This window comes from Pseudomonas sp. GW822-FHT02G04 (assembly GCF_058802085.1).
This window is the reverse complement of the sequence record NZ_JBXANU010000008.1, coordinates 1-114,655: the sequence shown is the minus strand read 5'-3', so window position 1 is coordinate 114,655 and position 114,655 is coordinate 1. Positions and strand designations below refer to the sequence as shown.

At 59.6% G+C, this 114,655-nt stretch carries 102 protein-coding genes and 1 tRNA gene (1 of these 103 cut by a window edge); 47 read left to right on the top strand and 56 right to left on the bottom strand.

Going from position 1 to position 114,655, the window contains the following annotated elements:
• A protein-coding gene (locus AC1RO5_RS13300) for a DUF2780 domain-containing protein (RefSeq protein WP_493175399.1) crosses the window boundary here: on the top strand, positions 1-2 show a 2-nt sliver of it. Its footprint begins 613 nt before the window's first position; just 2 of its 615 coding nucleotides fall inside the window; the start codon falls outside the window, past its left edge; the stop codon is cut by the window's left edge — 2 of its three bases fall inside, at positions 1-2.
• A gap of 1 nt (position 3) precedes the next feature.
• Here AC1RO5_RS13300 and yihG read toward each other — a convergent pair whose 3' ends face one another.
• Entirely contained in the window at positions 4-888 is an 885-nt protein-coding gene (gene yihG, locus AC1RO5_RS13295) for a 1-acylglycerol-3-phosphate O-acyltransferase, YihG family (RefSeq protein WP_493175398.1), read from the bottom strand.
• A gap of 270 nt (positions 889-1,158) precedes the next feature.
• Between yihG and rloA2 the strand changes: the two genes are divergently transcribed.
• From rloA2 to creD, 4 genes are all read left to right on the top strand, one after another.
• Positions 1,159-1,665 carry a retropepsin-like aspartic peptidase RloA2 gene (gene rloA2 / locus AC1RO5_RS13290; protein ID WP_018928803.1) on the top strand — a complete coding sequence of 169 codons (507 nt, stop codon included), beginning with the start codon at positions 1,159-1,161 and terminating at the stop codon, positions 1,663-1,665.
• 59 nt (positions 1,666-1,724) lie between these two features.
• On the top strand, positions 1,725-2,414 hold the full coding sequence (creB, locus tag AC1RO5_RS13285) for a two-component system response regulator CreB (protein ID WP_493175397.1): 690 nt from the start codon (positions 1,725-1,727) through the stop codon (positions 2,412-2,414).
• Entirely contained in the window at positions 2,414-3,841 is a 1,428-nt protein-coding gene (gene creC / locus AC1RO5_RS13280) for a two-component system sensor histidine kinase CreC (RefSeq protein WP_493175396.1), read from the top strand. The genes creB and creC overlap by 1 nt, the downstream gene beginning before the upstream one ends.
• 119 nt (positions 3,842-3,960) lie before the next feature.
• Entirely contained in the window at positions 3,961-5,331 is a 1,371-nt protein-coding gene (gene creD / locus AC1RO5_RS13275) for a cell envelope integrity protein CreD (protein WP_493175394.1), read from the top strand.
• Between the two features lie 181 nt (positions 5,332-5,512).
• On the opposite strand, the gene AC1RO5_RS13270 is transcribed toward creD, so the two are convergent.
• The 8 genes from AC1RO5_RS13270 to AC1RO5_RS13235 form a co-directional block, all read right to left on the bottom strand.
• The gene (locus AC1RO5_RS13270; RefSeq protein WP_493175390.1) at positions 5,513-6,142 is read right to left on the bottom strand and encodes a glutathione S-transferase; all 630 of its coding nucleotides are present in this window, start codon (positions 6,140-6,142) and stop codon (positions 5,513-5,515) included.
• A gap of 211 nt (positions 6,143-6,353) precedes the next feature.
• Positions 6,354-6,533 (bottom strand): hypothetical protein, encoded by a 180-nt coding sequence (locus tag AC1RO5_RS13265; RefSeq protein WP_493175388.1) that lies wholly within the window; start codon positions 6,531-6,533, stop codon positions 6,354-6,356.
• Entirely contained in the window at positions 6,530-7,660 is a 1,131-nt protein-coding gene (locus AC1RO5_RS13260) for a PepSY-associated TM helix domain-containing protein (protein WP_493175387.1), read from the bottom strand. Before AC1RO5_RS13260 ends, AC1RO5_RS13265 begins: the two co-directional genes overlap by 4 nt.
• Positions 7,661-7,732: 72 nt before the next feature.
• Entirely contained in the window at positions 7,733-10,162 is a 2,430-nt protein-coding gene (locus AC1RO5_RS13255) for a TonB-dependent siderophore receptor (protein WP_493175385.1), read from the bottom strand.
• Positions 10,163-10,395: 233 nt separating this feature from the next.
• The gene (locus tag AC1RO5_RS13250) at positions 10,396-11,367 is read right to left on the bottom strand and encodes a FecR domain-containing protein (RefSeq protein WP_493175383.1); all 972 of its coding nucleotides are present in this window, start codon (positions 11,365-11,367) and stop codon (positions 10,396-10,398) included.
• Positions 11,364-11,882, bottom strand: coding sequence for an RNA polymerase sigma factor (locus tag AC1RO5_RS13245; RefSeq protein ID WP_493175381.1), 519 nt, complete (start codon positions 11,880-11,882; stop codon positions 11,364-11,366). The genes AC1RO5_RS13250 and AC1RO5_RS13245 overlap by 4 nt, the downstream gene beginning before the upstream one ends.
• A gap of 276 nt (positions 11,883-12,158) precedes the next feature.
• A complete protein-coding gene (locus AC1RO5_RS13240; protein WP_493175379.1) occupies positions 12,159-12,866 on the bottom strand; it encodes a 3'-5' exonuclease in 708 nt (235 codons plus the stop codon).
• Positions 12,863-14,803 carry a putative nucleotidyltransferase substrate binding domain-containing protein gene (locus AC1RO5_RS13235; protein WP_493175376.1) on the bottom strand — a complete coding sequence of 647 codons (1,941 nt, stop codon included), beginning with the start codon at positions 14,801-14,803 and terminating at the stop codon, positions 12,863-12,865. The genes AC1RO5_RS13240 and AC1RO5_RS13235 overlap by 4 nt, the downstream gene beginning before the upstream one ends.
• A gap of 252 nt (positions 14,804-15,055) precedes the next feature.
• On the opposite strand from AC1RO5_RS13235, the gene AC1RO5_RS13230 reads away from it, so the two are divergent.
• On the top strand, positions 15,056-15,502 hold the full coding sequence (locus AC1RO5_RS13230; RefSeq protein WP_493175373.1) for a response regulator: 447 nt from the start codon (positions 15,056-15,058) through the stop codon (positions 15,500-15,502).
• A gap of 227 nt (positions 15,503-15,729) precedes the next feature.
• On the opposite strand, the gene AC1RO5_RS13225 is transcribed toward AC1RO5_RS13230, so the two are convergent.
• On the bottom strand, positions 15,730-17,907 hold the full coding sequence (locus tag AC1RO5_RS13225; protein WP_493175370.1) for a malate synthase G: 2,178 nt from the start codon (positions 17,905-17,907) through the stop codon (positions 15,730-15,732).
• On the opposite strand from AC1RO5_RS13225, the gene AC1RO5_RS13220 reads away from it, so the two are divergent.
• Together AC1RO5_RS13220 and AC1RO5_RS13215 are read left to right on the top strand one after the other, a co-directional pair.
• Positions 17,890-18,162 (top strand): hypothetical protein, encoded by a 273-nt coding sequence (locus AC1RO5_RS13220; RefSeq protein WP_493175367.1) that lies wholly within the window; start codon positions 17,890-17,892, stop codon positions 18,160-18,162. The two genes, AC1RO5_RS13225 and AC1RO5_RS13220, sit on opposite strands and share 18 nt — an antisense overlap.
• Before the next feature lie 352 nt (positions 18,163-18,514).
• Positions 18,515-19,033 carry a glycine cleavage system transcriptional repressor gene (locus AC1RO5_RS13215; RefSeq protein WP_007936467.1) on the top strand — a complete coding sequence of 173 codons (519 nt, stop codon included), beginning with the start codon at positions 18,515-18,517 and terminating at the stop codon, positions 19,031-19,033.
• 215 nt (positions 19,034-19,248) lie between these two features.
• On the opposite strand, the gene rarD is transcribed toward AC1RO5_RS13215, so the two are convergent.
• The 5 genes from rarD to AC1RO5_RS13190 form a co-directional block, all read right to left on the bottom strand.
• A complete protein-coding gene (gene rarD, locus AC1RO5_RS13210) occupies positions 19,249-20,136 on the bottom strand; it encodes an EamA family transporter RarD (RefSeq protein ID WP_490135056.1) in 888 nt (295 codons plus the stop codon).
• 152 nt (positions 20,137-20,288) lie between these two features.
• Complete coding sequence (locus tag AC1RO5_RS13205; protein ID WP_493175366.1) at positions 20,289-21,263, bottom strand: serine/threonine protein kinase; 975 nt, start codon at positions 21,261-21,263, stop codon at positions 20,289-20,291.
• A 163-nt stretch (positions 21,264-21,426) separates the two neighbouring features.
• Positions 21,427-23,328 (bottom strand): PhoX family protein, encoded by a 1,902-nt coding sequence (locus tag AC1RO5_RS13200; protein WP_493175362.1) that lies wholly within the window; start codon positions 23,326-23,328, stop codon positions 21,427-21,429.
• Between the two features lie 72 nt (positions 23,329-23,400).
• The gene (locus AC1RO5_RS13195) at positions 23,401-24,165 is read right to left on the bottom strand and encodes a TOBE domain-containing protein (protein ID WP_493175358.1); all 765 of its coding nucleotides are present in this window, start codon (positions 24,163-24,165) and stop codon (positions 23,401-23,403) included.
• A gap of 63 nt (positions 24,166-24,228) precedes the next feature.
• Positions 24,229-24,969 (bottom strand): ComF family protein, encoded by a 741-nt coding sequence (locus AC1RO5_RS13190; RefSeq protein ID WP_493175354.1) that lies wholly within the window; start codon positions 24,967-24,969, stop codon positions 24,229-24,231.
• Between the two features lie 90 nt (positions 24,970-25,059).
• Between AC1RO5_RS13190 and bioB the strand changes: the two genes are divergently transcribed.
• From bioB to AC1RO5_RS13140, 10 genes are all read left to right on the top strand, one after another.
• The gene (gene bioB, locus AC1RO5_RS13185) at positions 25,060-26,115 is read left to right on the top strand and encodes a biotin synthase BioB (RefSeq protein ID WP_008008198.1); all 1,056 of its coding nucleotides are present in this window, start codon (positions 25,060-25,062) and stop codon (positions 26,113-26,115) included.
• Between the two features lie 121 nt (positions 26,116-26,236).
• Positions 26,237-27,415 (top strand): 8-amino-7-oxononanoate synthase, encoded by a 1,179-nt coding sequence (bioF, locus tag AC1RO5_RS13180; protein ID WP_493175352.1) that lies wholly within the window; start codon positions 26,237-26,239, stop codon positions 27,413-27,415.
• Entirely contained in the window at positions 27,408-28,139 is a 732-nt protein-coding gene (locus AC1RO5_RS13175; RefSeq protein WP_493175350.1) for an alpha/beta fold hydrolase, read from the top strand. Before bioF ends, AC1RO5_RS13175 begins: the two co-directional genes overlap by 8 nt.
• Positions 28,132-28,944, top strand: a complete 813-nt coding sequence (gene bioC / locus AC1RO5_RS13170) for a malonyl-ACP O-methyltransferase BioC (RefSeq protein ID WP_493175348.1) — start codon at positions 28,132-28,134, stop codon at positions 28,942-28,944. The genes AC1RO5_RS13175 and bioC overlap by 8 nt, the downstream gene beginning before the upstream one ends.
• The gene (gene bioD / locus AC1RO5_RS13165) at positions 28,941-29,621 is read left to right on the top strand and encodes a dethiobiotin synthase (RefSeq protein ID WP_028940263.1); all 681 of its coding nucleotides are present in this window, start codon (positions 28,941-28,943) and stop codon (positions 29,619-29,621) included. Before bioC ends, bioD begins: the two co-directional genes overlap by 4 nt.
• Positions 29,622-29,741: 120 nt before the next feature.
• Entirely contained in the window at positions 29,742-30,038 is a 297-nt protein-coding gene (locus AC1RO5_RS13160) for a hypothetical protein (protein WP_007936482.1), read from the top strand.
• A gap of 277 nt (positions 30,039-30,315) precedes the next feature.
• On the top strand, positions 30,316-32,121 hold the full coding sequence (locus tag AC1RO5_RS13155) for a phenylacyl-CoA dehydrogenase (protein WP_493175345.1): 1,806 nt from the start codon (positions 30,316-30,318) through the stop codon (positions 32,119-32,121).
• A gap of 225 nt (positions 32,122-32,346) precedes the next feature.
• Entirely contained in the window at positions 32,347-33,636 is a 1,290-nt protein-coding gene (locus tag AC1RO5_RS13150; RefSeq protein ID WP_493175343.1) for a GGDEF domain-containing protein, read from the top strand.
• A gap of 90 nt (positions 33,637-33,726) precedes the next feature.
• Positions 33,727-35,523: an acyl-CoA dehydrogenase C-terminal domain-containing protein gene (locus AC1RO5_RS13145; protein ID WP_493175341.1), complete on the top strand. Its 1,797-nt coding sequence runs from the start codon at positions 33,727-33,729 to the stop codon at positions 35,521-35,523.
• A 188-nt stretch (positions 35,524-35,711) separates the two neighbouring features.
• Positions 35,712-37,490, top strand: coding sequence for an acyl-CoA dehydrogenase C-terminal domain-containing protein (locus tag AC1RO5_RS13140; protein ID WP_493175339.1), 1,779 nt, complete (start codon positions 35,712-35,714; stop codon positions 37,488-37,490).
• Between the two features lie 225 nt (positions 37,491-37,715).
• On the opposite strand, the gene AC1RO5_RS13135 is transcribed toward AC1RO5_RS13140, so the two are convergent.
• Positions 37,716-38,636 carry a LysR family transcriptional regulator gene (locus AC1RO5_RS13135; protein ID WP_493175338.1) on the bottom strand — a complete coding sequence of 307 codons (921 nt, stop codon included), beginning with the start codon at positions 38,634-38,636 and terminating at the stop codon, positions 37,716-37,718.
• Positions 38,637-38,805: 169 nt separating this feature from the next.
• On the opposite strand from AC1RO5_RS13135, the gene AC1RO5_RS13130 reads away from it, so the two are divergent.
• The 3 genes from AC1RO5_RS13130 to AC1RO5_RS13120 all read left to right on the top strand — a co-directional run bounded on the left by AC1RO5_RS13130 (position 38,806) and on the right by AC1RO5_RS13120 (position 41,012).
• Entirely contained in the window at positions 38,806-40,089 is a 1,284-nt protein-coding gene (locus tag AC1RO5_RS13130; protein ID WP_493175336.1) for an aspartate aminotransferase family protein, read from the top strand.
• Between the two features lie 253 nt (positions 40,090-40,342).
• Positions 40,343-40,699, top strand: coding sequence for a type II toxin-antitoxin system RelE/ParE family toxin (locus tag AC1RO5_RS13125; RefSeq protein ID WP_493175493.1), 357 nt, complete (start codon positions 40,343-40,345; stop codon positions 40,697-40,699).
• Entirely contained in the window at positions 40,692-41,012 is a 321-nt protein-coding gene (locus tag AC1RO5_RS13120) for a helix-turn-helix domain-containing protein (RefSeq protein ID WP_493175335.1), read from the top strand. Before AC1RO5_RS13125 ends, AC1RO5_RS13120 begins: the two co-directional genes overlap by 8 nt.
• 57 nt (positions 41,013-41,069) lie before the next feature.
• On the opposite strand, the gene AC1RO5_RS13115 is transcribed toward AC1RO5_RS13120, so the two are convergent.
• The 10 genes from AC1RO5_RS13115 to AC1RO5_RS13070 form a co-directional block, all read right to left on the bottom strand.
• Positions 41,070-42,902: a S9 family peptidase gene (locus AC1RO5_RS13115; protein ID WP_493175333.1), complete on the bottom strand. Its 1,833-nt coding sequence runs from the start codon at positions 42,900-42,902 to the stop codon at positions 41,070-41,072.
• The gene (pqqE, locus tag AC1RO5_RS13110; protein WP_493175491.1) at positions 42,868-43,998 is read right to left on the bottom strand and encodes a pyrroloquinoline quinone biosynthesis protein PqqE; all 1,131 of its coding nucleotides are present in this window, start codon (positions 43,996-43,998) and stop codon (positions 42,868-42,870) included. The genes AC1RO5_RS13115 and pqqE overlap by 35 nt, the downstream gene beginning before the upstream one ends.
• Before the next feature lie 16 nt (positions 43,999-44,014).
• The gene (gene pqqD, locus AC1RO5_RS13105) at positions 44,015-44,290 is read right to left on the bottom strand and encodes a pyrroloquinoline quinone biosynthesis peptide chaperone PqqD (protein WP_493175331.1); all 276 of its coding nucleotides are present in this window, start codon (positions 44,288-44,290) and stop codon (positions 44,015-44,017) included.
• Positions 44,287-45,039 (bottom strand): pyrroloquinoline-quinone synthase PqqC, encoded by a 753-nt coding sequence (gene pqqC, locus AC1RO5_RS13100; protein ID WP_493175330.1) that lies wholly within the window; start codon positions 45,037-45,039, stop codon positions 44,287-44,289. Before pqqC ends, pqqD begins: the two co-directional genes overlap by 4 nt.
• A gap of 132 nt (positions 45,040-45,171) precedes the next feature.
• Entirely contained in the window at positions 45,172-46,083 is a 912-nt protein-coding gene (gene pqqB, locus AC1RO5_RS13095; RefSeq protein WP_493175328.1) for a pyrroloquinoline quinone biosynthesis protein PqqB, read from the bottom strand.
• Positions 46,084-46,167: 84 nt separating this feature from the next.
• A complete protein-coding gene (pqqA, locus tag AC1RO5_RS13090; protein WP_009045898.1) occupies positions 46,168-46,242 on the bottom strand; it encodes a pyrroloquinoline quinone precursor peptide PqqA in 75 nt (24 codons plus the stop codon).
• Between the two features lie 156 nt (positions 46,243-46,398).
• A complete protein-coding gene (pqqF, locus tag AC1RO5_RS13085) occupies positions 46,399-48,837 on the bottom strand; it encodes a pyrroloquinoline quinone biosynthesis protein PqqF (RefSeq protein WP_493175326.1) in 2,439 nt (812 codons plus the stop codon).
• Positions 48,838-48,945: 108 nt separating this feature from the next.
• Positions 48,946-49,740 carry a carbon-nitrogen hydrolase family protein gene (locus AC1RO5_RS13080; protein ID WP_493175324.1) on the bottom strand — a complete coding sequence of 265 codons (795 nt, stop codon included), beginning with the start codon at positions 49,738-49,740 and terminating at the stop codon, positions 48,946-48,948.
• Between the two features lie 12 nt (positions 49,741-49,752).
• The gene (locus AC1RO5_RS13075) at positions 49,753-51,435 is read right to left on the bottom strand and encodes a flavin monoamine oxidase family protein (protein ID WP_493175322.1); all 1,683 of its coding nucleotides are present in this window, start codon (positions 51,433-51,435) and stop codon (positions 49,753-49,755) included.
• A gap of 217 nt (positions 51,436-51,652) precedes the next feature.
• Positions 51,653-52,114, bottom strand: a complete 462-nt coding sequence (locus AC1RO5_RS13070) for an Lrp/AsnC family transcriptional regulator (protein WP_007980298.1) — start codon at positions 52,112-52,114, stop codon at positions 51,653-51,655.
• Positions 52,115-52,252: 138 nt separating this feature from the next.
• On the opposite strand from AC1RO5_RS13070, the gene AC1RO5_RS13065 reads away from it, so the two are divergent.
• On the top strand, positions 52,253-52,894 hold the full coding sequence (locus AC1RO5_RS13065; protein WP_493175320.1) for a peptidase M41: 642 nt from the start codon (positions 52,253-52,255) through the stop codon (positions 52,892-52,894).
• Between the two features lie 257 nt (positions 52,895-53,151).
• On the opposite strand, the gene AC1RO5_RS13060 is transcribed toward AC1RO5_RS13065, so the two are convergent.
• The 7 genes from AC1RO5_RS13060 to rpsU all read right to left on the bottom strand — a co-directional run bounded on the left by AC1RO5_RS13060 (position 53,152) and on the right by rpsU (position 63,008).
• A complete protein-coding gene (locus AC1RO5_RS13060; protein WP_493175318.1) occupies positions 53,152-53,634 on the bottom strand; it encodes a YjaZ family protein in 483 nt (160 codons plus the stop codon).
• 106 nt (positions 53,635-53,740) lie between these two features.
• Positions 53,741-54,049, bottom strand: a complete 309-nt coding sequence (locus AC1RO5_RS13055) for a DUF3077 domain-containing protein (RefSeq protein WP_493175316.1) — start codon at positions 54,047-54,049, stop codon at positions 53,741-53,743.
• Positions 54,050-54,466: 417 nt separating this feature from the next.
• Positions 54,467-54,543 (bottom strand) — tRNA-Ile (locus AC1RO5_RS13050).
• 15 nt (positions 54,544-54,558) lie between these two features.
• The gene (locus AC1RO5_RS13045) at positions 54,559-58,305 is read right to left on the bottom strand and encodes a bifunctional diguanylate cyclase/phosphodiesterase (RefSeq protein WP_493175314.1); all 3,747 of its coding nucleotides are present in this window, start codon (positions 58,303-58,305) and stop codon (positions 54,559-54,561) included.
• 122 nt (positions 58,306-58,427) lie between these two features.
• Entirely contained in the window at positions 58,428-60,275 is a 1,848-nt protein-coding gene (rpoD, locus tag AC1RO5_RS13040) for an RNA polymerase sigma factor RpoD (RefSeq protein WP_019580727.1), read from the bottom strand.
• Between the two features lie 67 nt (positions 60,276-60,342).
• A complete protein-coding gene (gene dnaG / locus AC1RO5_RS13035) occupies positions 60,343-62,310 on the bottom strand; it encodes a DNA primase (RefSeq protein ID WP_493175313.1) in 1,968 nt (655 codons plus the stop codon).
• A gap of 482 nt (positions 62,311-62,792) precedes the next feature.
• A complete protein-coding gene (rpsU, locus tag AC1RO5_RS13030) occupies positions 62,793-63,008 on the bottom strand; it encodes a 30S ribosomal protein S21 (protein ID WP_002551877.1) in 216 nt (71 codons plus the stop codon).
• 199 nt (positions 63,009-63,207) lie between these two features.
• On the opposite strand from rpsU, the gene tsaD reads away from it, so the two are divergent.
• Positions 63,208-64,233, top strand: a complete 1,026-nt coding sequence (tsaD, locus tag AC1RO5_RS13025) for a tRNA (adenosine(37)-N6)-threonylcarbamoyltransferase complex transferase subunit TsaD (protein ID WP_493175312.1) — start codon at positions 63,208-63,210, stop codon at positions 64,231-64,233.
• Positions 64,234-64,256: 23 nt separating this feature from the next.
• Here the strand turns inward: tsaD and plsY are convergent, their stop codons facing one another.
• Positions 64,257-64,826 carry a glycerol-3-phosphate 1-O-acyltransferase PlsY gene (plsY, locus tag AC1RO5_RS13020; protein ID WP_493175310.1) on the bottom strand — a complete coding sequence of 190 codons (570 nt, stop codon included), beginning with the start codon at positions 64,824-64,826 and terminating at the stop codon, positions 64,257-64,259.
• Between the two features lie 74 nt (positions 64,827-64,900).
• Between plsY and folB the strand changes: the two genes are divergently transcribed.
• Both folB and folK read left to right on the top strand, forming a co-directional pair.
• Positions 64,901-65,254, top strand: coding sequence for a dihydroneopterin aldolase (gene folB, locus AC1RO5_RS13015; protein ID WP_019650332.1), 354 nt, complete (start codon positions 64,901-64,903; stop codon positions 65,252-65,254).
• Positions 65,245-65,763, top strand: coding sequence for a 2-amino-4-hydroxy-6-hydroxymethyldihydropteridine diphosphokinase (gene folK, locus AC1RO5_RS13010; protein WP_477748475.1), 519 nt, complete (start codon positions 65,245-65,247; stop codon positions 65,761-65,763). Before folB ends, folK begins: the two co-directional genes overlap by 10 nt.
• 115 nt (positions 65,764-65,878) lie before the next feature.
• On the opposite strand, the gene AC1RO5_RS13005 is transcribed toward folK, so the two are convergent.
• The 11 genes from AC1RO5_RS13005 to AC1RO5_RS12955 all read right to left on the bottom strand — a co-directional run bounded on the left by AC1RO5_RS13005 (position 65,879) and on the right by AC1RO5_RS12955 (position 80,035).
• Positions 65,879-67,102, bottom strand: coding sequence for a multifunctional CCA addition/repair protein (locus tag AC1RO5_RS13005; protein ID WP_493175307.1), 1,224 nt, complete (start codon positions 67,100-67,102; stop codon positions 65,879-65,881).
• 63 nt (positions 67,103-67,165) lie between these two features.
• Positions 67,166-68,728 (bottom strand): SpoVR family protein, encoded by a 1,563-nt coding sequence (locus AC1RO5_RS13000; protein WP_493175303.1) that lies wholly within the window; start codon positions 68,726-68,728, stop codon positions 67,166-67,168.
• Entirely contained in the window at positions 68,725-69,996 is a 1,272-nt protein-coding gene (locus tag AC1RO5_RS12995) for a YeaH/YhbH family protein (protein ID WP_007936560.1), read from the bottom strand. The genes AC1RO5_RS13000 and AC1RO5_RS12995 overlap by 4 nt, the downstream gene beginning before the upstream one ends.
• A gap of 204 nt (positions 69,997-70,200) precedes the next feature.
• Positions 70,201-72,123, bottom strand: coding sequence for a PrkA family serine protein kinase (locus tag AC1RO5_RS12990; protein WP_007904259.1), 1,923 nt, complete (start codon positions 72,121-72,123; stop codon positions 70,201-70,203).
• 296 nt (positions 72,124-72,419) lie between these two features.
• Entirely contained in the window at positions 72,420-72,749 is a 330-nt protein-coding gene (glpE, locus tag AC1RO5_RS12985) for a thiosulfate sulfurtransferase GlpE (protein ID WP_493175301.1), read from the bottom strand.
• 33 nt (positions 72,750-72,782) lie between these two features.
• Complete coding sequence (locus tag AC1RO5_RS12980) at positions 72,783-73,664, bottom strand: symmetrical bis(5'-nucleosyl)-tetraphosphatase (RefSeq protein WP_493175299.1); 882 nt, start codon at positions 73,662-73,664, stop codon at positions 72,783-72,785.
• The gene (gene apaG / locus AC1RO5_RS12975; protein WP_493175297.1) at positions 73,664-74,044 is read right to left on the bottom strand and encodes a Co2+/Mg2+ efflux protein ApaG; all 381 of its coding nucleotides are present in this window, start codon (positions 74,042-74,044) and stop codon (positions 73,664-73,666) included. Before apaG ends, AC1RO5_RS12980 begins: the two co-directional genes overlap by 1 nt.
• Before the next feature lie 115 nt (positions 74,045-74,159).
• A complete protein-coding gene (rsmA, locus tag AC1RO5_RS12970; RefSeq protein ID WP_007936568.1) occupies positions 74,160-74,978 on the bottom strand; it encodes a 16S rRNA (adenine(1518)-N(6)/adenine(1519)-N(6))-dimethyltransferase RsmA in 819 nt (272 codons plus the stop codon).
• Entirely contained in the window at positions 74,975-75,964 is a 990-nt protein-coding gene (pdxA, locus tag AC1RO5_RS12965) for a 4-hydroxythreonine-4-phosphate dehydrogenase PdxA (RefSeq protein ID WP_493175295.1), read from the bottom strand. The genes rsmA and pdxA overlap by 4 nt, the downstream gene beginning before the upstream one ends.
• A complete protein-coding gene (surA, locus tag AC1RO5_RS12960) occupies positions 75,961-77,277 on the bottom strand; it encodes a peptidylprolyl isomerase SurA (RefSeq protein WP_493175293.1) in 1,317 nt (438 codons plus the stop codon). Before surA ends, pdxA begins: the two co-directional genes overlap by 4 nt.
• On the bottom strand, positions 77,258-80,035 hold the full coding sequence (locus AC1RO5_RS12955; protein WP_493175292.1) for an LPS-assembly protein LptD: 2,778 nt from the start codon (positions 80,033-80,035) through the stop codon (positions 77,258-77,260). The genes surA and AC1RO5_RS12955 overlap by 20 nt, the downstream gene beginning before the upstream one ends.
• A gap of 130 nt (positions 80,036-80,165) precedes the next feature.
• Between AC1RO5_RS12955 and AC1RO5_RS12950 the strand changes: the two genes are divergently transcribed.
• From AC1RO5_RS12950 to AC1RO5_RS12940, 3 genes are read left to right on the top strand one after another with little or no spacing between them, the layout of a single operon-like run.
• Positions 80,166-81,185, top strand: a complete 1,020-nt coding sequence (locus tag AC1RO5_RS12950; protein ID WP_493175290.1) for an aminoglycoside phosphotransferase family protein — start codon at positions 80,166-80,168, stop codon at positions 81,183-81,185.
• A complete protein-coding gene (murU, locus tag AC1RO5_RS12945) occupies positions 81,182-81,853 on the top strand; it encodes an N-acetylmuramate alpha-1-phosphate uridylyltransferase MurU (protein WP_490135091.1) in 672 nt (223 codons plus the stop codon). Before AC1RO5_RS12950 ends, murU begins: the two co-directional genes overlap by 4 nt.
• Before the next feature lies 1 nt (position 81,854).
• Positions 81,855-82,619, top strand: coding sequence for a TerB family tellurite resistance protein (locus tag AC1RO5_RS12940; protein ID WP_493175288.1), 765 nt, complete (start codon positions 81,855-81,857; stop codon positions 82,617-82,619).
• 64 nt (positions 82,620-82,683) lie between these two features.
• On the opposite strand, the gene AC1RO5_RS12935 is transcribed toward AC1RO5_RS12940, so the two are convergent.
• Positions 82,684-83,673, bottom strand: a complete 990-nt coding sequence (locus tag AC1RO5_RS12935) for an alpha/beta hydrolase family protein (protein WP_493175286.1) — start codon at positions 83,671-83,673, stop codon at positions 82,684-82,686.
• A 73-nt stretch (positions 83,674-83,746) separates the two neighbouring features.
• On the opposite strand from AC1RO5_RS12935, the gene AC1RO5_RS12930 reads away from it, so the two are divergent.
• The 10 genes from AC1RO5_RS12930 to trpE all read left to right on the top strand — a co-directional run bounded on the left by AC1RO5_RS12930 (position 83,747) and on the right by trpE (position 96,106).
• Positions 83,747-86,137 carry a PAS domain-containing sensor histidine kinase gene (locus AC1RO5_RS12930; RefSeq protein WP_493175284.1) on the top strand — a complete coding sequence of 797 codons (2,391 nt, stop codon included), beginning with the start codon at positions 83,747-83,749 and terminating at the stop codon, positions 86,135-86,137.
• 62 nt (positions 86,138-86,199) lie between these two features.
• Positions 86,200-86,829, top strand: a complete 630-nt coding sequence (locus AC1RO5_RS12925; protein WP_493175282.1) for a response regulator — start codon at positions 86,200-86,202, stop codon at positions 86,827-86,829.
• Between the two features lie 271 nt (positions 86,830-87,100).
• The gene (locus AC1RO5_RS12920) at positions 87,101-88,225 is read left to right on the top strand and encodes an ABC transporter ATP-binding protein (RefSeq protein WP_007936603.1); all 1,125 of its coding nucleotides are present in this window, start codon (positions 87,101-87,103) and stop codon (positions 88,223-88,225) included.
• Positions 88,226-88,274: 49 nt separating this feature from the next.
• Entirely contained in the window at positions 88,275-89,318 is a 1,044-nt protein-coding gene (locus AC1RO5_RS12915; RefSeq protein WP_493175280.1) for an ABC transporter substrate-binding protein, read from the top strand.
• A 197-nt stretch (positions 89,319-89,515) separates the two neighbouring features.
• Positions 89,516-90,763: an ABC transporter permease gene (locus AC1RO5_RS12910; protein WP_493175278.1), complete on the top strand. Its 1,248-nt coding sequence runs from the start codon at positions 89,516-89,518 to the stop codon at positions 90,761-90,763.
• 12 nt (positions 90,764-90,775) lie between these two features.
• The gene (locus AC1RO5_RS12905) at positions 90,776-91,600 is read left to right on the top strand and encodes an ABC transporter permease (protein ID WP_493175276.1); all 825 of its coding nucleotides are present in this window, start codon (positions 90,776-90,778) and stop codon (positions 91,598-91,600) included.
• 224 nt (positions 91,601-91,824) lie between these two features.
• Positions 91,825-92,973, top strand: a complete 1,149-nt coding sequence (locus AC1RO5_RS12900) for an iron-containing alcohol dehydrogenase (RefSeq protein ID WP_493175274.1) — start codon at positions 91,825-91,827, stop codon at positions 92,971-92,973.
• A gap of 91 nt (positions 92,974-93,064) precedes the next feature.
• Positions 93,065-93,739: a ribulose-phosphate 3-epimerase gene (rpe, locus tag AC1RO5_RS12895; protein ID WP_007941649.1), complete on the top strand. Its 675-nt coding sequence runs from the start codon at positions 93,065-93,067 to the stop codon at positions 93,737-93,739.
• Positions 93,736-94,554, top strand: a complete 819-nt coding sequence (locus tag AC1RO5_RS12890; RefSeq protein WP_493175273.1) for a phosphoglycolate phosphatase — start codon at positions 93,736-93,738, stop codon at positions 94,552-94,554. Before rpe ends, AC1RO5_RS12890 begins: the two co-directional genes overlap by 4 nt.
• Positions 94,555-94,624: 70 nt before the next feature.
• Positions 94,625-96,106 (top strand): anthranilate synthase component I, encoded by a 1,482-nt coding sequence (gene trpE / locus AC1RO5_RS12885; RefSeq protein WP_493175271.1) that lies wholly within the window; start codon positions 94,625-94,627, stop codon positions 96,104-96,106.
• A gap of 74 nt (positions 96,107-96,180) precedes the next feature.
• On the opposite strand, the gene estP is transcribed toward trpE, so the two are convergent.
• Positions 96,181-98,091 carry an esterase EstP gene (estP, locus tag AC1RO5_RS12880; RefSeq protein WP_493175269.1) on the bottom strand — a complete coding sequence of 637 codons (1,911 nt, stop codon included), beginning with the start codon at positions 98,089-98,091 and terminating at the stop codon, positions 96,181-96,183.
• A 411-nt stretch (positions 98,092-98,502) separates the two neighbouring features.
• Between estP and AC1RO5_RS12875 the strand changes: the two genes are divergently transcribed.
• From AC1RO5_RS12875 to AC1RO5_RS12860, 4 genes are all read left to right on the top strand, one after another.
• Positions 98,503-99,096 (top strand): aminodeoxychorismate/anthranilate synthase component II, encoded by a 594-nt coding sequence (locus AC1RO5_RS12875; RefSeq protein WP_019650349.1) that lies wholly within the window; start codon positions 98,503-98,505, stop codon positions 99,094-99,096.
• 9 nt (positions 99,097-99,105) lie between these two features.
• Complete coding sequence (gene trpD / locus AC1RO5_RS12870) at positions 99,106-100,155, top strand: anthranilate phosphoribosyltransferase (RefSeq protein WP_427627092.1); 1,050 nt, start codon at positions 99,106-99,108, stop codon at positions 100,153-100,155.
• Entirely contained in the window at positions 100,152-100,988 is an 837-nt protein-coding gene (gene trpC / locus AC1RO5_RS12865) for an indole-3-glycerol phosphate synthase TrpC (protein ID WP_493175266.1), read from the top strand. Before trpD ends, trpC begins: the two co-directional genes overlap by 4 nt.
• 98 nt (positions 100,989-101,086) lie before the next feature.
• A complete protein-coding gene (locus AC1RO5_RS12860; RefSeq protein WP_493175264.1) occupies positions 101,087-101,788 on the top strand; it encodes a lipoate--protein ligase family protein in 702 nt (233 codons plus the stop codon).
• A gap of 26 nt (positions 101,789-101,814) precedes the next feature.
• Here the strand turns inward: AC1RO5_RS12860 and crp are convergent, their stop codons facing one another.
• The gene (gene crp, locus AC1RO5_RS12855) at positions 101,815-102,459 is read right to left on the bottom strand and encodes a cAMP-activated global transcriptional regulator CRP (protein ID WP_493175262.1); all 645 of its coding nucleotides are present in this window, start codon (positions 102,457-102,459) and stop codon (positions 101,815-101,817) included.
• Positions 102,460-102,706: 247 nt separating this feature from the next.
• Between crp and AC1RO5_RS12850 the strand changes: the two genes are divergently transcribed.
• Positions 102,707-103,129: an OsmC family protein gene (locus AC1RO5_RS12850; RefSeq protein WP_493175260.1), complete on the top strand. Its 423-nt coding sequence runs from the start codon at positions 102,707-102,709 to the stop codon at positions 103,127-103,129.
• Between the two features lie 237 nt (positions 103,130-103,366).
• The gene (gene speD / locus AC1RO5_RS12845; protein ID WP_018928874.1) at positions 103,367-104,161 is read left to right on the top strand and encodes an adenosylmethionine decarboxylase; all 795 of its coding nucleotides are present in this window, start codon (positions 103,367-103,369) and stop codon (positions 104,159-104,161) included.
• Between the two features lie 93 nt (positions 104,162-104,254).
• On the opposite strand, the gene coq7 is transcribed toward speD, so the two are convergent.
• From coq7 to hemJ, 6 genes are all read right to left on the bottom strand, one after another.
• A complete protein-coding gene (gene coq7 / locus AC1RO5_RS12840; RefSeq protein WP_493175258.1) occupies positions 104,255-104,902 on the bottom strand; it encodes a 2-polyprenyl-3-methyl-6-methoxy-1,4-benzoquinone monooxygenase in 648 nt (215 codons plus the stop codon).
• A gap of 224 nt (positions 104,903-105,126) precedes the next feature.
• On the bottom strand, positions 105,127-105,465 hold the full coding sequence (locus AC1RO5_RS12835; RefSeq protein WP_007906873.1) for a histidine triad nucleotide-binding protein: 339 nt from the start codon (positions 105,463-105,465) through the stop codon (positions 105,127-105,129).
• Positions 105,466-105,545: 80 nt separating this feature from the next.
• Positions 105,546-106,334: an SDR family NAD(P)-dependent oxidoreductase gene (locus AC1RO5_RS12830; protein WP_018928876.1), complete on the bottom strand. Its 789-nt coding sequence runs from the start codon at positions 106,332-106,334 to the stop codon at positions 105,546-105,548.
• A gap of 62 nt (positions 106,335-106,396) precedes the next feature.
• A complete protein-coding gene (locus AC1RO5_RS12825; RefSeq protein WP_493175256.1) occupies positions 106,397-107,356 on the bottom strand; it encodes a DUF805 domain-containing protein in 960 nt (319 codons plus the stop codon).
• Positions 107,357-107,446: 90 nt separating this feature from the next.
• Positions 107,447-108,415: an NAD(P)H-dependent flavin oxidoreductase gene (locus AC1RO5_RS12820; protein ID WP_493175254.1), complete on the bottom strand. Its 969-nt coding sequence runs from the start codon at positions 108,413-108,415 to the stop codon at positions 107,447-107,449.
• A 33-nt stretch (positions 108,416-108,448) separates the two neighbouring features.
• Entirely contained in the window at positions 108,449-108,880 is a 432-nt protein-coding gene (hemJ, locus tag AC1RO5_RS12815) for a protoporphyrinogen oxidase HemJ (protein ID WP_018928879.1), read from the bottom strand.
• A gap of 135 nt (positions 108,881-109,015) precedes the next feature.
• On the opposite strand from hemJ, the gene argC reads away from it, so the two are divergent.
• Both argC and erpA read left to right on the top strand, forming a co-directional pair.
• Positions 109,016-110,050: an N-acetyl-gamma-glutamyl-phosphate reductase gene (gene argC, locus AC1RO5_RS12810; protein WP_007941665.1), complete on the top strand. Its 1,035-nt coding sequence runs from the start codon at positions 109,016-109,018 to the stop codon at positions 110,048-110,050.
• Between the two features lie 167 nt (positions 110,051-110,217).
• On the top strand, positions 110,218-110,568 hold the full coding sequence (erpA, locus tag AC1RO5_RS12805; RefSeq protein WP_007906865.1) for an iron-sulfur cluster insertion protein ErpA: 351 nt from the start codon (positions 110,218-110,220) through the stop codon (positions 110,566-110,568).
• 73 nt (positions 110,569-110,641) lie between these two features.
• Here erpA and AC1RO5_RS12800 read toward each other — a convergent pair whose 3' ends face one another.
• Positions 110,642-111,733 (bottom strand): anhydro-N-acetylmuramic acid kinase, encoded by a 1,092-nt coding sequence (locus AC1RO5_RS12800; RefSeq protein ID WP_493175252.1) that lies wholly within the window; start codon positions 111,731-111,733, stop codon positions 110,642-110,644.
• A gap of 3 nt (positions 111,734-111,736) precedes the next feature.
• Positions 111,737-113,155 carry a peptidoglycan DD-metalloendopeptidase family protein gene (locus AC1RO5_RS12795; RefSeq protein WP_493175250.1) on the bottom strand — a complete coding sequence of 473 codons (1,419 nt, stop codon included), beginning with the start codon at positions 113,153-113,155 and terminating at the stop codon, positions 111,737-111,739.
• Positions 113,156-113,365: 210 nt separating this feature from the next.
• Here AC1RO5_RS12795 and tyrS point away from each other — a divergent pair, with 210 nt between their 5' ends.
• A complete protein-coding gene (tyrS, locus tag AC1RO5_RS12790; protein WP_493175248.1) occupies positions 113,366-114,565 on the top strand; it encodes a tyrosine--tRNA ligase in 1,200 nt (399 codons plus the stop codon).
• Positions 114,566-114,655: the final 90 nt, after the last annotated feature.

Genomic DNA, 114,655 nt, shown 5'->3' with positions numbered 1-114,655 from the left:
GAGTCAGCCCTCGGCGCGTAGTGCCTGGATGCGCCGGTCCTTCTCGATCCAGAGCTGGTTGACCCAGTTCTGGATTGTTTCGCGAAACACCGGATCGTTTTCGTAATCGCCTTGCCACAGTGCCGGGTCCAGTTCGCGGGTGTGGATGTCGATGATCACCTTGGGCACGTTGCCACTGAGCAAATCCCAGAACCCCGGGATCTTCTGCTGCGGATACACCACCGTCACATCGAGAATGGCGTCCAGTTGTTCGCCCATCGCCGCCAGCACAAACGCCACGCCGCCCGCCTTTGGCTTGAGCAGGTGGGTGAACGGTGACTGCTGCTGGGCGCTTTTCGCTGCGGTGTAGCGGGTGCCTTCCAGATAATTGACCACCGTCACTGGCTGGCGCTTGTACAACTCGCAGGCTTGTTTGGTGATCTCCAGGTCCTTGCCGGCCAGCTCCGGGTGCCTCTTCAGGAACGCCTTGCTGTAGCGCTTCATGAACGGATAGTCCAACGCCCACCAGGCCAGGCCCAGGAACGGCACCCAGATCAGTTCTTTCTTGAGGAAGAACTTGAAGAACGGCGTGCGTCGGTTAAGTGCCTGGATCAGCGCCGGGATATCGACCCAGGACTGATGGTTACCGATCACCAGATACGAGGTGTCGCCGCGCAGCTCATCGCCGCCGCGAATGTCCCATTGGGTGGGAATGCACAGACGGAAGATCAGCTTGTCGATTTCAGCCCAGGTCTCGGCAATCCACATCACCGCCGCCGAGGCGTAATCGCGAAAGCGCCCGGGCAGGAGCAGTTTGAGCAGTGCGAATACCATCAAGGGCCCGAACAGGACCAGGGTGTTGAGCAATAGCAGCAAGGTAACGAAACAGCCGGTGAGCAGGCGGCGCATAGATAACTCTTGAAGGCGTTTGGGCGCGCCATGATAAGCAGCTTCGGGTGACAGGCCAAATCACCGATGACGAATGTTTCACCTTTTGACCGTTAACCTCCTCGTACCGATCGTTCCCACGCTCCGCGTGGGAATGCAGCCCGGGACGCTCCGCGTCCCCAAAGCGTGACGCAGAGCGTCACATGAGGCATTCCCACGCGGAGCGTGGGAACGATCGTCCAGACAACGGTTCTAAAATCCCGCTGCCCACTCTCCAAGGAAGCCCCTTACGTGAAATCTCTCCTTGCACTGCTTGCCCTCGTAACCCTGCCGGTTCTGGCCGCTGAGCCGACCCTTTACGGGCGTTACGAATACATCGCGCTGCCGGAAATCGGCGGTGAAGTCCTCAAGGCCAAAATGGACACCGGCGCCCTGACCGCATCGCTGTCGGCCAAAGACATCGAAACCTTCACCCGCGACGGCGACGAGTGGGTGCGCTTTCGCCTCGCCACCAAAGGCGCGAGCAACAAGGTCTATGAACACAAGGTCGCGCGTATCAGCAAGATCAAGAACCGTGCCGATGAAGAAGATGAAGACAAGGCCGTGAGCGAAGTGACCAAGCGTCCGGTGGTCGATCTGGAACTGTGCCTGGGCAACGTCAAGCGCACCGTCGAGGTCAACCTCACCGATCGCAGCAGCTTCAACTACCCGTTGCTGATCGGCGCCAAAGCCCTGCGCGAGTTTGGCGCGGCAGTGAACCCGGCGCGTCGCTTTACAGCCGACAAGCCCGACTGCTGATTGACGGCGAATCAGCCTTGGGGCACCGTTCGCCCACTTAACTAGCGGGCTCGGACGCCATGCCTCATATCCTGATTGTCGAAGACGAAGCGGCGATTGCCGATACCCTGATTTTCGCCTTGCAGGGCGAGGGCTTTACCACCACCTGGTTGAGCCTTGGCGCGGCGGCGCTCGAACATCAGCGCGCCACGCCGGCCGACCTGATCATTCTCGATATCGGCCTGCCGGACATCAGCGGCTTCGAGACCTGCAAGCAGTTGCGGCGTTTCAGCGAAGTGCCGGTGATTTTCCTCAGTGCCCGTGACGCTGAGATCGACCGTGTGGTGGGCCTGGAAATCGGCGCCGACGACTACGTGGTCAAGCCGTTCAGCCCTCGGGAAGTGGCGGCGCGGGTCCGGGCGATTCTCAAGCGCATGGCGCCACGACCGGTGGCGGAGGTGACGGGGGTGGCTTCAGCGCTGTTTCGCATCGACGGCGAACGGGTGCAGATCAGCTATCGCAACCAGCCGCTGAGCCTGACTCGCCATGAGTTTCGTTTGCTGCAATGCCTGCTGGAGCAACCTGAGCGAGTCTTCAGCCGCGAGCAATTGCTTGATGCGGTGGGCGTGGCCGCCGATGCCGGTTACGAGCGCAGCATCGACAGCCACATCAAGAGCGTGCGCGCCAAATTGCGCCTGGTGAAGGCCGACGCCGAGCCGATCCAGACTCATCGCGGTCTCGGTTACAGCTACAGCCCGGGGCACAGCTGATGTCACTGGGGATCCGGATTTTTCTGGTCTACGTGCTGTTCATCGGCCTGACCGGTTACTTCGTGCTCAACACCGTGATGGAAGAAATCCGCCCCGGTGTGCGCCAGTCCACCGAAGAAACCCTGGTGGACACCGCCAACCTGATGGCCGAGATCCTGCGTGACGACTTCAAGGCCGGCACCCTCAGCCAGAACCGCTGGCCCGAGTTGCTCAAGGCTTATGGCGAGCGGCAACCGAAGGCGAAAATCTGGGGCCTGTCGAAGAATCAGGTCAATCACCGCATTTACGTCACCGATGCCAAGGGCATTGTGGTGCTGGATTCCAGCGGGATTGCGGTGGGCCAGGACTACTCGCGCTGGAACGACGTCTACCTGACCCTGCGTGGCGAGTACGGCGCGCGTTCGACGCGTAGTAACCCGGATGATTCGAACTCGTCGGTGATGCACGTCGGGGCACCGATTCGCGACAACGGCCAGATCATCGGCGTGGTGACGGTGGCCAAACCCAACAGCTCACTGCAGCCTTACGTCGATCGCACCGAGCGGCGATTGTTGGCATATGGCGCCGGGTTGATCGGCCTCGGTTTGTTGTTCGGTGCACTGTTGTCCTGGTGGCTGAGCGCGGCGCTGCGGCGGTTGACGGCCTATGCCCAGGCCGTCAGTGAAGGCCGCCGGGTCGAGGTGCCGCATTACCGTGGCGGCGAACTGGAACAACTGGCCACGGCGCTGGAGCACATGCGTACCCAACTCGAGGGCAAAGCCTACGTCGAGCGTTATGTACACACCCTGACCCATGAATTGAAAAGCCCGCTGGCGGCGATTCGCGGCGCGGCGGAGCTGCTGCAAGGCGAAATGCCGCCGGCCCAGCAGCAGCGCTTCGTCAGTAACATCGACAGCGAAAGTGCGCGCATGCAGCAGTTGATCGAGCGACTGCTGAACCTGGCGCAGGTTGAACAACGCCAAGGGTTGGAGGAGCGGGTGGCGGTGCCATTGGCGGGCTTGGTGGAAGAACTGTTGAGCGCGCAGGCTGCGCGAATCGAAGGCAGGCAATTGCGTATGGAACGGCAAATTGCAGCGGATCTGAATCTGCTTGGCGAGCCGTTTCTGTTGCGCCAGGCGCTGGGCAATCTGCTGGAGAATGCCTTGGACTTCACCCCAGCTCATGGCGTGCTGCGATTTTGCGCCGAACGAGTCGCAGAGCAGATTGAGTTCAGGCTGTTCAACCAGACCGAAGCGATTCCCGACTATGCGTTGCCACGCTTGAGCGAGCGCTTCTACTCACTGCCGCGTCCGGACAGTGGGCGCAAGAGCACCGGGTTGGGGCTTAACTTCGTTGAGGAAGTGGTCAAGCTGCATGGCGGTGCGATGAGTATCGGTAATGTCGACGGCGGTGTTCAAGTGAGTTTGCGGCTGCCTTCAGGCCGCTGAAGATCGCAGCCTTCGGCAGCTCCTGCGCCGAGCGCAAATTCCACACACTCTCCACATACGCCCCACAAATCTCCCACATACCCAATCCAGACTTTCCCCATCCAAACAGGGAGAGTCCCATGAACCGAAGCCTGACCCTAAAACTCGGGGCAATTGCCCTGCTGATTCTGTTGCTGCTGATCCCGCTACTGATGATCAACGGCGTGATCCAGGAGCGCGAGCAACTGCGTGACGGTGTACTCGAAGACATCGCCCGCAGTTCCAGTTACAGCCAGCAATTGAGCGGCCCGCTGATGGTGGTGCCCTATCGCAAAACGGTGCGCACCTGGAAAACCAACGAAAAAACCAACCAGCGTTATCAGGATGTCGGCGAGGAGCGCGGGCGTTTGTATTTCTTGCCGGAGCGTTTCGAACTCGACGGCCAGGTCCAGACCGAGCTGCGCGCCCGGGGTATCTACGAGGCGCGACTGTTCCATGCCGACAACCGCATCAGCGGGCATTTTTCGGTCCCGGCACAACTGGGCATCAAGGAAGATTTCGCCGACTACCGCTTCGATCAACCGTTCCTCGCTGTCGGCATCAGCGACATTCGCGGCATCGAGAATGCGCTGAAACTCGAACTCAATGGCCAGAAGCTGGATTTTGTACCGGGTAGCCAGGTGGGCTGGCTGGGCGAGGGTGTGCACGTGACGCTGCCGGCGCTGGACACCCAACAGGCCACGGAGCTGGCATTCGGTTTCGACTTGCGTCTGCAAGGCACCGGCCAGTTGCAGATTCTGCCGGTGGGCAAGACCAGCAAGGTGTCACTGGCCGCCAATTGGCCTCATCCCAGCTTCATCGGCAATTACCTGCCGGCCCAGCGGGAAATCACCGATCAGGGCTTTACGGCCAATTGGCAGACGTCGTTTTTCTCCACCAACCTGCAAGAGGCGTTGAACAGTTGCGTGTCGGGTGGTCATTGTGAGGCGTTCAGCGGTCGCAGTTTCGGCGTGAGTTTCATCGACCCGGTGGACCAGTACCTGAAAAGCGACCGGGCAATCAAATACGCGTTGCTGTTCATCGTCCTGACCTTCGCCGGTTTCTTCCTCTTCGAAGTGCTGAAAAGCCTGGCGGTGCACCCGGTGCAGTACGCTTTGGTGGGTGTAGCGCTGGCGTTCTTCTACCTGTTGCTGCTGTCGCTGTCCGAACACATCGGCTTTGCCCTGGCGTATCTGTTGTCGGCGAGTGGCTGTGTGGCGTTGATCGGTTTTTATGTCTGCCATGTGCTGCGCAGCGTGCGTCACGGCTTGAGCTTTTCGGCGGGGTTGGCGGCGTTGTACGGGTTGCTTTACGGCTTGTTGAGCGCCGAGGATTACGCACTGTTGATGGGCTCGCTGCTTTTGTTCGGGCTGCTGGGTGTGTTCATGGTGCTGACCCGCAAGCTGGACTGGTACGGGATCGGGCAGAAAACCGCGAAGCCTTTGGACTTCGATATAGGTGCCATGGAATGAGCCGGTGGTTGGGGTTGCGCGAGGATCAGCGAGTGGGTGAGGTGTTGGCGACGCGGATTGCCGGGTTGTTTGCACAGAGATCAAAAGATCGCAGCCTGCGGCAGCTCCTACAGGAGCACGCGTTCGGCGCAGGAGCTGCCGAAGGCTGCGATCTTCTGAGGCCGGCATGGCCGATCAAAGATCAAACCTTGGGCATCGTCGCGATCATCGAAGGCCGCTGACTCACCTCGAAATACCACTCGGCCAACTTCGGATTTTCCGTGCGCCATTCCAGATCCGGATGGCGCAAATCCAGATAACCCAAGGCACAGGCAACACTGATCGCCGCTACATCGAAATGGCTGGTCAGCTCGGCAATCGCGTCGGCTTCCAGCAGTGCCAGGGCGCGACGAATCTTGTCGCGCTGACCGTCGAGCCATGCGTCCCAATGTTTTTCCGGCGAGCGCAGGGCCACTTCATAGCGAATCATCACGGCGGCATCCATGATCCCGTCTGCCAGAGAAGCCAGGGTCAAGCGCCGCCACCGCGCCGAGCCTTCACGAGGAATCAGCGGATTGCCGACGTGCTGGTGATCGAGGTAATCGAGGATCACCCGGCTGTCGTACAACACATTGCCGTCGGCCAGGCGCAGCGCCGGAATCTTGCCCAACGGGTTGTCTTCGTTGAGAGCCGGATCCGGGCTGACCGGCGTGAGCTGGCTGGCTTGCAGCGCCACGCGGTTCGTTTGACCGGTCTCGTGCAGCAGCACCATGACTTTGCGAACAAAGGGCGACGCGGGGTTGTGGAACAAGGTCATGCTGGGGGCGGACATGTCGGCATCTCGATCATGGACAGTGTCGGGAGCATAGCGCTTTAGTGTTCAAGTGTGGGAGTGAGCCTGTGTGGCGAGGGGGCTTGCCCCCGTTTGAGTGCGTAGCGCTCACAGTATCTTTGGTACATCAGAGACTTTGGGGCTGCTTCGCGGCCCAACGGGGGCAAGCCCCCTCGCCACACAAGCCCGCCCCCCACAGGTTTTGCGCCGTTCAGTGACGTTGCAGCAACCCGCGCAAGGCGAGGACGGCAGGGATTCCCAGCCCCAGCCAGCTCAATCCATCCCACACGCCATCGCCCAACAACGCGGCAAACAGCCCGGCGACGCTGAGCAAGGCGATGACCGTGGGTGTGGCGAAGACTTTCCAGAAGCTCGACTGCCTCGGCCTCATGCTGCGCTCTCCGCTTTTTCGAGCACAGATCGGGCGGTCTTGCGCCGCACCACCCACAGATACACCCCGCTGCCGAGCACGATGATGGTCAGCACATCAAGGATCGCCCAGAGGATTTTCATCGGCATGCCGCCGTAGTCACCGAAGTGCAGCGGCTGCGACATGCCCATGGCGTCCATGTACCACGGCCGCTCGGCCACCGCCGTGACTTGCAGGGTGCTGGCGTCGATCAACACTGGCGTCAGCAAGTGCGAGGTCAGGTGGGTACTGCCTTTCATGAACACGGCGTAATGGTGTTCGCTGGAAAACCGGGTGCCGGGGAAGGCGATGAAGTCCGGTTGCATGCCTGGCGCGACGTCTTTGGCGATGCCGAGCAAACGGCTCGCGGGCGCCAATTGCGTCAGCGCCGGCGCATCGCGATAGGGCGCGATCATCGCGCTCAGGCTGTCGTTGCGCCATGCGGCGATCAGCAAGTCGGCGCAGGCGCTGATCACGCCTGTAACGCCGACCACCAGCGCCCAGGTCAGGGTCACCACGCCGATCAGGTTGTGCAGGTCGAGCCAGCGCAGACGGGTGGATTTGTCGTGGCGCACGGTGGCGAACTTCAAACGCCGCATGAACGGCAGGTACAACACCGTGCCGGAGACGATCGCCAACACAAACAGGATGCCCATGAACGCCAGCAGCAACTTGCCCGGCAGGCCGGCAAACATGTCCACGTGCAGGCGCAGCATGACCATCATCAGCCCGCCGTTGGCCGACGGCATCTCCAGCGCTTCGCCGGTACGAGCATCGAGCATGAAGGTGTGGGACGAGTTGGGCTCGGTGCCGGCGGTGGCCGCCATGATTGCGATCACGCCGTTGGGGTCTTCGTCGTCGTAGCCGAAGTATTGCATGACCTCGCCGGGGCGATGTTTTTCAGCGGCTTGCACCAACTGCTGCAAATCCAGCTGCGGGGTATCGGCCGGCATTGCTTTCAACTCGGCGGCATCGCCCAGCAGGTGGTCGATCTCGTGATGAAAGATCAATGGCAGGCCGGTGAGGGCCAGCATCAGCAGGAAGACCGTGCAGATCAGGCTGGTCCAGGTGTGAACGAATGACCAGCTGCGGATGGTTTTACTCTTCATTTCATTGCCTTCAGAAAGACCAAAGCCGTCCTCGAAGGACGGCCTGGTCGTGGCGCGTGTCAGTTCAGGCGATTACCACTTGTACGTAGCGCTGGCGACGACGCTGCGTTGGTCGCCGTAGTAGCAGTAGAAGCTGTCGCAAGTGGAGATGTAGTCCTTGTCGAACAGGTTGGTGGCATTCAGTGCCAGCGACGCACCTTTGAGGCTGTTATCCAGACGGCCCAGGTCGTAATGGACCGCCGCGTCGAACACCGTGTAGGCGTCAGCCTTGCCCAGCCAGGTGTTGCCCTGGTCGCCATAGGTATTGCCGGTGTAGCGTGCACCGGCACCGATGCCGAAACCATCCAGCACACCGTTGTGCCAGGTGTAATCGGCCCACAGCGACGCTTGCTGGTTCGGCATCAGTTGCAGGCGATTGCCCTTGAAGTCACCCTTTTGCACTTCGGACTTGGCCAGGGTGTAGGCGGCGATGACTTTCAGGTTGTCGGTGACGTCGGAAACGGCTTCCAGCTCCAGGCCTTTGACCTTCACTTCGCCGGTCTGGCTGGTAATCGAGACGTTGTCCGAGTTGGTCGTGGTGACGGAGACGTTTTTCTGCGTCAGGTCATAGACCGCAGCCGTCAGCAGGGTATTGCTGCCCGGCGGTTGGTACTTGATGCCCAGTTCCCACTGTTTGCCTTCAGTCGGCTTGAACGACTCGGTCGGCGATGCGATGGCTTTACTGGTCGGCTGGAACGACTCGGCGTAGGACAGGTAGGGCACGAAGCCTGAGTCGAACACATAACTGATCGCCGCGTTGCCGCTGAATTTCTTGTCCCGTTCGGTGTTGGTGGCATCACCCTTATTGAAGAATCTGGTGCCCGTGTGGACCCAATCCTCGCGACCACCGAGGGTCAGACGCCATTGGTCGAGGGCCATTTGGTCCTGGACGTACAAGCCGGTCTGGTAGGTCTTCTGGTCGTAGTCATAGAACGCCGTCGAGCGTGCCGGGCGAACGATTGGCTGGCCATAGATCGGGTTGTTGACGTTGGTGGTCAGGCCGTCGCCGAAAATCGAGGTGTAGTTGCTGTTGGTACGCTGGTGATCAAGACCGATCAACAGAGTGTGGCGAATGTCGCCGGTTGCAAAGTCACCCTGGAAGTTGTTGTCCACGGCGAACTGGCTGATGTCCTCGTCGACACTGGTGCTCGAACGACCCACGTTGCCCTGGGCATCGACCTGGGTGAACGGGTAGGCGCCCGGCGTGAGGGCCTGGAAGGACAGGTCCGTCTTGGTGTAACGCAGGTTCTGCTTGAACTGCCAGACATCATTCAAACGGTGTTCAAAGGCATAGCCCAGTGCGTAGTAGGTGCGGTCGTAGTATTCCCAGTCCGGGTCTCCAAGGTTTTTGTGATGGGATATATCGCCGAGCGGCGAACGGATCTTCGTGCCTTGCACCGGCAGGAACTGGCTGGTGATGCCTGTGTCGTCGCGGGTAAATTGCGTCAGCAGCGTGAACCTGGTGTCAGGGTCGATGTTCCAGGTCAGGCTCGGTGCAATGTTGTAGCGTTTGTTGTCGATGTGATCGACCCGTGTGCCGCTGTCGCGCAATACACCGCTCAGGCCATAGAGAAAGCGGCCTTCGTCATCGATCTTGCCGGTGCTGGCGAAGCTGATTTGACGATGGTTGTCGCTGCCGTATTGCAGCTGGATTTCATGGCTCGACTCGGCGCTGGGACGGCGGCTGACCATGTCCAGCAGGCCGCCCGGCGGGGTCTGGCCGTAAACCGAAGAGGCCGGGCCGCGCAGCAGGGCCAGGCGATCAAGGTTCCAGGTTTCCTGTTTCGGGTTGGCGTAAACGCCTCTCGGCAGGGGCAGGCCATCCAGAAACTGGGTCGGCTCGAAACCGCGTACCCGCAGCCAGTCGTCTCGAGTATCACTGCCGAAGCTGCTGGCGACGATGCCAGGCATATAGCGCACGGCGTCATCGAGGTTTTGCACGCCGCGATCTTCCATTTGCTGGCGGGTGGCAACGGAAATCGAACGCGGCGCTTCGACCAGCGCGGTATCGGTCTTGGTGCCAGCGGCGGTGCGCGTGGCAACGTAACCTTCGACCGGGCTCCAGGCCGTTTCAGCATTTTCCACACCTATGACGGCGGTTTCCGGCAAGGCCATCACGCCTTCGGGCACGGCCACCAGGCTGTAGGTGCCGGCGCTACTTTGTTCCAACTGCAGGCCGGTGCCGCGCAAGGCTTCACGCAGGGCGCCAGTGGCGTCGAACTGGCCCTTCACCGGCGCCGAAGTCTTGCCCGCTGCCAGCGACGGATTCAGCGACAGTGCCAGGCCGGCCTGGCTGGCGATCTGGTTCAGGGTGCAGGCCAATGGCGCAGCCGGCAGGTTGTAGGCGCGAACGCTGGACGCCTGTTCGGCCGCTATCAGCTGACTGCTGGCCAGGGGGGCACAAAGGGCAATGGCGAGCGCCAGCAAATGGGGGCGCAACACGGTGTCTAGCGAACGGGACATACAGCGGCTCCTGAATGGAAATATTTCTCAATTGCCTAGGTGCCGGACGAGAATCAAAAAGTGATAGGGCAGGATGAAAATAATTTCGATTCAGTCATCTGAGCCAATCGTTCCCATGCTCTGCGTGGGAATGCCTCTAAGGACGCTCTGCGTCTGCTCTTGAATGTGACGCAGAGCGTCACGGGCTGCATTCCCACGCAGGAGCGTGGGAACGATCATTTAGCGGGCTTGATTCAGGGCTTGGTCTCGGCCTTAGCGACCGTCACCCACCAAGGCGTGTGCCGTTCGATCTGCACCGGCAGGGTCGGCAGCAGGGCGCTCAGTGCCAGGTCGGTGTTGTGTAGCGGAAAGCTGCCGGTGATGCGCAGGTCGGCGACTTCTGGTGTGACGCCAAGATGTCCGCGACGATAGCGGCCGAGTTCCTGGACCAGATCCTCCAGTCGCGTGTTGTCCACCACCAGCATGCCGCGGGTCCAGGCATCGGCGCCGAGGTTGAGCGCGATGATGGGGTCCAGGCCATTGCTGCGCATCAGCACTTGCTGACCTTCGCGCAGGATCTGTTCCTCGGAGCTCGATTCGGGATGGGCTGCCACCGCGGATTGCAACACACTCAGGCGCGTGCCTTGGTCTTCACGCTTGACCAGGAACCGCGTGCCCAGTGCGCGCAGGCTGCCTTCGCGGGTTTCGACGATGAATGGCCGGGCATCGCCATGGCCGGTTTCGACAAGGATTTCCCCTTCTTGAAGGACGATCCGCCGCTGCTTATCGTCGAAGCGCACATCCACCGCGCTGTGGGTGTTGAGGTTGATCAGCGTGCCGTCGGTCAGGCGCAGGGTGCGCTGCTCGCCGGTGGCGGTGCGCTGGTCGGCCAACCAATAGTCGATGGGCAGATAACGCTCACCGGCGAACAGCGCCAGGCCGATCACCGCGACGATGCCGGCCAGGCCGCTGCCCAACTTGCGCACCCGCCGCCGAATGACTTCACGCGATTGCAGCAAGGCGGTGCGGGCCGGGCCGTTGGCGACGCTGAAACGCTGGTCGAGCATGCCCAACTGACGCCAGGCCCGAGCATGTTCTTCGTGGGCCGCATGCCATTTGGCGAATTCTTCGCGCTCCACTGCATTGCCGGAGTCCAGCGACAGTTGCCAAGCAATCGCGGCATCCAGCACCTGCGCCGACACCGGCTTGGAACTGACCGGGCTCATACCGGCTCACCGTACAAGGCGATGTAGCACTGGCGAATGCCTTGGGCCAGGTACTGACGAACACGCGGCACTGACACACCCAGACGCTTGGCAATGTCTGCATGGCCGAGGCCGTCGAGCCGGTTATACAGAAACGCCGCCCGGGCCTTGCTCGAGAGTTTGCCCAGCAAGCGGTCGATGGCTTTGAGGTCTTCGAGGATCAGTTGCTGCTCTTCCACCGACGGTTGTTCGCTTTCGGGGATCAGCATCAACTCGGTGAGGTAGGCCTGTTCCAGCGCGGCGCGGCGGAAGTAGTCGAACAGCAGGCCCTTGGCGATCGCCACCAGAAACGCCCGGGGTTCGCGAGGTTCTTTCAGTTCGTTGCGACCCAGCAAGCGCACGAAGGTGTCCTGGCTCAGGTCTTCGGCCCGTTGTGGGCAGGCCACGTTGCGCCGCAGCCAGGCCAATAGCCAACCGCGATGGTCGCGATACAACGCACCAACGAGCTCACTCTGGGGGCTTTGGACTGACGACACGCAACATCACCGATGGGGGAGTGTTAAGTAACGAGAATTGTTCGCGATTGTGGCAGAGGCGGGGGAGGTAAGCAATTGGCGCTGGTCGGGTGATCTGGGCTGGTGCGGTTTGGCGTCGAGCACAAACCTGTGGCGAGGGAGCTTGCTCCCGCTCGGCTGCGAAGCAGTCGCAAAATCAGCGAATGCAGTGTGTCTGAGGAATATGTGGTGATTGGTTTTAGGGGCGCTGCGCACCCCAGCGGGAGCAAGCTCCCTCGCCACAGAGATGTGTGAAACCTAGAAAGAAGGCGCTTGCCGTCGCCGTCTCCACTGACTCAACCGCTGTTGCAGGTTCAACGGGCTATGGATCTGCTGCTGTCGCGCCCGGCTGAACAAAATCAGCATTAGCTCCGCCGTCGCCAAGGCATCGGCACTGGCGTTATGCCGTTCGAAGACCTCCAGCTTGAACCAGTCGATCCACTCGTCCAGCCCGGCCTCGCGAAAGTGTGCCTGGGGGCAAAGCAGCGGGGCGATGTCTGCCACATCCAGAAACGGATGCTGCAGCTTGTAACCCAGATGTTCTTTCAGCGCCCGCCCGAGCATGTGCTGGTCGAACGGCGCATGAAAGGCCAGCACCGGACTGTCGCCAACGAACTCCATGAACTCGAGCAAGGCTTGCGCCGGGTCGCTGCCGGCGGCAATGGCGCTCGGCCCCAGCCCATGAATCAACACGCTGGGGCCGAGTTTGAGTTCGGTGCATTGCAGCGTGCGCTCGAACTGCTGGCTGAAGTCGATCGCCCCATCCTCGATCACCACGGCTCCGATGGACAGCAGCCGATCCTTGTTCAGATTCAGCCCGGTGGTTTCCAGGTCGAGCACTACCCAGCGTTGCTCGCGCAGGCTGCAGTCGCTCAGCTCGGCCACGGTCGGCAAGCGCTCCAGACGGTGTTGCAGTTCGCCGGGCAAAACGGGACTGGCCGGGCGCAGCCATGAAAACAGACTCATAACTGATACCGCAGGGTCAGGCTGCTTTGCAGGCGTTGGGCCTGGCGCAGAGATTCACGCAGGATGCGTCGGTCCAGATGATTGAGGCTGTCGGGATCGACCCGGTTGGAGTAGGGCAAGTTCTCCCGGGTCTGTAGCTGATGTTGCTGCATGCGGGTTTGCTGGATGAAGTGGTACGCCTCTTCATAGGCCGCGCCGTCCAGCTGATCGATGACCTCTTTTTCCACCAATTGGCGAAAGCGCTCCAGGGTGTTGTTGGCGTCTATGCCGTGGGCCAGGGCCAGCACTCGCGCGCCGTCGACGAATGGCGTCAGGCCCTGGAGTTTCAGGTCGAGGGTGGCTTTCTCGCCATTCTTGCGGGCCAGGACGAATTCGCGGAAACGCCCTACGGGCGGACGGTTGCGCAGGGCGTTCTCGGCCATCATGCGCTGGAACAACCGGTTGTCGCCGACCTGATCGAGAATGCCCCGGCGCAGTTGCTCGCAGCCCCGCTCATCGCCCCAGACCACGCGCAGATCGAAATAGATACTCGACCCCAGCAGGTTTTCCGGTGTCGCCTCACGGATAAACGCCGCAAAGCGTCGTGCCCATTCGACCCGGGACAAACACAGTTCGGGGTTGCCGGCCATGATGTTGCCCTTGCACAAGGTAAAGCCGCACAGCGCCAGGCTCTGATTGATCTGCTGGGCGATGGGCAGCAACTTGCCGCGTATCTCGGCGGCATGGGCCGCATCGCGAGCTTCGAACAGAATGCCGTTGTCCTGATCGGTATGCAGCGTCTGCTCGCGGCGGCCTTCGCTGCCAAAACACAGCCAACTGAACGGTACGCCGGGGTCTCCTTTCTCCGCCAGGGCCAGTTCGATCACCCGGCACACGGTGTGGTCGTTGAGCAGGGTGATGATATGGGTGATCTGCGTCGAGGACGCGCCGTGGGCCAGCATCCGCTCGACCAATTGGCCGATTTCGCCGCGGATCGCCACCAGGTTTTCCACCCGCTGGGCACTGCGAATGGTCCGCGCCAGGTGCACCAGATCGACCCTTTGCAGGGAAAACAGATCGCGCTCCGAAACCACGCCGCACAGGCGCTGATCCTTGACCAGGCAGACGTGGGCGATGTGTCGCTCGGTCATGGCGATCGCTGCGTCGAAGGCGCTGTGGTCCGGCGACAGGAAAAACGGCGCCCGGGTCATGTGCCGCTCGATGGATTCATTGAAATCGCTGGTGCCGTTGGCCACCACATGCCGCAGGTCGCGCAAGGTGAAAATGCCCAGCGGCGCCTTTTGCTCATCGACCACCACAATGCTGCCGACTTGCTGATCGTGCATCAGCGTCACTGCTTCACGCAGGGGCGTGATCGGGCTGCAGGTTACCGGGTGACGCATGGCCAATTCGCCCAACCGGGTATTGAGCGAGTACTGGGTGCCGAGGGTCTCCACAGCTTTTTGCTGGACTTGCTGGTTGACCTGGTCCAGCAAACTGCTGACACCGCGTAGGGCAAAGTCGCGGAACGGGTTGGACAGTGCGAACAGTTTGATGAACGCGAGCTTATTCAGCTGTAGGCAAAAGGTATCTTCGGCCGCCAGATGTTCGGTGCGCGTCGCACGTTCGCCCAGCAAGGCGGCAAGGGGAAAACACTCGCCGGTGGTGATTTCGAAGGTGGTTTCGGTGCCACCCTTGGCCGTATGCGGGCGTTCCCCCACGACCCGGCCCTGTTTGACGATGTAGAAATGCTCGATCGGGCCATCGGCGGGTTTGATGATGCTCTCGCCGGGGGCATAAAAACGCAGCTGACATTGTTCGACCAGATACGCCAGGTGGGCGTTTTCCATCTGATTGAAGGGTGGGAAGCGCTGCAGGAATTGCAAAGTGCCCTGGATGTTCTGCAACACCGCGGTTTTCCCTGCCTGGGTGAAGGCGTCCGCTTTACTCATAACCATTACCGCAGTCTTTTTCGAATTGTTGTGTCGGATTGTTCCGGCCATGGTCGACCCCTGCGGGGAGGGTGCCCATTGGACGTAAGTCTAGGTAGGCAGTGCAGTGGCCTGAATATGGGAAATGTCTGACACAACTGTGGGAAAAACCTCCTACATTGTCTATTGGAATAACTTTCGACGAAGTGCACATTGAAGCTCTGCTGAGCGATGTCTGACCTCTGTGTCAGGGATCGAACCGAAAACGTTGAGAACACCATGTCCGACCACGATATTTTGAGTGATGCCGAGCGCGAAGCGCTCAGCGCCGTCATGCTGGAACCAGACTTGCCGCCGCAGCGGGTGCTGGTCGTCGATGACGATAAGGATGCCAGGGAGCTGCTGTCGGAAATTCTGGGCCTGGATGGCATTCACTGCATGACGGCGGCCAGCGGCGAAACAGCGCTCAAAATGCTGGCGGAGAAGCCGTCGATCGGTCTGGTGATTACCGATCTGCGGATGGGGCATGTCGATGGCCTGGAACTGATCCGTCAGGTGCGGGAGTCGGCGCGTGCGGCGTTGCCGATCATCATTGTTTCCGGTGATGCCGATGTGAAGGATGCGATCGAAGCCATGCACTTGCACGTCGTGGACTTTCTGCTCAAGCCCATCGATAGCGAAAAATTGCTTGAGTTGGTCAAGCATGAGTTGGGGATGGATGTGTAGCGCGGACTTCCAGGTTGGCAGCTTTTGTGGCGAGGGAGCTTGCTCCCGCTGGGTTGCGAAGCAGCCCCAAAACCAGCGCTCTCGATGTACCTGATACACCGCATACATAGCGTTTACGACTGCTGCGCAGTCGAGCGGGAGCAAGCTCCCTCGCCACAGGATTCGCGGTGTAAAAAAAGCCCTGATCTCTCGATCAGGGCTTTTTCACGTCCAGCGTCAGCGTTTACTCAAAGGCCATTGGCAGCCTTGAACTCGCGACGACGACGGTGCAGAACCGGCTCGGTGTAGCCGTTTGGCTGTTTGGTGCCTTCGACCACCAGCTCGACCGCCGCCTGGAAGGCGATGTTGCTGTCGAAGTCCGGTGCCAGCGGGCGGTACAGCGGGTCGTTGGCGTTCTGACGGTCAACCACCGGCGCCATGCGCTTGAGGCTTTCCATCACTTGCGCTTCGGTAACGATGCCGTGGCGCAGCCAGTTGGCGATGTGCTGGCTCGAAATACGCAGCGTCGCACGGTCTTCCATCAGGCCGACGTCGTTGATGTCCGGAACTTTCGAGCAACCTACGCCCTGGTCGATCCAGCGCACCACGTAACCGAGAATGCCCTGGGCGTTGTTGTCCAGTTCGTTCTTGATCTGTTCCGCAGTCCAGCTCGGATTCACAGCCAGCGGGATAGTCAGGATGTCGTCCACCGAAGCACGCGCACGTTTGGCCAGTTCGGCCTGACGGGCGAACACGTCAACCTTGTGGTAGTGCAACGCGTGCAGCGCCGCAGCGGTCGGCGATGGAACCCAGGCGGTGTTGGCGCCGGCCATCGGGTGCGCGATTTTCTGTTCCAGCATCGCCGCCATCAGGTCGGGCATGGCCCACATGCCTTTACCGATCTGGGCGCGACCTTGCAGGCCGGTGCTCAAGCCAATGTCGACGTTCCAGTTCTCGTAGGCGCCGATCCACTTCTCGGCCTTCATGTCGGCCTTGCGCACCATCGGGCCGGCTTCCATGGAGGTGTGGATTTCATCGCCCGTGCGGTCGAGGAAACCGGTGTTGATGAACACTACGCGCTCGCTGGCAGCCTTGATGCAGGCCTTGAGGTTGACCGTGGTACGGCGCTCCTCGTCCATGATCCCGACTTTGAGGGTGTTGCGCGGCAGGCCGAGGACGTCTTCGATGCGACCGAACAGCTCGTTGGTTAACGCGGCTTCTTCAGGGCCGTGCATCTTCGGCTTCACGATGTAGACCGAGCCGGTGCGGCTGTTCTTGCGTGAGCTGTTGCCGTTGAGGCTGTGGAGCGCCGCGAGGCAAGTCACCAGACCGTCGAGAATGCCTTCCGGCACTTCGTTACCGTCTTTGTCGAGGATCGCGTCGATGGTCATCAGGTGACCGACGTTACGCACGAACAACAGCGAGCGACCGTGCAGGCTCAGTTCGCTGCCATCGAGAGCGGTGTAGGTGCGGTCGGCGTTCATGGTGCGGGTAAAGGTCTGACCGCCCTTGGAGACTTCTTCCGACAGGTCGCCCTTCATCAGGCCGAGCCAGTTGCGGTAGATCACCACTTTGTCATCGGCATCGACTGCGGCGACCGAGTCTTCGCAGTCCATGATGGTGGTCAGCGCGGCTTCCATCAGGATGTCTTTGACACCGGCTGCGTCGGTCTGGCCGACCGGGGTGCTGGCGTCGATCTGGATTTCAAAGTGCAGGCCGTTGTTTTTCAGCAGGATCGCGGTCGGAGCCGCCGCATCGCCGTGGAAACCGATCAGTTGAGCATCGTTGCGCAGGCCAGTGTTGCTGCCGCCCTTGAGGGCAACGACCAGTTTGCCGTCAACGATTTTGTAGCCGGTGGAGTCGACGTGGGAGCCGGCAGCCAGTGGCGCGGCTTCGTCGAGGAAGGCGCGGGCGAAGGCAATGACCTTGTCGCCACGCACCTTGTTGTAGCCTTTGCCCTTTTCCGCGCCATCCGCTTCGCTGATGGCGTCGGTGCCGTAGAGCGCGTCATACAGCGAACCCCAGCGGGCGTTCGAGGCGTTGAGCGCGAAGCGCGCGTTCATTACCGGCACCACCAACTGTGGGCCGGCCATGCGGGCGATTTCGTCATCGACGTTTTGTGTCGTTGCCTGGAAATCGGCCGCTTCTGGCAGCAGATAACCGATGTCTTGCAGGAAGGCTTTATAAGCCACGGCGTCGTGTGCTTGACCGGCACGGGATTGGTGCCAGCCATCGATACGAGCCTGGAAATCATCGCGTTTGGCGAGTAGGGCTTTGTTCTTCGGCGCCAGGTCATGGATGACCTTGTCGGCACCGCCCCAGAACGTGTCGGCGGTGAGGCCGGTACCGGGAATGGCTTCGTTGTTCACGAAGTCGAACAGGACTTTGGCGACCTGCAGGCCACCGACTTGAACGTGTTCAGTCATTGCTTGCCTCACTCTGCTCAGCTATTTCGCTTTTCAGCTCTTCAATTTAACAATGAAGCCTCTGGCCATTTAAACCACAAACCCTTCTGCCAGTACATGCCATTGCTGGCGGCTGGGTTCGATCCGATCAACGGCATTGCGGCCTTGCTGACGGGGCTTTCAGGGTTGCGACGGCGCCTGTGGCAGACATCGATCCAACGTTATGTAGTGCGCGCTGCGGCATACTACATGATGAATTGCGGTTGTGAAAATTAGACTAATTACGTCGTTCTGCGACCCCATGACGCATTGCAGTCATGTCGGGGAACGAGATGTTCTCAAAAAACTATTGGATTGTTCCAGCTAAATATAAAAACTTGTACACATAATCTTCGATGCCCTGCTATAGGGCATTGCTTTTGTGGCGAGGAAGCTTGCTCCCGCTGGGGCGCGAAGCGGCCCCCTGCATTTATTCAGGCGGACCGCATTCGCTGTTTCTTGCGACTGCTTCGCAGCCGAACGGGAGCAAGCTCCCTCGCCACAAGAGCCAAAGCAGCACCGCACCGAATCCAGCGCCTTGCCTATACTTGCCTTTCCATAACAAAAGTCATGACTAGAGGGCTGCGCCATGGACCATCTCGTACTCACGGTATTCGCCCCGGACAAGCCCGGGCAGGTCGAGCGCATTGCCCAATGCATCGCCGAGCACGGCGGCAACTGGCTGGAGAGCCGCATGTCGCGCATGGCCGGGCAGTTCGCCGGGATTCTTCGGGTGGGCGTGCCCGCCGAAGCCTACGATGAACTGGTAGACGCCCTGCAGGGACTGTCGACCCAGGGCATCCGCGTGATGATCGCCGAAAGCAGCATCGAACAATCCTGTACCTGGAAGCCGATTGCCATGGAACTGGTGGGCAATGATCGTCCGGGCATTGTGCGAGACATTACGCGTCTGCTGAGTGAGCAAGGGGTGAGCCTGGAGCGGCTGGTGACCGAAGTGCGTCCGGCGCCGATGAGCAGCGAGCCGTTGTTCCATGCCGAAGCAATTCTCGCGGTGCCCCTGACGTTGTCTTTGGAGGTGCTGCAATCGCGCCTGGAAACCCTGGCGGACGATCTGATGGTCGAATTGGTGCTGCGCAGCGAACCTTGAACAGGTTATCCAAGTTATACGTGCACCTGCCTGTGGATAACCTGTAGAGACACCCCGCCAGCCCACGTCGGCCGGGGCTCTTCAGGATCTGATCAAAAAACCAGCAGTTTCAGTGACTTGCGCACAAACGCCGGGGATCACGCTGTGGATAACCTTGGGAAGGATGGCTGCAGGCCGCGAGAGACGTGGCCTGTATAGGTTTGTACATTTTCTGATCAGCTGCGGCGGCGCAGACTTATCCACGCGTCGATGCTGTAAACCGCCAGACCTGCCCAGATAAAGATGAACGCCACCAGCGTGCTGGATGACAAGTGCTCGCCAAACAGCAGAACGGCTTGCAGCAACACCAGCGTCGGCGCCAGGTACTGGAGAAATCCGAGGGTGGTGTAGGGCAAGTGCCGTGCCGCGGCGTTGAAACACACCAGTGGCACCAACGTCACCGGACCGGCGGCTACCAGCCACCAGGCTTCGGAGCTGGTCCAGAATGCGGCTTGCGCGCTGGTCGCCGTCGGGTTGAACAGCAGCCAGGCGACAGCAATCGGCACCAGCATCCAGGTTTCCACCACCAGCCCCGGCAGCGCCTTGACCGGCGCCTGTTTGCGGATCAGGCCGTAGAAGCCGAAGGTCAATGCCAGCACCAGCGACACCCACGGCAGACTGCCGACTTGCCACACTTGCTGCGCGACACCGACCGCCGCCAGCCCCACCGCAATCCACTGCATACGCCTTAGCCGTTCGCCGAGGATCAGCATCCCCAACAACACGTTTACCAACGGATTGATGTAGTAACCGAGGCTGGCTTCAAGCATGCGTCCATTGTTCACCGACCAGACGTAAGTCAGCCAGTTGGCCGCGATCAGCGTGCCGCTCAGGGCCAGGATCGCCAGCCGCCGTGGATTCTCACGCAGCTCGCGCCACCAGCCGGGGTGCTTCCAGACGAGCAGCAGCAAGGCGCCGAACAACGCGGACCAAAGCACTCGGTGGATGATGATCTCCACGGCGGGCACGCTGGCGATGGCTTTGAAGTAGAGCGGGAACAATCCCCAGATGATGTAGGCACTCAGGCCCAGAATGTACCCGCGACGCGGGTTGGCGGCTTGCATGAGAATCCTTGCTTAGGCAGCTAACAAAGAAGGGATTGTAAGGAGGTTGTATAGATGTGTCGTGCCCGAATGCAAAAGATCGCGGCGCCCCAAGGCGCGTAGGAGCTGCCGAAGGCTGCGATCTTTGATCTTTTGATCTCGAAATCCTGAAATTAAAAAAGCTTCAACGGCTCTTCATTCAGCGCAGCCAATTGCTCACGCAACGCCAACACTTGATCGCCCCAATAGCGCTCGGTGCCGAACCACGGAAAGCTGCGGGGGAAGGCCGGGTCGTCCCAGCGGCGGGCGAGCCAGGCGCTGTAATGCATCAACCGCAAGGCGCGCAGCGGTTCGATCAGCGCCAGTTCCCGCGGATCGAAGTCGTGGAATTCGCTGTAGCCATCCATTAATTCCGACAACTGCCCCAGACATTCCTGACGGTCACCCGCCAGCATCATCCAGATATCCTGAACCGCCGGGCCCATGCGGCAGTCGTCGAGGTCGACGATGTGGAACATCTCGTCGCGGCACATCATGTTGCCGGGGTGGCAATCGCCATGCATGCGGATGTTCTGGTGTGGCGTGGCCTGGTAGACCTCTTCCACGCGCTTGAGCAGGTCGCGGGCCACGGATTCGTAGGCGGGCAGCAGGCTGCGCGGGATGAAATTGCCTTCGAGCAAGGTGGTCAGCGAGTCATGACCAAAATTCTTCACCCCTAGCGCTTCACGATGCTCGAACGGTTTTGTAGCACCGACCGCATGCAGGCGACCCAGCAGTTGGCCCAGGCGATACAGTTGATCAAGGTTGCCCGGCTCCGGAGCGCGGCCGCCACGGCGAGGGAACAGGGTGAAACGGAAACCGTTGTGTTCGTGCAGGCTTTCATCGTTGTGGATCATCGGTGCGACCACCGGTATATCGCACTCGGCGAGCTCGAAGGTGAAACGGTGTTCTTCGAGAATCGCTTCGTTGGTCCAGCGCTGCGGACGGTAAAACTTGGCGATCAGCGGCTCGGAGTCTTCGATGCCAACCTGATAGACACGGTTCTCGTAGCTGTTGAGCGCCAGAATGCGCGCGTCGCTGAGAAAGCCGATGCTTTCGACGGCATCGAGCACGAGGTCTGGGGTGAGGGTTTCAAACGGGTGGGCCATGCTGACTCCTGCGCGCGGCAGGCTGCCGCGTCCGGCCAAGCATGGTAGCGCAGACGGGGCCTCTTTAGGGGGTGGGCTTGAGGTAAGAGTTGTTTGGGCTGACGCTTTCGAGGGCAAGCCTCGCTCCTACAGTAGGCGCGAGGCTTGCCGCGAAGAGGCCCTGTCAGGCGCCGACGATCCCGCCATCCTCGCGGGTAATTGCCATCACCGAAGACCGCGGCTTGCCATTGGGCAGATGCTCAGGGAACGTCGACCCGCCGTTTTCCCCCGGATGCTGAATCCCGACAAACAAGGTCTTCTGATCCGGCGAGAAGCTGATCCCCGTCACCTCACAACCTATCGGCCCGACCATGAAGCGGCGGATCTCGCCAGTCACCGGGTCAGCACAGAGCATCTGGTTATTGCCCATGCCCGCGAAGTCACCCGCGTTGCTCGAGTCGCCGTCGGTCAGAATCCACAAGCGCCCGGCCTTGTCGAAGCCCAGGCCGTCCGGGCTGTTGAACATGTTCTGCGGGGTGATGTTCGACGAGCCGGCCTTCGGCGTGCCGGCGTGGACGCCCGGGTTGCCGGCGACCACAAACAAATCCCAGGCAAAGCTATTTGAACCGTGATCGTCGCGGTCGGTGCGCCAGCGCAGGATCTGCCCGTAGACGTTCTTCGCGCGCGGGTTCGGGCCGCCCACCGGTTGGCCTTCTTCGCCGCGTTTGGCGTTGTTGGTCAGGGTGCAATAAACCTGGCCGTCCTTGGGGCTGACGACGATCCATTCCGGGCGGTCCATGCGCGTGGCGGTTACCACACTGGCTGCGAGACGTGCATGAATCAGTACTTCGGCCTGATCGGCAAAGCCGCTGCTGGCGTCGATGCCGTTCTTGCCGTGGGTCAGTTCGATCCACTGACCCTGGCCTTTCGGATGATCGGCGTTGCCGTCGCCCGCATCGAAACGCGCCACGTACAAGGTGCCGTGATCCAGCAGGTCGCGGTTGGCTTTGGGGTTTTTGTGGTTGATCTTGTCGCGGCTGACGAATTTATAGATGAACTCGCCACGTTCGTCGTCGCCCATGTACACCACGGCGCGACCGTCGTTGGTTTCGGCCAGGGCAGCGTTTTCATGTTTGAAGCGGCCCAGCGCGGTGCGTTTGACCGGCGTCGATTGCGGATCGAACGGGTCGATTTCCACCACCCAGCCGTGGCGGTTGAGTTCGTTGGGATTTTTCGCCAGGTCGAAGCGTGGATCGTGTTGATGCCAGTTGATGTCTTTGCTGGTTGCCACTGCGCCGTAGCGTTTCTGCGCGGCGTCGAATTTTTGCTCGGCATTGCTGCTGCCGAAGCAGTCGGTGAAGTTCTCTTCGCAGGTCAGGTAAGTGCCCCACGGTGTTTTGCCGTTGGCGCAGTTCTGGAAGGTGCCGAGGACTTTCTTGCCGTGTTTGTCGGCACTGGTTTTCAGCAGGTCGTGACCCGCTGCGGGGCCGCTCAGTTTGATGGGCGCATTACCGTGAATGCGCCGGTTGTAGCGCGAGCCCTGGACGAACTGCCACTGGCCGTTCTTGCGCTGCACTTCAATCACCGACACGCCTTCGCAGGCCAGGGCCTTGCGCACGTCTTCGGCCGATTGCGGCATGCCGCCATGGGGGTAGAGGTAGCGGTAATTGGTGTATTCGTTGTTGATCGCCATCAGCGCCCGGTCTTTGTCGCCAGGGAATTCGAACAGGCTCATACCATCGTTGTTGTCGCCGAACTGGACTTCCTGAGCCTGGGCCGTGCCGTTACCGCTCGGGTCGAATGCCGGGCCATTTTTTTGCAGAGGCTGGCCCCAACTGATCAGTACCGAGGATTTGTAGCCCGGCGGCAGGGTGATGGTGTCGGTGGTGGCGGCGGCGATGCTGTCGAAGCCCAACAGCTTGCTGGAGCCGGCGCTGACGCTGGCGGCCAGCACGCTGCGACTCAGCAGGTTGCCACCGAGAAACATCGCCGCACCGCAGAGGGCGCCGGCGCTGATGAAGCCACGACGGCTGAGGCCGACCATTTTTTCGAGGTCGGTGGGTTGGTTGTCTTCTAATAGGCTCACATCAGGCTCCCTGCGGGTTTTTGCAGCCACCTTAATGGTGGTCGATGAAGCTTTTGTTGCAGCGCCTACAGGCTAAAGCGGTGTACCCAGCAGGATGTTCGACGGCGCGAACTGCACCTGCACCGCTTTACCGGCGGCAAGCCCGAGGTTTTTCAGGTGCAGCGGCTCGGCCAGGGCGCAAAGTGTCTGGCCATTGGGCAGGTTGATGCGCACTTCGCTGGGGCCGTCTTCGGCGTCGAGGATTTCTTCGATCGTGCCCTTCAGGCAATTGTTGCCGGATGTTGCGGCTTGATCGACGCTCAGCAGTTCCAGCCAACCGGCCTTGATCAGTGCGACCACTTCGGTGCCGGTTTCCAGTTCCAGGCGCAGGGTGCTGTCGTGAGTGATCTGCGCATCGATACGCAAGCCTTCGGCCAGTTCAAGACGGATCCGGTCGTTGCGCCCCTGTGCATCGATCGCCACGACCTTGCCGTGCAGTTGATTGCGCGCGCTGGTTCTGAGCATCAGTCGACCGAGCAGGTCCAGGTCGCTGGCTTCTTCAGCGGCTTCCAGTACCTGGGCCTGCAAGGCTTGCAGCTTTTGATACAGGCGCAACACGCGCTCGCCTTCGCTGGACAATTTGGCGCCACCGCCGCCCTTGCCACCAACGCTGCGCTCCACCAGTGGTTTCTGCGCGAGGTTGTTCAGCTCGTCGATGGCGTCCCACGCGGCCTTGTAACTCAGGCCGGCGCTTTTCGCGGCGCGGGTGATCGAGCCCTGTTCGGCGATGTGTTGCAGCAACGCGATGCGCTGCGGACGACGGACAATGTGCTGGGACAACAATGTAGGCAAGGACATGGCAAGGCGCTTTGGGCTGTGGCGATGGATGGGACGTTGGCGGCTTGGCGTGCGGGAGTCAAGTCAGGCCCCATCGCCAGGTTTTGGGGTACGGGCCAGGCAGTAGACGTCGATCCGCGTCGCGCCCGCCGCCATCAACAGGCGTGCCAGGGCCTGGGCAGTGGCGCCGGTGGTCAGTACATCGTCCACCAGTGCGAAGTGGCGACCTTTGACCGAAGTCTCGGGTGCCAGGGCGAAGGCGTGGCGCAGGTTCTTTTTACGTGCGTCGGCATTAAGGTCTTGTTGCGCGCTGGTGTCCTGAGTCCTCACCAACAGCGTTTCATCGCAAGGAATGTCGAGGCCGGCGCTGAGCCAGCGGGCGAGCATCGCCGCTTGGTTGAAACCCCGCTGGCGCAGCCGCTTGGGGGCCAGCGGTACCGGTATCAGCGCGTCGGGCCGATCCAGATCTTCATCGAAGCGATGTTGCAGGAACTGAGCAAGAAGTTCGGCGAGCAGGCGGCCAAACGGCCATTTTGCGCTGTGCTTGAAGCGGGTGATCAAACTGTCGACGGGAAAGCTGTAAGTCCAGGGAGCGGCGACTCGCTCGAAGGCTGGCGGTTGTTTCAGGCATTGGCCGCACGTCAGGCCCGTGGCGGGCAAGGGCAGGGCGCAGGTTTGGCATTGATCGCCCAGCCAGGGCAGCTCGGTTTCGCAGGCCATGCAGATCGGTAGGGTGTCGTCCGCGATCTCTGAGCAGAGCAAGCAGGATTGTTTGTTTTTTAACCAGATGTAAACCGGCCCTTCGTATCGTGGTTGACAGTGCATGAGTCTTCCTTAAATATGCCGAACATCCGTGTCGCGTCTGTGGGTATTCCAATCCCCAGCCGCTTGCCAAGCATAACCAAGGAATCGCCCATGAGCGCCAGCACCACTGCCACCCTGCGTCACGACTGGTCTTTGGCTGAAGTCAAAGCACTCTTCGTTCAGCCATTCAATGACCTGTTGTTCCAGGCGCAGACGGTGCACCGCGCGCATTTCGACGCCAATCGCGTCCAGGTTTCCACCCTGCTGTCGATCAAGACCGGCGCCTGCCCTGAAGATTGCAAATATTGTCCGCAGTCGGGCCACTACAACACTGGCCTGGAAAAAGAAAAACTGATGGAAGTGCAGAAGGTCCTCGAAGAGGCTGCTCGCGCCAAGGCCATCGGTTCGACCCGTTTCTGCATGGGCGCGGCGTGGAAACACCCGTCGGCCAAAGACATGCCTTACGTGCTGGAGATGGTCAAAGGCGTGAAGGCCATGGGCCTGGAAACCTGCATGACCCTCGGTCGTCTCGATCAGGACCAGACCGTCGCCCTGGCCGAAGCCGGCCTGGACTACTACAACCACAACCTCGACACCTCGCCTGAGTTCTACGGCAGCATCATCACCACCCGCACTTACAGCGAGCGCCTGCAAACCCTGGCCTACGTGCGTGATTCGGGGATGAAGATCTGCTCCGGCGGCATTCTCGGCATGGGCGAGTCCCTCGACGACCGCGCCAACCTGCTGATCCAGCTGGCCAACCTGCCGGAGCATCCAGAGTCGGTGCCGATCAACATGCTGGTGAAAGTCGCCGGCACGCCGCTGGAAAATGCCGACGACGTCGACCCGTTCGATTTCATCCGCATGCTCGCCGTTGCACGCATCCTGATGCCGAAATCCCACGTACGCCTGTCCGCCGGTCGCGAAGCGATGAACGAGCAGATGCAGGCCCTGGCGTTCTTTGCCGGCGCCAACTCGATTTTCTACGGCGAAAAACTGCTGACCACCGCCAACCCGCAGGCGGACAAGGACATGCAACTGTTCTCGCGTCTGGGCATCCTGCCGGAAGCCCGCGAAGAGCACGCCGACGAAGTGCATCAGGCCGCCATCGAACAGGCACTGGTGGAGCAGAAGAGCAGCGAGCAGTTCTATAACGCTGCTGTCTAATTCACGCGAAACCCTGTAGGAGCCGGCTTGCTGGCGATAGCATCACCACGGTCTGTCTGAATGACCGTGGTGATGCTATCGCCAGCAAGCCGGCTCCTACACTCTGATCTTCGAGGCCTGCATGTCTTTCGATCTCGCCGCACGCCTTGCTGCCCGTCGTGCCGAAAACCTTTATCGCCAACGCCCGCTGCTTGAAAGCCCTCAAGGCCCGGAAGTGGTGGTCGATGGTCAGCCGTTGCTGGCATTCTGTAACAACGATTACCTGGGCCTGGCCAATCACCCGCAAGTGATCGAAGCCTGGCGCGCCGGCGCGTCGCGTTGGGGCGTGGGCGGTGGAGCTTCGCATCTGGTGATCGGCCACAGCGGCCCGCATCACGCGCTGGAAGAAGCCCTTGCCGAATTCACCGGCCGCCCGCGCGCACTGCTGTTCACCACCGGCTACATGGCCAACCTCGGCGCGGTTACCGCATTGGTCGGGCAGGGTGATACGGTGCTGGAAGATCGTCTCAATCACGCGTCGTTGCTGGATGCCGGTTTGCTGTCCGGTGCGCGTTTCAATCGCTATCTGCATAACGACGCGGCCAGTCTGGCCAAACGCCTTGAGAAGGCCACCGGCAATACGCTGGTGGTCACCGACGGCGTGTTCAGCATGGACGGCGACATCGCCGACTTGCCGGCGCTGGCGCGGGAAGCCAAGGCCAAAGGTGCCTGGTTGATGGTCGATGACGCGCACGGTTTTGGCCCGCTGGGTGCCAACGGTGGCGGAATAGTCGAGCATTTCGGCCTGAGTCAGGACGATGTGCCGGTATTGGTCGGCACCCTCGGTAAAGCGTTCGGTACGGCCGGTGCTTTTGTGGCTGGCAGTGAAGAGTTGATCGAGAGCCTGATCCAGTTCGCTCGCCCTTACATCTACACCACCAGCCAACCGCCGGCGCTGGCTTGCGCGACGTTGAAAAGCCTGGAGTTGTTGCGCAGCGAACACTGGCGACGTGAGCATTTGCAGGCGCTGATTCGCCAGTTCCGCCAAGGCGCCGAGCAGATTGGCCTGGAATTGATGGACAGCTTCACGCCGATCCAGCCGATCATGATTGGCGACGCCGGGCGCGCGGTCCGGCTGTCTCAGATGCTGCGTGAGCGTGGCCTGATGGTGACCGCGATCCGTCCACCGACCGTGCCCGCCGGCAGCGCCCGCTTGCGCGTCACCCTGACTGCCGCTCACAGCGAGGAGCAGGTGCAGCTATTGTTAGATGGACTGGCCGATTGTTTTCAACAACTGGGACCGGAGCCAAGCCATGCGTGATCGTCTGATTCTGCTGCCGGGCTGGGGTCTCGGGATTTCTCCGCTGGAACCCTTGGCGGCGGCCTTGCAGGGTCTGGATGAGCACCTGCGCGTCGAGATCGAACCACTACCGGAACTGGAATCGAGCGACCTTGAAGAATGGCTCGATGAACTGGATTCGACGCTGCCCCAGGATGCCTGGCTCGGTGGCTGGTCATTGGGCGGCATGCTGGCATCCGAATTGGCGGCGAAGCGTGGTGACCGTTGCTGCGGTTTGGTGACCCTGGCGAGTAACCCTTCTTTTGTCGCCCATGAGCAGTGGTCGAGCGCGATGCCCGGCGAGACCTTCGACGCGTTTCTGGCCGGTTGCAAAGCCGACCCAGGCATGACGTTGAAACGTTTCTCGCTGCTGTGCACCCAAGGTGCCGCAGACCCGCGCGGGCTATCGCGGCTGTTGCTCGCTGGCGCACCGCTTTCGTCTCCGTCGGTGCTGATGAGCGGCCTGGAGTTGCTTGCACAGCTGGATACCCGGCAAGCATTACAGGCGTTTCGCGGTCCGCAATTGCACTTGTTCGGTGGCCTCGACGGATTGGTTCCGGCCGAAGCGGCGGGGGATATGCTGGCGCTGCTGCCGGATGTCGAAATCGGTCTGATTGAACAGGCCAGCCACGCGTTTCTTCTGGAAGACCCCCACGGTGTGGCGGGGGCGATTCAGGCCTTTTTGCATGAGTCCGGTGATGACTGATTTGTCCCTTCCCAACTTGCCCGGCGGCTTGCCCGATAAACGCCAGGTAGCGGCGTCCTTTTCCCGAGCGGCGGCGAGCTACGACAGCGTGGCCGAATTGCAGCGCGACGTTGGCAATGAATTGTTGCGTCGCTTGCCGGAGGATTTTGTCCCGGCTCGATGGCTGGACATGGGCTGTGGCACCGGGTATTTCAGCCGTGCGCTCGGTGAGCGTTTTCCTGCCGGCAACGGGCTGGCCCTTGATATTGCAGAGGGGATGCTCAATCACGCCCGTCCCTTGGGCGGCGCCAACCATTTCATCGCGGGTGATGCCGAACGCTTGCCGTTGCAGGATTCGATCTGCGATCTGGTCTTCTCCAGCCTGGCGGTGCAATGGTGCGCGGATTTCGCCTCGGTGCTCAGTGAAGCGAATCGAGTGCTGAAACCGGGCGGTATTTTCGCGTTTGCTAGTCTGTGTGTAGGCACACTGTACGAATTGCGCGACAGCTGGCGTCAGGTGGATGGCATGGTGCACGTCAACCGCTTCCGCGAGTTCGGTGTTTACCAGCAGCTTTGCACGGGCAGTGGCTTGAAGGTCGTCAGCCTTGAAACACATCCTCATGTGTTGCATTACCCCGATGTCCGCAGCCTGACCCACGAGCTCAAGGCACTCGGGGCGCATAACCTGAACCCCGGTCGGCCAGGCGGTTTGACCGGCAGGGCGCGGATCCTCGGCTTGATCGAGGCTTACGAGCAGTTTCGTCAGGCACAGGGACTGCCGGCGACTTATCAAGTGGTTTACGCCGTGCTGGAGAAACCCTTATGAGCGCAGCCTATTTCATCACCGGTACTGACACCGATGTCGGCAAGACTACCGTCGCCGCAGGTTTGCTGCATGCCGCACGATTGGCAGGCTTGAGCACGGCGGCGGGTAAGCCGGTAGCCTCCGGGTGTGAGCTGACGCCCAAGGGTTTGCGCAACGCCGACGCACTGGCACTGCTGGCCGAATGCTCGATACCGTTGACCTATGATCAGGTCAATCCGGTCGCGTTCGAGCCGGCGATCGCACCGCATCTGGCGGCGCGGGAGGCTGGCGTGGCGCTGACCGTGCAATCGTTGCTGGCACCAATGCGGCAGGTTCTCGATCTGCAGGCGGACTTCACCTTGATCGAAGGCGCTGGCGGCTGGCGAGTGCCGTTGGCGGATCAAGACAATCTGTCAGATCTGGCCATGGCGCTGGATCTGCCGGTGATCCTGGTGGTCGGCGTGCGCCTGGGCTGCATCAACCATGCGCTGCTGACGGCTGAGGCGATTGCTCGGGATGGTTTGCAGTTGGCAGGGTGGGTGGCGAACATCATCGATCCGAAGACCTCGCGTCTTGAAGAGAACCTTGCGACGCTGGCCGAGCGCATTCCCGCGCCGTGTCTGGGGCGGGTGCCGAAACTCAAGTCGGTGACAGCCGAAGCGGTGGCCGAGCATCTTCAGCTGGATCTGCTGGACTGAAGTTTTTGGCTTGGGTTTTACCTATGATAAGGCACTGTGCCATTAGTGTTTTTGTCGGGCCTTTTGGCGGCGTGTCTGGTTCAATGGTCGCTGTTGATCCTTTGTAGGACGAGTTCCCCCATGGAAATCTCAGGAAACACCGCTTTTTATGCCGGTCTGAGCACTATTCAGACAGGGCAGAACCGTGTCGATCAGGCTTCGGGGCAGATCGCCAACAACACCATCGAGCGTTCGGTCACCAGTCAGTCCTCCGAGGTTCAGGTCGATCGTCTGCGCTCGGTAGACCGCAGCCAGCAATCGGATCTGGCCAGCAATGTGGTCGAGATGTCTCAAGGCAAGTTCCAGGTGGAACTTGGCGTCAAAGTCGCCAAGGCATCCGATGAAATGCTCGGTACGTTGATCGATACCTTCGCCTGATTCCTCATTGAATTCACTACCTCAGCGCCGCGCCTGTTCGCGGCGTTTTTCTGCGTAAGTCCTTCTGCCTCAACTAATCTCTCCTACATGACGTGTTGCTCAATCAACGACGTTGCGCAACTGCGCGCCCGTGATTTCCATAGATCGAAGACGAACGGCAAAAGATCGGCGCTTGACAAGATTTGGGCGTAAACGTATGTTTCAAACAACTGTTTGACCGTCACAACAAATCACCACGGTCGTTCATTCCCGGTTACATCAGCAGAGGTTTATCGCTATGCCTGACTACAAGGCCCCCTTGCGTGATATTCGCTTCGTTCGTGACGAACTGCTCGGCTACGAAGCGCACTATCAGAGCCTTCCGGCTTGCCAGGACGCAACTCCGGACATGGTTGACGCCATTCTCGAAGAAGGCGCCAAGTTTTGTGAGCAGGTGCTGGCGCCGCTGAACCGCGTGGGTGACACCGAAGGCTGCACCTGGAGCGAGTCCGGCGTTAAAACCCCGACCGGCTTCAAAGAAGCCTACAAGCAATTCGTTGAAGGCGGCTGGCCAAGCCTGGCCCACGACGTAGAGCACGGCGGCCAGGGCCTGCCGGAGTCTCTGGGCCTGGCTGTCAGCGAAATGGTGGGTGAAGCCAACTGGTCGTGGGGCATGTACCCAGGCCTGTCCCATGGCGCGATGAACACCATTTCCGAACACGGCACGCCTGAGCAGCAAGAGGCTTACCTGACCAAACTGGTTTCCGGCGAATGGACCGGCACCATGTGCCTGACCGAACCGCACTGCGGCACCGACCTGGGCATGCTGCACACCAAGGCCGAACCTCAGGCCGACGGCTCCTACAAAGTGTCCGGCACCAAGATCTTTATCTCGGCCGGCGAACACGACATGGCCGACAACATCGTCCACATCGTTCTGGCACGTCTGCCGGACGCACCGGCCGGCACCAAGGGCATCTCGCTGTTCATCGTGCCGAAATTCCTGCCGAACGCAGACGGCTCGATCGGCGCGCGCAACGCTGTGAGCTGCGGTTCCCTGGAACACAAGATGGGCATCCACGGCAACGCCACCTGCGTGATGAACTTCGACGCGGCCACCGGTTACCTGATCGGCCCGGCGAACAAAGGCCTGAACTGCATGTTCACCTTCATGAACACCGCACGTCTGGGTACCGCGCTGCAAGGTCTGGCACACGCCGAGATCGGCTTCCAGGGCGGCCTGAAATACGCTCGCGATCGTCTGCAAATGCGTTCCCTGACTGGCCCGAAAGCGCCGGACAAAGCCGCTGACCCGATCATCGTTCATCCTGATGTACGTCGCATGCTGTTGACCATGAAGGCGTTCGCCGAAGGCAACCGTGCGATGGTTTACTTCACCGCCAAGCAAGTTGACATCGTCAAGTACGGCGTCGATGAAGAAGAGAAGAAGAAAGCCGACGCATTGCTGGCTTTCATGACGCCGATCGCCAAAGCCTTCATGACTGAAGTCGGTTTCGAATCCGCCAACCACGGCGTGCAGATCTACGGCGGTCACGGCTTCATCGCCGAGTGGGGCATGGAGCAGAACGTTCGCGACAGCCGCATTTCGATGCTGTACGAAGGCACCACCGGCATCCAGGCACTCGACCTGCTGGGCCGTAAAGTGCTGATGACTCAAGGCGAAGCGCTCAAAGGTTTCACCAAGATCGTCCACAAGTTCTGCCAGAGCAACGAAGGCAACGACGCGGTCAAAGAGTTCGTCGAGCCATTGGCTGCACTGAACAAGGAGTGGGGCGAGCTGACCATGAAGGTCGGTATGGCGGCCATGAAAGACCGCGAAGAAGTCGGCGCGGCGTCGGTGGACTACCTGATGTACTCCGGTTACGCCTGCCTGGCCTACTTCTGGGCTGACATGGCGCGTCTGGCGGCCGAGAAACTGGCTGCCGGTACCACCGAAGAGGCGTTCTACACCGCCAAGCTGCAGACTGCGCGCTTCTACTTCCAGCGCATCCTGCCGCGTACCCGCACTCACGTTGCAACCATGCTGTCGGGCGCCAACAACCTGATGGACATGAAAGAAGAAGACTTCGCCCTGGGTTACTAAGCCCTACGCAGTCTCTTCACAAAGCCGCTGCTTTCTCGGGAGCAGCGGCTTTTTTTATGCCCGACGCAAACGATCACGTCTGTAAATATTCGACTAAAACGCTAAGAAGAACGACTTTGCTGCCGTTAAAGAGGCTGCGATGTGACGCCCGTCACATTGCACGTGCTTAGCTGCTCCAAATGCAGGCACAATGCCATCTTTGTTTGCCGGGTCGGAGCTTTACCCTTGCCGCGTTCTTCCGCTGTACGTTTCAGCCATTTTTTGCCATCGCTGCTGTTGTTGCTCGCGGGGCTTGCGGCTGCCTACGTCAAGGATCTCAACGTCTTCTTCACTTCTCTGTTCAACGTGCTGCCCACTCTGGTGCTGTTGCTCGGTGGTGCATATTGCGCGGTTTACCGACGTCAGCGTGAACTGTTTCTGATGGTCACGGTGTACATTGCCTACTTCCTGCTCGACACCCAGACTGACTATTACCGCGACAACGGCAAGGTTCGTGAAGACGCCGCTGTGGTGTTCCATCTGTGCTGTCTGTTGTTGCCGTTGCTGTTTGGCTTGTTCGCCGCCTGGCAAGAGCGTACTCACCTGTTCCAGGACATGGTGGCGCGCTTCGCTGTGTTGTTGGCGTTCGGCAGCGTGGCGCTGGGGCTGGAGCAAAGTTACCCACAGGCGCTGCTGATGTGGCTGTCAGAGATCCGCTGGCCGTCGTTGCATGGTGCGTGGATGAGCCTGATCCAATTGTCTTATCCCGTGTTCATCGCCTCGTTCCTGTTACTGGCCTGGCAATACTGGCGCAACCCAAGACCCTTGCACGCTGCGCAATTGGTGGGGCTGTTGGGATTGTTCTGGATGTTGCCAAAAACCTTCATCCTGCCCTTCACCCTGAACATCATGTGCAGCCAGGTGATGTTGATGATTGCTGCCGCAGTTGCGCATGAGGCCTATCAAATGGCCTTCCGCGACGAACTCACCGGCCTGCCGGGGCGCCGCGCCCTGAATGAACGCATGCAACGGCTGGGGCGCAATTATGTGCTGGCCATGAGCGACGTTGATCACTTCAAGAAATTCAACGACACCCACGGTCACGATGTCGGCGACCAAGTGTTGCGACTGGTGGCCAGCAAGCTGTCGAAAATCAGTGGTGGCGGTAGGGCATATCGCTACGGCGGTGAGGAATTTGCCCTGGTGTTCGCAGGCAAGACCCTCGAAGAGTGCATGCCGCACCTGGAAGTCATCCGCGAATCCATCGCCACTTACAATATCCAGCTGCGCAATCAGGACAGTCGTCCCCAGGATGACCAGCAGGGACGCCAGCGTCGCGCGGGTTCGGGCGCCTCGAGTGTTTCGGTCACCGTCAGCATCGGCGTCGCCGAACGGCTGGAACAACGCACCCCTGAAGAAGTGCTCAAATCCGCCGACCAGGCGCTCTACAGCGCCAAGGGCGCGGGGCGAAACTGTGTGATGGCATTCGGTCAGAACCGCCGTGGCGCGGTGCGCATGGACACTGCTGCGGGTTGAGTGATGATGGCGCATTCAGCGTCTGGACTGTGATTGTGGGGCGTGGTGCACGGCAGTAGGTTTGAGCCATCTGCTGCCGGAGAAATGACCATGCCCGAGTACAAAGCTCCCCTGCGCGACATGCGCTTTCTGATCGATCACGTCTTTGATTTTCACAGCAACTACGCCGCGCTGGGGGCCACCGATGCCAGCCCGGACATGGTCAATGCGATCCTCGAAGAAGGTGCGAAATTCTGCGAGAACGTTCTCGCACCGCTGAACCGCAGTGGCGACGAAGAAGGCTGCCATTTCGACAACGGTGTAGTCACAACGCCTACAGGCTTCAAGCAAGCATTCGCACAATACGTGGAAGGCGGCTGGCATGGTCTGGCGGCGGATCCGGCTTACGGCGGTCAGGGCTTGCCAAGTTCCTTGGGGCTGGTCATCAGCGAAATGGTCGGCTCCAGCAACACGTCCTGGGGCATGTACCCCGGCCTGACCCACGGTGCGATGTCGGCCATCCATGCCCATGGCACTGAAGAACAGAAACAGACCTATCTGAGCAAGCTCACCGCAGGCCAATGGACCGGCACCATGTGCCTGACCGAAGCCCATTGCGGCACCGATCTGGGCATCATCAAGACCCGCGCCGTGCCTCAGGCCGACGGCAGTTATGCGATCTCCGGCAGCAAAATATTTATCTCCGCCGGCGAACACGACATGAGTGACAACATCATTCACCTGGTACTGGCCAAACTGCCGGACGCGCCAGCGGGGACCAAAGGCATTTCGTTGTTTATCGTGCCCAAATTCCTACCCAATGCCGAGGGCGAGGCGGGCGAGCGCAATGGCGTTTCCTGTGGCTCGATCGAACACAAAATGGGCATCAAGGCCTCGGCCACCTGCGTGCTGAATTTCGATGACGCCAAGGGATTCTTGATCGGTGAGCCGAACAAGGGCCTGAACTGCATGTTCACCATGATGAACCACGCGCGGCTCGGCACCGGCATGCAAGGTTTGTGTCTGGGGGAGGCGAGCTTCCAGGGCGCGATTAAATACGCCAACGACCGCCTGCAAATGCGCTCGTTGACCGGCCCGAAAGCGCCGGAAAAACCTGCAGACCCGATCATCGTGCATCCCGATGTGCGCAGGATGTTGTTGACCATGAAGGCCTTCAACGAAGGTAACCGGGCGCTGACTTACTTCACCGCACAGTTGCTGGACGCTGCGCACCTGAGCCCGGATGAAACGGCGCGTCAGGACGCCGAGGATTTGCTGGCGTTCCTCACACCGATCTGCAAAGCCTTCATGACCGACACCGGGCTGGAGGTGACCAACCTTGGCATGCAGGTGTTTGGCGGCCACGGTTTCATTCGTGAGTGGGGCATGGAGCAGTTGGTTCGCGACTGCCGGATCGCGCCGATCTACGAAGGCACCAACGGCATTCAGGCACTGGATCTGCTTGGGCGCAAAGTCCTTGGCAGTCAGGGAAAACTGCTGCGCGGCTTTACCAAAATCGTCCATAAGTTCTGTGCGGCAAACACTGAGCATCCGCAACTCGGCAGTTATGTGGTGCAACTCAACGGTCTGAATCAGCAGTGGGGCGAGTTGACCACCAGGATCGGCATGGCCGCGATGAAAAATCCGGATGAGGTCGGCGCCGCCTCGGTGGATTACCTGATGTACAGCGGCTACATCATCCTCGGCTACCTGTGGCTACGCATGGCGCTGGTGGCTCAGGCGCAGTTGGAGTCGGGCAGCGCTGATGCCGATTACTGCCGAGGAAAACTGGCGACCAGCGAGTTTTACTTCAAGCGTTTACTGCCGCGTACGGCTGCTCATCGGGCGGCCATCGAGGCGGGTAGCGATTGTCTGATGAAGCTGCCGGCGGAGTTGTTTGCACTTTAATCATTCAAATCAGCCATAAAGAAGCCCGCCTCGCTGCGGGCTTCTTTATGGGGGAGCAAGCCGGTGACTAAAAATAACAAAATGGTCATAGGCTGACCCTATGTGTCGTAAAAGTTGTTGAGGTACACTCGGACACAGCGAAATCACTATTCCTACGAACCACCTGTTTAGATCTTGCGAGGTTTGCCATGGCTGACTACAAAGCGCCCCTGCGCGATATGCGCTTCGTCCTCAATGAAGTTTTCGAGGTCGCCAAACTCTGGGCCGAACTGCCTGCGCTCGCCGAGACCGTCGATGCTGAAACTGTCGAGGCCATTCTGGAAGAAGCCGGCAAGGTCACCAGCAAAAGCATCGCGCCCCTGAGCCGAGCGGCTGACGAAGAAGGTTGCCACTGGGCCGACGGTGCCGTCAGCACCCCGGCTGGTTTCCCACAGGCGTATCAGACCTACGCTGAAGGCGGTTGGGTCGGTGTCGGTGGCGATCCGACCTACGGTGGCATGGGCATGCCCAAGGCTGTTTCGGCGCAGGTCGAAGAAATGGTCAACTCCGCCAGCCTGTCGTTCGGTCTGTACCCGATGCTGACCGCCGGCGCCTGCCTGTCGATCAACGCCCACGCCAGCGAAGAGCTGAAAGCCGCGTACCTGCCGAACATGTACGCCGGTGTCTGGGCCGGTTCCATGTGCTTGACCGAGCCGCACGCCGGTACTGATCTGGGGATTATCCGCACCAAGGCCGAACCTCAGGCTGACGGTTCCTACAAGGTCAGCGGCACCAAGATCTTCATCACCGGCGGCGAGCACGACCTGACCAAAAACATCATCCACCTGGTACTGGCCAAACTGCCGGACGCGCCAGCAGGACCGAAAGGTATTTCGCTGTTCCTGGTGCCGAAGTTCATGGTCAATGCCGATGGCAGCCTCGGTGCGCGCAACCCGGCGACCTGCGGTTCGATCGAACACAAGATGGGCATCCAGGCGTCCGCGACCTGTGTGATGAACTTCGACGAAGCCGTGGGTTACCTGGTTGGCGAGCCGAACAAAGGCTTGGCGGCGATGTTCACCATGATGAACTACGAGCGCCTGGGTGTCGGCATCCAGGGCCTGGCCTCGGGTGAACGTTCCTACCAGAACGCCGTAGAATACGCCCGCGACCGTTTGCAAAGCCGTTCGCCGACCGGCGCGCAGAACAAGGACAAAGTGGCTGACCCGATCATCGTCCACCCGGACGTGCGTCGCATGCTGCTGACCATGAAAGCCTCGAACGAAGGCGGCCGTGCATTCTCCACTTACGTGGCGATGCAACTGGACACCGCCAAGTTCAGCGAAGACGCCACCACCCGCAAGCGTGCAGAAGACCAGGTCGCACTGTTGACGCCTGTGGCCAAGGCATTCCTGACCGACCTGGGGCTGGAAACCACGGTTCACGGCCAGCAGATTTTTGGCGGCCACGGCTACATCCGTGAGTGGGGCCAGGAGCAACTGGTTCGTGATGTACGCATCACGCAGATCTACGAAGGCACCAATGGTATTCAGGCGTTGGACCTTGTCGGGCGCAAGATCGTCGGCAGCGGCGGGGTGTTCTACAAACTGTTCACTGACGAGATTCGTCATTTCACCGCGACGGCCAGTGCTGATCTGACGGAGTTCACCAAACCGCTGAACGATGCAGTGGACACCCTCGACGATCTGACCGCATGGCTGCTGGACCGGGCGAAAAACAACCCGAACGAAATCGGCGCTGCTTCGGTCGAGTATCTACAAGCATTCGGTTACACAGCCTACGCCTACATGTGGGCACTGATGGCCAAGGCAGCCTTCGGTAAAGAAGCGCAGGACGATTTCTACGCGAGCAAACTCGGTACGGCGCGGTTCTATTTCGCCCGTCTGCTGCCGCGTATTCACTCGTTGAGTGCGTCGGTGAAGGCGGGTAGCGAGTCGCTGTTCCTGTTGGATGCAGGACAGTTCTGACTCTGTAACGTCATGTAAGCATTCTCTTACATGACGTGCTGCTGTTTTCCCATATGCGCAGATTGGATCCAGAGCTAATCTACTTCACATGGACGTCGCGCAGGAAGCGCAAAGCAACAACACGGACACGTAGGATTCTGCCAGGACGGCGGAGTGAAATGGATGTCAGGGAAACAGTCTGCAAAGCCCCGCTTCGGCGGGGTTTTCTTTTGGGCGCAAAAAAGTTCAGCTCAACCCGTCCAGGGCCGTCGGGCTACGCAAGTGCTCATCCATCACCTCTTCCAGCAATGTCCGCAACAACGCCAGCGAAGCCTGTTGCCGCTGCACATCCCGACACACCAACCCCACTTTCAGCGGCACCCGCGGCTCACTCAGTGGTTTCCACAGCAGCTCCTGGTCGCCATGGGTCTTTTGTGAGCGTCCGGGCAGCACGGTCGCCAGCCGCGTGTGCGGCAGGCTGTCGAGAATCCCCGTCATGTTGTTCAGCTCGGCCTGCACCTGCGGGCGACGTCCAAGGTTAGCCAATTGTGCCTGCCAGATCTGCCGTATCTGGAACTCTTCACCCAACAGCAACATGGGCAGCTCGGCGGCCTGACTCATGGAGACCTTCTTGAATTCGCGCAACGGATGGTCGGCCGGGATGACAAGGGTCAGCTCATCTTCGTACAACTGCACGCCGTGCAAACCCGGCTGACGGGGCGGCAGGTAACTGATGCCGATATCCAGCGAACCATTGAGTAGTCGCCGCTCGATTTCCAGGCCGGTCAGTTCATAGATCTGCACCACTAAATGCGGCTGTGCCTTGCGCACGCGTTCGAGCATTTGCGGCACCAGGCTGGAGTGGACGGTTTGCAGCACGCCAATGGCCAAGGTTCGGAGCGCCTTGCCCTTGAAATTGCCCAAGGCTTCGCGCGCGCGTTGCAGGCCATCGAGCAAGGGCAGGGCATGGTTGTACAACGTGTGGGCCGCCAGGGTTGGCAGCAGACGTTTGCTACTGCGTTCGAACAGGCTCACATCGAGGTTCTGTTCGAGTTGGCGGATCTGCTGGGACAACGCTGGCTGGGAGATTGAAAGTCGCTCGGCGGCCCGACCGACGTGGCCCTCTTCGTAGACCGCGACGAAATAACGCAGTTGTTTGAAATCCATAAGTAATACTTATCGAAAATGCTGAGAAATCGAAATGGCTCAGTGCCTTGCCTACGCCTAGTCTACCCCCATTCACAAGGCTTACAGGGCCAGAAAGCACGATGGATACCGTTTACGACGATGGTGTTTGCATAGGCAAGGCAAAAAACCTCGGACGAGATTTTATCCGATGAATCTGTTCAACCTGCGACGCAAGCCACCGAGCCTTGATGACCTGGCGATGGACACTTCCCTGCCCGCCAGAAGCGACAACTTTTCCAGAGAGTGCCTGATGCCCAGTGTCGAACGGCCGAAACAGATTTTCGTGCGTGGCCAAGGCTCCTGGCTGTGGGACAGCGATGACCGCGCTTATCTGGATTTCTCACAGGGTGGCGGCGCCAATAGCCTGGGACATAGCCCTTCAGCACTGGTCAAAGCGATTTCGGAACAGGCTCAGTCGCTGATCAATCCGGGTTTTGGACTGCACAACCGCGGCATGCTCAACCTTGCCGAAAGGCTCTGCGCCAGTACCGGCAGTGACCAGGCGTACCTGCTCAACAGTGGCAGCGAAGCCTGTGAGGCGGCGATCAAACTGGCGCGCAAATGGGGCCAGCGACATCGTGGCGGCGCTTCGCGAATCATCGTGGCCAGTAAAGGCTGTCATGGCCGTAGTCTCGGGACGATTTCGGCGTCGGACAGTTCGAATCTGATCAACCGATTCGAGCCACAGCTGCCGGGCTTCAGTCCTGTTCCGTTCAATGACCTGCCAGCCTTGCATGCGGCCGTGGATGCCCAGACAGTCGCGATCATGCTCGAACCGATCCAGAGCGAGGCCGGGGTGATTCCCGCCACCGAGCACTACCTCAAGGGTGTCGAGCGCCTGTGTCGAGAGCTTGGCATTCTGCTGATACACGACGAAGTGCAAACCGGCGTCGGTCGCTGCGGCGCCTTGCTCGCCGAACAGTCTTACGGCGTGCGGGCAGATATCGTGGTGCTCGGCAAAGGGCTCGGCGGTGGCGTGCCATTGGCGGCCTTGTTGGCGCGAGGCAAGGCCTGTTGTTTCGAAACTGGCGAAATGAGCGGCACTCATCATGGCAATGCGTTGATGAGTGCCGCCGGCCTTGTCGTGCTCGACAGCGTGCAGGACAAGGGCTTTCTCGACCATATGCGGGAAACCGCTCAGCATCTGGGCGAAGGCCTGAGTCGTCTGGCCCATCGCTATGGTCACGGCGAATTGCGCGGGCAAGGGCTGCTCTGGGGGCTTGATCTGTCCGACGATTCCGCCGACGCCGTAGTCAAGGCCGCGTTGTACGAAGGCTTGCTGCTCAATGCCCCGCAACCCGATTGCCTGCGCTTTACCCCGGCCCTCTCCGTCAGCAAGGCCAATATCGACGAAATGCTCCTGCGCCTGGCCCGCGCCTTCTCCCGCGTACGCACCGCGCAACTGCAGTGCCGCAAAGGTATTGCGGTTTGATCGGACCCGCCCTACACGAATTTCCGAACCGTCTCGCGGTATAACGCGTCGCCCCATGTTTGATTCTTTTCGCGTGGGGCGTTTTTTTGTCTCTGCGTTTTGCCGAAGGCATTTCAGTGCTTGAGCGATAGCGGGATCAATGGCTTTTTAGAGGGAGTCGGCAAGGAGTGCCGGTGCCAGCGAAACAACATGGTTGTGGCGATGGCTTTGAGCTCTATACCACTTAGTGGTATGTTTTATGGAAGGGATGCCGATGTCACCGAGGTTATTCAAGACAAAGCGTTTTGCGATGCAGGCCGGTAAGGCTTGGGTCGGTGATGAAGAGCTTCGGGAGGCATTCACCGAAATGCTCGAAGGCCAGGCGGACAATCTCGGCGGCGGGGTCTGGAAAAAACGTTTGAATGCCAACCGTCACCGCTCAATTGTTCTGGCAAAGGGTGGGCATTATTGGATCTATCAATTGCTGTTTGCCAAGAAGGATCGAAGCAATATCAGCCTTGCGGAGCTGACTCAACTGCGGGGATTAGCCAAGGTTTATGGCGCATTGACCGAGATGCAAGTCCAGCATTTGCTGGACACTAAGGAGTTTATGGAGATACCCCATGAGTAAGAAATTCAAAAGTGACGTGTTTGAGTCGGTACACGAGTCAGCCAGTGCTTTGTATGCCATTGGTGCCATCAGTAAGGCAACCATGCGCGAATTCGACGAGTCATGTCTTGCAACGGTTCCGGACACGATCCCGGCGGAGCAGATCAAAGCGTTACGTGAACGCAACAACGTCAGCCAGCCAGTGTTTGCGCGTTATTTGAACACCAGCGCATCGACAGTCAAGCAATGGGAGGCGGGAGCCAAACACCCCAGCGGTATGGCTCTGAAGTTGCTGAGTATCGTTCAGAAACACGGCCTGGAGATACTGGCCTGAAGCATCGCACTGAACCCTGACGAACACCGCAGGTTGATTAAATGAGGCGCTACGATTTCAGTCCGCCAATTCCATCACCCGCCGATAAAACAACCATTCCTGCTCCAGCGCGTGGGCCTGATTGCCGGCCTTGCGAAAGCCATGGCGTTCGTCGGCGTAGTAATGCGCTTCGACCAGAATGCCATTGTCCTGTAGCGCCTTGACCATGTCGCGGGTCTGTTGCGGCACCACCACGGCGTCCAGCTCACCCTGAAAGAAGATCATCGGAACGCTGATGTTGTTCGCGTGCAGCAGCGGCGTGCGCGCGGCGTAGCGTTCAGCGTCCTCTACCGGGTCGCCGATCAACCAGTCCAGATAATCGCCTTCGAACTTGTGGGTGACACGACCCAGCGCAACAGGATCGCTGACGCCATACAGGCTGGCGCCCGCACGAAACACCTTGTGGAAGGCCAGTGCGCACAACGCGGTGTACCCACCGGCGCTGCCTCCGCGGATGAACGCGTTGTTGCCATCGATCAGTCTGCGTTCGGCGAGGTAGCCGACCACTGCGCAGGCATCTTCCACGTCCACGTCGCCCCAACTCAAACGCAGCGCCTGGCGATAAGCGCGGCCGTAGCCGCTGCTGCCTCGGTAGTTGAGGTCGGCCACGGCGAAGCCGCGTTGTGCCCAATACTGGATTCGCGGGTCGAACATCGGGTAGCAGGCTGACGTCGGTCCGCCATGAATGAACACCACCAAGGGCGGTTGTGTGTCGCCTGTCATTGCCGGGTAGAAGAACCCGTGGGCCTCGCCCGAACCGCTCGGATAACGCAGGGTTTGCGGGCGGCTGATTTGTTCGGCGGGCAGTGGTGCAACGCCACCGGCGAGGGTCTTCACCTGCCGGGTCTTGCGGTCAATGGCAATCACCGACGCCGAACTGACTGGTGAAGCGGCGATGCAGTAGATGAACTGCTCATCCTGTGCGAGATGGCGGAAGCGGCTGTAGTCGCCGGTGAAATCCTCACAGGAGCCATCGCCATGACACAGCCGCAATCGGCCAAACCCGCCTTCGGTCCAACTCGCCAGATAAGTGTCTTCGCTCAGCGGTAACCAGGTGCAACCGCCCAGTTGCCAAGGCGCCGGTCCATGGTCGGCAGCAGCGCTGGGGAGTGGGCTCAGACCTTCTGTCGACTCCACCCACGGCTGCCAGAAACCGCCGCGATCGGTCAGACAATACAGACGGCCGCGGTCATCGAATCTCGGTTGTTGCAGCGACTCCTGAGCACCATCGCCGGCCACACAACGCGGCTGCGCAAAGGTGTGATCGCTCTGGAGCTCGGCAACCATCAGGCGAGTGGCGGTCCAGGGCTGATCCGGGCGATTCCACTCGATCCAGGCCAGACGCCGACCATCAGGGCTCAGGGTCGGTGCCGCGTAGAAATCGGCACCCTCGGCCAGCAGATGGCGTTGGCCGTCAGCCAGATCGATCGCCACCAGGCGATGTCGATCGCGGTTCTCTTCCACCGCCAGCACTTGCCCGTTGGCGAACTGCAGATCGCCGTAACGGCATTCACTTGAAGTCAGCACCTCAGGCGTCTCATCGCTCAGCGATTGCCGATACAGCTGCTGATCGGCCTCGTTGACGAATACCAGCCCGTCATCGGTCAGACAAAACGCGCCACCGCCATATTCATACACCCGGCTGCGCACACTGAAGGTGGGCGGCGTCAGACAATGCGCCTGACCGTCGCGCCACTGCCAGATCCGGCAGGCGGCATCTTCGGGGCGGTACTCGTTCCAGAACAGGCCGTGTGGCCCGACCTGCAACTCGGCGAAGTCGATGCCGGCCGCGACGGCCCTGGCGGCGCTCAAGGGTTCAGTTTTTGGCGATGAGGCGTGAGTTTCGTTCATTGCGAAAGGCCAGTTGTTCAATGGTCTGGGTCGCGTGCTCGGCTTCTTCGCGGGCCTTGAGGATCACGCCGTGATGTTCCGACTTGCTGCACACCGGGTCGGCATTGCTCGCGTCACCCGTGAGCATGAACGCCTGGCAACGGCAGCCGCCGAAGTCCTTTTCTTTTTCGTCGCAGGAGCGGCACGGCTCGGGCATCCAGTCGTAACCGCGAAAGCGGTTGAAGCCGAACGAGTCGTACCAGATGTGCTGCATGCTGTGGTCGCGCACGTTGGGAAACTGCACCGGCATCTGTCGGGCGCCGTGACAGGGCAGGGCGGTTCCGTCCGGCGTGACCGTCAGAAAAATACTGCCCCAGCCGTTCATGCAGGCTTTCGGACGTTCTTCGTAATAGTCCGGCGTCACGAAAATCAGCTTGCACGGATGCCCTTCGGCTTCCAGTTTTGCGCGGTATTCGTTGGTGATGCGTTCGGCGCGAACCAGTTGTTCCTTGGTCGGCAACAGGCCGACCCGATTGAGCTGCGCCCAACCATAGAACTGGCACGTCGCGAGTTCGACGAAGTCAGCCTCCAGGGCAATACACAGCTCGATGATCCGGTCGATCTTGTCGATGTTGTGCCGATGGGTGACGAAGTTCAGCACCATCGGGTAGCCGTGCGCCTTCACTGCTCGGGCCATTTCGAGTTTTTGCGCGAAGGCTTTTTTTGAGCCGGCCAACAGGTTGTTCACTTGCTCGTCGCTGGCCTGAAAACTGATCTGGATATGGTCCAGACCGGCCTTCTTGAAGTCGCTGATTTTCTGCTCGGTGAGGCCGATGCCGGAAGTGATCAGGTTGGTGTAGAACCCCAGCTTGCGTGCTTCGGCGATCAATTCGGCGAGGTCCTGGCGTACCAGCGGCTCACCACCGGAAAAGCCCAACTGCGCCGCGCCCATCTCCCGTGCTTCGCGAAAGACTTTGATCCACTGCTCGGTGGTCAATTCTTTGCCTTGCTCGGCGAAATCCAGTGGATTGGAGCAGTACGGGCATTGCAGCGGGCAGCGGTAAGTCAGTTCGGCCAGCAGCCACAGCGGCAGGCCGATTTCGGGTTTGGCTGGCAACTTGCCTGACGCAGACTCAGGCAAGTTCGATCCAGTGCTGAGCACGGGCGACCTCCATGAATTGCTCGATGTCGTCACCGAGCTCGGGCACGCCGGGGAACTGTTTGTCGAGCTCGGCGATGATTGCCGCGACATCCCGCTGGCCATCGATCAAGCCGCCGATCAGCGCGGCGCTATCGTTGAGTTTGATCATGCCTTCGGGGTAGAGCAATACATGGCCTTTTTGTGCCGGTTCGTACTGGAAACGGTAGCCGGGACGCCAGGCAGGGGTTTTGCTGCGATCAAAACTCATAAGGTGATTCCTTTATGCCAGACCCGCTGTTCGGTCACGCTGTGGTACGGCGGGCGGTTCAGTTCGTAGGCCATGCTCATGGCATCGAGCATGCTCCAAAGAATGTCCAGTTTGAACTGGAGAATTTCCAGCATGCGCTCCTGACTTTCTCGCGTGGTGTAGTGCTGCAGAGTGATCGCCAGACCGTGCTCCACATCCCGGCGAGCCTGGCCCAGCCGCGTACGGAAATATTCGTAACCAGCCGGGTCGATCCACGGGTAATGCTGCGGCCAGCTATCGAGGCGCGATTGGTGGATCTGCGGCGCGAACAGCTCGGTCAGCGAACTGCTGGCGGCTTCCTGCCAACGGGCCCGGCGGGCGAAGTTGACGTAGGCATCCACAGCGAAACGTACACCGGGCAGCACCAGCTCCTGGGAGCGCAGCTGATCCGGGTCGAGGCCGACCGCTTGCCCAAGACGCAACCAGGCTTCGATACCGCCGTCTTCGCCGGGGGCGCCGTCATGGTCCAGCAGGCGCTGAATCCACTCGCGACGAATCTCGCGGTCCGGGCAGTTGGCCAGGATCGCGGCGTCCTTGAGCGGGATGTTCACCTGATAGTAAAAGCGGTTGGCGACCCAGCCCTGGATCTGCTCGCGGGTCGCCCGTCCTTCATACATCGTCACGTGATAGGGGTGATAGATGTGGTAGTAGGCGCCCTTGGCGCGCAGGGCCGCTTCGAATTCGGCGGGGGACATTGGGGTGTCAGTCATTGCGGTTCTCCGGGAACAACCGGTGGATTCTTTGGTGTTTGGTCGGACGCCTTCGCGGGTATACAGGGATAGCGCTATCCCTGTAGGAGCGAGCGGTGCGGCGATCCGACTTGCCCGCGAAGAGGCCATCCACTACAGCACAATACTCATGCCGTCATACGCCACTTCAACTTCGCGACGGGCCAGCTCCGCACGCTCTGGCGAATCCTCATCCAGAATCGGGTTGGTGTTGTTGATGTGGATAAGCACTTTGCGCTGTTTGGGCAGTTGTTCCAGCACTTCGAGCATGCCGCCGGGGCCGTTCTGCGCCAGGTGGCCCATCTCCCGGCCAGTGCGCGTGCCGACACCACGGCGCTGCATTTCGTCGTCGTCCCACATCGTCCCGTCCACCAACAGGCAATCACTGCTGGCCATGATTTTCAACAGCGGTGCATCGACTTTGCCTAGGCCCGGTGCGTAGAACAGTTTACCGCCGGTGCTCAGGTCTTCGACGATCAGGCCGATGTTGTCGCCCGGGTGCGGGTCGAAGCGGTGCGGCGAGTAGGGTGGGGCGGCGCTGCGCAGGGGCAATGGGGTGAAGCGCAGGTTCGGGCAGGCCGGGACGGTGAAGCTCTGATCGAGTTCGATACGGTTCCAGTTCAACCCGCCGTTCCAGTGGGTCAGCATGGTGAACAACGGGAACCCGGTGCTCAGGTCTTCATGGATCATGTCGGTGCACCACACCTGATGCGGGCAACCTTCGCGCAGGCTGAGCAGGCCGGTGGTGTGGTCGATCTGGCTGTCCATCAGGATGATTGCGCTGATGCCGGTATCACGCAGCGCGCGGCCCGGCTGCATTGGCGCGAAACTCTGGAGCTGGGCACGGATGTCCGGCGAAGCATTGCACAGCACCCAGTTCACGCCGTCATCGGAAATTGCGATGGACGACTGGGTACGCGCTTCGGCCCGCAGGCTGCCGTCGCGAAAACCTGCGCAGTTCGCGCAGTTGCAGTTCCACTGGGGGAAACCGCCGCCGGCGGCGGAACCTAGAATCTGGACAAACATGGCCGCTCCATCATTGAAAACTGAAAATAAAAACGCCCCGGCAAGCCGAGGCGTAGCACTGCATTCTCTACCAAACGGCAGAGCTTAGCGGCTGGCGAAGTACATGGTGACTTCGAAGCCGATACGCAGGTCGGTGTAAGCAGGTTTGGACCAGGACATAGGAACGCTCCTTCAGGTGGATGGGACAGTTGAGACCTATACATATAGTCCACCTCCAGTCGGAGATGTTCAGATAGTTAGGTGGCTATGTTACTCAAAATTACGGAGTGATTGGCTGTGAATCTTTGAGAAAGCTAATTGCAGCGCCGGTAATGATCATTTTGCCACTTGCCAACGCGTAGTCGGGCAAGGCCCGCTGGCCAGACAGCGCCAGCCGCCTTCGGCCTGATTCAGTCGCTGTGCCGCAGCCAGTAAGGCTTTGCGGTCGATCATCAGGATCGTTTGAGGTAGCAGCACCAGATAATCCGACGAGTGGCCGGCCAGTTTGCCTTGCCAGAGCAGTTCGGCGGCCTGGGCGTTGGGCAGGGCGGTACTGTCGAATTGATCGGCCAAGGCCTGGCGTTGGGCGATGAAGTTCAGCTCATCGAGGCTTTCGATCATCCCTTCCAGTTCGCCGAGGAATTGTTCGATGTGCTGCAACAAGTCCAGAGGCGCGACGCTTGGCGATTGCACGCCGAACAACAGCCCGGTCTGACCGTTTATCTGGCGCAGGCCGCTGAACACCGCGTAACCGAGTTGTAGCTCCACCCGCAGGCGTTGATAGAACGGTGTCTGGCACATGTGTGCGAGCAAACGCCAGGCAGCTTCGTCGGCGATGTCATGGGTTGCCGTCGGACAAAAGAGTAACAGCGCGTGTTCGCTGGAGCCGGTATCGACGGCGTTCCAGAGATACTGTGAGCCGATCGATAAAGGTGGTGTCGATTGATTGTCTGGGGTTCCCGGCACACGACTCAAGGCAAGCCCCATCGCCGCTTGCGTCTGGGCCGACAGGCCGGTGGCCAGACCATCCCAGCGCGCGCTCGACCAGAGTTGCTGCAAGTCATCCGAGGCTGCTTTGTGCTCAGTGCATAAATCGGGCAGCGCCTTGAGCAGCTGTCGAATTGGCATCAAAGGGATGGCCGTCGGTGCTTCCTGTGAGAAACGGGCATCAGGTTTTGTCAGCGCTTTTAGCACATGTTCGAGGACTGTTGGCATCGGTTCCTGCAGCCCTGTCAGTCTCAGCAGCCATTCATTGCCCGATGCGCTGAAGGAAACGTCGACACCGGCCTGACGAGCATCTTCGTGCAACGGCTGCAGGCTGTTTTCCAGATTCGCCTGAAGGCGGCTGTGAGGTGCGGATTCCAGGCGCCAGCGCAGATAAACCGCACCTTCATCCGTGTTGTCCGGCAATGCCTGACTGAACTGCATCGGCGATCGTTCGCGGCGACTGCGCGAGCGATCCTGGGCAAAGGTCCGCAGGCCGCGGTGGGCGCTGGTCTGGCCGCGAATCAAGCCGGCATTCGCGGCTGGAGTCTCGGTACGCAAAAACGGGTTGGGCGTTGGCAGTTGCCACTGGCCGGTGAAGTTATCCACAGCGCCGATTTGTTTCAGGACTGCCTTGAGGGCGATAACGCCCTGTTCGGATAACCCCGGTTCAAGTTGCTCGCTGTCCCGTTGGGCCAATTGCAACGCGCTGCTGACTTGCTGTTGGCGCTGCTGCAGGGCGGCATATTCTTCGCGCAATGGGGCCCAATCCTGACGGGAGGAAAAAAAGCCCAGCCAATCCAGAAGCCGTTCGCGGATCACGCTGCCCGATTGCGTGGCGTTTGCGGGCAGCGTGAATTCGATGTGCAGCAAGGCTTGCCCGGCGTAGCGGTAGAGCGGCGCGGCTTTCAGGTTGTCCGCCAGCCCGCTGTCTCGCAGCTGCGCCAACAGGCCGCCGGGTATTGCGGCGGTCAGCCAATGGCACAGGAACGCCAGCGCTTCGGGCGATGAGTCGGGCAGCGCTTCGAAGGAGAACAGCAGGTCCAGTCGACGTTCTCCAGCCTGTTGATAACTATTGGCCGAAGAGTCCATCAACAGGGTGGGCTGTGTCTGAGGGGCTTTTTCACCGGCGGGAATGGCAACGGCAAACGCCTGCGCCATCCCTTTCAATTCCTCGAGACTCTGTGGGCCGGCCAGGCTCAACGTCATCTGCCCGGTCTGATAAAACTGCTGATAGAAGTCTTTCAACGCTTGCTGAAACTCGGGCTGTGGAATCGGCAGGCTGTAACGGTTGCCAGCATGAAACGCCCGTAACGGGTGAGTCGCCGAAAGCCCATCGAACAGCGCGAATTGCTGTTGGGCTGTGGCATCCCGCGACCAGGCGACAAATTCGGCGTGCAGCACTTCCCGTTCCCGCCGCTGATCGTCCGGATTCATACGCGGATGGGCGAGCATGTCTGACAGACGCTCCAGCCCAGTGCTGAACGCCTGAGGCGGCAGTTCGAAAAAGAAATCCGTCGTCCGTTCGCTGGTGCGCGCATTCACCTGCCCGCCATGACCTTGCACATAGGCCATCAGCCCTTGCTCAGCGGGAAAGCGCTCTGTACCCAGGAACAGCAAATGCTCGAGAAAGTGCGCCAGCCCCGGCCAGGCCAATGGCACGTCGTGACTGCCGGCAGCGACCCGCAACGCCGCGGCGCAGCGCTTCAAACCAGGAGCATGGCGCAGCGTCACCCGCAGACCGTTGGCCAGGGTTTCAGTGTGAAGGTGGGGGTGATTCAGCGCAGGCATGAGCACTTCCAGAACAGAGAAGCGCTAATGCTAGCGGATTAGGGGGCGTTCTCAATGAGTTTCCACACTGCGCCGGGGAAACACATTGAGAACGCCCCTCTAAGTGGATCAGCGCTTGTTCAGCGCGTCGTAAAGCTCGGGACGGCGATCGAGGAAGTAGCGATTGGCGGCGCGGGAATCGATCATCAGCTGGCGATCCAGTTCACCGACAATCAGCGCTTCATCAAGGCCGGACTGGGCGATGCGGCTGCCATCCGGCGCGGCGATGCTGCTCTGGCCGCAATACTGGATCTCGCCCTCGCTTCCGCAGTAGTTGGCGTAAGCCACATAACACTGGTTTTCGAAGGCCCGCGCGCGGACGGTGACGTCGGCGATGAAATCGTAGGGAATCATGTTCGCCGTCGGCACCAGGATCAGCTCGGCACCGGCCAACGCCAGACGCCGGGCGTTCTCCGGGAATTCCAGGTCGTAGCAGATCAAAAAGCCAAGCTTCCAGCCGTTGAGTTCAACCAACGGAAACTCATCCGGCCCGGGGTTGAACATCGAGTGATCGAGGTCGCCGAACAGATGAGTCTTGCGGTAGTTGCACAGCCGCTCGCCATTGGCGTCGATCAACTGCACGGCGTTGTAGATCTGCCCGTCCTCGGTACGCTCCGGGTAGCCATACAGAATGGCGATTCCCGCTGCCTTGGCGATACGCGCGATTTGCTGCGCCGATTCACCGTTATGCACCTCCGCCAGCACGCTGACGGCGTCTATGCCGATGTTGTAGCCGGTCAGGAACATCTCCGGCAGCACCAGCAAGTCCGCGCCCTTGGCCTCCAGCGCCAGTTGATGCAGGCGTTGCAAGTTGCCTGCGACATCCAGGGGCCGCGGTGGACATTGGTAAAGGGCTACACGCATTTCGGATTCCTCTTACTCGGGCAGGGCGATCGGACCGATCTCGTTGAACACATCTCCTGGACCCGGGTTTTCGGCGTGAGTTTCACCGCCGAAGTGTTTCATGATGCCCCACACCGCGTTGAGCGAGGTCTGCACCGCGCCTTCAACCCAGGCCGGTGTCCACGAAACGTCATCGCCAGCGATGAAAATCCCGCGTTGCTCGGGCGGCATGTCGTCCTGCATGAAGTGCGCGTACATGCGCTGGTTGTAGCGGTAGTGACCGGGCAGCGCGCCTTTGAAGGCCCCGAGGAAGTGCGGGTCAGCCTCCCACGACACGGTGATCGGATCGCCGATGATCCGCGCGGCGATGTCGACTTTCGGGTAGATCTTCTTCAACGCATCCAGCGCCAGTTTCACGCGCTTTTCCACCGGCTGCGGAAGCATTTTCAGGGCGTCGCTCATCCACGAGTACGACAGGCAAATCACCCCAGGCTTGTCGTCACCGTTATCGAACAAGTACGTGCCACGGGTCAGGCGATCGGTGAGGGTCATGCTCATCAGGTCGCGGCCGGTTTCCGGGTCCTTGTCCTTCCAGAATGGGCGATCGACCATCACGAAAGTCTTCGATGACTGCATGTAGCGGGTGCGGTCCAGAGCCATCCACATCTTTTGCGAGAACAGGGTTTCGTCGCATTCGATCTGGGTGGTTAGCAACCAGCTCTGGCAAGTGGTCAGCACCGCTGCGTATTCGCGGGTGTCGCCCCAGTTGTCGGTGACCGCAAAACGGCCGCCTGCCGCGTGGGCAATTTTCTTCACGCCGGTACGTGGCGCGCCGTTGTGCAGCGAGCTAAGGCTGGTGCCTTCCGGCCAGTGCACGCAACGCTCCGGCACATGGCGCCAGATACCCTGCGGCACTTGTTCCACGCCGCCGACCACCAGGTGCTGGTGATCGTCGCAGTTGGTCATCACCACGCGGAAAATTTCCAGCATCGAGTTGGGGAAGTCCGAGTCCCAGCCGCCGGTGCCGAAACCAACCTGGCCGAACACTTCACGGTGATGGAACGAGAGCTTGGCGAAGGCTTTGGAAGTGGCGACGAAGTCGTAGAAAGTGCGGTCGTCCCACAGCGGCACCAGGGTGTTCCACAACTCTTTGAGGCGCGGCACATCGCGGTCGCGGATCGCCTGCTGGATCTCGCCGAAGCGCGAACCGTCTTCCAGGGCATCGGCCCAAGCGTCAGCGACTTCCTGGAACAGTGCAGGAAGATCCGCCAGTTTCTGTGCGTAATGGGTTTTGCCTTCCAGATCGATCACCGTGCTGCCCGACGCGGGTGTCAGTGGGTTCGGGAAGGGCTTGGTCTCGAGGCCGAGCTTGTCGACGTAGTGATAAAACGCCGTGGACGACACCGGGAAGCGCATGCCACCGAGCTCGGCGATGATGCCTTCGGCACCGTTGAACGCCTGGGAGCGTAGACGACCGCCCATTTTCGAGGCTTCGTAGACGACCGGTTTCAGGCCCAGTTTCATTAGTTCATAGGCGGCCACCAGACCGGCAATGCCAGCCCCGACAATCGCCACCTCGGCGCCGTGATTGTGCGCCGGAATGCTGCCCAGCCCGGCCGGGTGCTCGATCCAGTCGTCGAAGGCGAAAGGAAAGTCCGGGCCGAAAATGGTGACTGGTTTTTTACCGTCTGCAGGATGGCGATTGTTCTTGTTCATGGCTGACCTTGCTGGCGACCCGACGCAGGATGCGCGTCTGAGTATAGGAAAAGATGGCAGCCATTCTAGAGAGCGTAGAACACGTTAATAAGACGCAAAGTGTCGTCGTTTTGCTAATTGTTTTATCAATATGACGATGTATCACTACATATTGTAGGTGTGAGCAGTGCGGCGATCCGACTTGCCCGCGAAGAGTCCCGACCAGACACCGAAGGCCTCAAACCGGCTGCCCCCGATCAATCTTGCTGCTCAGGATGATCGAAGTCGTCGTCTTCTCCACCCCATCCACACTGCCAATCTGATCCAGCAACTGATCCAGCTGCTCCGGCGAATCGGTGCGCAACCACGCCACATAATCAAACTCGCCACTCACCGCACACAGCTGCTGCACCTGAGCCATGGCGCTAAGTCGTCGCAGCACTTCCTTGCCAGACCTCGGTTGCACCGTAATCCCGACGTAAGCCTGCAATCCGCCATCCACCACACGCTGACCCAGTCGCACACCGTAACCGGTGATCACCTTGGCCTTTTCCAACCGGGCCAGGCGCGAAGTAACGGTGGTCCGGGCGATGCCCAGTTGCCGGGCAAGCATGGCCACACTTTCACGGGCATTGATCTGCAGGGCGGCGATCAATTGGCGGTCGATTTCGTCGAGAACAGGCGGGCGAGTGTCAGGCAAAGGGGTATCTCCAGCGGTACAGAGCAATGGGCAGGCATATTACAGGCAGTCCATGCCCTCAACGGGTTAATTGGATGGACACAAATTGTCACTCGTAGTCGAATGCGCAACCAGGGGCTGTGAAGCGAGGGGATCGAAATGAAGAGCATGCCTGCGGCTCTGCGCGACTATGCATTGCAAATTGCCAATCACGAAATGGGGCATTACGTCGTAGCCCGAGCCCTGGGTTTTGAAACGGGCGATGTGACCCTGAAAGTGACCATGGGCCTGACGCATCATGGCGGGGCCTCCATTACCTTGACGCGGTCCATTTCGTCGCTCGACGCCATGAAGGAACATTTGGAAGCCCGGATAATGGTCCTCTTCGCCGGCGCCATGGCGCAGACATTACCGCCAAAGCATTCGCCCGAGAAACGCGTCGATAAGTCGAAAGCGGCAGCCATCCTGAACGGAGAGTTTGGAGCGGAACAGGATCACGCAAAAATAAGAGAATTGCGGTACTTGCTTCGAAATATCGCCTATCCCGATACGGATCCAGCGTCGTCCGACAGCATCATTGCTGAGCTGACAGACATTAATGATCGCTTGTGGTTGCGGACTCAACAAATCGTAGAGGCATTGGCCGATACGATTACTGGATTGGCAGGGCTTTTGGTTGAGCGCATGGTCATTGTGGAGCAGTGGGGGCGGCGGGCGGATACGTATGAGGTTGTGTTGACGGGTGAAATGCTTGAGCGGCTGGGGTCAGTGCAGGCGATCACTGAACGCACCATTCAGTAGCGTTTGGAGTTGCTCGGCGCACTCCCCGGCAGCTACCCGGTGCGTTTAATGCCCCCCCGGTTGCCAAAAATGCATTAAAACGCTATTGTTTACACGTCAGCACAGACCGGAACCTTGGAAGCAAGGGGTGTTGATTTCGGTGGCGTAAGCCACTCCTAGCCAGTGAGCGGGATAAGCGGGAAACCGCGAAAGGAGAGGCCGATATTGAGATTTACAAAAAGCCCTGATGCGAAAGCATCGGGGCTTTTTGCTTCCTATCAAACGGATTTCCCAGCATTCCGTATCTCAAGGATGTAGCGCACATTTTGCGGTTTCCCCTTGGGCAGCTTTGCCCGACCCCACTCAGCCACCTCGTACGCGGAAATCACCCTCAGCTTGAGAAGATTTGTGGTGCCTTGCGGTTTGCTGATCGAGAAGAAAATCGCATAGTCATGTAGATCCAGGCAGTAATATCGCTGACTGTTTTCTACGTAAAACGGAACGGCGAGCCCTTTAAAGAAACGTTTGTGGATGTATTCCGCTATCTGACAACTGCAGTGGTGCCGATCAGAGCAGAAATAACGACGCTCTCCTCTGTGTGTTAGCTGCTGTCCATTGCCTTTGGCATCTGTGAAACAATGAAATCCGAATTCGAATTTGACAGTGAGCTGCTCACCAGCGACCTCAAATACCAGTTCGAATGGTTGTAGGTGCTCCATACTGTACTGGCGTCCGCCAATTATTAGGTCTTTCCATTGCATTAGGTCGTCGCCGGACGCAGTAAAGAGGGGCGCATTTTAGTGGTGCTCCCGATAAAAATAGAGATACCCCGAAAAATCGGGGCGTGTTTCAAGGAATGTGCAGGCGCTATTCTCCGGACTCCGTCGCTGTCCGGGCAGGTCGCGGTGTCAGCACTTTCACCACATCATCAATCACCGCTTTGCTCATCGCCGTCAGGTAGTGTGCGGCCCAGGCGTGGCGGTCGGTGTCTTTTGCGTAGGCGGCGTCCTCGGCAAATGATTTGGCGAGGGATAGCAGGTCGGATGCCTGTGCCAATGCATTGACGATAGGTACGCCAGCGCTGACGTGGAACAGTGGCTGATCCGAGCAATAGGTGAAAGGCGTGAAGCCGATGGTTTTCAGTTCGGAAGCTGCGGGCGAATCTGTTTTGCTCATTGTATTGCTCCTTAACTCGAGGAGCTGCCGCATTCGTTACCACACGAATGGGTGGCAGCTGTACGCAGGGTGGTAAACCGGGAGTCAAGGAACCGGCAGACCCGAAGGTCTCCCACGCACAGCCGCCATAACACAGGAGTGCAGGCCTAAAAAAACGCCTGAAGTCGTGATGGGGGCGCTGTTGCGCTTAACCTCGCCGGGTTACCACATCCGATCGCTGCATTGGCAGCGACGTCCGGAGAGTATCCCGTCGAAGAAAAGCCCAACAGGCGGCAAAGTGCCCAAATGCGCCCATTACGCAATTCTCGGAGTTTGCCTACAAGGTCATCGGGCGTCATCCGATAGTTCGAAGCCTTCAGCAAAACAAACCTACATATCAGGTACGAAAAAGCCGCGCATTAGCGCGGCTTTCTTGTTTGGTGGGCCCACACGGACTTGAACCGTGGACCAAAGGATTATGAGTCCTCTGCTCTAACCAACTGAGCTATAGGCCCTCAGTAGGCCGCGGATTATAGCGACGGTTTCTCGGCTGTGCTATCCGAAAAATCCGATACGGCTATACGAAGAAACGTCGCGGCGAATTCGTCGGGGGAAAGTGGCAGGCTGACGATGTAGCCCTGGATCTGTTCGCAGCCTTCGGTGGTGAGGAATTGTTGCTGCGCATGGGTTTCGACGCCTTCGGCGATGACGGTGAATTGCATGCTGCGGCCCAGGGCAATGATTGCGCGGACAATCGCCGCGTCGTGGGGGTCGTCCGGTAGGCCGCGGACGAAGGACTGGTCGATCTTGAGGATGTCCAGCGGCAGGCGTTTGAGGTAGCTCAGGGACGAATAACCGGTGCCGAAATCATCGATCGCCAGTTGCACACCCAGGCGTTTGAGTTGATGCAGCACCGCCAGCGCTTCTTCGGCCTGGCTCATGATGAAGTTTTCGGTAATCTCCAGTTGCAGAAAATCGGGTTTGAGGCGGTTGTCCTTGAGCAATTGCTCGATTCGGCCGAGCAGATTCGGCTGGCGTAATTGAGCGCCCGCCAGGTTGACCGAGAGTGGACCGAGACACTCATAGACCTGATTCCACTCGTACATCTGCCGGCAGGCGGTTTCCAGTACCCAATCGCCGATTTGCAGGATCATGCCGTTCTCTTCGGCCAGGGGAATGAAGTGCTCGGGGGGCACATCGCCGAAGGTCGGGTGGTGCCAGCGAATCAGCGCTTCGGCACCGACCAGCCGATGATCCTTGAGGCTGATTTTGGGCTGGTAGTACAAAAACAGCTCATTGCGCTCGATGGCGCGTCGCAGTTCATGCTCCAGTGCCACGCGTTCGCTGGCCTGGGCGGTGAGGTCGCGGGTGTAGCTTTCAACCCGGTTACGGCCCTTGGCCTTGGAGCGATACATCGCGGCATCGGCGTTCTTGACCAGCGTGGCAACGTCGCAGCCGTCCTTGGGATACAGGCTGGTGCCGATGCTGGCGCTGATGAAAAACTCATGCTCACCGGCCTGGAAAGGCGCGTTGAAGCAATTGAGCAGCTTGGTGGCAATGTTGTCGGCATCGCTGGCCTGTTGCAGGCCGGGGAGCAGGATGATGAATTCGTCGCCACCCAGTCGCGCCACGGTATCGATATCGCGCAACTGCTCCTTGAGGCGCACGGCGATGCCTTTGAGCAGCAGGTCGCCGACTGGGTGACCGAGGCTGTCGTTGATGTGTTTGAAACGGTCCAGGTCCAGGAACAGCACGGCGCCCTGGCCACCGTTTTCCTGCTGGTTGTTCAGCGCTGTCAGCAGGCGGCTTTCGAACAGCGTGCGGTTTGGCAGGCCGGTCAGTGGATCGTGGTGCGCCTGGTAGTCGAGTTTGGCTTGCGCATGCTTGAGGCTGGAAATGTCTGCGAATACCGCGACAAAGTGGGTGATGAGTTTGTCCCGGTTGCGCACTGCGCTGATGGTCAGCCAGCTCGGGTAGAGCTCGCCGTTCTTGCGCCGGTTGGAAATCTCGCCTTGCCAATGACCTTCGGCGGTCAGTTGATGCCACATCGCCGCATAGAAGGCGCTGTCGTGCAGGCCCGAGGCGAGCAGGCGAGGGGTGTGGCCCAGTGCTTCGGTCTCGCTGTAGCCGGTGATTTCGGTGAAGGCACGATTGACCGCGCTGATGTGCTGTTGGGTGTCGGTGATCAAGACACCCTCAGCGGTGCTCTCGAACACCGTGGCGGCCTGTTGCAGTTTCTCCTGCATCAGGTGTCGCTCGGTAATGTCCCGGGCGATGGTCAGCATGCAGTCTTCATCGCCGATGGGCAGCGGACGGCTTGAAACCTCGCAGAGCCGGATCTGCCCGTCTTTGCGGCGGATGTGGCAACTGAAATCGCGGACGAAACCATCCCGGTGCAGCAACTCGAGCATCTGTTTGCGCTCGTTGAGATTGACCCAGATCCCCAGGTCCAGCGCCGACCGGTCCACAGACATCGCGCTGTTGAACCCGGTAATACGGCTGAAACCTTCGTTGACCTCCAACAGTAAGCCGTCGCTCTGCCGGGACAGCAGCAAGCCGTCGGGGGAGGCGTGAAAGGCTTTGGCGAATTTCTCTTCGGAGGTTTGCAGTTGTTGTTGGGTTTCCTTGAGCTGACTGATGTCTCGCACCACCACCACCAGGGCCGGGGTCGTGTCGAGGTCGAAAGGCTCGGCGGAAATCAGACCAGTGAACACCTGGCCATTGTTGCGGCGAAAGGGCATCTCCAGGTTGCGGATACTGCCGGCCTGCAATCGCTGCAGTAAACCCGGCCCCACGCCGGGTACGCCCCAGATGTTCAGGTCGGTGGCCGTCTCGCCTACGACGTCTTCGGCCTTGAGGCCGATCTGTTCCTCGAACGCCTCGTTGACTTCCAGCAGACAGCCGTCGGAAAGCCGTGCAATCACCAGAATATCCGGGCATTGCTGGAATACCGAGGCGAACTTCTGTTCCGACAGGCGCAGCGCCTCTTCGGTGCGTTTGGCTTCGCTGATGTCGATCATCAGCCCGCGCAGGACCGGTTCATGGCCGTGTTCGATCAGGCTGACGATATCGCGGACCCACAGGCAGCGGCCGTCAGCGGTGATGACCCGGTAATCGACGCTATGATCGCGCCCGGCCGCCACTTCACGGTCGCAGAAGGCCTGGGCCCGGGTGAGGTCCGCGGGGTGGATGATGTTGCGCCAGAAGCCCGGAATCAGCCAATGGGACAGGGGATAACCGAGGAGATCCTGGGCGTGGGGCGACACGTAACTGTAGGTGTAATCGCTGATCTGCGCTTCCCAGGCGATGGCTGAAAGACTCTCCACCAGCCCGCGGTAATGGTATTCGCTGCTGCGCAGCTCCTGTTCCAGGTCGACCCTGCGGGCAATTTCCGAACTCAGTCGGCGATTGATGCGGATCACCACTGCCAGCACGATCATCAGAGCCAATAGTCCTGGCAGGCCGTAAATCAGCACGTCGGACCAGAAGGTCCGATGATCCAGGACGTTACCGACCCAATGTTCCTGGATGGCACTGATTTCACTTGGGCTCATGTCTGCCAGGACTTTGTCCAGGATACTGACCAGCAGCTTGTTGTTCGGGGGGACGGCCATCGCCAATTGGTATCGGTAGGGCGTCTCACCGCTGACGTAGAGCCCTTCGAGCTTGAGCTGGCGCAGGCTCCAGACACTGGAGGCGAGATCGCCCACGACCGCGTCCACTTCGTCGGTAGCCAGCGCTTGCAGTGCCGAGCTGACATTGGGCATCGCCACCAGATTCAGGTCGGGATGCTGGGTGCGCAACAGTTCATGGGGGGCGTAGTTTTCCACCACGGCGATCTTCAGCCCGTACAGGTCTTTGAGTTTGCGCGGTTGGGGCCCTCCGACGTGGGCCAGAATGACAATCGGAAAATCGAGGTAGGGGCGGGTGAACGACAGATAGGTCTGGCGCTCGGGGGTCGACATGATGCCCGGCAAGATGTCTAGCTTGCCTTGTTTGGCCTGCTGCAGCACTTCAGTCCAGCTGACCGGTTCGATGGGCGTGAGTTTGATGGCCAGCCGTTGCCGGATGACGTTGATATAGTCTGCTGCCAGGCCCTGATAACGCCCATGGTCGTCGCGAAATTCAAACGGCGGCCACGACGCATCGACGCCCAGACGCAATTCCGGGTGAGCCGCCAGCCAGCTACGTTCTTCGTCGGTCAGAGTCAGCGCGCCAGCCGTTGCGGTCCAGGTCATCAGCGACAGCAAAAAAAGCACGGTCGACCATCTGGGCATAACGGTCTCGTTATGGCTTGGGGGAATGCTTCGAGTGTAGACGGGCTATTCGGCGGGGGGGACGTGCGGGGCATTTAATCTGCATAAAGCAAAACCCCCGGCCTGGGCCGGGGGTTCTGTGATCACTCGTCGAGGAAGGAGCGCAAATGCTCGCTTCTCGTCGGGTGGCGCAGCTTGCGCAGCGCCTTGGCTTCGATCTGACGAATCCGCTCACGGGTCACGTCGAACTGCTTACCAACCTCCTCGAGGGTGTGGTCGGTATTCATGTCGATACCGAAACGCATGCGCAAAACCTTGGCTTCACGGGCAGTGAGGCCGGACAGGACTTCGCGAGTCGCTTCTTTAAGGCTCTCAACGGTAGCGACATCGATTGGCGACTGCATGGTCGAGTCTTCGATGAAGTCACCCAGATGGGAGTCTTCGTCATCACCGATCGGGGTTTCCATGGAGATCGGCTCTTTAGCGATCTTCAATACCTTGCGGATCTTGTCCTCAGGCATTTCCATGCGTTCGCCCAGCTCTTCCGGGGTCGGTTCGCGACCCATTTCCTGCAACATCTGCCGGGAAATACGGTTGAGCTTGTTGATCGTCTCGATCATGTGCACCGGAATACGGATGGTGCGGGCCTGGTCGGCGATCGAGCGAGTGATCGCCTGACGGATCCACCAGGTGGCATAAGTCGAGAATTTGTAGCCGCGGCGGTATTCGAACTTGTCTACCGCTTTCATCAAGCCAATGTTGCCTTCCTGGATCAGATCGAGGAACTGCAGGCCACGGTTGGTGTACTTCTTGGCGATGGAGATCACCAGACGCAAGTTCGCTTCGACCATCTCTTTCTTCGCGCGGCGGGCCTTGGCCTCACCGATCGACATGCGACGGTTGATGTCCTTGATCTCGGCGATCGTCAAACCGGTTTCGGTTTCCAGCGCGGTCAGCTTCTGCTGGCAACGAATGATGTCCGGTTGCAGGCGACCAATGGCTTCAGCGTATTTGCTTTTGCCTTTGGCCAGTGCATCGCTCCAGCTTTCGTCGACTTCGTTGCCCGGGAACTGGCGCAGGAAGTCGGCACGCGGCATGCGGGCATCACGAACGCACAGCTGCATGATCGCGCGCTCTTGCTGGCGCAGACGATCCAGGGCACTGCGAACACGCTCGACCAGGCCTTCGAATTGCTTCGGCACCAGTTTGATCGGCATGAACAGCTCAGCCAGGGCCAACAGCTCGGCAATCGCAGCCTTGTTGTAGCGACCGTGCTTTTTCAGCGCCTTGCGGGTGATTTCCATCTGATCGGCGACAGCGCCAAAACGCTGTGCGGCGATGACCGGATCCGGACCGCTTTCGGCTTCTTCTTCGTCATCGCTTGCTTCGGCGTCATCGTCGTCGGTGTCGTCGGCAGCTGGAGCGGCTTTCGGGTCGACAGGCGGTGGCACTTCGGCTGCAGGCGGCGCAATGCCGTCGTCCGGGTCGATATAACCGCTCAGGACGTCGGACAGGCGGCCACCTTCGGTGGTGACGCGAGTGTACTCGGAGAGAATATGGTCAACCGTGCCAGGGAAGTGCGCGATTGCGCCCATCACTTCGCGGATGCCCTCTTCAATACGCTTGGCGATTTCGATTTCGCCTTCACGTGTGAGGAGCTCTACCGTACCCATTTCACGCATGTACATGCGCACTGGGTCGGTGGTGCGACCAATGTCGGTCTCGACCGCTGCCAACGCTGCAGCTGCCTCTTCGGCCGCGGCTTCGTCGGTATCGGCGTCGGCCAGCATAAGGGAATCCTTATCTGGCGCAACCTCGAATACGTTGATCCCCATGTCATTGATCATGCGGATGATGTCTTCCACCTGTTCCGGATCTGAAATATCCTCCGGCAGGTGGTCGTTGACCTCCGCGTAAGTCAGGTAGCCCTGCTCACGACCAAGTGTGATCAACTCTTTGATACGAGACTGCTGTTGCGCTTTTCCGGACATAACACCCTATCCACTGAAGGTCTTGGCGGGCAAAAAACAAGCCGAGGATTATACCTGAGCTATGACCTCACGCGCCAGTTGAGGTCGGGTTTGATGCGCAAACATTGCGGCTTAAAAGGTCGCGCAGTTGATTTTTCTCTTCGGCACTCAACTCACTTTGACGCGCTTTTCGAAGAAGTTGTTCCAGATTTCGCTCGCGTTGGCGGGCTGACAAGCTAGTAATGGTGTCGAAAAACTGTTGTTCAAGGTTGTCTCCATCAATCAGCCATTCCTTTTCTGCCAGCGCTTTCAGCAGTCGGCCCTGTTCAGTGCCGTGCCAACGCGCAATCAGTTGAAATGAGTTTAGCTTGGGATTCTTCTGTACGGCTTCGAGCAGGGCGACCAGCAGTTGCGTGTTAGTGTGGTCTTCGGCCGCAAAGTGCCCGGCATCCTCGACTTTTTCGGCCAGTTGCGGGTGATGCAGCAACGTGCGCAAGGCGGCCAGGGTGGGTGGCTCTACAGCAGCCGGTACTCGTGGTGCGCGCGGTTGATCGCGATCGCCGCCGCGTTTGCCGTTCTTGTCCCACGGCTTCTTGTCCCATTTTTTGCCGCCGGCGCCCGGTTTCTTCGGCGTCCACTCCTGCTGCGGCACATACATCTCTTGTGCCTGCGGCTGATGGTAGTCGCTGTAATCGGGCATGGCGTCGTAATCAATGCCCGGGTCGTACGCCGGTGGTGCTTCCTGAGGTGCGCTTTGCACCAGTTGGCTCACGGCTTCACCGCTGAGCCCGGTAATTTCGGTCAGGCGCTGGCGCATCAGAATGCGCAGGTTGGCGCCCGGAACCTTGTCGATCAGTGGCGCGGCGAGAGTGGCCATGTGGGCCTTGCCTTCAAGCGAGCGCGGGTCCGATTCCTCGGTCAACTGTTGGAAAAAATAATCGGCCAATGGCTGTGCATGCTGATTGATCCGCGCGCGGAAGGCGTCAGTGCCTTCGGAGCGGACCAGGGTGTCCGGGTCTTCGCCTTCGGGCAGGAATAGAAAGCGTGCGCGCCGTCCGTCCTGCAAGCTCGGCAACGTCGCTTCCAGTGCACGCCAGGCAGCGTTGCGGCCGGCCTGGTCGCCGTCGAAGCAGAACAGTACGTTGGGTACGACGCGAAACAGTCGCTTCAAGTGCTCTTCGCTGGTGGCGGTGCCCAGGGTCGCCACAGCATTGCGCAGGCCTTGCTGGGCGAGGGCGATGACGTCCATGTAGCCTTCGACGACGATGATTTCGTCGAGGTTGCGGTTGTTCTTGCGCGCTTCGTAAAGGCCATAGAGTTCCTGGCCCTTATGAAAAACCAGGGTTTCCGGTGAGTTCAGGTATTTCGGCTTGTCGTCGCCCAGCACCCGGCCGCCGAAGGCGATGATGCGCCCGCGGCTGTCGCGGATCGGGAACATCACGCGATCGCGGAAGCGGTCGTAGCGCTTGCCGGTTTCGGCGTTCTCCACCAGCAGGCCGGCATCGATCATGGCCTTTTGCTGCAGGGTGTCGCTGCTCAAGTGCTTGAACAGATTGTCCCAGCCGGGCGGGGCGAAACCGAGGCCAAAGTCCCGGGCAATTTCGCCGGTCAATCCACGACCTTTCAAGTAATCCACAGCAGCTTTGCGCGATGGATGGCTTTTCAGGGCCTGACGGTAAAAATCGGCGGCGGCAGTGAGCAGTGGATACAGCGGCGAATCGGTGGGCTGCCGCGGTTTGTGCGGTCGGCCGCTTTCTTCGCGGGGGATTTCCATGCCGGCGGCTTTGGCCAGTTCTTCGACAGCCTGGGGGAAGTCCAGGTTGTCGTGGTCCATGATGAAGCCGAGGGCGTTACCGCCAGCGCCGCAGCCGAAGCAGTAATAGAACTGTTTGTCGGGGCTGACGCTGAAAGAGGGGGTTTTTTCTTTGTGAAACGGGCAGCAGGCAGTGTAGTTCTTGCCGGCCTTTTTCATTTGCAGGCGCGAGCTGACCACATCGACGATGTCGGTGCGGTTCAGAAGGTCGTCAATGAAGCTCTGGGGAATTAGCCCGGCCATGGCGTTCTCGTCATCTGCGCTGAAATGGACCCGAAACGAAGTGCGGCCGAACGCGGGTCATTGTTTGAGGCGCGCAGGGTGTGCGGCTCGACCGGTGTCGTCTGCGTAATCGCTGTCAGGAAGTGTATCTGCCGAAAATCCGCTGACGTTAGTACCGATCAGCATTCGACTATATGAAAGTGTTTCGCTGAGTCCGGCGACGGCCAGTCAATGGCCTCGGATAGCTCATAAGCGGGCACGCAAGAAGGTGCCTTGGGCTGATCGTCGTGAGAGGAATCAGTGGGTGTGCTCGTCAGTAGCCTTGAAAGGCTCGTCAGAAAAGACGTGCACCGCTGGCAAAAGAGCCAGGTCTGACGCTGTGAAGCAGGTTTGTCTCGGTCGCGTCTGCGGCTTTGACGGTGAAGCATCAAGCGTTGTCCGCAAATGCCATTAGCCCGGCTGAGGGCCGGGCTTGGCAGAAGCTTGCTACGATCGTCTGCGTATTAGTACAGACGAACGGCGCGGCGCTGTTCGCGCTGTACTTTCTTGGCGTGACGCTTAACAGCGGCTGCTGCTTTACGCTTACGCTCAGAAGTAGGCTTCTCGTAAAATTCGCGGCTACGAACTTCAGCCAGTACACCGGCTTTTTCGCAGGAGCGCTTGAAACGACGCAGAGCTACGTCGAAGGGTTCGTTCTCTTTAACTTTGACGGCTGGCATCCAGAGCTACCTTCATTCATTACCGGGGTCAACATCCTCGCGGCAAAAGAGCACTTGAAGACGTCGGTTTTTAAGGGTTGCGGATGTTAACCCCTCATCGCTCGGAATGCAAAGCCTCTGATCGAAAACCGCTGGTCGGGGCATCACGCGACGACTATTATGCGCGCCTTCGAATTCAGCCTCTACAAGGCGCAAACCCATGCTAGTACTGGGATTAGAAACCTCCTGCGACGAAACCGGTGTTGCACTTTACGACAGTGAACGCGGGTTGTTGGCCGATGCGCTGTTCAGTCAGATCGACCTGCATCGCGCCTATGGCGGCGTGGTGCCGGAGCTGGCTTCGCGCGATCACGTCAAACGCATGCTGCCCTTGATCCGTCAGGTGCTGGCCGAGGCCGGCTGCGTGCCGACCGAGATCGACGCCATCGCTTATACCGCCGGTCCCGGCCTGGTCGGAGCCCTGCTGGTAGGGGCTTCCTGCGCGCAGGCGCTGGCTTTTGCCTGGGGTATCCCGGCGTTGGGCGTGCACCACATGGAAGGTCACCTGCTGGCGCCGATGCTGGAACCGCAACCGCCGGAGTTCCCGTTCGTCGCTTTGTTGGTCTCGGGCGGTCATACGCAGCTGGTTCAGGTCGACGGGATCGGTCAGTACACGCTCTTGGGCGAGACCCTCGACGATGCCGCCGGCGAAGCGTTCGACAAAACTGCAAAAATGATGGGCCTCAATTATCCGGGCGGTCCGGAGATTGCTCGTCTGGCGGCGCAAGGCGTTGACGGACGTTTCGTCTTCCCGCGTCCGATGTGTGATCGTCCGGGCCTGGCGTTTAGCTTCAGCGGTTTGAAAACCTTCGCCTTGAACACCTGGCAGCAATGCGTCAGCGCCGGGGACGACGGCGAGCAAGCCCGTTGCGACATCTCGCTGGCGTTCCAGCAGGCCGTGGTGGAGACTTTGACCATCAAGTGCAAGCGTGCCCTGAAACAGGCCGGCATGAAGCGTCTGGTGATCGCTGGCGGCGTCAGCGCCAACAAGGCGTTGCGCACGTCACTGGAAAAAATGCTCGGCGACATGAAGGGCGATGTGTTTTATGCCCGTCCGGAGTTCTGCACCGACAACGGTGCGATGATTGCGTTTGCCGGCTGCCAGCGCTTGCAGGCTGGTCAGCACGAAAGCCTGGCGATCAGCGTGCAGGCGCGTTGGCCGATGGAGCAGCTGTCGGCGCTGTGATGAGCGGTGCTCACGTGCGGCATTTAAAAATGCCGTTCGCGCCCGGCAAACAGGTCGCGTAGATTGCCGCGATGACGCCAGACGATCAGCCCCGTGAGCGCGCTCATGGGCAGCAGTGCCGCCGGCTCTTGCCAGGCGAGCAGCGGCAGGGTCAGGGGTGTGGCAATCAGGGCGGCGAGTGAGCTGGTGCGGGTCAGGTAGAACGTCAACAGCCAGGCACAGACTGCCAGCAGCGCAGCGGGCGGATAGAGCCCCAGCAGCATGCCGGCCGCGGTGGCGACACCTTTGCCGCCGCGAAAACGGAAGTACAGTGGGAACAGATGACCGATGACGGCGACGACGCCGATCCAGGCTTGTTCCTGTAGTGAAAGGCCCATTGCACCTGCGACCAGCACTGGCAGCAGGCCTTTGCAGAGGTCGCCGAGCAAGGTCAGGATGGCGAGTTTTTTGCCGGCCAGACGCAACATGTTGGTGGCACCGGCATTGCCCGAGCCACTCATTCGCGGATCGGGGTTACCGGTCAGGCGGCTGAGCAAAATGGCGAAGGACAGAGAGCCGAGCAGGTAGGCGAAAATCGCCAGTGACCAAAACATGCTAACTATTCCGGGCGAGGACGCCCTGATTCTAACGGCGCATTGCGCCCTTGTCGTGCAGCGGAGAGAAGTGCTTGGACAGAGTGTTTATCGAGGGCCTGGAAGTCGACACCGTGATTGGTGCCTACGACTGGGAACGAGGCATCCGACAGTGTCTGCGACTTGATCTGAGCTTCGCCTGGGACAATCGCCCGGCCGCCGCCGGTGATGACCTGACCCTGGCGCTTGACTACGCGAGCGTTTCGTCACGCATCCAGGCTTTTGCCGAGCAGGCGCAGTTCCAGCTGGTCGAGACGTTTGCCGAACGTCTGGCTGAAGTGCTGATGAGTGAATTCAAGATCACCTGGATGCACCTCAGGCTGACCAAGCCAGGTGCCGTTCCGGCGGCCAAGGGCGTGGGCGTGGAGATCGAGCGCGGATGTCGCTGACTCAGGTGTATCTCGGGCTCGGTAGCAATATCGAGCGCGAATCCCATTTGCAGGCTGGCCTGGACGCCCTGGCGGGTTTCCTGGTGGATATGCGCTGCTCGGCGGTGTTCGAAAGCCAGCCGGTGGGGATCAAGAGCGGGCCGTTTTTCAACTTTGTGGTCTCGGCCTATACCGATCTGCCGCTGATGGAACTGGATCGACGGCTGAAATTCATCGAAGCGGATAACGGCCGCTACGCGCCGGACCGCAAGGGCTTGCCGCTGGATATCGACGTGTTGTTGTTCGGCGACCTGGTGGGTAACTTCGATGGCTTGATCTTGCCCAGGGCAGAGATTCTGAAAAATGCCTTCGTGTTGTGGCCGTTGTCGCTGATTGCGCCGGACAGAGTGCATCCGGGCGTAGGCAAAAGCTTTGCGACCTTGTGGAGCGAGGCGCGGATCGATCAGGTGTTGGCGCCGGTGGCTTTTGAGTGGCGCGGTGAGCAATTGACCCCCTCCGATATGCTGTAAAGCAAAAGATCGCAGCCTTCGGCAGCTCCTACGTCGAACCGGTTCACCCCGCGACATCGCGAGTGTATGCCAGGCCCTGTAGGAGCTGCCGCAGGCTGCGATCTTTTGCCCTTGCTTACGCTTGTTCTTTGTAAGCCTTCAACGCCTTGAGCCGCTCGCGCTTGATCGCCTCGCCCAGCTCCGGTCCCTTGAATCCCTTCTCTAGCAATGGCTGAACCGCCACGCTTCGCGCCGCAGTTGCTGCCCCGCGCAAATAATCCGCCTGTGGATAACTTCGCTGCTCCAGGCCTTTGCGTCCTCGAGCGTCCATCTCGCATGCAGCGATAAACTCCTCAAAGCGCTGAGGTCGACGATAGACGTCGAAACTCTGCAGCAACTCCAGCAAGGTCGACGGTTTCAGCTCCAGAGCCCGGTGGCCGTGGGTGTGATACTCGCCCACCAGCAGTGCCAATTCCTGACAATCCTTCGGTGCCTTGAAGCGCTCGTTGACCGCTTTGATCAGCTTCAGACCTTTGTGCTCGTGGGCGATGTGGCGGGGCCATTCCTCCTCGGGCGTCAGTCCTTTGCCCAAGTCATGCAGCAGACAGGCCCAGCGCACGGTCAGCGGTTGTTTGTGCAGCGCCGCTTGCTCCAGCACGCTCAGGGTATGCACGCCTGTGTCGATTTCCGGGTGATGGGCCTCGGGTTGCGGTACACCGAACAGCGCATCGACTTCCGGCATCAGCACTTTGAGCGCACCGCACTCGCGCAGCACCTGGATGAACACCTGGGGTTGGTCTTCCATTAGCGCGCGGGCGATTTCTTTCCAGCTGCGTTCCGCGGTCAGAGCCTCCAGTTCACCCGATTCGCTGAGTTGCCGCATCAGCGCCAGTGTCTCGGGGGCGACGGTGAAACCCAGTCCCGCATAACGCGCGGCGAAGCGGGCAACGCGCAGAACACGGAGAGGATCTTCGGCGAATGCGGGGGAAACGTGACGAAGCAGGCGAGCTTCGAGATCCCGCTGGCCATGGTAGGGGTCGGTCAGGTTCTGCTGATCGTCTTCGGCCATGGCGTTGATCGTCAGGTCACGACGAATCAGGTCTTCTTCGAGCGTGACTTCGGGGCTGGCGTGAAAGGTGAAGCCGCCGTAACCGCGCCCGCTTTTGCGCTCGGTGCGGGCGAGGGCGTATTCCTCACCGCTTTTGGGGTGAAGGAACACCGGAAAATCCGCACCCACCGGGCGAAAGCCCTTGGCGAGCATTTCTTCGGTGGTGGCGCCTACCACGACCCAGTCGATATCGGTGACAGGCTTGCCCAGCAGGCGATCGCGTACCGCACCACCGACTTTATAAATCTGCATAAAAAACCTCCGTTAGCCCGACAGAATAACCTTTGCGTCGAACTTCCGGAGGCCGAAACAGGATCAAAGATGAATGACAGCCAGGTCTAGCCGGCCGTAGTCTCCCTCGCCATGCTCGCTTTTGGGTGGAACATGGTGGGTTTTCACCACCTGATCCCCTTGCAGGGTTTCCAGGTGAATGTCGAAGCCCCACAGCCGGTGCAGGTGCTTGAGCACTTCCTCGGTGGAATCGCCCAGTGGCTTGCGGTCGTGCTGCTGGTGACGCAAGGTCAGTGAGCGGTCGCCGCGCCGGTCGATGCTGTAGATCTGGATGTTGGGTTCACGATTGCCCAGATTGTATTGCGCCGCCAGGGTTTCGCGAATGGTTCGATAGCCCTCTTCGTCGTGGATCGCCGGAACCAGCAGATCGTCCTTCTGATCGTCATCGAGAATGCTGAACAGCTTCAGGTCGCGGATTACCTTGGGTGACAGGTACTGCAGGATGAAGCTCTCGTCCTTGAAGCTGCTCATGGCGAATTTGATGCTGGACAGCCAGTCGGTGCCGGCGATTTCCGGGAACCAGCGGTAGTCTTCTTCGGTAGGCTGTTCGCATATCCGCCGGATATCGCGATACATGGCAAAACCGAGGGTGTAGGGGTTAATTCCGCTGTAGTAGGGGCTGTCGAAGCCCGGCTGAAAGACCACGCTGGTATGGGACGTCAGGAACTCCATCATGAAACCATCGGTGACCAGGCCTTCGTCATACAAGTCGTTCATCAAGGTGTAGTGCCAGAAGGTGGCCCAGCCTTCGTTCATCACCTGGGTCTGGCGCTGTGGATAAAAATACTGGGCGATCTTGCGCACAATCCGCACGATTTCACGTTGCCATGGCTCCAGCAGCGGGGCGTGTTTTTCGATGAAATACAGGATGTTTTCCTGAGGCTCGGCGGGGAAGCGCGCGTTGTCCTTGTCGCTGAACTTGTCCGCGCCTTTTGGAATGGTCCGCCACAAATCGTTGATCTGCTTTTGCAGATGTTCTTCCCGATCTTTCTGCCGACGGCGTTCTTCTTCGGCGGAAATCGGATAAGGGCGTTTGTAACGGTCGACCCCGTAATTCATCAGCGCGTGGCAGGAATCGAGTAAGTCCTCTACTGCGTCGATACCGTGGCGTTCTTCGCACTGCATGATGTACTGCTTGGCGAACACCAGGTAATCGATGATCGAGCTGGCGTCGGTCCAGGTGCGGAACAGGTAATTACCCTTGAAGAAGCTGTTATGGCCATAGCAGGCGTGAGCCACCACCAGGGCCTGCATGCAGATGGTGTTTTCTTCCATCAGATAGGCGATGCAAGGGTCCGAGTTGATCACAATCTCGTAGGCCAGCCCCATCTGGCCGCGGCTGTAGGATTTTTCGGTACTTAGGAAGTGTTTGCCATAGGACCAATGGTGATAACCCAAAGGCATGCCCACAGAGGCGTAGGCGTCCATCATCTGTTCGGCGGTGATCACTTCGATCTGGTTGGGGTAGGTATCGAGCGCATAGCGGGCCGCGAGACGACTGATTTCGCGGTCGTAGGCCTGGATCAGCTCGAACGTCCATTCAGAGCCGGTGGAAATGGGTTGGCGCTTCTGCTCTTTGGCGGTCATGTCACTAACCTGCGCTGGAAGAGTTCACGGAAGACCGGATAGATATCCCCGGCCGAGACCAGTTGCTGCTGGGCAAAAGTGTCAGAGAAGGCTTCGGCGATGCGTTCGTACTCGAACCACAGGGCCTGGTGTTCGCGCGGGGTAATCTCTACATAAGTGTAGTACTGCACGAACGGCATGATCTGGTTGATCAGGATGTCGCGGCAGATCGGCGAGTCATCGTTCCAGTTGTCACCGTCGGACGCCTGGGCAGCATAGATATTCCACTCATTGCTCGGATAACGCTCGGCCATGATCTCCTGCATCAGTTTCAGGGCACTGGAGACGATGGTGCCGCCCGTTTCCCGGGAGTAGAAAAACTCCTCCTCATCCACTTCGCGGGCACTGGTGTGGTGGCGGATGAACACGACGTCGATTTTGTCGTAGTTCCGCTTGAGGAACAGGTACAGCAGGATGAAGAAGCGTTTGGCGATGTCCTTGGTCGCCTGGGTCATGGAGCCGGACACGTCCATCAGGCAGAACATCACTGCTTTGGAGCTGGGGTTCGGCTGCTTGATGAGCAGGTTGTACTTGAGGTCGAAGGTGTCGAGAAACGGCACTCGATGAATGCGCGCGCTGAGTTTCTCGATTTCCGCTTCAAGCTCCTGAATGTCGCCAAAGTTGTCCGGTTCCTCCCGTTTAAGCCGCGCCAGCTCCTCTTTGACTTCGCGCAGTTTTGCCCGGCTGCTGCCGGACAGGGCGATTCGCCGGGCATGGGCCGAACGCAGCGTGCGGATAATGTTGATCCGTGACGGGTTGCCCTCGTTGCTGATGCCCGCGCGTACGGTCTTGAAGGTGTCGGTGCCAGTCAGGTGACGTTTGACCAGGTTAGGCAGTTCAAGGTCCTCGAACATGAATTCGAGGAATTCTTCCTGGGTGATCTGGAAGACGAATTCGTCCATCCCTTCACCCGAGTTACCGGCCTTGCCGGGGCCTCTGCCGCCACCACCACCGGGTGGACGGGCAATGTGCTCGCCGCTGGTGAACTCCTTGTTGCCCGGGTGCACGATGGTCTGCTTGCCGCCCCGTCCGTGGTGAAGCACCGGCTCGTCGATGTCGCGGCCGGGAATGCTGATTTGCTCGCCGTGTTCCATATCGGTAATGGAACGCCGGCCAACCGCCTCTTCGACGGCCTTTTTGATGTGATCACGGTAGCGCCGCAGAAACCGCTGACGGTTTACCGTGCTCTTGTTCTTGCCATTGAGACGTCGGTCGATCACATAGCTCATGACTGCTCCTTAGAAGCTGTCCTGAAAGGGGCGAGCGGTTACGCAGCATCGACACTGTGCCGAGGGATGTTCACGCTCCCCCAAGCGCTTCTGGATGCTGCCTGAACCTCGTTACCGACTTTCGAACACCTCCCAGAGGTCTGTGTAACAGAAAAAACGTACACAGGCCTCTGGCTAACGACAACCGGTCTGACCGGCAGCGGGTTACTGTGATTTTCTGACCCGCAGATACCACTCGGACAGCAGTCGTACCTGTTTGTCGGTGTAGCCCCGCTCGACCATCCGTGTGACGAAGTCGTTGTGTTTCTGCTGGTCTTCTTTGCTGGCCTTGGCGTTGAAGCTGATGACCGGCAGCAGGTCTTCGGTGTTGGAGAACATTTTCTTCTCGATGACCACCCGCAGTTTTTCGTAGCTGAGCCAGGTTGGGTTCTTGCCGTTGTTGTTGGCACGGGCGCGCAGTACGAAGTTGACGATTTCGTTGCGGAAATCCTTCGGATTGCTGATGCCGGCCGGTTTCTCGATTTTCTCCAGTTCTTCGTTCAGGGCTACACGGTTGAGGATCTCGCCGGTTTCCGGATCGCGGTATTCCTGATCCTGAATCCAGAAGTCGGCGTACAGCACGTAGCGATCGAAGATGTTCTGGCCGTACTCGCTGTAAGACTCGAGGTAGGCAGTCTGGATCTCCTTGCCGATGAATTCGATATAACGCGGCGCCAGGTACTCTTTCAGGAAGCGCAGATAGCGTTCGCGGGTCTCTGCCTGGAATTGTTCCTGTTCGATCTGCTGCTCCAGCACGTAGAGCAGATGCACCGGGTTGGCGGCGATTTCGTGCGGGTCGAAGTTGAAGACCTTCGACAGGATCTTGAAGGCGAAGCGGGTCGACAGACCGTTCATGCCTTCGTCGACACCCGCTGCGTCGCGGTATTCCTGTATCGACTTGGCCTTCGGATCGGTGTCCTTGAGGTTTTCGCCGTCATACACGCGCATCTTGGAGTAGATGTTGGAGTTTTCCGGCTCTTTAAGGCGCGAGAGCACGGTGAACTGAGCGAGCATTTTCAGGGTGTCGGGCGCGCAATGGGCCTTGGCCAGCGAGCTGTTGAACAGCAGCTTGTCGTAGATCTTCACCTCGTCGCTGACACGCAGGCAGTACGGCACTTTGACGATATAGATCCGGTCGATGAAGGCTTCGTTGTTCTTGTTGTTCCGGAAGGTGTGCCATTCCGATTCGTTGGAGTGGGCCAGCAGGATCCCGGTGAACGGAATAGCCCCCAGGCCTTCGGTACTGTTGTAGTTGCCTTCCTGGGTGGCCGTCAGCAATGGGTGCAGCACCTTGATCGGTGCCTTGAACATTTCGACGAATTCCATCAGGCCCTGGTTGGCCCGGCACAGCGCGCCCGAATAGCTGTAGGCATCGGCGTCGTTCTGCGGGAACTCTTCCAGTTTGCGAATATCGACCTTGCCCACCAGTGCCGAGATGTCCTGGTTGTTTTCATCGCCCGGCTCGGTTTTCGCAACTGCAATCTGGTTGAGGATCGATGGATAGAGTTTCACCACGCGGAACTGGCTGATGTCGCCGCCGAATTCGGCCAGGCGCTTGGTGGCCCATGGCGACATGATGGTGTTGAGGTAGCGCCGGGGAATGCCGAAGTCTTCCTCGAGGATCGCGCCATCTTCAGTGGCGTTGAACAGACCCAGAGGTGACTCGAAAACCGGCGAGCCCTTGATTGCGTAAAAGGGCACTTTCTCGATCAGCTGTTTGAGCTTTTCGGCTAAAGATGACTTACCGCCACCGACTGGGCCAAGCAGGTAGAGGATCTGTTTCTTTTCTTCCAGACCCTGAGCGGCATGGCGGAAATACGACACGATCTGGTCGATGCATTCTTCCATCCCGTGGAAGTCTTCAAAGGCCGGATAGCGGCGGATCACCTTGTTGGAAAAGATGCGCGACAGCCTCGAGTTGGTTGAGGTGTCGAGCAGTTCCGGTTCACCGATGGCCAGCAAGAGACGCTCGGCCGCGGAAACGTAGGCGCTGCGGTCCTTTTTGCACAGTTCCAGATACTCTTGCAGCGAGAGTTCTTCCTGGCGCGTGGACTCGAAGCGTTGTTGGAAGTGGCTAAAGATACTCATGACGTCACCTCGCTCGATACGTGGAGCCGACGCCGGATCACTCAGTCGATGCTGGCAGCAACCGAACAGGCAGTTGCTGTTTACCCCCCAGAACTCTTCCGGAGCTGACTACTCCGAAAGCTACTCCCGATGACCCGTGCGCCGGTGTACCGGCTCTCCCCTGTTTTGGATGGCCTGCGCTTAAGGATAGTTGGGAATTCGGGAGGTAAAGGCAAGATACGTAATTAGTTGTGGCAGACCGTTCGTCTGTAATCGCGCGAGCCCACGGGGGCCGGGGCTTGCGCATTACAAAATAATTATTCGGAAGTGCTTTGCGCCGTTTCCGAAGGATAGGTCGTACGCCACAGTTCAAAACCGCCGTCCATGCTGTAGACGTCGGAAAAGCCCTGGCTGATCAGATAAGCAGCTGCGCCCTGGCTGGAATTTCCGTGGTAGCAAACCACTACCGTCGGCGCATCCAGATCGGCGCCCTGAATGAAAGCATGCAGAGAATGGTTATCCAGATGCTTCGAGCCTTTGATGTGCAGCGCGGCAAACGTTGCCGGGTCGCGGACATCGACTACCACCGCGCCTTGTTCGCGCAGGGCTTGGGCCTGTTCTGGGGGGATACGTTTGAATTCGCTCATGGCGGGCTCCTGTGGCTCGGCTGAAAGCGCAGTCTAGCGCGGGGCGCTGGCTGACGTTTGTTCGGGAATAGAGGTGGCGACTGCCGGTCGAACGTGGCCATGGGCGTCGCATTTACATCGCAGGCGCTCGAAGGTGTCGACGTTCATCAGGGTCATGGCGCCACCCCAGACACAACCGGTATCGAGGGCAAAGAGCCCCGGTTCGTTGCACTGGCCTTCGAGCGCCGCCCAATGGCCGAAGATAATCTTCAGGCCTTTGGTCTTGCGTTCTTTGTGCGCAAACCATGGCGCATAACCCGGCGGTGCGGTGTCGATGCCTTCCTTGCCCTTGAGGTCGAGTTTGCCGTCGCTGGTGCAGAAACGCATCCGGGTGAAATAGTTGGTGATGACTCGCAGGCGGGCCGCGCCTTTGAGGTCGTTGTCCCATTTCACCGGCTCGTTGCCGTACATGCCGTCAAGGTAGGGCGCGAAGCGGTTGTCATCGCGCAGGGCTTCTTCGACTTCGGCGGCGCATTTCAAGGCTTTGCGCAGCGACCATTGTGGTGGGATGCCGGCATGGACCAGGGCGATATCGCGCTGTTCGTCGTAGTGCATGAGCTTTTGTTGACGAACCCACTCCAGCAGTTCTGCGCGATCGGGTGCTTCAAGAATCTCACACAGGGTGTCGGCTTTCTTCAGGCGCTCGATGTTGTGCCCGGCCGCCAGCAAGTGCAGGTCATGGTTGCCGAGTACGCACACCAGCGACTCACGGATGCTATAGAGGAAGCGCAAGGTTTCCAGCGACTGTGGGCCACGGTTGATGAGGTCACCCACCAGCCACAAACGGTCCCGGGCAGGGTCGAAGGCCACTTGCTTGAGCAGGCACTTGAGCGGTTCAAGGCAACCCTGCACATCACCGACGGCATACGTCGCCATTAGTGCAACGCTCCGGGTACCGCCAGGCGGAACGGCGCGATGATGGCGTCGAAGTGCTTACCGTCTTCGGCGAGCATCTGGTAGGTGCCCTGCATCGTGCCGACCTTGGATGTCATGACGGTGCCGCTGCTGTAAGTGTGGCTATTGCCCACGTCGATCAACGGCTGTTGGCCGACGACGCCCGCGCCGCGAACCTCCTCGACATGACCGTCACCGTCGGTGATCACCCAATGCCGTGAAAGCAGTCTGGCGGGTAGCAGGCCATTGTTCTGCACGGTGATGGTGTAGGCGAAGGCAAAGCGGTTGTGCTCGGGTTGCGATTGTTCTGCCAGATAGCGGGTGACGACGCTGACGTCGACCTGATAACGAGGATCGGACATGCAAAAGGCCTTAGAAACGAAGCGGAACGCGGGGCGTAGCTGATAGAACTCAGTCTAGGCCAAGTATCGGGTAGTAAACCAGAGTGGCGTCCTACCCGATAGCGCTCATCGCCTGTCAGTCGGTGGCAGGCTTTTGTAGAACTTGTTCGCTGAGCTTGTCGGCCAGGCGTACGAAAGCGGCCAGGTCGAGCTGCTCGGGACGCAGGCTGCCATCGACGCCGGCGGCTTCGATTTCAGCGTTGCTCAGCAACAGTTTCAGTGTGTTGCGCAGGGTCTTGCGGCGCTGGTTGAAAGCTTCGCGCACGACGCGCTCCAGCAGGCGATGATCCTTGGCCGGGTGCGGCAGCACCGCGTGGGGCACCAGGCGTACGATCGCGGAGTCGACTTTCGGCGGAGGATTGAACGCGCCCGGGCCGACGTTGAACAGATGCTCGACCCGGCAATGGTACTGAACCATGATCGACAGCCGACCCCAGTCACCACCACCAGGCCCTGCCGCCAGACGCTCGACCACTTCCTTTTGCAGCATGAAGTGCATGTCGCGAATCAGGCTGGCGTTGTGCAGCAGGTGAAAAATCAGCGGTGTAGAGATGTTGTACGGCAGGTTGCCGACCACTCGCAGGCTGTTTGGCGCGGCGTTAAGGCTGTTGAAGTCAAACTTCAACGCGTCGCCCTGATGCAGGTTGAAGTTGCTCTTGCCGGCGAACTGCTGGTTGAGGATCGGGATCAGGTCCTTGTCCAGCTCCACGACGTCCAGTTGGGCGCCGCTGTTGAGCAGGCCTGCGGTCAATGCACCCTGGCCCGGACCGATTTCCAGCAGGCGGTCTTCAGGTTTGGCGTGAATGGAGCGCAGGATGCGGTCGATAACGCCGGCATCGTGCAGGAAGTTCTGGCCGAAGCGCTTGCGCGCCCGGTGTTGGTAATGCTCGGTCATAAACGGGTCTCGGCCATCTGGTAGGCGGTTTCCAGGGCGACTTGCAGGCTGCCGGTGTCGATGTTGCCGCTGCCAGCCAGGTCCAGGGCGGTGCCGTGGTCGACCGACGTGCGGATGATCGGCAAGCCGAGGGTCACGTTGACTGCCGCGCCGAAGCCTTTGTATTTCAGCACGGGCAAGCCCTGGTCGTGGTACATCGCCAGCACCGCGTCGCAGTGCTCCAGATATTTGGGGGTAAACAGAGTGTCGGCGGGCAGGGGGCCGCGAAGGTCCATGCCCTCGCCGCGCAGGCGCTCTAATGTAGGTTCGATGATGTCGATTTCTTCATGGCCCAGATGACCGCCTTCGCCGGCGTGCGGGTTAAGCCCGCAAACCAGGATGCGTGGCTGGGCGATGCCGAACTTTTCTTTCAGGTCGGTGTGCAGAATCCGTGTGACCCGCTCCAGCCGCTCCGGCGTGATTGCGTCGGCAATCTCGCGAAGGGGCAGGTGAGTGGTGACCAGCGCCACGCGCAAGCCGCGGGTGGCGAGCATCATCACCACTTGTGCGGTGTGGGTCAGGTCAGCGAGAAATTCCGTGTGCCCGGAAAAGGCGATCCCGGATTCATTGATCACGCCCTTGTGCACCGGGGCGGTGATCATGCCGGCGAAATGCCCGTCAAGGCAGCCTTGCCCGGCGCGGGTCAGGGTTTCCAGAACGAAGGCCGCATTGGCCTTGTCCAGTTGCCCGGCGGTGACCTTGGCGTTGAGAGGCGTATCCCACACATACAGGCTGTTGGCCGGTGCAGGAACATCCGGCCAACTGTCCGGTGTGACCGGCAGCAGATCGACAACCACGCCCAGCTGCGCGGCCCGCTCGATGAGCAGGTCGCGGCTGGTGATGGCAATCAAGGGATGTGGCTGGGCTTGCGAGGCGAGCAGCAGGCACAGGTCGGGACCTATGCCGGCTGGTTCGCCGGGGGTCAGCGCGAAACGCTTGGGTTTCACTGCGCTGCCTGGTCTGCACCAGGGAGTTTGATTTCTACGTACGCTTCGTCACGGATCTGACGCAGCCAGGTTTGCAGCTCTTCGTCGTATTTGCGGTTACGCAGTACGGTCATCGCTTGCTGCTCACGGGCCTGGGTGGTGCTGTCGGTGGCGCGGCGGCCAAGGACTTCCAGTACGTGCCAGCCATATTGGGTCTTGAACGGCTTGGACAGCTGACCTTGCGGGGTCTTGGCCATCACTTCGCGGAATTCAGACACCAGCGCGTTCGGGTCGATCCAGTTCAGGTCGCCACCGTTGAGGGCGGAACCCGGATCTTCCGAGAAGCTTTTCGCCAGTTCGCCGAAATCTTCGCCCGCTTCAATACGGCTGTAGAGCGATTGAGCCAGGGCCTTGGTTTTTTCTTCGTCGCGGATCGGACTCGGTTTGACCAGGATGTGCCGCACGTGTACTTCGTCACGTACCTGGGCTTCGCCGCCACGCTTGTCGAGGATCTTCAGGATAATGAAGCCGCCCGGGGTGCGCATTGGCTGGGTCACGTCGCCAACGGCCATGCTGCCCAGCAGGCGATCGAACGGAGGAGGCAGTTGAGCGGCTTTACGCCAGCCCATGTCGCCGCCTTCCAGTGCGGTTTCGCTGGCGGATTTGGCGATTGCCAACTGACCGAAGTCAGCGCCTTGCTTGAGCTGTTGGTAAACCGCGTCGGCTTGTTTGGCCGCATTCTGAATTGCGTCGGAGTTGGCGCTTTCCGGCGTAGGAATCAGGATGTTGGCCAGACGGAACTCTTCGGACAGTTGCATCTTGCCCAGGTCGGACGCCAGGAAGTTCTTCACTTCCTGCTCGGACACCTGGATGCGTTCCGCCACACGGCGCTGACGCACACGGCTGATGATCATTTCGCGGCGGATCTGGTCACGGGCGTCGTCATAAGACAGGCCGTCGCGAGCCAAAGCGGCGCGGAATTGTTCGATCGACATGTTGTTGCGCTGGGCAATAGTGCCGACAGCCTGGTTCAGTTCTTCATCGGTAATGCGGATGCCGGAGCGCTCGCCGATCTGCAATTGCAGGTTTTCGACGATCAGACGCTCGAGCACCTGCTGATCCAGTACGCCGGCAGGCGGTACGGCAGCACCGCGCTTGGCGATGGTTTGCTGAACTTCGTGAACGCGCCGGTCCAGTTGGCTCTGCATGACCACGTCATTGTCGACGATGGCCACCACTTTATCGATGGACTGTACCGCGGCGTTGGCCGCGGTACCCAGGAACAGCGCGCCCAGCATCAGCGGGCGCAGACAATCAGAAAGCTTGGTCTTCACGTTCACGATAACCTTGGATGCCTTTGTCGAGGAAACTCTCTACTTTGGCGCCGGTGAGGCCGCCGAGTCCCTTCAGAACAATTTGGAGGAAGACGCCGTGGTCGCCTTTTTCGTTTTGTGGAGCTTCCTGACTGAATTCGTCATAGGAAACCCAGTAACGGTTGATCAGGCGTAGTTTCCAGCAGCAGTTGTCGTACTCGAAACCACCGAAGGCTTCCAGGGTACGGTTGCGGTTGTAGTCATACTGCCAGCGGCTGATGGCGTTCCACTGCGGCACGATCGGCCAGATCACCGAGAAGTCGTGCTGTTTGATCTTGTAGTAGTCCTTCACGTAGCCAGGTTGGCCCGGAGTGCCGTAATCACCGCCGCCCACCGACCATTTACCGGTGTTCTGGTCATAACGGACCTGGTCATTGCGATAGCGATAACCGGCGTTGATGACCTTGTTCGGGTTGTCTTCAGGCTGGTAGTGGAACATCGCGCTGCCCGAGCGAGGGCTGTGGCTGTCCGGGTCCCAGTTGTAGTCTGCAGTGGTGCGCCAATCGCGGTTCCAGCGGTATTCGTATTCCAGTGCATACGGTGAAACGTTGGCCTTGGCATCATCACGATCATTGAAAGCGATACCTGGCAGTTGGACTTTACGGTCCTTGAAGTACAAGGCCTGGCCGATACTGATGCGTTGGCGTTCGAAGCCGTTGTCTTCGATCCAGCGGTTCGTAACGCCCAGGGACAGCTTGTTCTCGTCGCCGACGCGGTCGGAGCCGGAGAAGCGGTTGTCACGGAAAAGCGACGCGTAGTTGAAGGTGTATTCGCTGGTGTCGAAGACCGGGATGTCTGTCTGGTCTTTCTCGGGTACATAGAGATAGAACAGGCGCGGTTCGAGGGTCTGGCGATAGTTTTTGCCGAACCAGGTGGTGTTGCGATCGAAATACAGGCCGCTGTCGACGCTGGCGATTGGCACGCCGCGGTTCTGATTGCGGTTGTAGGTCTCATCCGCCAGCAGGGTGTTTTTGCCTTGCTGATCAAGATCAAGATCATACTGGGTGTATTGATACTTGAGCGACGGCTTCAGGAAACCATAGGTCCAGTTCAGCGGTAGGCTGACGCCTGGCTTCAGATTGAGGCGGTTACCGTTGGCGCGGGCCAAACCAACAATGTTGGTGTCCAGTCGAGGTTCGGTGGTAATGCCATCTTCCTGAACGAAGTTGCCATTTTTGAGATCCCGGTCAAAGCGAACGATTTCCGTCTCGTAGTCGAAGTTCAAACCTTCCGGATGATACGGCAGCTGACCATTAAAGGTGATCTGCGGCAAACGATCATACGGCGTGATGTTCGAAACGGTCGCCAGCTGATAAGCCTGGGCGTTCAAGCGAGCGGTGTAGCTGTCGCCACGATAGGTGACAGAGCCCTGCTGGTTCACGTAGTCAGAGCTTTTCACGCCAATCTGGTCAGTCTGCAGATCCTGGAAGTAATACGGATCGCTGATCTTGGTGTAGTCAACCTGCGTCAAGACGCGCGAGTCGAGGCCACCCTTGTGCTGCCAGTTGTACATGTAGCGGGTTTTTTCGTAGTCGGTCTGCTTGCTGCGCTCAGTATCTTCGTCGTTGAGGTACGCGGCGCCGAACTGACCTTCGCTGGACTTGGTCAGGTAACGGAATTCGCCTTCCATCAACAGGCCGCGCTTGCTCATGTAGCGCGGGTACAACGTGGCGTCGTAGTTCGGCGCCAGGTTGAAGTAGTACGGGGTGACCAGCATGAAGCCGGTATCGCTGCCGGTGCCGATGGTCGGCGGCAGGAAGCCGGACTGGCGACGGTCATCGATCGGGAAATAGATGTACGGCGTGTACAGAACCGGAATGTCCTTGACCCGCAGCGTCACGTTGGTCGCGGTACCGAAACCGGTGGCCGGGTTCAAGGTGATGTTGTTGCCCTTGAGCTGCCAGGCATTGCTGTTCGGTTCGCACGTGGTGTACGTACCGTCCTTGAGACGGATGATCGCGTTCTCGGCACGTTTGGCGTACAGCGCGTTACCGCGGATGCGCGACTTGTGCATCACGTATTCGGCGTTGTCGACCTTGGCTTCACCGGTGTCGAGCTGCACGTCGGCGTGGTCGCCGACGATCAGTGCGCCATTGTCGCGGATGCGCACGTTGCCGGCCAGTTCGCCACGGCTTTCGGCCTGGTACAGGTTTGCTTCGTCGGCTTCGACCTGCATGCTGCCCTGACGCATGACCACGTCACCGGCCAGGGTCGCGACTTGCTCTTCCTGCTTATAGCGGGAGGCCTTGGCGCCGATAAAGGTCGGTGCGTCACTTTTATTCGTCTTGTCATTCATGCCAGGACGAATCGGTTCGATATAGGAACCAGAGCAGTAAGGACCGGTTTCAGCCAATTGCGCTGCAGTGAGCTTCTCGCGCGGAACCCAGTCGAGGTGGCTGTAGTCTTCACTACGCGACTTCAGGCCGCGGCCCTTGGACTCGGTAACAAGCACAGGCTTGGCGCCGGTGTCTTCGCTGGAGGCGGTGCCTGCCGGGGTTTCGCCAGTGGCGGAAACTGCGCTGCCTTCATGGACGGGACGCGGCGGCAATGCAGCGGCCGGCGCCTTTGGCGCACAGTCCCAGGCACCCGAAGCAGAGACTGAGCAGTCATACTGTTCCGCGGCGACCACGAACGACGTGGCCAGGGGTTGCAGGGCCAGCAGACTGCCGGTAACCAACAACGGAAATTTTTTACGAAACGCGGGGGATTTCAATGCCATCTTATTAGTCCGGGCTTCCTGCGTGCCATCTGCCCGCGGTGTGGGCCGCACGCCTCTCGATGGTCTGAAAAAGATGCTGGATAATAAAGCATGACCCGCTTGACGGCTAGCGCCGTCGGAGACCCTTGCAATGCCTGACCAAGATGTACGCTTGCAACACCTGAAAGTTTGGCTCGATGAACAGTTGGCTATCCTCTTTGCAGAACAAGGTTGGGGCACTGTGCCCCCGGCCACGTTGACCGCGGCCAGTAGCGACGCGAGTTTTCGGCGCTATTTCCGCTGGGAAGGCGCAGGCAGAAGTTTCGTCGTGATGGACGCGCCGCCGCCCCAGGAAAACTGCAAACCCTTTGTGGATATCGCTTTTCTGCTGGCGAAATCCGGCATAAACGTGCCGAAAATTTATGCCGAGGACCTCGAACGCGGTTTCCTTTTGCTCAATGACTTGGGCAACAAGACTTATCTGGACGTGATCGACAGCGAAAATGCCGACGATTTGTTCAAGGATGCGCTGCAAGCGTTGTTGGCTTTCCAGCAGTTGCCGATGGTGGCGCCGCTGCCGAGTTATGACGTCGCGTTGCTGCGTCGCGAGCTCGAACTGTTCCCCGAGTGGTACGTGAAACGCGAACTGGGTATCGAACTCGACCCGGCACAGCAAGTGCTCTGGCAGCAGGTCAGCGACCTGCTGATCGACAGCGCCCTGGCTCAGCCCAAAGTCCTGGTACATCGCGACTACATGCCGCGCAATCTGATGCGCAGCGAACCGAATCCAGGCGTGCTGGATTTCCAGGACGCGGTCTACGGGCCGGTGACCTATGACGTGACCTGCCTGTTCAAGGACGCCTTCCTCAGCTGGCCTGAAGAGCGTGTGCGCGGTTGGCTGGAAGATTACTGGCAGCGAGCCGGCGCGCTCGACATCCCGGTTCAGCCAGACTTTGAAGACTTTCTGCGTGCCAGCGATCTGATGGGCGTGCAGCGTCACTTGAAAGTCATCGGCATCTTCGCCCGCATCTGCCATCGCGACGGCAAGCCACGCTATCTCGGCGATGTGCCGCGCTTCTTTGCTTATATAGACGCGGTCATCGCGCGTCGCCCTGAGCTGGCGGAGCTGGATGTGTTGCTGGCCAGTCTGCGTGCTGGAGTGAAGGCATGAAGGCAATGATTCTGGCGGCGGGTAAAGGCGAGCGCATGCGTCCGCTGACCCTGACCACGCCAAAACCGCTGGTTCGCGCCGGCGGAGCACCCTTGATCGAGTATCACCTGCACGCGCTGGCGGCGGCAGGGTTTACCGAGATCGTGATCAACCATGCCTGGCTCGGTCAGCAGATTGAAGATTATCTGGGCGACGGCTCGAAATATGGCGTGAGCATTCAGTACTCGCCGGAAGGTGAACCGCTGGAAACCGGTGGTGGTATTTTTCGCGCGTTGCCGTTGTTGGGTGATGAGGCTTTTGTGGTGGTCAATGGCGACATCTGGACCGACTACGACTTCAGCGTGTTGCACCAGCCCATCGTCGGGCTTGCTCATTTGATCCTGGCGGACAACCCGGCGCATCACCCGAACGGGGATTTCACCCTGGTCGATGGCCATGTGCAGGATGGTCAGCCGGATACATCAACCCTGACCTACAGCGGTATTGCCGTGTTGCACCCGCAGCTGTTCGACGGGTGCTCGGCCGGGGCCTTCAAGCTTGCGCCGCTGCTGCGCAAAGCCATGGCCGATGGGCAAGTAACGGGCGAACGCCTGAATGGGCATTGGGTGGATGTCGGCACCCACGAGCGCCTGGCTGAAGTAGAAACCTTGATAGAAGCGAGACGCTGACATGTTGTGGCCAGGGACTCTGATTGGAGCCGGAGTGGGCTTTGCCATAGCCAGCATTCCGGGGGCCATGCTCGGTGCTTTGTTGGGACAGGCGCTGGATCGGCGCTTGCACCTGCAGAGCTGGGCGCATTTATGGGAAAAATTCGGTGGCCGCTCGGTGCTGCGCAACGATGAACTGCTGTTCGTGTTGCTGGGCCGATTGGCCAAGAGTGATGGGCGGGTAGTGGATGGCCACATCCAGCAGGCACGGCAGGAAATGCGTGCGCTGGAGATGACCGAGTCGGCGCAACGTCGGGCGATAGCGGCGTTCAACCGCGGCAAGTCGGGACACGACCGGTTGCGCAGTTATCTGCGACGCTTGAGTGCTCAACCCCATGCGGCGGAAGGCGTGTTGCGTGCCTGTTGGCGGATGGTCTGGGCCGATGGCCGCGCCGGTAGCAGTGAGCGCGAACTGATTGCCCAGTGGGGCAAATGGTTGGGTTGGACACCGCAACAGGTGCAAGCACTGGCGAGCGACTACGAGCCGAAGCGCCCATTGGCCAGCAGCGCGATTACGTATCAGGACGCCTTGCGGCTATTGGGAGTGTCGGCGACCAGCGAGCCGGCACAGATCAAACGCGCCTATCGACGCCTGCTCAGTCGCCATCATCCGGACAAGATTGCCGGCAGCGGTGCGACGGCGTTGCAGGTTCGTGAGGCGACGGACAAAACTCGTGAATTGCACAATGCCTACACATTGATTCGTGAGCGGCGGGATTTTCGGTAATCGCAAGCAGATCAAAAGATCGTCCGAACGCGGCCCGAGCCTTCGGACGATCTTTTGCTTGTGCTCAGTCCACTGTCTGCGGATTCAACCATCCCCGCACCCGGCGAACCAACTGCTCTTGCTCAGCCTTGGCATTGCCCGGCAGCGCCTTGAGCGATACCTGGCTGAACGCCGACGTCTTCAAGCGTTTGTTGGCCTGCAAGCGTTCCAGTGCCGCGTTGCGATCCAGCGGCTTGTCCATATAGAAGATGTCGGCGGTAGGTAGCTTGATCGTCGGCGTCAACTCGGCCAGCCCGGGCTTCGCCGTAACGGGTGTCTGGGCGGCGACCATCACGAATTTCTCGACTTGCGATGGCTGCTTCTCGCTCAGATAACGCGCAGCCCAGTAAGCGCCGGTGCCATGCCCCAGCACGACGACCCTGCGAGCGCTTTGCTGTTCGGCATAAGCGATGGCCGCGTCGATGCGAGCGAAGATTCGCTCAGCGTCGGCTTTGGCCTGTTCTTCAGTGGTTTCGGCGATGGCCTTGTCGGCCACCTCCGCTTCGCCGCCGGCCGCCTGTTCGATGGGCGCCGCGGTGGTCGAGTCTTTGCTGCCGGCATCAGGTGCTTTGGGCGTTGGCGCCACTTCGACGATACGTGGCGCAATGGCTTCGCTTTGCAGGTCCGGCAAGGTGATACTCAGGCTGCTCCACTCAGCGTCCGGCAATTGGCGGCGCAATGGGCTGATCGCTTGCGGCCAGTCAACGGTTTCACCGGCGCCCGGGATAATAATCACCGCGCCTTTGGGCTCGGCGGTATTGGCCGGTTTCCACAAGGCGAGAAAGCTGTCGGTGCCGGCTTGCAGTTGTTGCTGTTCCTGCGCAGGGATTTTTCGCTCAAGTGCCGTCGCTTCTTCCTGACTACGCTCAAGCAGCGGCTGGCGTTCGACCGGTTTTTCTTCGGCGGGTTTTTCCGCAGTGGCAGATGCCGGGTCGGCCGCCTCGACGGAAAAGGCGCACGGCAGGATCAGCGACAGGCACAATGCTGGCAGTGCCAGGCGGTAGACAGGGGGCATCGGATATTCCAGGCCAGAAGTTATTCCGGCAGCCTAATGGGTTGGTCAGTATTTGTCAGTGTGTGAGACTTCGATGATGCATTTTCGCTGCCTGTGGGTTATCGGCTGTTTGTGGTTTCCCTTGATGGGCTGGGCGGCTCCCGCGCCACCGGCGCATGTCGTGTCATTGTCTTCGGCGCAACAGCAATGGCTGGCGCAGCATGAAGAGTTGCGGGTCGGGGTGGTGTTGCAGGCGCCCTATGCCCAATACGATCGCCGCTTGCAGCGCCTGTCCGGGGTGAACATCGAGTTGATGAAGTGGCTGGCCAAGTCGCTCAAGGTCGAGCTGAGCTGGCGTAATTATCCTGATCTTGCGCAACTGGAAGCCGCCGCGCGCGAAGGCGATATCGATATCGCGCCGGGGCTGACCCAAACCCCCGCCGGTTTACGGCTCTGGCAATTTTCCGATCCGTACATGCGGGTGCCGCAACTGGTGGTCAGCGACCAGAAGAGCACCGGTGTGGTGGAGCTGGAAAAACTCGACAGTCAGACCCGCGTCGCCGTGCGTATGCCTAGCGTCACCGCCGATTTTTTGCGTAGCACCTATCCGCATCTGAACCTGCAAGGCGTGCCTCTGGAGCGCCAGGCGCTGCAACTGTTGTTGAGTCAGCAGGCCGGTTACGCCGTGGTCGATGAAGCGCAATTCGGGCGTCTGGCTGCCGAGCCTGAGTTCGCCGGGCTGGCCGTGGTGGGCGACATCGGTTTCCCGCAATTGCTGCGAGTGGCCACGCGCCGGGACTGGCCAGAACTGGCGGGTATCGTCGAAAACGCGCTGCGGGCGATCCCGGCCAAGAACCTGGAGCAACTGCACGATCAATGGCTGCAACCCAAGTACCCGCGGTTGTCCGATTCACCGGTTTTCTGGAAAAACCTCTGCCTGCTCTTGCTGGTGTTGCTGCTGAGCAGCATGGCCATTGTGTTCTGGCAGCGTCGTCAGCAACACAGTCTGGAGCAACGTTTGCTGGCGGCGCGCGAAGACATTGCCTTGCGCGAGGCCAGCGAAGAGGCCTTGCGCCTCACGCAGTTCTCCATTGATCAAAGCACCGTCGGCATCCTTTGGGTCAACTGGGACAGCCATGTGCGCTACGCCAACCGTGCCGCCGAAACCATGCTCGGTTACCCGGCGGGCGGGATCATTGATCGGCCATTGATCGATTTCGAGCCCGGTTTGCACATGGACCGCTGGCTGAGCCTGTGGAAACGCGCCCGGGCCAGTGAGGAAGGGCCGCTGAGTTTCGAAACCAATTGCGTGCGGGCCGATGGCAGTATTCTGCCGGCGGATGTTTCGTTGAGCTTCTTGCGGTTTCGTGAGGGCGAATACCTGGTGGTTTACCTCAACGACGTCACCGAGCGTCGTCGCGCCCTGGCCGCCTTGCAGGAAAGCGAAGCGCGGCTGCAGGGCATCGCCGCCAACGTTCCCGGACTGGTCTTTCGTCTGGAGCGCGCACCAGTAACCGGGCAGATCGACTTTGCCTACATCAGTGAAGGCAGCGAGAGCCTGGTGGGGTACTCGCCGGCCACCCTGGCTCATCGGGACAAAGGCCTGCGCAGCCTGGTGCATCCGGATGACAAGGCCAGTTATCACCAGACCCAGGACCATGCACTGGATACCGATAGCGACTGGTCGTGGCAGGGACGGATTCTGACCCGTCAGGGCGAACAGCGCTGGGCCGAGATCAAGGCCATTACCCGCCGACTGGAAGACGGCGCCTATGTCTGGGACGGGATCGTCTGGGACATCACAGAGAGCAAGCGCATCGAACTGGAGCTGGCCAGCTCCCGTGAGCAATTGCGCGAGTTGTCTGCGCACCTGGAGAGCGTGCGGGAAGAGGAAAAGGCGCGGATTGCCCGGGAAGTTCACGACGAGTTGGGGCAGATGTTGACCGTGTTGAAGCTGGAAACGTCCATGTGCGAGCTGGCTTATGCGCAGCTCGACCCTGGCCTGCACGAGCGTTTGAATAGCATGAAGCGTTTGATCGCGCAGCTGTTTCAACTGGTGCGTGATGTGGCCACGGCGCTGCGGCCACCGATTCTCGATGCCGGGATCGCCTCGGCCATCGAGTGGCAGGCCCGGCGGTTCGAGGCGCGCACGCAGATTCCGTGTCTGGTACAAGTGCCGGATAACTTGCCGGTGCTCAGCGATGCCAAGGCCATCGGGTTGTTCCGGATCCTTCAGGAAGCGCTGACCAATGTCATGCGCCACGCCCAGGCGCATACTGTTGAACTGACGCTAGCCCTTGAGGGCGATGAACTTTGTCTGACTGTCAGCGATGATGGCGTAGGATTTGTCGCCGCGCCTGGCAGGCCGACATCCTTCGGCGTGGTCGGCATGCGTGAGCGGGTGTTGATCATGGGCGGGCAATTGTCGCTTGAGAGTGAGCCGGGGGAGGGCACGACCCTGACGGTGCGAGTGCCGCTGGATTGATAAAAGATCGTCCGATCGCGGCCCGAGCCTTCGGCTTCAACGTTATAAATGAGGAGAGGCAAGTGATCCGTGTACTGGTAGCCGAAGACCACACCATCGTTCGCGAAGGCATCAAGCAATTGATCGGCCTGGCCAAGGACTTGCTGGTGGTCGGGGAGGCGAGCAATGGCGAGCAGTTGCTCGATACCTTGCGCCATGTTCCCTGCGAAGTGGTGTTGCTGGACATCTCCATGCCCGGGGTCAACGGCCTTGAGGCAATTCCACGGATTCGCGCCATGAACAATCCGCCGGCGATCCTGGTGCTATCGATGCACGACGAAGCGCAGATGGCCGCTCGGGCGTTGAAGGTTGGCGCCGCGGGTTACGCGACCAAGGACAGCGATCCGGCATTGTTGCTGACGGCGATCCGCAAGGTCGCGGCGGGCGGGCGCTACATCGACCCGGACCTGGCCGACCGCATGGTTTTCGAAGTCGGCCTGACCGATGCGCGGCCGCTGCATTCGCTGCTGTCGGAGCGTGAATTCTCGGTATTCGAACGACTGGCCCAGGGCGCCAACGTCAACGACATCGCCCAGCAACTGGCCTTGAGCAGCAAAACCATCAGCACGCACAAGGCGCGGCTGATGCAGAAACTCAACATCACCTCCCTGGCTGAACTGGTGAAGTACGCCATGGAACACAAACTACTCTGATCCAGGTTTCACCTCTCGTTCCTACGGGATTGTTGTGGCATGTCCATTTACGACATGCCCACAAAGCCGCTTTTACCGGTTCCTGTGGCTTGCAGCTCACCGTCTGTCGCCATCGCGAATCGACATATCCATCCCCGCCATCCTTGTAGGGCAATCCCTACCCCCAACCTTCCATCCGGCTGAGGCGATTCTCTCCTGCGCCCCGATTTGCGCGGCTCCCAGCGTCCACTAGGCTTAGTCCACAGCAGTCATCAATAACAAAGGTGTGGGTATGAGCCAGGTTGATTCAAGCGCAGGGGCCAGCGATATTCTGGTCAGCTTTCGTGGAGTGCAAAAGAGCTACGACGGCGAGAACCTGATCGTCAAAGACCTCAACCTGGAAATTCGCAAAGGCGAATTCCTGACCTTGCTCGGGCCGTCCGGTTCCGGCAAAACCACCAGTCTGATGATGCTCGCCGGCTTCGAAACGCCGACCGCCGGGGAGATTCAACTGGCAGGGCGTTCCATCAACAACGTGCCGCCGCACAAGCGCGACATCGGCATGGTGTTCCAGAACTACGCGTTGTTTCCGCACATGACCGTGTCCGAGAACCTGGCGTTCCCGCTGACCGTGCGCGGCTTGAACAAAAGCGACGTCAGTGACCGGGTCAAGCGTGTGCTGAGCATGGTTCAGCTCGACACCTTCGCCCAGCGCTATCCGGCGCAACTGTCCGGCGGTCAGCAGCAGCGTGTGGCCCTGGCTCGCGCCCTGGTGTTCGAACCGCAACTGGTGCTGATGGACGAACCCCTCGGCGCACTGGACAAACAACTGCGCGAACACATGCAGATGGAAATCAAACATCTGCACCAACGCCTCGGCGTGACCGTGGTCTACGTGACCCACGACCAGGGCGAAGCCCTGACCATGTCCGACCGCGTCGCCGTGTTCCACCAGGGCGAGATCCAGCAGATCGCGCCACCGCGCACGCTCTACGAAGAGCCGAAAAATACCTTCGTCGCCAACTTCATCGGCGAGAACAACCGCCTCAACGGCCGCTTGCACAGCCACACCGGTGACCGCTGCGTGGTCGAGCTAGGTCGCGGTGAAAAGGTTGAAGCCCTGGCGGTCAACGTCGGCAAGACCGGCGAGCCCGTCACACTGTCGATTCGTCCGGAGCGCGTGAGCCTCAATGGCTCGAGCGAGTCCTGTGTCAACCGCTTCTCAGGGAGGGTGGCGGAATTCATCTATCTGGGCGATCACGTCCGGGTTCGCCTGGAAGTCTGCGGCAAGACCGACTTCTTCGTGAAACAACCGATTGCCGAGCTCGATCCCGCGCTGGCTGTCGGCGACGTGGTACCGCTTGGCTGGCAGGTCGAACACGTTCGCGCGCTCGACCCACTTCTAGAGGCGAACTGATCGCCCCCTGCTTCACCAACACCAACCCTGCACGTGGAGAGAACAATAAATGTTGAGATCCCTGAAATTCACCGCCCTGGTCGTGGGCATGATGGGTGCGGCACACGCGATGGCGGCGGGCCCGGACCTGACCGTGGTCTCCTTTGGCGGGGCGAATAAGGCGGCGCAGGTCAAAGCCTTCTACGCACCTTGGGAAGCGGCGGGCCACGGCAAAATCGTCGCTGGCGAATACAACGGCGAAATGGCCAAGGTCAAAGCCATGGTCGACACCAAGAGCGTGTCCTGGGACCTGGTGGAAGTTGAATCGCCAGAACTGTCCCGCGGTTGCGACGAAGACATGTTCGAGCAACTCGACCCTGCGCTGTTCGGCAAGTCCGAAGACTACGTCAAGGGCGCGATCCAGCCTTGCGGCGTGGGCTTCTTCGTGTGGTCGACCGTGCTGGCCTACAACGCCGACAAGCTGAAAACCGCTCCGACCAGTTGGGCTGATTTCTGGGACACCAAGAAATTCCCGGGCAAACGCGGCCTGCGCAAAGGCGCCAAGTACACCCTGGAATTCGCACTGATGGCTGACGGCGTTGCGCCGAAAGACGTCTACAAAGTGCTGGCCGGCAAAGACGGTCAGGACCGCGCGTTCAAGAAGCTTGATGAACTCAAGCCAAGCATTCAGTGGTGGGAAGCCGGCGCACAACCGCCGCAATACCTCGCCTCGGGTGACGTGGTCATGAGCTCGGCCTACAACGGCCGGATCGCAGCGGTACAGAAAGAAAGCAACCTGAAAGTTGTGTGGAACGGCGGCATCTACGACTTCGACGCATGGGCCATTCCAAAAGGCCTGGACAAGACCCGTGCCGAAGCGGCGAAGAAGTTCATCGCCTTCTCGGTACAGCCGCAACAGCAGAAGACCTACTCGGAAAACATCGCCTACGGTCCGGCCAACACCCAGGCTGTGCCGTTGCTGGCCAAGGATGTCCTGAAAGACATGCCGACCACCCCGGAAAACATCGCCAACCAGGTGCAGATCGACGTCAGCTTCTGGGCTGACAACGGCGAGCAACTGGAGCAGCGCTTCAATTCCTGGGCTGCCAAGTAACCACTCACACAGGACGACGGTTCACCGGATGATCGTTCCCACGCTCTGCGTGGGAATGCCGCCCGGGACGCTCCGCGTCCCTGTGACGCAGAGCGTCACTGGATGCGTTCCCACGCAGAGCGTGGGAACGATCAGAACCAAAAGTTCGAGGCGGTGTTTGTCGCCTCTGTAACGATCAAAGATTTCCGGAGTACGCCATGGCTATCGCCGTTCCCGTGAACGCGGGCACCGACCCCACCTTGAAGCAGCGGCTAAAGCACGCCGAGCGAATCAACCGCTGGAAAGCACAAGCCTTGATCGCGCCGTTGGTGCTGTTTCTGTTGCTGGTGTTCCTGGTGCCGATCGTGGCGCTGCTCTACAAAAGCGTCGGTAACCCGGAAGTGGTTGGCGTGATGCCGCGCACCGTGGCAGCCATCGCCAGTTGGGACGGCCGAGGCCTGCCGGCAGAGCCTGTGTATAAGGCCGCCAGCGAAGACCTCGCCGAAGCCCGCAAGAATCAGACCTTGGGCGACTTGTCCAAGCGCTTGAACATGGAGTTGGCCGGCTACCGCAGCCTGCTGACCAAAACCGCACGCGCCTTGCCGTTCGCCACGGAGCCGGCTTCTTACAAAGCCGCGCTGGAAGGGCTCGACGAGCGCTGGGGCGATCCGGCTTATTGGCAAGTCGTGCGCCGCAACACCAGTGGCGTGACGCCTTATTACCTGCTGGCCGCCGTCGACCACCGTATCGACGATCTCGGCGAACTGGCCCGGGCCACTCCCGACCAGGCGATCTACCTCGACATCTTTGCCCGTACGTTCTGGATGGGGCTGATCATCACCGTCATCTGCCTGGTGCTGGCTTATCCGTTGGCCTACCTGCTGGCGAACCTGCCCTCGCGGCAAAGCAACCTGCTGATGATTCTGGTGCTGTTGCCGTTCTGGACCTCGATTCTGGTGCGAGTCGCCGCGTGGATAGTGTTGCTGCAATCGGGCGGCTTGATCAACAGCGGCCTGATGGCCATGGGCGTCATCGATAAGCCGCTGGAATTGGTGTTCAACCGCACCGGGGTCTACATCTCGATGGTGCACATCCTGCTGCCGTTCATGATTCTGCCGATCTACAGCGTGATGAAAGGCATCTCGCCGACTTACATGCGTGCGGCGATTTCCCTGGGCTGCCACCCGTTCGCCAGTTTCTGGCGGGTGTACTTCCCGCAGACTTATGCCGGTGTCGGCGCCGGTTGCCTGTTGGTGTTCATCCTCGCCATCGGCTACTACATCACCCCGGCGTTGCTGGGCAGCCCGAACGATCAGATGGTCAGTTACTTCGTCGCCTTCTACACCAACACCAGCATCAACTGGGGCATGGCGACCGCGCTTGGTGGGCTGTTGCTGCTGGCGACCGTGGTGCTTTATCTGATTTACAGCTGGCTGGTGGGCGCCAGTCGCCTGCGCCTGAGCTAAGGGGAGAATGAAATGCTGAGTCCTTATCAATCGCCCATCGAACGGGTGTGGTTCTATAGCTTGCGGATACTCTGCGGCTTGATTTTGTTGTTCCTGATCTTGCCGGTGCTGGTGATCATTCCGCTGTCGTTCAACTCCGGGAGCTTTCTGGTCTACCCACTGCAAGGCTTCTCGCTGCACTGGTACCAAGACTTCTTTGCCTCGGCGGAATGGATGCGTTCGTTGAAGAACAGCATGATCGTGGCTCCGGCTGCGACCGTGTTGGCGATGATCTTCGGCACGCTGGCGGCGATCGGCCTGACCCGGGGCGACTTCCCGGGCAAGCCGCTGGTGATGGCGCTGGTGATTTCGCCGATGGTGGTGCCGGTGGTGATCATTGGTGTGGCCAGTTACCTGACCTTCGCGCCACTGGGGTTCGGCAACAGCTATACCTCGTTGATCGTGGTGCATGCCGTGCTGGGTGTGCCGTTCGTGATCATTACGGTGTCGGCGACCTTGCAGGGGTTCAATCAGAACCTGGTGCGGGCCGCGGCAAGCCTGGGCGCTTCGCCGCTGACGACGTTCCGCCGGGTGACCTTGCCGTTGATTGCGCCGGGGGTGATTTCCGGTGCGCTGTTTGCCTTCGCTACCTCGTTCGATGAAGTGGTGGTGACGCTGTTCCTCGCCGGTCCCGAACAAGCGACCTTGCCTCGGCAGATGTTCAGCGGCATCCGCGAAAACCTCAGCCCGACGATCGCCGCTGCCGCGACGCTGCTGATCGCATTCTCGGTGATCCTGTTGCTGACCCTGGAATGGCTGCGTGGACGCAGCGAAAAACTGCGCACCGCCCAGGCCTGACCTGCACGCACTGATGTAATCGTTCCCACGCTCTGCGTGGGAACGCAGCCCGGGACGCTCTGCGTCCCATCGAGAGCCGAGCGCGGAGCGTCCGTTGAGGCACTCCCACGCAGAGCGTGGGAACGATCGACGCACCTCGATCATTCACCAATTTAAATAGCAGACAAACCCCAATCCCCAGCTACTATTGTGCCCAGCTCCCCTATCTATAAGAGGCTGCGCACATGAGTCTTTCCTCTTTCAAAATCGCTCACAAACTGATCACCGGCGCAGGTGCCATCGAGCAACTGGCGGCCGAGCTCACACGTCTGGACATCGACAACCCGCTGATTGTCACTGACGCCGCGCTGGTCAAATCCGGCACGGTAGAGCTGGCGCTGGCGCAGCTGGGCGAGCGCAGTTATGAGATTTTCGACCGGGTGTTGCCGGACCCGGAAATCGCCATCGTTGAAGATTGCATGCGGGTTTACCGTGAGGGCGGGCATGACGGGCTGATCGGCCTCGGAGGCGGCAGTGCCATCGACATCGCCAAGAGTGTTGCCGCCTATGCCGGTTATCACGGCGCGCTGGAGGATTTGTTCGGCATCGATCAGGTGCCGCGCAAAGGCCCGCCGCTGATCGCCATCCCGACCACCGCCGGCACCGGTTCGGAAGTGACCAACGTGGCGATCCTCTCAGACAAGGTCGCGCAGCTGAAGATGGGCATTATCAGCGATTACCTGTTGCCGGATGTGGCACTGGTCAGCCCGCAAATGACCCTGACCTGCCCACGCAGTGTCACCGCCGCCAGTGGCGTCGATGCGCTGGTGCACGCCATCGAGTCCTACCTGTCGCTCAACGCCTCGCCCATCACCGATGCCTTGGCCATTGGCGCGATCAAGCTGATTAGCAAGGCGCTGCCCAAGGCCTACGCCAATCCCTCCCACCTGCAAGCCCGCGAAGACATGGCCACCGCCAGCCTGATGGCCGGCATGGCGTTCGGCAATGCCGGGGTCGGCGCGGTGCATGCGTTGGCGTATCCGCTGGGCGGGCGTTTCAACATTGCCCATGGTGTCAGCAATGCCTTGCTGCTGCCGTATGTCATGACCTGGAACAAGATGGCCTGCGTGGAACGCATGCAGGATATTGCCGAGGCCATGGGGGTGAAGACCGCTCATCTGAGCGCCTATGAAGCGGCGGATAAAGCCGTGGAGGCGATGACCGAGCTGTGCGCCGCCGTGGAGATCCCGCGAGGTCTGCGCAGTTTCGGGGTACCCGAGGAGGCGATCCCGGCCATGGCCGTGGAAGCCGCCGGCATCGAACGCCTGATGCGCAACAATCCGCGCAAGTTGAGCGCCACCGATATCGAGAAGATCTACCGAGCGGCCTATTAGGACTTGCCCCAATCATCGCAGCACGGTGCGCGCGTCAAAGCATGAGGTATACAATGCGCGCCATCGTGATTCTGCTCAAAAAAGGTGCGTCATGCAGCCCTTCGTTATTGCTCCGTCGATTCTCTCCGCCGACTTCGCCCGCCTGGGCGAGGAAGTGGACAACGTCCTGGCCGCCGGCGCCGACTTCGTCCACTTCGATGTCATGGACAACCACTACGTGCCGAACCTGACCATCGGCCCGATGGTCTGCTCCGCGCTGCGCAAGTATGGCGTGACCGCGCCGATCGACGCGCACCTGATGGTCAGCCCGGTGGACCGCATCGTCGGTGACTTCATCGAAGCCGGTGCGACCTATATCACCTTCCACCCGGAAGCCACGCTGCACGTCGACCGTTCCCTGCAACTGATCCGCGAAGGCGGCTGCAAGGCGGGCCTGGTGTTCAACCCGGCGACCCCGCTGGACGTGCTCAAGTACGTGATGGACAAGGTCGACATGATCCTGCTGATGAGCGTCAACCCGGGCTTCGGCGGGCAGAAGTTCATTCCAGCCACCCTCGACAAGCTGCGTGAAGCGCGGGCGCTGATCGATGCCTCCGGTCGTGACATTCGCCTGGAAATCGACGGCGGTGTGAACGTGAACAACATTCGTGAAATCGCCGCTGCGGGCGCCGATACTTTCGTGGCCGGCTCGGCGATCTTCAATGCGCCGAATTACCAGGAAGTAATTGAAAAAATGCGCTCCGAACTGGCGCTGGCTCGCCCATGAGCGGTTTTGAGCAGCTGTTCCCGGGGCGTCTGCCGCGGCTGGTGATGTTCGATCTGGATGGCACGCTGGTCGATTCGGTCCCTGACCTCGCGGTGGCTGTGGATAACATGCTGCTCAAACTCGGGCGTGACCCGGTCGGCATCGAGCCGGTGCGTGAGTGGGTCGGCAACGGCGCGCCGGTGCTGGTGCGCCGCGCGCTGGCCGGCGGCATCGATCATTCGTCGGTCGATGACGGCGAAGCCGAAGGCGCGCTGCAGATTTTCATGGAGGCTTACGGTGAGGGCCATGAGCTGACCGTGGTCTATCCCGGCGTGCGCGACACCCTGAAATGGCTGCACAAGCAGGGCGTGGCGATGGCGCTGATCACCAACAAGCCGGAACGCTTCGTCGCGCCGTTGCTGGATCAGATGAAAATCGGCCGTTACTTCAAATGGATCATCGGCGGCGACACCCTGCCACAACAGAAACCCGACCCGGCCGCGCTGTTTTTCGTGATGAAAATGGCCAACATTCCGGCGTCGCAATCGTTGTTCGTCGGCGACTCGCGCAGCGATGTGCTGGCGGCGAAAGCGGCGGGGGTCAAATGCGTCGCCCTCAGTTACGGTTATAACCACGGTCGGCCGATTGCCGAAGAATCGCCGGCGCTGGTGATCGATGATCTGCGCAAACTAATTCCCGGTTGCCTGGATCCGGCCGCTGAGATAACGTTGCCCGACGCTGTTCAACCCCCTGCTGGAAACGCCATCGTGGTGGTCACTCGCAAACTCTGGATGAAAGTCATCAAGGCCCTGGCCCGCTGGCGTTGGCGCGCCTGACTTGTTCCTGGCCGGCGTACCGGCGCGTTTGCATACTTGACCGTTAGACCCTCAAGCCACGAGGCACCTCATGATCCGCGAAGAATTCCTGCGTTTGGCCGCTGCCGGCTACAACCGCATTCCGCTTGCCTGCGAAACCCTGGCCGACTTCGACACGCCGCTGTCGATCTACCTGAAACTGGCCGACGAGCCGAACTCCTATTTGCTGGAGTCGGTGCAGGGCGGCGAGAAGTGGGGCCGTTATTCAATTATCGGCCTGCCGTGCCGCACCGTGTTGCGGGTTCACGACCACCACGTCAGCGTGACCCACGACGGCGTCGAGATCGAAAGTCACGACGTTGAAGACCCGCTGGCTTTCGTCGAAGCCTTCAAGGCGCGCTACAACGTGCCAACCATTGCCGGTCTGCCGCGCTTCAACGGCGGTCTGGTGGGTTACTTCGGTTACGACTGCGTGCGTTATGTGGAGAAGCGTCTGGGCAAATGCCCGAACCCGGATCCGCTGGGCGTGCCGGACATTCTGCTGATGGTGTCCGATGCGGTGGTGGTGTTTGACAACCTCGCCGGCAAGATGCATGCGATTGTCCTGGCCGATCCGTCGCAGGAAGATGCCTTCGAACAAGGTCAGGCGCGTCTGCAAGCGCTGCTGGAACAACTCCGTCAGCCGATCACTCCGCGCCGTGGCCTGGATTTCAGCAAACAGCAATCGGCCGATCCGGTGTTCCGTTCGAGTTTCACCCAGGATGATTACGAGAGAGCCGTCGACACCATCAAGGAATACATCCTGGCCGGTGACTGCATGCAGGTCGTGCCGTCCCAGCGCATGTCGATCGACTTCAAGGCTGCGCCTATCGACCTGTACCGGGCGCTGCGTTGCTTCAACCCGACGCCGTATATGTACTTCTTCAACTTCGGCGACTTCCACGTCGTCGGCAGTTCGCCGGAAGTGCTGGTGCGGGTCGAAGACAACCTGATCACCGTGCGCCCGATTGCCGGCACTCGCCCTCGCGGGGCCAACGAAAAGGCAGACCTGGCGCTGGAAAAAGACCTGCTGTCGGACGACAAGGAAATCGCCGAGCACTTGATGCTGATCGACCTGGGCCGCAACGACACCGGTCGCGTTTCGGAAATCGGTTCGGTGAAGCTCACCGAGAAGATGGTCATCGAGCGTTATTCCAATGTGATGCACATCGTGTCCAACGTCACCGGCCAATTGAAGGCCGGGCTGACAGCGATGGACGCATTGCGGGCGATCCTGCCGGCCGGCACCTTGTCTGGCGCACCGAAGATTCGCGCGATGGAAATCATCGACGAACTGGAACCGGTCAAGCGGGGCGTCTACGGCGGCGCAGTCGGTTACTTCGCCTGGAACGGCAACATGGACACCGCGATTGCGATCCGCACCGCGGTGATCAAGAACGGCGAACTGCACGTACAGGCCGGTGGCGGCATCGTCGCCGACTCGGTGCCGGCGCTGGAATGGGAAGAAACCCTGAACAAGCGTCGCGCGATGTTCCGCGCCGTGGCCCTGGCCGAACAGACTCCGGACGCCTGAGCTCCCACAGGGAACTCATCAGCATAAAAAAACGCGGCGCCTGTGAGGGCGCCGCGTTTTTTGTTGCCTGCGATCTAGAAGTCCAACGCAACCCCGACATTAATACCTTGCTGGGTGAAGTCATCATCCTTGCGAATGTCGTAGCTGGCGCGCAATGCCAAGTCCTTGGTGAGGTTGTGGCTCACGCCGAGGTTCAAGCGGTTCAGGTTGGTTTGTGGGGTGTAGCCGGCCAGGGTGTAGCGGTTGTTCGGCAGGCTGTTGAGGTTCATGGTCACATTCTGGGTGTCGTCGTTGTACTCGCGCTCGTGGGCCAGTTCGCCAAACACTTGGGTTTGTGAGGTGATCTGGTACTTACCCTGGATCCCGAGGCCAAGACGCCGGGAAATGCGTGACTGGTCGTCAAATGTCAGCGCGGTGGAGTCGGCGCCGTTTTCCGAGTAACCGTCGACTTCAACCTTGGCGAAATCAGCGCTCACGAATGGCGACAAGTGCCACGGGCTGCTCGCTTCTGCCGCGATGTCATAACCCACGCGGCCGCTGATGGCGACCAGGTAACCATCAGTGTCGCCTTTCTCCCCGCGTTCATTGACCCCCAACTGGAATTTGCGTTTGAGACTGTCGTAGTCCAGATGCCCGGCCGTCAGTGCCGCGTCACCCCAAAAGCGATTCTGCTGGTATTGGGCGAAAGCGGTGCCCATGTAGGTGTTGAGTTTGTAATCCGAATCGTTATCGCCGGCTTCGAGTTTCTGGTTATAGAAGCCCGCCGCCAAGCCAACGCGCCATGCGTCATTGAGCCGATAGCTGCCCCCGATGTTCAGGTTGGCGCCATTGCCGTCAGCGCTGGCGCCGCTGCGCTGGCTGTCGAAGTCCTGATGCTGGCCACCACCGGCGACAATCGCCCGCCATTGGCCCACGCCTTGCCAGTTTTCCCAATCGGCCAGCCACTGGTTGCGCAGCTCATCCTGATGAGAACGCAAAGTGCCCTGGGCCATTTGTGGCAGCAGGGTTGCTTCCCATGGTGCGGACAGCAGCGAGTATGCGTAATCGGCAATCAGGCGCTGCCCGGCTTCGGTTGGGTGCACCGAGTCGTTATAGATTAGCTTGGTCGGGTCGGGGGTGGCGCTGTTGATGCCGTATCGAGCGTTTTCGGTGCAACTGTTGCCGCTGAAGCAGGTGGCGCTCAGGTTCTGGTCGGTGGCGAGGCCGAACTGGCCAGGGTTGGCGAACGTCTCTTTGAGCAGTACCGGAATGTTCAACGGAATGATGTTGGCGTTAATGCTCTGCAGTTGGCTGACCAGTTCGGTGTTGAACTGAGAACTGAGCTGGGACGTGAAGGCCTGCAATGGTGTGCCGTTGAAAGCTGGGGTAAAGCCGATGTCCGGCAGCAGCCAGACCATGATGTAGCGGGCACCGGCCTGTTGCAGGGTCTGCGCGCTACTGGCCAGGCGATCGGCGGCGGCGCTGGCCAGGGGCAGGTTGGTCACGCGCCCCTGAAGGAAGTCATTGCCGCCTCCCGAGAGGTAATACAGTGCATTCGGGTCGGCGCGGAAATTGTTCGACGGCAGATAACCCGCACGGGTGCGTTCGCTCGTGGCGGAGGTACTGGTGATCGAATCGAGGATCTGGTCGGTGCGATAGCCGCCAACTGCCCAGTTGTTGCCATCGGGCAGGCCTTCGCTGGCGCGTACCGCCGAGGACGATGAAGCTGTCTGGTCCGGCGAGAACCCCAGTTTCCCACCCAGTATCTGCGTGGCGTTGAGCGAGCGTAATTCACCGCTGCCATCCAGGTAGACCGGCCCGGTTCGGTTGGTAAAACGCTGTGTCGCCCCGGCAGGGCCGCCCGTGTCGGTAAGCGTCCCGGCATCGTTGAGGCTGTCGCCGAAAACAACGAAATTCGAATAAGGGTTGGGCGCGGCAATCGCCTGGGCGCAGGCCATGGCGAGCAGGCATCCGGCGAGCGGTACAAACAACGTCTGTTTGATCATGAGCAAGTCCGTTTATTTATTGTTGTAGTGAGAACGAGACGACAGTACCAAAAACTTTCGGCCTTTTGCCATCTGTCGCTAACCCTTCAATTGTTTCGCGAGCTCTCGCTCCGGCCATATTGCACGCTCTGCCCAGCTAAGTTACTGTGCCGAGACGTATGAATGAGACCTTCCCCGTGTTGATCGTCAGCAAACTCCTGGATCAAGTCATCAAGGCACACGCCCGTTGGCGTTGGCGCGCCTGAATCTTTTCTGCCGGCCTGGCCGGACCTGTACCGCTTTGCCTTCTTTACCTGTATGAAATGCCGCTTTGCTGGCGCCACTCCAGCACCTGCCAAAGCGCAGCACACTGCGGGTAAATCATTCGAAGGCCGTATTAAAAGTCAGTGAATTCAAGAGGTTCTTAACGCCATGTTGCTGATGATCGATAACTACGACTCTTTTACTTACAACGTTGTGCAATACCTCGGCGAGCTGGGCTCCGAGGTCAAAGTCGTGCGCAACGATGAACTCACCATTGCCGAAATCGAAGCCCTCAAGCCTGAGCGCATCGTCGTGTCTCCTGGTCCTTGCACCCCGACCGAAGCCGGTATTTCCATCGAAGCGATCAAACACTTCGCCGGCAAGCTGCCGATTCTCGGCGTTTGCCTGGGTCACCAATCCATCGGCCAAGCGTTTGGTGGCGATGTGGTCCGTGCCCGTCAGGTCATGCACGGTAAGACTAGCCCGGTATTTCACGAGGACAAGGGCGTATTCGAAGGGCTGAATCGCCCGTTGACGGTCACCCGCTACCATTCGCTGATCGTCAAGCGCGAAACCCTGCCCGATTGCCTGGAGCTGACTGCCTGGACCCAGCTTGAAGACGGCTCGGTGGACGAGATCATGGGCCTGCGTCACAAGACGCTGAACATCGAGGGCGTGCAATTCCACCCTGAGTCTATCCTCACCGAACAGGGGCACGAGCTGTTCGCCAACTTCCTCAAACAAACCGGCGGCACGCGCTAAGGACTTTCCATGGATATCAAGACAGCCCTGAGCCGTATCGTCGGCCACCTCGACCTCAGCACCGATGAAATGCGCGATGTCATGCGCGAAATCATGACCGGGCAATGCACGGACGCGCAGATTGGCGCGTTCATGATGGCCATGCGCATGAAGAGCGAAAGCATCGACGAGATCGTCGGCGCCGTGACGGCGATGCGCGAGTTGGCGGACAAGGTTGAACTCAACACCCTCGATGGCGTGGTCGATGTGGTCGGCACCGGCGGCGACGGTGCGAACATTTTCAACGTTTCGACCGCTTCTTCGTTTGTGGTCGCGGCGGCCGGTTGCACCGTGGCCAAGCACGGTAACCGTGCGGTGTCGGGTAAAAGCGGCAGTGCCGACCTGCTGGAAGCGGCGGGTATCTATCTGAACCTGACCCCGGTTCAGGTGGCACGCTGCATCGACAACGTCGGCATCGGTTTCATGTTTGCCCAGACCCATCACAGTGCCATGAAGCACGCCGCCGGCCCGCGCCGCGAGTTGGGTCTGCGCACCTTGTTCAACATGCTCGGCCCGCTTACGAATCCGGCCGGTGTGAAACATCAGGTGGTGGGTGTGTTCAGTCAGGCGTTGTGCCGGCCATTGGCCGAAGTCTTGCAGCGCCTGGGCAGTAAACACGTGCTGGTGGTGCATTCGAAGGATGGCCTGGACGAGTTCAGTCTGGCGGCACCGACCTTTGTCGCGGAATTGAAGAATGACCAGATCACCGAGTATTGGGTCGAGCCCGAAGACCTCGGGATGAAGAGCCAGAGCCTGCATGGTCTGGCGGTGGAAAGCCCGACGGCTTCCCTTGAGTTGATTCGCGATGCGTTGGGCAAGCGCAAGACCGAGAACGGTCAGAAAGCCGCCGAGATGATCGTGCTCAATGCCGGTGCCGCGCTGTACGCCGCCGACCATGCCAGCAGTTTGAAAGAAGGCGTTGCCCTGGCGCACGATGCGCTGCACACAGGCCTCGCTCGGGAAAAACTTGAGGAATTGGGTGCATTTACCGCGGTATTCAAAGTGGAGAATGAGGGATGAGTGTACCGACGGTTCTGGAAAATATTCTGGCCCGCAAAGCCCAGGAAGTCGCCGAGCGTAGCGCTCGTGTAAGCCTGGCGGAGCTGGAAAACCTGGCCAAGGCGGCCGATGCACCCCGTGGTTTTGCCAAGGCATTGATCGATCAGGCCAAGAAGAAGCAGCCGGCGGTGATTGCTGAAATCAAGAAAGCTTCGCCAAGCAAGGGCGTGATTCGCGAGAACTTCGTGCCAGCGGACATTGCCAGGAGTTACGAGAAGGGCGGAGCTACTTGCCTGTCGGTGCTCACCGACATCGACTACTTCCAGGGTGCGGATGCATATCTGCAACAAGCCCGGGCGGCGTGCAAACTGCCGGTGATCCGCAAAGACTTCATGATCGATCCGTACCAGATCATAGAGTCCCGCGCCTTGGGTGCTGATTGCGTGCTGTTGATCGTCTCCGCACTGGATGACGTGAAAATGGCCGAGCTGGCGGCCGTGGCCAAAAGCGTCGGCCTCGATGTGCTGGTGGAAGTCCACGATGGCGACGAGCTGGAGCGGGCTTTGAAAACCCTCGACACGCCGCTGGTGGGCGTGAACAACCGCAACCTGCACACCTTCGAGGTCAGTCTGGAAACCACCCTCGACCTGTTGCCGCGTATTCCGCGTGATCGTCTGGTGGTCACCGAAAGCGGCATTCTTAACCGCGCCGATGTCGAGTTGATGGAAATCAGCGACGTGTATGCGTTCCTGGTCGGCGAAGCGTTCATGCGCGCCGAAAGCCCGGGTACCGAACTGCAGCGCCTGTTCTTTCCCGAGCGCGGTGTTCCAGTGAGCGGCTCTACGCTCGACTGAACACATTTTCGCAGGCAACCCGATCCCCTGTGGGAGCGGGCTTGCCCGCGAAGAGGTCATCAAGCCCCCCAAAGACTTCATGTCTTACGGAGTCATCCATGTCCCAGCCAACCTCTCTGACCATCGAAGCCGGCCTGCTTGCCGAACAGGACCTGTTGGCCCATGTGTGCACCGGTGATTCGGAGTTCGGCTTGCTGTTCTGGCAACCCACAGACCAAGCATTGGTCATGCCGCGCCGCTTGAATCGCTTGCCGGGTTTCGAGGCGGCGTGCGAGATATCCGCCGCTGCCGGTTGGCCGGTACTGCTGCGCGAAACTGGCGGCGAGCCGGTGCCGCAATCGGCATCGACCCTCAACATCGCGCTGGTCTACGCGCCACCGCGCAGCGAGGGTGACCAGAACCGGATCGAAACCGCCTATCGCCGGCTCTGCAACCCGATTTGCCAGCTGCTTGACGAGTTGGGCGGCGTGTCGTCCCTGGGCGAAATTAAGGGCGCATTCTGCGACGGCCGTTTCAACGTCAACCTCGATGGTCGCAAGATGGTCGGTACCGCTCAGCGCTGGCGGCAGAGCAAGGGCGGTCAGCGTCCGGTCGGGCTGGTGCACGGGGCGATGCTGATCGATAACGAACGAGAGTCGATGGTCGCGGCGGTCAATCGTTTCAACGAAGCCTGCGGTCTGGAACAGCGGGTTCGCGCAGAAAGCCACATTGCCCTGCATGAAAAGTTTGCCGCTCCTGATGCGCTGGAACGGCTCGATGCGTTGTATCGTCAAATGTTGGCAGAAGTGTTCGAAGCTTAAGCTCTCCGAGCTTCAGTTCTCAGAGCTCAGCGCGTACCGAAGACCACCATGGTCTTGCCTTTGACGTCGACCAGGTTGCGATCCTCCAGATCCTTGAGCACGCGGCCGACCATCTCGCGGGAACAACCGACAATCCGGCCGATCTCCTGACGGGTCACCTTGATCTGCATGCCGTCCGGGTGGGTCATGGCGTCTGGCTGCTTGCACAGCTCCAACAGGCAACGCGCAACGCGACCGGTCACGTCGAAGAATGCCAGGTCGCCGACCTTGCGCGTGGTATTGCGCAGGCGCTGTGCGATTTGTCCGCTGAGCACGTAAAGAATGTCTGGATCCTGTTGAGACAACTCGCGGAATTTCGCGTAGCTGATTTCCGCGACTTCACATTCGACTTTGGCGCGTACCCAGGCGCTGCGCTCCTGTTCCAGCCCGGCTTGCTCAAACAGACCCAGTTCACCGAAGAAGTCTCCGGAGTTGAGGTAGGCAATGATCATTTCACGGCCATCGTCATCCTCGATCAGGATGGTTACCGAACCCTTGATGATGAAGAACAGCGTGTCCGAGCGGTCGCCGGCACAGATGATGTTGCTCTTGGCGGCATAACGACGGCGTTGGCAATGCATCAACAGTTTGTCGAGGTTCTTGATTTTGGGTGTGGGGGTAATAGCAACCATGGTTGTATCCCGAAAAGACTGCACGGTGTGTTTGTTTTTTATAGGGGGCTGTTGAAGCCTGGGTTTTTTGTTCGCTACAAAGCTGGCTAAGCGCCAGTGAATTGGCGTCAGCTTAACAGACACATTCCTTCAAGATTCGAGAATTTACCTACGACGCATACGGTTATGTCCTAGGAAGGCGAAGCGCTGCCAATCAAGGGCCCTGTGCTAAGCTGGCGACCCTTTTTTATACAGTGGAGTCTTGGCGATGAAGGCACGCATCCAATGGGCAGGCGAAGCCATGTTCCTCGGTGAATCCGGCAGCGGTCATGTCGTGGTCATGGACGGTCCGCCCGATGCCGGCGGTCGTAACCTGGGTGTCCGGCCGATGGAAATGCTCCTGCTGGGTGTTGGCGGTTGCAGCAATTTCGATGTGGTCAGCATCCTCAAGAAGTCCCGTCAGGCCGTCGAAAGCTGCGAAGCCTTCCTCGAAGCCGAGCGTGCGACCGAAGATCCGAAGGTGTTCACCAAGATCCACATGCACTTCGTGGTCAAGGGCCGCGGGCTGAAAGAAGCCCAGATCAAGCGCGCCATCGAACTGTCGGCGGAGAAGTATTGCTCGGCCTCGATCATGCTCGGCGCGGCTGGCGTGGCGATTACCCACGACTACGAGATTATCGAACTCGGTTGATTCGACATTCAACTATCATAAAAGCGGTGCAGACTCTGGTGATCCATAGCTGACGTCTGCATAATGCGCCACTTTTTTCAGGGCAGTGATCGGTCAGCCGACAGGTCGCTTGCCTGAACAGACAACCAAAATCGCCATCGCGAAGAGGTGTTAACCGTCCTACGCAGGTGCGTCGTTCGCATCTGACGGGCATGCTTGATCACGCGGCCAGCCCGCATACATAGAGAGTTTTTAACGGTGAAAAGCAAACTCAAGCTCCACGGGTTCAATAACCTGACAAAGACCTTGAGCTTCAACATCTATGACATCTGCTACGCGGAAACCCCGCAAGACCAACAGGCTTACGTCGAGTACATCAATAAAGAGTACAACGCCAAGCGCCTGACGCAGATCCTCACGGAAGTTGTCGATATCATTGGTGCCAATATCCTGAACATCGCCAGTCAGGACTATGAACCCCAGGGCGCCAGCGTCACGATTCTGATCTCTGAAGAGCCGGTGACCCCCACCGACAGTCAGATTGAAGAGTCTCCGGGCCCGTTGCCCGAAATCATCCTGGCCCACCTCGACAAGAGCCACATCACGGTGCACACCTACCCGGAAATCCATCCGGTGGACGGTATCGCGACGTTCCGTGTGGACATCGACGTGTCGACCTGTGGCGTCATTTCACCGCTCAAGGCGCTCAACTTTCTGATTCACCAGTTCGATTCGGATATCGTGACTGTGGATTACCGCGTGCGCGGCTTCACCCGTGACGTTGAAGGCAAGAAGCACTTCATCGACCACGAGATCAACTCGATCCAGAACTACCTCTCCGAAGACACTCGCGACGCGTATCAGATGACCGACGTGAACGTGTATCAGGAAAACCTGTTCCACACCAAAATGCTGCTGAAGAACTTCGAACTGGATAACTACCTGTTCGGCGACGCCACCAGCAACCTGTCTTCTGAGCAGCGTGCCCAGGTGACTGAGCGTGTGAAACACGAAATGCTCGAAATCTTCTACGCGCGCAACATGCCGAGCTGAGAGTTCCGAGTACAAAAAAAGGCGACTACCGCAAGGTAGTCGCCTTTTTCATTGCTGTTGTCCGCGAAGAGGCCCGATCAAACAACGCAACCGTCAGATCCGATAAGTGCTCTTGGTCATCACCTTGGCCAAAAGACTCATCCCGAACTTCACCGGTGCAGGAAAACGAAACCCTCCAGCATCCAGTGCACTCTCAGCATGCTGCTCTTCATCGATGCGCATCTGCTCAAGTATCGCCCGGGATTTTTCGTCCTCGGCGGGCAGTTGTTCAAGGTGTTCGTTCAGGTGTTTGCAAACCTGATGCTCGGTGGCGGCAACGAAACCCAGGCTGACTTTGTCGCTGATCAGCCCGGCCACCGCGCCAATCCCGAACGACATTCCGTAGAACAGCGGATTGAGAATGCTGGTGTGGCTGCCCAACTGGTGGATGCGCTGTTCGCACCAGACCAGATGATCGATTTCTTCTTCGGCGGCATGTTCCATGGCGGCGCGCACTTGCGGCAGCCTGGCGGTCAGGGCTTGACCTTGATACAGCGCCTGGGCACAGACTTCGCCGGTATGGTTGATGCGCATCAAACCGGCGACGTGCCGGGTGTCCTCGTCGCTCATTTGCGCATCCGGCTGCACGATGGCAGGCGACGGACGATAGGGCTGACCACTGAAGGGCAGCAAAGTACGCATCGCGGCATCGGCTTGCAGCAGAAGACGGTCAATTGGCGAGTAGTGACGTTGGGTAGTCATGCTGACCTCCGGGAAGAATCTCGGCGGCCAGTTTAACCCAATCGGCCGGGGAGGGTTTGCGCTGGGTCATCTGTGGCGAGGGAGCTTGCTCCCGCTCGGCCGCGAAGCGGTCGTAAATTCAACCCATCGGTCTTGTCTGGAAAAACTCGATGCGTGGATTTGGGGCTGCTTCGCAACCCAGCGGGAGCAAGCTCCCTCGCCACATAAACCGGTACTGCATGCAATCAGCCCGGCGGCCAGTGCATCTGGCGCTGACCCAACACGTGCATATGAATGTGATAAACGGTCTGCCCGCCCAATTCATTGCAGTTCATGACCACCCGGAAACCTTCTTCACAGCCCAGTTCCAGGGCCAGACGCTGCGCGGTGAACAGAATATGCCCAGCCAGTGCCTTATCGTCCTCGGTGAGGTCGTTAAGGGTGCGCACCGGTTTCTTCGGGACCACCAGGAAATGCACGGGGGCCTGTGGCGCGATGTCGTGGAAGGCCAGTACCTGGTCGTCCTCGTAAATGATCTTCGCCGGGATTTCCCGGTTGATGATCTTGGTGAACAGAGTATCCACAGCTGTTTTCTCCGTTGTTTGGCTGGCTTGAGTGTACGCATGGGCCCTGCCTGAGCCCAGTTTTTTACCTTGAAGGCTGGTCAGCGCGGGCAGTACGCCTTGTTGACCATGCCCGCGATTGTCCGGGTCAGCCAGCGCGAGCCGAGCCGTGGCAGGAAGGCGAACCAGCGATTCAGGCGACCGGGGATGATAATGGCGCGATTTTTCTCCAGGGCGCGCACGGTATAGAGCGCGACTTCCTCTGGGCTCATCAGCAGTTTGCTCTCGCCCAGCTTGTCGGTGTTCAGTTGCGCGGTACGGAAAAACGCCGTGCGTGTCGGGCCGGGGCAGAGCACCGACACCTTGACCGCGCATTTTTTCAGTTCGACGCGCAAGCCTTCGGAAAAATTCAGCACATAAGCCTTGCTGGCGTAATAAGTACTCATCCATGGGCCGGGATGGAACGCCGCAACCGAGGCGACGTTTAGAATCTGCCCGCCGCCCTGCAAGGCCATGCTGTTACCGATGGCATGACACAAGCGAGTGAGGGCCAGGATGTTCACTTCGATCAGGTCCTGCTCGGTCATCCAGTCCTGGGCCAGGAATGGGCCACAGGTGCCGATGCCGGCGCAGTTGACCAGCAGATCGATTTGCCGCTCACCTTCCTCCAGCTCCAGCAGAAATCCGGACAGGCGCAGCGGTTCACCCAGGTCACAGGCACGAAACAATACTTCCACGCCAAAACGTTGAGTCAGTTCAATCGCAATACTTTCCAGCTGATCACGCTGTCGGGCCACCAGTAACAGGCTGCGGCCGCGCCGGGCCAGCGCTTCGGCCATCGCCAGGCCGATGCCGCTGGAAGCGCCAGTGATCAGAGCGTAACGGGTCATGCAGTTCTCCATCGCAACAGCTCCGCGCCAGCGACGCAGGTGTCACGGGCGGGGAGCGCTGTTCATTCTTTTGCAGAGTCTACAGGGGGCTGGGTCGCTTCGGCTGCATCGTCGGTTGAATCTGCTGCCGAGTCGACCTCGACGGGTACAGCTTCGACTTCATCGGTGGTCACGGAGCTGCTTTGATAGGCGCTATCAGTGGCGCTTTCATACTCATCCTGAATCGCCGTGAGACCTCCAGTCAGCCCGCCAACGAACATGATCGCAATAAACACCAGCCACAATGAAGCCAGTACCCTGACTGCGTTGCTGTTGGGCGGCGGCGGTGCGCCATATCGATTGGCAGTGTTGTTACCCGGCACGATCATTATCACGAACGGGAAAGCGCCCCCCACGAACGGCACAAGGTTCAACAGCCAGAGCCAGCCAGACCAGCCGATATCGTGCAGGCGCTGCACACTGAACTGGATGCTGATGAACGCGAGTATCACGATCAGAATAACGGCCAGCAGACCCGCGACAATTAGGCCGGCAGTCGAGTTGGTGCTGATGAGGCCGAAGCCGAAAATGGCCAGCACCGAGCCAATGCCCAGCGTCACCAGCGTCAGGGCCATTGTCCAGGCCAGAAAGCGCAGTCGGCCGATGCGGCCACTGAAACTGAATGCCTTGAGTGTGGCGAACTCCGGCAGCGCTTCGCCGACGGTGGCGCGCGGTGGAGCGTAGGGGGACTCAGGCTCTGCCGATGGCGGTGGGCTTACGTGAATGTCGGACAGGTTCAGCTCGATCGAGGGTTCGGCTTCAATTCGGGCATCAATGCCGGTTTTTGTCAGCGCCTGAAGATAAGTTTGCGCGTCGGCGTGTGACAGGTCGCGTTTGAGCGCGACCGTCCGGCCACTGAACAGGCGTTCGATGGCAGCAACATCGCTTTTGAACAGCCCGGCGAGATTGAGCTTCGCGGTGGTGGCGTCAACACCTGGCAGCAGAGCACCATCGAAGACAATCTTGAAACGTTTTTCGCTCATGGCCGAGGCATCCTTGTCGCGAGAGTTGTAATAGAAAGTGTAACAAGGGGAGTGTAAGGCCGGCCGGGTTGGGCTGGCCAAACTTTCCTGTCAACGCGGCCAGCGCTTGGGCAGCGCTGCCGCCAGTTCCAGTGCCTTGCGGTATTCGGCGCCGAGACGTGCGACCAGTTGATCGACACTTGGCAGATCCTCGATTTCACCGACACCCTGGCCCGCAGACCACACGGTTTTCCAGGCTTTGGCTTCATCGTTCAAGGGCTTGAGCTTGGAGCCGAAGTCAACCTCGCCTTTGCTTTGCAGCGCCGCCATGTCGAAACCGGCGGCCTCCAGGCTCTGACGCATGAAGCTTGCCGGAACTCCCGACACCGCTGGAGTATGGACGATGTCCGCGGCTCTGGCAGTCAGGAGCATCTCCTTGTAGGCGTCAGGCGCATGACTTTCCGTGGTGCCGATAAATCGCGTACCGAAGTAGGCCAAATCCGCACCAAGCAATTGCGCAGCAAGAATCTCGTGGCCATGGTTCAGGCAGCCGGCCAGCAGTAGGGTCTTGTCGAAAAACTGGCGAATTTCGGCGATCAGCGAGAACGGGCTCCAGGTCCCGGCGTGACCACCGGCCCCTGCGGCAACGGCAATCAAACCGTCTACACCGGCTTCGGCAGCTTTTTCTGCGTGGCGACGGGTCGTCACGTCGTGAAACACCAGGCCGCCGTAGCTGTGCACCGCATCGACCACTTCCTTCACGGCGCCGAGGCTGGTGATCACGATCGGTACTTTGTGTTCGATGCAGATCGCCAGATCCGCCTGCAATCGCGGATTGCTGTGGTGGACAATCAGGTTCACCGCGTAAGGCGCGGGGTTTTCCAGTGTCGCCAGCCCTGCTTCGATTTCTTCCAGCCAGGCCTTGAAACCGCTGCTCTCACGCTGGTTCAGCGCAGGGAAACTGCCTACCACGCCATTACGGCAGCAGGCGAGCACCAGCTCAGGGTTGGAAATCAGGAACATCGGCGCCGCCACCACGGGCAGACGCAAGCGTTGTTCGAGCAGAGCGGGCAGCGGCATTGGAAGTACCCCGGGTGAGTGTGCCTGTCGGATTTAAAACGGCCGGACGACGACCAGAATTACGATAGCCAGCAATATCAGAACCGGCACTTCATTGAACCAGCGATAAAAGACATGGCTGCGGGTGTTTTCGCCACGGGCAAAACGTTTTACCTGTGCGCCGCACATGTGGTGGTAGCCGATCAGGATCACCACCAGGGTCAGCTTGGCGTGCATCCACGCGCCCTGGCCGAAATAGGCACTCGGGTTGAGGCTGATCAGCCAGATACCGAACACCAGGGTGGCGATCATCGCTGGCCCCATGATACCCCGGTACAGCTTGCGCTCCATGATGCTGAAGCGTTCCTTGCTGACGGTGTCTTCGCTTTGCGCGTGATAGACGAACAGGCGCGGCAGGTAAAACAGGCCGGCAAACCAGCAGACCATGCTGATGATGTGAAGCGCTTTGAGCCACAGATAAAGCATTTTTAGTTATTCCCAGGTTCACGGTAGTGAAGATAGTAGGGGGTAGAGCGCCCGCACGTCACCTTGACGGTTGTCGCAGGGCCGCGCGGCCCCTATTATCGACGGCTTTCCAGTGGGTTCGTTGAGGGCAGGTTTATGGTCAAGGTCGGTATCGTCGGCGGCACGGGTTACACCGGTGTCGAACTGCTGCGTCTGTTGGCACAGCATCCGCAGGCAGAAGTGGTGGTGATCACTTCCCGATCCGAGGCCGGCCTGGCCGTGGCCGACATGTACCCGAACCTGCGAGGCCATTACGACGGCCTGGCGTTCAGCGTTCCGGACATCAAGACCCTTGGGGCCTGCGACGTGGTGTTCTTCGCCACGCCGCACGGTGTCGCTCATGCCCTGGCGGGTGAATTGCTGGCTGCGGGGACCAAGGTCATCGACCTGTCTGCAGATTTCCGTTTGCAAGACGCCGATGAGTGGGCCAAGTGGTACGGCCAGCCGCACGGCGCGCCGGAACTGCTGGAGGAGGCGGTCTACGGCTTGCCGGAAGTTAATCGCGAGCAGATCAAGCAGGCACGCCTGATTGCTGTACCGGGTTGCTACCCGACCGCGACGCAATTGGGTTTCCTGCCATTGCTTGAAGCCGGTCTGGCCGATACCACACGTTTGATCGCTGACTGCAAATCCGGTGTCAGTGGTGCCGGTCGTGGCGCTTCGGTAGGTTCGCTGTACTCCGAGACGTCGGAAAGCATGAAGGCTTACGCCGTAAAAGGTCACCGTCACTTGCCGGAAATCCGCCAGGGTCTGCGTCGTGCAGCGGGCAAGGACGTCGGCCTGACCTTCGTTCCGCACCTGACGCCGATGATTCGCGGCATTCACTCGACGCTCTACGCGACCGTCGTGGACCGCTCGGTGGATCTGCAGGCACTGTTCGAAAAGCGTTATGCCAACGAACCGTTCGTCGACGTCATGCCGGCCGGCAGCCACCCGGAAACCCGCAGCGTGCGCGGTGCCAACGTTTGCCGTATCGCCGTGCATCGTCCGCAGGATGGTGATCTGGTGGTGGTGTTGTCGGTCATCGACAACCTGGTCAAAGGCGCGTCGGGTCAGGCTGTGCAGAACCTGAATATCCTCTTCGGTCTGGATGAGCGCCTGGGTCTTTCCCATGCGGGCATGCTGCCGTAAGGCTTTATCCGCAAAGCAAAAAGGCCCGTTGAATGGGCCTTTTTGCATTCTGGTCTGACAATTGGGTTGATTGATATACCGTAACAATAGTTGACCGATTTTCTGGGAGAAGCGGATAATGCGCGTCATCACGCATTATGGCGGCGTAACGCCGGGAGATAGTCAGCATGAGCGTCGAATCCTTCACCCCCACGGCTTTGCAATTCACCCACGGTGCTGCGCACAAGGTGAAGAGCCTGGTCGATGAAGAGGGGAATGATCGCTTGAAGCTGCGCGTATTCGTTACGGGCGGCGGTTGTTCAGGGTTTCAGTACGGCTTCACCTTCGATGAAGAAGTGGCCGATGACGACACCATTGTCGAGCGCGAAGGCGTCAGCCTGGTGGTCGATCCGATGAGCTTCCAGTACCTGGCAGGTGCCGAGGTGGATTACCAGGAAGGTCTGGAAGGTTCGCGTTTCGTGATCAAGAACCCGAACGCTACCACCACGTGTGGCTGCGGCTCTTCGTTCTCGATCTGATCGCACCTCACCGCATCAACAAGCGCCGCAGGGTCTCAGGACTCTGCGGCGTTTTGCTGTCTGGGGTTCAGGTTCAGGCGGGGTAGATGGCGCCGAGTACACGCAGGCCACGGGCGCCGGTGACGCTTGGGCGGTTGGCCGCGATACCTTCCAGGCAGCAATGGGCCAGCCAGGCAAAGGCCATGGCTTCAACCCAGTCCGGATCTACTCCATAAGCGGCGGTGCTGCTGACTTTCGCGTTCGGCAACAGGCTGGCCAACCGCTTCATCAACGTGACGTTGTGCGCTCCGCCGCCGCAGACCAGCAGCTCCCGGGTATCCGATTGAGCGCTTTGCAATGATTCGACGATGGTCAGGGCGGTCAGCTCGAGCAGTGTGGCCTGTATGTTTTCGGCTGCGAAGGTTGGCAGCTGTGACAGATGCTGCATCAGCCATGGCAGATTGAACACTTCGCGGCCAGTGCTCTTCGGACCTTGAGTTACAAAGAACGGATCACTGAGCAGCTCATTCAACAGAGCCGGCTCAACCTTGCCGCTGGCGGCCCATTGGCCATTGCGATCGAAGTTGTCGCCGCGTTGCCGGTGAATCCAGGCATCCAGCAGGACGTTCCCAGGGCCGCAGTCAAAGCCTGCGACAGGCTTGCCGGGTTCGATCAGGCTGAGGTTACTGAACCCGCCGACGTTCAGCACCGCGCGGTTACCGGGCTGTTCTTCGAACAAGGCTTCGTGAAAGGCTGGAACCAATGGAGCGCCTTGTCCGCCAGCAGCTACGTCGCGGCTGCGGAAGTCGCTGACCACGGTGATGCCAGTCAGCTCGGTGAGCAAGGCAGGGTTGCCGATCTGCACCGTGAACCCGCGCGCCGGCTCGTGGCGAATGGTCTGGCCGTGGCTGCCAATCGCGCGAATGTCACCAGGCTTGAGGTTTTGTTGGTCGAGGAGGGTATGAATGCCCTGCGCGGCCAGTTTCACCCAGTTCTGCTGGGCAATGGCGGAGCGGGCAATCTCGTCCGGACCGCTGGCGCACAGGCCAAGGAGCTCGGCGCGCAGGGACTCGGGCATGGGGATGTAATGCGTGGCGATCAGCTTGATCGCCGGGGCCAGCTCGATCAGCGCAATGTCCAGGCCATCAAGGCTGGTCCCGGACATCACACCTATATAGAGTGCCATGGCTTAGCGTTTGCTCGAAGCCAGCAGGGTGGCTTTCTCTTGGTCCATGCGCGCCATCAGCGGTTGGCTTTGCGCAAGGAAGCGTGAGCGTTCAGCTTTGGAGATCGGATCGGCCATTGCCACCTTCTGACCCAGTGGGTCGACGTGCACACCGTTGACCTGGAACTCGTAGTGCAGGTGCGGGCCGGTGGAGAGGCCGGTGGTGCCGATGTAGCCAATCACCTGACCTTGCTTGACGCTGCCGCCAGTCTTGATGCCTTTGGCGAAGCCCTGCATGTGGCCGTACAGCGTACGGTAGGTGCTGCCGTGCTGGATGATCACGGTGTTGCCGTAACCGCCGCGGCGACCGGCCAACAATACCTGGCCGTCGCCGGCAGCCTTGATCGGTGTGCCGCGTGGTGCTGCGTAATCGACACCCTTGTGGGCGCGGATTTTGTTCAGGATCGGGTGCTTGCGGCCCATGGAGAATTTCGAGCTGATGCGGGCGAAGTCTACCGGAGTACGGATGAACGCCTTGCGCATGCTGTTGCCGTCAGCTGTGTAGTAGCTGCTGTTGCCTTGTTTGTTGGTGTAGCGCACAGCGGTGTAAGTCTTGCCGCGGTTGGTGAAGCGTGCGGAAAGAATCGGACCGTTGCCGACCGCTTTACCGTTGACGACCTTCTGTTCATAGATCACATCGAACTCGTCACCCTGGCGAATATCCTGGGCGAAGTCGACGTCATAGCCAAACACGCTAGCCATATCCATGGTCAGGCTATGGGACAAACCGGCTCTGGCGGCAGATTGCGACAGCGAACTGTTGATCACTCCATGTACGTAGGCGGAGCGAACAGTGGGCTTGGCGGTAATGCGGTTGAACGTATAACCCTTGTCGTTTTTGGTCAGGCTGATGCTTTCCGTGTCGCTGACTTTGCTGTGCAAATTGGTCAGTTGGCCATTCGGGCCCAGTTCGAACTCGAGCTTCTGGCCATGTTTGAGCTGGCTGAACTGCTTGGCCTGCTTGTCGCTGGCCAGCACTTCATGCACCGAAGTGGCCGGAAGGCCGACTTTCTCAAACAGGGTCGAGAGAGTATCGCCTTTGGCAACGATCACTTCCCTGTGGCCTGGCGCCTTCTTTTCTTCGACGACTGGTGCGGGAGTGGCCTGGGCGGTTTCCTGAGTATCTTCGGCGCTGTTTTCGATCTGTGCGAAAGGGGAGGCTGCCGGCTCATTTGTGGCTTGGACGACGTCGGCAGCGTCTTGATCTTGTGTCAGTTGTTCTGCAGGGCTTTCCAGTTCAAGACTCAGGGTCGTCTTTTTGGCTTCAACATCACTGGAAGGAAATACCAGAAGCGCCAGGCTCAGAAGGGCGGCGATACCGCTTGCTGCGAGCAGGTGGGTCTTCGGGTAAAGCGGTGGCGCTTTAGACGATTCTTTGGTCATAAGTAATTTTGACTTTGAAAAAATGAATTGGAAAAGATGAATGACATGATGAAGACGAAATAACTGTATAAAATATAACCAAATCATCTCTGAAGCAAGCCTGCGGACGCTCTGGCCGTGGATTGGCGTCCGTGCGCCGGGCAAAACTTGTATTTGACGCCCGATCTTGTATGGTTGGTCCCCTTTGAATTCGAGTCTTGCAGGTCTGTTATGAAGTCGGTTGAAGAGCAGCTAGCGCTGATCAAACGTGGTGCAGAAGAACTGTTGGTCGAGTCCGAGCTGATCGAAAAGCTCAAGCGTGGCCAGCCGCTACGTATTAAGGCAGGCTTCGATCCGACCGCGCCGGATTTGCACTTGGGTCACACCGTGCTTATTAATAAGCTGCGCCAGTTCCAGGATCTGGGGCACCAGGTGATCTTCCTTATAGGTGACTTCACCGGGATGATCGGTGATCCGAGCGGCAAGAGTGCGACACGTCCGCCGCTCACCCGTGAGCAGGTTCTCGAGAATGCCGAGACCTACAAGACTCAGGTCTTCAAGATTCTTGATCCGGCCAAAACCGAAGTGGCGTTCAACTCCACCTGGATGGATCAGATGGGGCCGGCTGACTTCATACGCCTGACTTCGCAATACACCGTGGCACGCATGCTCGAGCGCGACGACTTCGACAAGCGCTACACGACCAATCAGCCAATCGCCATTCATGAATTCCTCTATCCGCTGGTTCAGGGTTACGACTCGGTCGCTTTGCGCGCGGATGTCGAGCTGGGCGGTACCGATCAGAAGTTCAACCTGCTGATGGGGCGTGAGCTGCAGCGTAGTTATGGTCAAGAGGCTCAATGCATTCTGACCATGCCGTTGCTCGAAGGGCTGGATGGCGTGAAGAAGATGTCCAAGTCGTTGGGCAACTATGTCGGTATCCAGGAGGCGCCGGGTGTCATGTACGGCAAGCTGGTCTCTATTCCTGATGTGCTGATGTGGCGTTACTTCGAATTGCTCAGCTCCCGCTCCATGGAAGAGATCGATGCCTTGCGGGCTGACGTCGAGGCAGGTGCGAATCCGCGTGACATCAAGATCAAGTTGGCCGAAGAGATCGTTGCGCGTTTCCATGGTGAAGAGGCTGCGGCCAGTGCTCACCGTGCGGCGGGCAACCGTATGAAAGACGGCGAGTTGCCGGATGATCTGCCAGAGATCGAATTGACCGCTGCCGAAGATATGCCGATCGCCGCTGTCCTTAATAAGGCGGGCCTGGTGAAGAACTCTGCCGTGGCGCGTGATCTTCTGGGTTCTGGTGGTGTGCGTATAGATGGTGAAGTTGTCGATCGCACCTTTATATACGCACTGGGCGCGACCCACGTTTGCCAGGCTGGGAAGAAGGCATTTGCGCGTATTACGCTCAAATCCGAATAAAGCTGAAATCAGGGGTTGACGGCAGATTCTGGACGTCTATAATTCGCCCCACTTCCGGCGCAGTCGAAACGGAAAACTCCTTGGTAAACA

Bases quoted from the DNA above. Each gene is read 5' to 3' on its own strand.
- yihG (WP_493175398.1), bottom strand. From the start codon at position 888: ATGCGCCGCCTGCTCACCGGCTGTTTCGTTACCTTGCTGCTATTGCTC.
- creB (WP_493175397.1), top strand. From the start codon at position 1,725: ATGCCTCATATCCTGATTGTCGAAGACGAAGCGGCGATTGCCGATACC.
- creC (WP_493175396.1), top strand. From the start codon at position 2,414: ATGTCACTGGGGATCCGGATTTTTCTGGTCTACGTGCTGTTCATCGGC.
- creD (WP_493175394.1), top strand. From the start codon at position 3,961: ATGAACCGAAGCCTGACCCTAAAACTCGGGGCAATTGCCCTGCTGATT.
- AC1RO5_RS13270 (WP_493175390.1), bottom strand. From the start codon at position 6,142: ATGTCCGCCCCCAGCATGACCTTGTTCCACAACCCCGCGTCGCCCTTT.
- AC1RO5_RS13265 (WP_493175388.1), bottom strand. From the start codon at position 6,533: ATGAGGCCGAGGCAGTCGAGCTTCTGGAAAGTCTTCGCCACACCCACG.
- AC1RO5_RS13260 (WP_493175387.1), bottom strand. From the start codon at position 7,660: ATGAAGAGTAAAACCATCCGCAGCTGGTCATTCGTTCACACCTGGACC.
- AC1RO5_RS13255 (WP_493175385.1), bottom strand. From the start codon at position 10,162: ATGTCCCGTTCGCTAGACACCGTGTTGCGCCCCCATTTGCTGGCGCTC.
- AC1RO5_RS13250 (WP_493175383.1), bottom strand. From the start codon at position 11,367: ATGAGCCCGGTCAGTTCCAAGCCGGTGTCGGCGCAGGTGCTGGATGCC.
- AC1RO5_RS13240 (WP_493175379.1), bottom strand. From the start codon at position 12,866: ATGAGTCTGTTTTCATGGCTGCGCCCGGCCAGTCCCGTTTTGCCCGGC.
- AC1RO5_RS13235 (WP_493175376.1), bottom strand. From the start codon at position 14,803: ATGGTTATGAGTAAAGCGGACGCCTTCACCCAGGCAGGGAAAACCGCG.
- AC1RO5_RS13230 (WP_493175373.1), top strand. From the start codon at position 15,056: ATGTCCGACCACGATATTTTGAGTGATGCCGAGCGCGAAGCGCTCAGC.
- AC1RO5_RS13225 (WP_493175370.1), bottom strand. From the start codon at position 17,907: ATGACTGAACACGTTCAAGTCGGTGGCCTGCAGGTCGCCAAAGTCCTG.
- AC1RO5_RS13215 (WP_007936467.1), top strand. From the start codon at position 18,515: ATGGACCATCTCGTACTCACGGTATTCGCCCCGGACAAGCCCGGGCAG.
- rarD (WP_490135056.1), bottom strand. From the start codon at position 20,136: ATGCAAGCCGCCAACCCGCGTCGCGGGTACATTCTGGGCCTGAGTGCC.
- AC1RO5_RS13205 (WP_493175366.1), bottom strand. From the start codon at position 21,263: ATGGCCCACCCGTTTGAAACCCTCACCCCAGACCTCGTGCTCGATGCC.
- AC1RO5_RS13195 (WP_493175358.1), bottom strand. From the start codon at position 24,165: ATGTCCTTGCCTACATTGTTGTCCCAGCACATTGTCCGTCGTCCGCAG.
- AC1RO5_RS13190 (WP_493175354.1), bottom strand. From the start codon at position 24,969: ATGCACTGTCAACCACGATACGAAGGGCCGGTTTACATCTGGTTAAAA.
- bioB (WP_008008198.1), top strand. From the start codon at position 25,060: ATGAGCGCCAGCACCACTGCCACCCTGCGTCACGACTGGTCTTTGGCT.
- bioF (WP_493175352.1), top strand. From the start codon at position 26,237: ATGTCTTTCGATCTCGCCGCACGCCTTGCTGCCCGTCGTGCCGAAAAC.
- AC1RO5_RS13175 (WP_493175350.1), top strand. From the start codon at position 27,408: ATGCGTGATCGTCTGATTCTGCTGCCGGGCTGGGGTCTCGGGATTTCT.
- bioC (WP_493175348.1), top strand. From the start codon at position 28,132: ATGACTGATTTGTCCCTTCCCAACTTGCCCGGCGGCTTGCCCGATAAA.
- bioD (WP_028940263.1), top strand. From the start codon at position 28,941: ATGAGCGCAGCCTATTTCATCACCGGTACTGACACCGATGTCGGCAAG.
- AC1RO5_RS13160 (WP_007936482.1), top strand. From the start codon at position 29,742: ATGGAAATCTCAGGAAACACCGCTTTTTATGCCGGTCTGAGCACTATT.
- AC1RO5_RS13155 (WP_493175345.1), top strand. From the start codon at position 30,316: ATGCCTGACTACAAGGCCCCCTTGCGTGATATTCGCTTCGTTCGTGAC.
- AC1RO5_RS13145 (WP_493175341.1), top strand. From the start codon at position 33,727: ATGCCCGAGTACAAAGCTCCCCTGCGCGACATGCGCTTTCTGATCGAT.
- AC1RO5_RS13140 (WP_493175339.1), top strand. From the start codon at position 35,712: ATGGCTGACTACAAAGCGCCCCTGCGCGATATGCGCTTCGTCCTCAAT.
- AC1RO5_RS13135 (WP_493175338.1), bottom strand. From the start codon at position 38,636: ATGGATTTCAAACAACTGCGTTATTTCGTCGCGGTCTACGAAGAGGGC.
- AC1RO5_RS13130 (WP_493175336.1), top strand. From the start codon at position 38,806: ATGAATCTGTTCAACCTGCGACGCAAGCCACCGAGCCTTGATGACCTG.
- AC1RO5_RS13125 (WP_493175493.1), top strand. From the start codon at position 40,343: ATGTCACCGAGGTTATTCAAGACAAAGCGTTTTGCGATGCAGGCCGGT.
- AC1RO5_RS13120 (WP_493175335.1), top strand. From the start codon at position 40,692: ATGAGTAAGAAATTCAAAAGTGACGTGTTTGAGTCGGTACACGAGTCA.
- AC1RO5_RS13115 (WP_493175333.1), bottom strand. From the start codon at position 42,902: ATGAACGAAACTCACGCCTCATCGCCAAAAACTGAACCCTTGAGCGCC.
- pqqD (WP_493175331.1), bottom strand. From the start codon at position 44,290: ATGAGTTTTGATCGCAGCAAAACCCCTGCCTGGCGTCCCGGCTACCGT.
- pqqC (WP_493175330.1), bottom strand. From the start codon at position 45,039: ATGACTGACACCCCAATGTCCCCCGCCGAATTCGAAGCGGCCCTGCGC.
- pqqB (WP_493175328.1), bottom strand. From the start codon at position 46,083: ATGTTTGTCCAGATTCTAGGTTCCGCCGCCGGCGGCGGTTTCCCCCAG.
- pqqF (WP_493175326.1), bottom strand. From the start codon at position 48,837: ATGCCTGCGCTGAATCACCCCCACCTTCACACTGAAACCCTGGCCAAC.
- AC1RO5_RS13080 (WP_493175324.1), bottom strand. From the start codon at position 49,740: ATGCGTGTAGCCCTTTACCAATGTCCACCGCGGCCCCTGGATGTCGCA.
- AC1RO5_RS13075 (WP_493175322.1), bottom strand. From the start codon at position 51,435: ATGAACAAGAACAATCGCCATCCTGCAGACGGTAAAAAACCAGTCACC.
- AC1RO5_RS13065 (WP_493175320.1), top strand. From the start codon at position 52,253: ATGAAGAGCATGCCTGCGGCTCTGCGCGACTATGCATTGCAAATTGCC.
- AC1RO5_RS13060 (WP_493175318.1), bottom strand. From the start codon at position 53,634: ATGCAATGGAAAGACCTAATAATTGGCGGACGCCAGTACAGTATGGAG.
- AC1RO5_RS13055 (WP_493175316.1), bottom strand. From the start codon at position 54,049: ATGAGCAAAACAGATTCGCCCGCAGCTTCCGAACTGAAAACCATCGGC.
- AC1RO5_RS13045 (WP_493175314.1), bottom strand. From the start codon at position 58,305: ATGCCCAGATGGTCGACCGTGCTTTTTTTGCTGTCGCTGATGACCTGG.
- rpoD (WP_019580727.1), bottom strand. From the start codon at position 60,275: ATGTCCGGAAAAGCGCAACAGCAGTCTCGTATCAAAGAGTTGATCACA.
- dnaG (WP_493175313.1), bottom strand. From the start codon at position 62,310: ATGGCCGGGCTAATTCCCCAGAGCTTCATTGACGACCTTCTGAACCGC.
- rpsU (WP_002551877.1), bottom strand. From the start codon at position 63,008: ATGCCAGCCGTCAAAGTTAAAGAGAACGAACCCTTCGACGTAGCTCTG.
- tsaD (WP_493175312.1), top strand. From the start codon at position 63,208: ATGCTAGTACTGGGATTAGAAACCTCCTGCGACGAAACCGGTGTTGCA.
- plsY (WP_493175310.1), bottom strand. From the start codon at position 64,826: ATGTTTTGGTCACTGGCGATTTTCGCCTACCTGCTCGGCTCTCTGTCC.
- folK (WP_477748475.1), top strand. From the start codon at position 65,245: ATGTCGCTGACTCAGGTGTATCTCGGGCTCGGTAGCAATATCGAGCGC.
- AC1RO5_RS13005 (WP_493175307.1), bottom strand. From the start codon at position 67,102: ATGCAGATTTATAAAGTCGGTGGTGCGGTACGCGATCGCCTGCTGGGC.
- AC1RO5_RS13000 (WP_493175303.1), bottom strand. From the start codon at position 68,728: ATGACCGCCAAAGAGCAGAAGCGCCAACCCATTTCCACCGGCTCTGAA.
- AC1RO5_RS12995 (WP_007936560.1), bottom strand. From the start codon at position 69,996: ATGAGCTATGTGATCGACCGACGTCTCAATGGCAAGAACAAGAGCACG.
- AC1RO5_RS12990 (WP_007904259.1), bottom strand. From the start codon at position 72,123: ATGAGTATCTTTAGCCACTTCCAACAACGCTTCGAGTCCACGCGCCAG.
- glpE (WP_493175301.1), bottom strand. From the start codon at position 72,749: ATGAGCGAATTCAAACGTATCCCCCCAGAACAGGCCCAAGCCCTGCGC.
- AC1RO5_RS12980 (WP_493175299.1), bottom strand. From the start codon at position 73,664: ATGGCGACGTATGCCGTCGGTGATGTGCAGGGTTGCCTTGAACCGCTC.
- apaG (WP_493175297.1), bottom strand. From the start codon at position 74,044: ATGTCCGATCCTCGTTATCAGGTCGACGTCAGCGTCGTCACCCGCTAT.
- rsmA (WP_007936568.1), bottom strand. From the start codon at position 74,978: ATGACCGAGCATTACCAACACCGGGCGCGCAAGCGCTTCGGCCAGAAC.
- AC1RO5_RS12955 (WP_493175292.1), bottom strand. From the start codon at position 80,035: ATGGCATTGAAATCCCCCGCGTTTCGTAAAAAATTTCCGTTGTTGGTT.
- AC1RO5_RS12950 (WP_493175290.1), top strand. From the start codon at position 80,166: ATGCCTGACCAAGATGTACGCTTGCAACACCTGAAAGTTTGGCTCGAT.
- murU (WP_490135091.1), top strand. From the start codon at position 81,182: ATGAAGGCAATGATTCTGGCGGCGGGTAAAGGCGAGCGCATGCGTCCG.
- AC1RO5_RS12940 (WP_493175288.1), top strand. From the start codon at position 81,855: ATGTTGTGGCCAGGGACTCTGATTGGAGCCGGAGTGGGCTTTGCCATA.
- AC1RO5_RS12935 (WP_493175286.1), bottom strand. From the start codon at position 83,673: ATGCCCCCTGTCTACCGCCTGGCACTGCCAGCATTGTGCCTGTCGCTG.
- AC1RO5_RS12930 (WP_493175284.1), top strand. From the start codon at position 83,747: ATGATGCATTTTCGCTGCCTGTGGGTTATCGGCTGTTTGTGGTTTCCC.
- AC1RO5_RS12920 (WP_007936603.1), top strand. From the start codon at position 87,101: ATGAGCCAGGTTGATTCAAGCGCAGGGGCCAGCGATATTCTGGTCAGC.
- AC1RO5_RS12915 (WP_493175280.1), top strand. From the start codon at position 88,275: ATGTTGAGATCCCTGAAATTCACCGCCCTGGTCGTGGGCATGATGGGT.
- AC1RO5_RS12910 (WP_493175278.1), top strand. From the start codon at position 89,516: ATGGCTATCGCCGTTCCCGTGAACGCGGGCACCGACCCCACCTTGAAG.
- AC1RO5_RS12905 (WP_493175276.1), top strand. From the start codon at position 90,776: ATGCTGAGTCCTTATCAATCGCCCATCGAACGGGTGTGGTTCTATAGC.
- AC1RO5_RS12900 (WP_493175274.1), top strand. From the start codon at position 91,825: ATGAGTCTTTCCTCTTTCAAAATCGCTCACAAACTGATCACCGGCGCA.
- rpe (WP_007941649.1), top strand. From the start codon at position 93,065: ATGCAGCCCTTCGTTATTGCTCCGTCGATTCTCTCCGCCGACTTCGCC.
- AC1RO5_RS12890 (WP_493175273.1), top strand. From the start codon at position 93,736: ATGAGCGGTTTTGAGCAGCTGTTCCCGGGGCGTCTGCCGCGGCTGGTG.
- trpE (WP_493175271.1), top strand. From the start codon at position 94,625: ATGATCCGCGAAGAATTCCTGCGTTTGGCCGCTGCCGGCTACAACCGC.
- estP (WP_493175269.1), bottom strand. From the start codon at position 98,091: ATGATCAAACAGACGTTGTTTGTACCGCTCGCCGGATGCCTGCTCGCC.
- AC1RO5_RS12875 (WP_019650349.1), top strand. From the start codon at position 98,503: ATGTTGCTGATGATCGATAACTACGACTCTTTTACTTACAACGTTGTG.
- trpD (WP_427627092.1), top strand. From the start codon at position 99,106: ATGGATATCAAGACAGCCCTGAGCCGTATCGTCGGCCACCTCGACCTC.
- trpC (WP_493175266.1), top strand. From the start codon at position 100,152: ATGAGTGTACCGACGGTTCTGGAAAATATTCTGGCCCGCAAAGCCCAG.
- AC1RO5_RS12860 (WP_493175264.1), top strand. From the start codon at position 101,087: ATGTCCCAGCCAACCTCTCTGACCATCGAAGCCGGCCTGCTTGCCGAA.
- crp (WP_493175262.1), bottom strand. From the start codon at position 102,459: ATGGTTGCTATTACCCCCACACCCAAAATCAAGAACCTCGACAAACTG.
- AC1RO5_RS12850 (WP_493175260.1), top strand. From the start codon at position 102,707: ATGAAGGCACGCATCCAATGGGCAGGCGAAGCCATGTTCCTCGGTGAA.
- coq7 (WP_493175258.1), bottom strand. From the start codon at position 104,902: ATGACTACCCAACGTCACTACTCGCCAATTGACCGTCTTCTGCTGCAA.
- AC1RO5_RS12830 (WP_018928876.1), bottom strand. From the start codon at position 106,334: ATGACCCGTTACGCTCTGATCACTGGCGCTTCCAGCGGCATCGGCCTG.
- AC1RO5_RS12825 (WP_493175256.1), bottom strand. From the start codon at position 107,356: ATGAGCGAAAAACGTTTCAAGATTGTCTTCGATGGTGCTCTGCTGCCA.
- AC1RO5_RS12820 (WP_493175254.1), bottom strand. From the start codon at position 108,415: ATGCCGCTGCCCGCTCTGCTCGAACAACGCTTGCGTCTGCCCGTGGTG.
- hemJ (WP_018928879.1), bottom strand. From the start codon at position 108,880: ATGCTTTATCTGTGGCTCAAAGCGCTTCACATCATCAGCATGGTCTGC.
- argC (WP_007941665.1), top strand. From the start codon at position 109,016: ATGGTCAAGGTCGGTATCGTCGGCGGCACGGGTTACACCGGTGTCGAA.
- erpA (WP_007906865.1), top strand. From the start codon at position 110,218: ATGAGCGTCGAATCCTTCACCCCCACGGCTTTGCAATTCACCCACGGT.
- AC1RO5_RS12800 (WP_493175252.1), bottom strand. From the start codon at position 111,733: ATGGCACTCTATATAGGTGTGATGTCCGGGACCAGCCTTGATGGCCTG.
- AC1RO5_RS12795 (WP_493175250.1), bottom strand. From the start codon at position 113,155: ATGACCAAAGAATCGTCTAAAGCGCCACCGCTTTACCCGAAGACCCAC.
- tyrS (WP_493175248.1), top strand. From the start codon at position 113,366: ATGAAGTCGGTTGAAGAGCAGCTAGCGCTGATCAAACGTGGTGCAGAA.